Genomic DNA, 115,343 nt, shown 5'->3' on the forward strand with positions numbered 1-115,343 from the left:
TACGGAGCTGCCAGCCCTGTGTTTCTGAACAGCAAATTCGATGATCAGTACAGCATTCTTGCCCAGCAAACCAATGAGCATCACCATGGCTACCTGCGCATAGATGTTGTTCTCCAGCCCAAATAATTTGAGCAACAGGAATGCACCAAAAATTCCTGCCGGAAGGGAAAGAATTACCGGAAAAGGCAAAATAAAACTTTCATACTGGGCAGCAAGCAACATATATACAAATACCAGACAGATGAGGAAGATGTAAACGGCCTGGTTTCCGCGACCCACCTCGTCTTTGGAGATACCTGCCCAGTCGATACCAAAGCCTCTTGGCAAACTGGTTTTTGCCACTTCATTTACCGCATCAATGGCTGCTCCACTGCTGTATCCGGCTGCAGCCGATCCACTGATCTCTGAGGCATTGTACATGTTGTGCCTGGTGATCTCTGATAAGCCATACACCTTTTCAATTTTCATGAAAGCGGAAAAAGGTACCATCTCCTCATGGTCGTTCTTTACATACAGCTTCAGCACATCTTCTGGTAAGGCCCTGTACTGCGGCAGGGCCTGCACCATTACTTTGTATTGCCGGTCGTATTTGATAAAACTGGTCTCATAGTTACTTCCAATCAGGGTAGAAAGCGTATTCATGGCATTCTCGATGGTCACCCCTTTTTGCTGGGCAATGTCATTGTCAATCCGCAGCATGTACTGCGGAAAGCTGGCGCTGTAAAAGGTGAATACAGACGACAATTCAGGCCGTTTCTCCAGTTCCTTCACAAAATCCCGGCTTACGGTCTCCATCTTTTTATAATCGCCGCTCCCTGCTTTATCCAGCAGGCGCAGCTCAAAACCACCGGCAGCCCCATAACCAGGTACTGCGGGCGGCTGGAAAAATTCTATGGTAGCGCCTGTAATGTCTTTGGATTTTTCTTCCAGCTCATTGATCACTTCCTGAACACCGTGTTTGCGCTCATCCCAGCTTTTCAGATTGATCAGGCAGGTTCCTGAATTGGCACCTGTACCCTCTGTAAGGATCTCATAACCGGCAAGGGAAGAAACCGATTGTACATCTTCCATCCCTTCCGCAATCTTCTGCAGTTTTTCGGCAATCTGGTTTGTCCTTTCCAGTGAAGAGCCGGGAGGGGTCTGGATTACGGCGTAAAACATTCCCTGGTCCTCATTCGGTATGAAGCCGGCAGGCAGTACCTTATTGAGTAAGCCTATCCCTGCACAAAAAGCGAGCAGCATGCAAAAGGTGATTACCCTCCGGTTCACAATTTTGCCCAGCAAGTTCTGGTACCTGCCGGAAACACTGTTAAACCAATTGTTAAAACCATCCAGCATTTTATTCAGCCAGGTTTTCTTTTTTGGTTTCCCATGATTGTTTTTCAGCATCATGGCACACAATGCGGGAGTAAGGGTAAGTGCAACCACTCCCGACAGGATAATGGAAGTTGCCATAGTAATGGAAAACTGCCTGTAGAATATACCAACAGGGCCCGACATAAATGCAACCGGTATAAATACTGCAGCCATTACAAAAGTGATGGCGATGATGGCCCCGCTGATCTCGTGCATAGCCTCTTCGGTAGCTTTGAGTGGCGAAAGATTTTTCTCTTCCATTTTGGCGTGCACGGCCTCAATTACAACTATGGCATTGTCTACCACAATACCAATTGCCAGCACCAGCGCAAATAGGGTAATCAGGTTTAAGGTAATGCCCAGGTATTGCATGAACAGAAAAGTTCCGATCAGGGATACCGGTACCGCAATGGCAGGGATCAGAGTTGAGCGCCAATCGCCCAGAAAAAGAAATACCACCAGCCCTACCAGGATAAAGGCCTCTACCAGGGTATGGATTACCTTTTCAATAGAAGCATCCAGAAATTTGGAAACATCATAGCTGATCTCATAATCCATTCCTTTAGGAAAGGAAGTTGATTTGATCTCTTTCAGTTTGGCCTTGATGTCTTTAATTACCTGACTGGCATTACTTCCATACGATTGTTTTACAGTTATGGCAGCAGAAGGCTTGCCATTCAGGTTGGAATACAGATCGTAATAGGAGCTTCCGAATTCTACATCCGCAACATCTTTCAGGTGCAGCAGCTCTCCTTTGTTGCTGGATCGTAAAATGATGTTTTCGTAACCTTCCTTGGTACTGAACCGTCCGGGATATTTCAATACATATTCAAAGGCCTGCGACCTTTTGCCCGAGCTTTCTCCGGTTTTGCCGGGTGAGGCTTCCAGACTTTGCTCATCGAGCGCTTTCAGTACTTCATCTGCAGAGATTTTATAGGCCAGCATACGGTCGGGCTTTAACCAGATCCTCATGGCATATTCCCTGTTGCCCAGAATATCGGCCACACCAACCCCGTCAACCCTTTTCAGTTCCGACAAAACATTGATATCGGCATAATTGAAAAGAAACTTCTGGTCCATATTGGGGTCTTTGCTGTACAGGTTGATGTACATCAGCATGTTGGACTCTTCACGAGTAATTTTAACACCCTCGCGCACCACCAGTGGCGGCAGCTTATTGATTACCGAGGCCACGCGGTTCTGGATATTTACTGAAGCCTGGTTAGGATCGGTACCCAGGTTAAAGATGACCTGTATGGTAGCCTCTCCGTCATTCCCCGCATCAGAAGCCATGTATTTCATTCCGGGAACACCGTTAATGGCCCGCTCAAGTGGAATGATAACAGATTTGATCATTAATTCGCCATTGGCCCCGGGGTATTCCGCAGTGATGTTCACTTTTGGAGGAGAAATAGAAGGAAATTGTGTTACCGGTAACTGGGTTGCCGCCAAAACCCCCAAAAAGGTAATGATGAGCGATATCACTATAGACAGGACAGGCCTGTGTATGAATTTATTAAACATAAAATTAAATTTAGGGATGGACCACTATTCCGCTCTCAATTGCAGACGGGAAATGACTTCCTTAGGTGCTACAAAATTGTAGACGATCTTATCGTCATCTTTTACCTTCTGGACACCTTCCAGAAGAATCCTGTCATTTTCAGAAAGGCCATTGCCTACCACATACAGATCAGGCATCTGGTTACTGATACTGATGTTCCTTGATTTGACTTTGCCATTTTTATCCACCACAAAAACATATAGTTTATCCTGGATTTCATAAGTTGCCTTCTGTGGTATCACCAGGGCATTTCTGAGCGGGACAGTCATCTGAACCTTGCCCGTTTCGCCATGCTTTAGCAACCTGTCAGGATTCGGAAACCTTGCCCGGAAGGCAATATTTCCGGTTTCATTGTTAAATTCACTTTCTATGGTCTCCACTTCACCTTTGTACTTTAGCGGCTGGCTGTTGGCCAGCACTAAACTTACCTTGCTGTTGCCCCGGTTTCTGGTATTGGTTTCGTAATCCAGGTATTCTGGTTCAGACACATTGAAATAAGCAAACATCTGGCTGTTATCGGACAGGCTGGTAAGCAGCTCACCCTCGTCTACAAGACTGCCCAGCTTTAATGGGATGCGGTCAATTGTCCCATCAAAAGGAGCCCTGATTTCGGTAAACGACAGGTGGAGTCTGGCCAGTGCCGTCTCTGCTTTCGCCTGTTCCAGTTTGGCCTGGGCCATAGCCAGTTCATTTTTTGAGACCACATTCTTATCGGCCAGCAGTTTGGTATTCTGCAGTTCTATTTCTGCAGCCTTGGTTTCGGCCTGGGCTTTCAGCAATTCAGCTTCATACATTTTAGGCATAATTTTGAACAGCAGCTGACCCGCTTTCACAAAATGGCCTTCATCTACATAGATCTGCTGAAGGTATCCTTTTTCCTGTGCCCTGATCTCGATGTTCCGTACAGATTTGATCTGCGAAACATATTCTTTGGTAAATGAGGTATCTATTTTTAAAGGACTGGTAACCGCATATTTGCCGGTCTCTTCCTTTGCTTCTTTTTTTGAGGTACAGCTGATATGGCACAAAACGGCACACAAGCCTGTAAGCATTACAATTCTCTTCATTCGTGTTATTGATTATTAAAATTTGATGGCCGGGAACCATAGCGGTCCCCTTAAGAAATATTTCATACTCCGGAGGTATGACCGATCAAATTCTTAAAACCCTTTGCAGAATATATTTAAAAGAAGAAGTATAAGACAGGTGCTCACAAAACGGCAGGCTGCCGTTTAAGCAGGTACATCTATAAATTAATTCCGCTGAATGGACAGGCCTGATCGCATAGCGTAGCGGTAATACCTGTTTTCTGACAGAGAAGACATCTTCTTCATCGCCTTCATCCTCAACACTGGTAAAGTCCTCCTTCTTTTCGGTCAGGTTATTGTTACTGATTAAAAAGAGGTACCTGCAGGTGTTACCGATCTTTAACTGCTGCTTATCTGTACGCTGAATAGCCGAATGACTGGTACTATGGTGTGGCTTTGCTGCAAAAACGCCATTGCGCCCGCCCAGCAGGAAGAAACAAAGTGACAGAAAAAATACAGCAACAGCTCTCATTTGGGCGCAAAAATAATATCAGTCGTGAGAATTAACGCCTGCCCAATCAATTTAATGGTCAGAATTTTGTAATATTCACGAGCCTTCCTGATACAGACCTGGAAGATTTAATCGTCATCATCTTTCTTTTTCTTTTCTGCAATCACAAATGCACTTCTTCTGGGGGCAGGCATTACAGCATCCTCCCCTTTTACAGATTTCCATACCACCTGGTTCAGTTGCAGGTCGGGCGCCTCATCCTCTTTCGCAAAACTAAAAGTTTCCGAAAGTTCAGCACTTTTATTCAATGCTACATTCCTGGTATCGAGGTTTACCCCTGCCTTCCGGTGATTATAGGGGGTATAATCCGGTGTTGCTGTAAAACAATCGTATAAGGGTATTGCTGCTGCATCATACTGGCTCATTGGTGGCAGTCCAAGTATCAGTTCCATAGTCCGCAAAAACCCACTGGTAGAATACATCGTGCTCACTACCTGGTTCCTTTTGGTATAGGGACTGATGACCAGTGCGGGCGAACGATGTGCATCCACATGGTCGGGTCCGTTCTGGGCATCATCTTCCAGTATAAAAACAGCTGATTCTTTCCAGATCCTGCTGTGCGAGAGGTGTTCAATGAACAATCCCACAGCAAGGTCATTGTCGGCAACAGCAGCCAGGGGCGAAATCTGCCCCCTCTTTTGTCCGCTGGTATGGTCATTAGGGAATTTAATGGTATTAAATTGCGGAACTTCATCTTTTGCAAGCAGCCGGTCAAAATCTTTTATCCAGATGGCACAACGGGTGGTATCTTTTATTTCAAAGTCAAAAGAAGGAAAACCGACACAAAAATGGTCTTTCAAAGCTGCAATAACCGCGGTCTTGCCATTTGCAAATTCGCCGTAGCTCCGGTAACTGACCCCCGCCCTTTTACAGTAATCCCAGATAAAACCATCCCTGGGATAAGTAATTTTCCGGTTTCCGCCGTAATCTCCGGCCCCGCCACGTTTACCATATTGTGTGGGCCAGGTTTTTTCGACATAATCATTCGCATAGGCGCCCATACTCCAGTTATGGCCATCGGCACTCACCTCGGCATCCACATAAAAATTATCCAGCAGTACGTATTCTTCAGCTAAAGCATGGATGTTTGGCGTTACTTTTTCCGGAAAAAGACAAAGCTTAGGATCTCCGTTTCCTTTTTTAACATCTCCCAATACCTGATCATAAGTCCGGTTTTCCTTAATAATATAAAAAACATACTTTATAGGGCTTACATCACCTTTTTTAAAGGGTATAGGATTGGATGCTGATGGTGCCTGCTGCTGCTTATTGAAAGGTGTGTTACTATACACCATTTGTGTATATTCTTTCAGCACCGTTTCTTTCGGATCATCAACAATAGACAAAGTTCCTTTAAACAAGCCACCAATATACTGCAACCTTTTATCCGGAGTGGAGCCTTCATGCAGCTCGCTGTTGTCTACTTTGCTGATGGGTTGCGGGCCTTTAGGATTTGCCATGCTGGTAAAGCCTTTTCCATTTGCTACCCAGATCCTGTTTTTGCAATACTTAACACTCGTTGGGTACCAGCCTGTCGGGATAAAACCCAGGCTTACACTTTCGCCTATTTTAGCAACATTAAATACCGCAAGGCAATTGTTATCGGCATTTGCAATGTAAAGTGTCTGTTCATTGTCTGACAAGGCCAGGGCATTAGTTGTTGAGCCGGTCAGTTGTGTTGGATGTACTGCTGATGAGATCACCTCAACTACTTTTTTTGTCTGCGTATTGATGATGGAAACCGAGTTATCGCCACCATTGGCTACAAACAGATAATCGCCTTTTTTATTCAGCAACAGCTCATTAGGCGCATATTGCGTAGCAATGCTATCCGTAATCTGCCCCAGCTTTGTATCCAGCAGGACTACCTTATTGGCTCCCCAAAGTGAAATGTATAAAATCTTCCGGTCGGGCGAAAGGATACAGGAATAAGCTTCTGAGCCTAAAGCAACTTTTTTAAGTGTTTTTCTGGTAGTCAGGTCAACGATATAAAGACTATTGTCTTCCTTGGTAACTACATACAAAACCTGGTTCAGGTCATCAAGGGCAAGTCCGGCCGGACTGATCTTTACCGGCCAGGCTTTTCCCAGCCTGATGGTATCAGGTTCAAGCAGTTTACCCTTTTCAACCGGATAAACCAGGATGATATTGTCATTGCCCCCCGAAACATAGAGCTTATTATCCTTTTCATTAAACTGCAGGCCATACCAGGATTTCCCAATCTCTTTTTCGTCGGTAATACGTTCCGTTTTAACATCTATCAGCTGGATAGTTTGCTTACTTTGGCCATTATTGGTCACCGCAATCTTCTTTTTATCGTGGGAAAGCTGGATGTTCAGGGGCAGGTCTCCTAAAGGTAGCGACCTGCCAACCGGACTTAAGGACCAGCCATTGGGCAAAAGTACCCGACTGCTGCCATGAACTTTTCCGGGTAACTGTGCGAAAATTAAATTACTGGATGCGCTGATCAGCAGCAACAGGATACATAATTTCTTCATGATGATTACACTAAAATTTAGTTTCATTGAGTAAGGGAGTTCCGCTTGCATTTACCTGATAAGTGGTTACCTTATCATCCTCGTCAACTTCTACTATCCGATAACCACGATAAGCCGTTCCCCAGTTACCACCTATGTGGGCATCAAAAAAATGCGGTAATTTATTGGTATAAAAAACTGCATCCAGGCTATGGTCATGACCATGAAAAACAGCTTTAACGTTGGGATAGCTATGTAACAGTTTAATGGTGTCCGGACAATCTACAAAAGGACTTTCCGGCACCCAGAAATGGGGAGGAATATGTAACACCACAAACACAGTTTTAAGTCCTTTAAACTTCTCCAGTTCCTGCTTTAAAAAAGAATTGTCGGGACAAAGATATTTACCTTTAGTGTCTGAGGTATTCGCAAACACCAGCCCTACCTCATTTTTTTGAATTGAAAAATTATCTGCATAGCCGAATACAGACTTCCAGATCGCAGCATCGGCGTGATCGTGGTTGCCCGGAACTGCGTAAAAGGGAACATGAAGCTGATCGTAATGTTCTTTTTTAACCACTGCCAACAATTCAGGCCTGTCGTGCACCAGGTCACCGTTAATGACCACAAAATTAAGCGGCATCTTTGCATGGGCTTCATTCAGCCAGCCTACCATATTTTCGTGGTCTTTTTTATAGGCTGTGCCCGGCTGCCCATAATGCCCGTCTGAAGCAATGGCAAAACGCAACTTCAATTTCCTGTCTGCTTTGTCCATATGCTGCTGATGAACAGCAGCAAGTGCAGAAACCGATGGGGAAAGCCCCGCCAGCAGCATTCCTGCCATACTGCCTTTAATAAAACCTCTCCTGTCTGACATGGTATATTTTGTAATTAATGTTTTAATAGCAGCCCCAATATTAAGGTTACAAGATAAGAACAAAATCACTTGTACATTATCATTAAGTTAATATACGGCAATTCTTTTCGTCTTTGTTCTTTCCCGAAAAAAACCATTGAATTTCCTTCAATTTTATTTAACATCATTGTCATGAATTAATATTTAATATATTTAAAAAACCAAGCACAAGCCTCCCTGAAAGGGCAAAAGTTTAGAACTCAAATAATGAAAGGATTTGTAAAAAATTATAGCGGCATTATATGGTTGCTCACAGGAATTGCTTTAGGCAGTATTGCCGGATTAATATTCGGTAAAAAAGTAGAGGTATTAAAGCCAATAGGCGATATATTTCTAAACCTCTTATTTACCGCTGTCATCCCCCTGGTCTTCTTCGCCATTTCTTCTGCTATAGCCAATATCAAACCTTCAGATAAACTGAGCAGAATGATGGGGTTTACCGCAATCGTATTTCTTGCCACGGTACTCATATCTGCCATACTGACCATTGTTGCCGTTAAAATATTCCCTATCCATGAAGCATTGGGCAATGCTCAGCTCAGCGAAAAAATAGAAGACAGCCCCTTTGCCGAGCAACTTACAAAATTATTTACCACAACAGAGTTTTACGAACTGCTGTCACGCAAAAGCATGCTGGCGATGATCATCTTTTCCATCATGATAGGCTTTGCCGCATTAAAAGCCGGAAAGGCCGCAGATCAGTTTGTTGGTTTCCTGCATTCCGGCAACGAAGTGTTTAAAGGGGTATTTATCCTGATCATGAAAGCAGGCCCTATAGGTCTGGGTGCTTATTTTGCCTACCAGGTTGGTGTCTTCGGTCCACAATTGTTTGGCACCTATGCCAAGTCTTTGGGCCTGTACTATGGCTTTGGGGCTTTTTATTTCGTGGTCATGTTCAGTGTATACGCCTTTGTAGCGGGCGGCATCAAAGGCATCAGAAGGTACTGGAAAAATAACCTTATTCCTTCTGCAACGGCAGTAGGCACCTGCAGCAGTATTGCTGTTATACCTTCCAACCTGGATGCCGCAAAAAAAATGGGCATCCCTGAATACATCGCCAATGTAACCATTCCCCTTGGCGCAACCCTGCATAAAGATGGCTCCAGCATCTCCTCTATTGTTAAAATGGCGGTTGTTTTTGCCTTATTTGGTAAAGGCTTTGATACGGCCGATGCCATTGTGCTTGCACTGGGTATGACAGTGCTGGTAAGTGTGGTAGAAGGCGGTATCCCAAATGGTGGTTATGTAGGCGAACTGCTGTTCATCTCGGCCTACGGACTACCGATTGAGGCCCTCCCTCCTGCAATGATCATTGGCACATTGGTTGATCCCATGGCTACCCTGCTCAATGCTACCGGCGATACGGTTGCTTCTATGGTGGTAACCAGGTTTACCGAAGGCCGGCAATGGATAGACAAGGCAATATAATTGCCCGCAACACCAACAAACTTAACCATTAGTCGACGAAATTAATGTTTCCGTCTACACTATTGCATGATTGTGAATAATCCTTGCCACTTTTGAACTTTAAACTTAAATTTAAATTTAAAAGCAATAAGAAACTACCAAATTAAACACATTTAATGAAAATTTTAAAAATATTAGGGCTAATTGTCCTTTTTGTGATTGTTATTGCCACTGCTGCAGGCTTCTATGTAAATGTTGCCCTACCCGATACCGGAAAGGCACCAGCAGTAAAAATTGAAGTGACCCCTGAGCGGTTGGAAAGGGGCCGTTACCTGGCCAATCATGTTACAGCCTGTATGGACTGTCACAGCAGCCGCAACTGGAGTTTATTTTCGGGTCCTCCGGTTGCCGGTACTATAGGTCAGGGTGGCGAAGTTTTCGATGAAAACATGGGTTTCCCCGGCAAAATTTACGCGGCCAACATTACCCCGCATGCCCTGGGTAGCTGGACTGACGGGGAAATATTAAAAGCAGTAACCACCGGTGTAAATAAAGACGGAAAAGCTTTGTTCCCATTAATGGGTTACAGCCGCTTCGGAAAAATGGACAGAGAAGATATTTATAGCATTATTGCTTACATCCGCAGTCTGCAACCTATAAAAAGCCAGGTACCAAATACAGAACTAAATTTTCCGGTAAGCCTGATCAATAAAACATTACCAAAAGCGGCCGACTTTCAAAAAAAGCCTGATGCAAGCGATAGCCTGAAATATGGCGCTTACCTGGTAAATGCCGCTGGTTGTGTAGATTGCCATAGTAAAATGGATAAAGGCAATATTGTACCTGGTTCTGAATTTGGGGGTGGTATGGAATTTATACAGCCTGCAGGAATTATGCGCTCGCCAAACATTACCATGCATAAGGTAAATGGTTTGGGCAACTGGAGCAAAACCATGTTTGTACAAAGATTTAAAATGTATGCAGACAGTACCGTTAAACTGCCAGGCATGGGCAGGAACGAACTCAATACCCCAATGCCATGGACCATGTATGCCGGAATGACACAGCAGGACCTGGCTGCCATTTATACTTATCTGAATAGCTTAAAACCACTTGACAATAAGGTTGAAGTAAGGGAAATTAAAGGACAACCGCTTTAAAATACTTATATTTGTGCAAAAAGAATACCATGTCAATCACATCGCAGGAAGAATTATTTGGAATGAAACAGGTAAGCAATGCTGTTGCAGAAACATTAAAGCAAATGCGGGAGTACGCCGCACCAGGCATGTCGGCCCAGGAGCTGGACGACTTTGGCGGTAATATCCTGAATCAGCTGGGTGCCAAATCTGCCCCCAGGCTAACCTATGGTTTTCCGGGCTGGACCTGCATCAGTGTAAACAATGAGGTGGCGCATGGTATTCCAACCAAGGCTAAGATTTTGAATGAAGGGGACCTGATCAATATTGATGTCTCGGCAGAACTAAACGGTTTTTGGGCAGATAATGGCGGCTCATTTATACTTGGTCGTGATTTAAATAAGCTACAACCCCTGGTTGATGTGTCCAAACAAATTTTGAAAAAAGCAATTGCTCAGATTAAGGGCGGTGTAAGAATTGCAGATATTGGTAAATTGATAGAAATGCAGGCCAAACAAGCAGGTTACAAAGTGATCAAGAACCTTGCAGGGCATGGTGTAGGAAGAAGCCTGCATGAAGAACCTCATGATATATTGAACTGTTATGACAGGTACAATACCGATCGTTTCAAAAAGAATTCTATAGTAGCGATTGAGACTTTTATTGCTACAGACTCCAGCTATGCAGAACAGCAGGAAGATGGCTGGACCTTGATAGGAAACCGTGGTGGGTATGTAGCCCAGCATGAGCATACCATTATGATCACTAATGGTATGCCCATAATTCTTACTGCTGCAAACGAGATCTGGGGATAATCAGGCATATTGAGCAAGCTTATCAGTTTTTCATGGTTTCCCGGGTTCGACTGGATTTCTGTTTGAATCGGGAACTATAGATGGTAGGGTGTCGGTGTGTTTCTTATTTTTCTTTCTAAATAGATTGGTCAATTTTTCCCCTGCTTTGTTTAATGCTTTATCTGTAACATTGTCTGCGGTTTTATTTACAGCCTTATCTACAACTTTGTCGGTTGAGCGGTCAACTGAATTTTCTGTAGCGGCTTTTGCTTTTGCTTTAAGTTTACTCAAAACCTGTGCTTGTGCTATCCCTCCTGCACCAAGGGTAAGGAAAAGGATAAAAATTACTTTTTTCATAGTTTTATTTTTTTCTAAAAGTAGCCTGGAAATACTTGCAGGTCAATCGTTAAAAAAGATGATTTTTATAGGTATGCATCTAAAAAATCATTAAAAAAGAGGATATAAAACAGGCCAGGTCTGTATTTAATTTGCAGTTAGAAAAATGTAAATTAGGGTATGAGAAAATTAACGTTGCTATTTTTTTCAGTTATAACCTGTTTTGTATGTAATGCTCAGGTTGACAAAGTAGACAGCCTTTTAAAGAAAATTAAAGTGATACAGAATGACACCAATAAGGTAAAACTGTATTATGCACTGGCCGACCAATATCTAAATAGCAATTTAAAAGAGGCAGAAAAATTTTGCCGTAAAGCTGAAGTTTTAAGTAGAAGACTAAATTATAAGCAAGGGATACTGGACTATTATAGCAATTATGCTAATGTACTCTATTTAAATGGGAAATTTGATGATCGACTAGAGTTAGCTTTGGAAGCTGTGGAGTATGCTAAAAAAAATGCCGACTCTACCGAATTTGCCCGTAGCATGCTAAATGCCGGTATTGCATATTCGTTAATCGAAGATTACCAAAGTGCCGTAAATCAAATTGAAAAGGCAAGAGATATATTGATCAGAAACAATCAGCATAAATACAATGGTAATATTTATAATTTACTCCAACTGCTGTATAATTCCATGCATCAGTACAGAAAAGGAGCAAATAATGGCTTGTTAGCTATTGATATTCTTGCAAAATCAAAAGATAAAACATCGCTACAAGAAGCATTAAGCAATCTGGGATTAAATTATATTGAGTTAAAACTGTACGACTCCGCCAAATATTACTTAAACAAGGCTGTGGTTTTGTCAAATGCAAGCGGAAACAAACAAATACAGACAGCAGCAGCACTAAACTTTGCCTTAATTGCACTTCGGTCGCAACAAACAGACAGCATAAAACCCTATGTAACCAAAGCACTTAAACTTTCCAAAGCGAATGATTGGCATGAACAAGAAGGATTAGCACAATACGGACTGGCCTATTATTACCTGCTGAAAAAGAACAATGCGATTGCGCAGTTATACGCCGACTCTGCACTTCGCTTAACTCAACAATACAATATACCAAACTTAAAACAAAAGCTATACCCCTTGCTTTCAAGCTTATACTACGCCCGACAGGAACCGCAGCAGGGTTACTTTTATTATAACAAATCAGAAATGTTTAATGATAGCTTGTTAAATACGGCCATAACAAAACATACCATTTTCACCGAAAAAAAATTTGAAACCTCAAGAAAAGAAGCACAAATAAAATTGCAGCAATCGCAACTACGACAAAAAAACAACCTGATTTATTTCTTATTTGCAGGTGCCCTAGCCTTGCTTTCTATTTCTTTACTTAGCTACCGGAATTACAGGAACAGGCGAAAATTACAACAAGCCAAAATAGATGAATTAGAAACTGAAAAACAACTTATGGCCACTGAAGCGGTGCTAAAAGGCGAAGAGCAGGAACGCACCCGACTAGCCAAAGACCTGCATGATGGGCTTGGCGGGATGTTGAGCGGAATAAAATTTTCATTAAGTAATATGAAGGAGAATATGGTAATGACGCCCGATAATGTTAACGCTTTTGAAAGAAGTATGGATATGCTGGATAGTTCCATTAAGGAAATGCGGCGTGTAGCGCATAATATGATGCCCGAAATTTTATTAAAATACGGCCTTGATACGGCATTAATGGAGTTTTGTACTGAAATTGATCGCAATGGTGTATTACGTGTAAACTATCAATCGGTGGGGGTACATGAGGCAGATATACCGCAAACAATCTCTGTTACCATTTACCGTATTGTACAAGAATTATTAAACAATGCAATTAAACATGCTCATGCAAAAAATATACTGGTTCAACTTCATCAATCCAATCAAGGGAAATTATTAGCTATTACCGTAGAGGATGATGGAAATGGCTTTGATACCGATCTATTAAAAAAATCTGACGGGATGGGCTGGCTGAATATAAAAAACCGTGTGGAGTTTTTAAAAGGCAGAATAGATTTGCAATCTGCCCCTGGCAAGGGCACTTCAGTAATGATAGAAATTAATAGTTAACTGATGACGATGAAAGTAGGCATTTTTGTAGTAGATGATCATTATATGGTGATAGAGGGCATTCGTTCTTTATTGCAAAATGAAAAAACGCTTGATTGGATGGGCCATGCTACCAATGCGGCATCCTGCCTGAGTTTTCTTAAGTTACACGAACCTGATGTGATATTAATGGATGTAAATCTTCCGGATAAAAGTGGAATAGATCTATGTAAGGAAGTTAAACAACTATATCCTTCTGTAGCAGTGCTTGGGCTAAGTACATTTAACCAGCAGGCTATTATCAAAAACATGATAGATAACGGTGCATCAGGCTATGTGTTAAAAAATGCGACCAAAGAAGAACTCCTGGAAGCCATAAATGCCGTTTCAAAAGGCAAAGTATATTATAGTCAGGAAGCTTTTAGTTCATTGCGAATACCGGCACCTGATCAGCTCCTGATTACCCGAAGAGAAAAAGAAGTGCTGTTGTTAATTGCTGAAGGGCTAACCAATGCCGAGATAGCAGAAAAACTTTTCATCAGCATTCCAACGGTAAACACGCATCGCAAAAGCCTGATAGAAAAATTTAATGTAAAAAATACAGCTATGCTAATTGGCAAGGCTATAAAGCTGGGCCTGATTTAATTTCTTTGATCAGTTTTCCCGAAACTGCTTATTTAATCCTGCCATTTTCATTTTCCAATGCGGAACTCCTGCTCCTTGGCCCTTTCGAGTTTCCTGTAGCAAACCTGTAGCTGAAATTTAGTTTTATCTGCCTGGTTTCATAATAACTATAGTTGTGGATAAATAATCCAGCTACACTTTGTGTCGAACTGGCCTTGCTTCCTTTATAAATATCACTAAAAACCAGCCTTAAAGTAGCCTTGTTATCTATAAAACTGCGCTGTAAACCCAGATCCAGCTGGCTTGTTGCCCGGGCAAATTGATTGGCTCCGGCCAAACGTTTTGAATTGTAGAACCCTACTACCTCGGCATTGAAGCGATGTGGTAATTTAAAAGTTTGCTGAAGGTTCAACCTGGCTGCTGTTTGTCTGAGTTTTAGCGTTCTACCTGCCCCAAAGTCGATGTCATTGTAAATTTGGAACAATGCCCCATTAAAAGTTATGTTCCACCACTTGTATGGCACCAGGGTTTGCGTAAGTGTTAAGGCCACGTGTTTTTGTACACCCAGGTTACGGGGAACCATTACAATTCTAGTTTGATCGACAGTGTCTGTAACCTCTACAGAGAAATTGTCAGTATAAGTATAGCTTAACCCTAAAATAGTAGCGCTTTTATATACATATTGAAGCAAAGCCCGATGGCTCAATTGTGGCTGCAAAAAAGGATTTCCCTGCCAATAAGATAGCTCGTCTAATAAGTAAATAAATGGGTTCAGGTTCTGATAAGCAGGGCGGTCAATCCTTCTGGAATAACTGATGGAAAAGGTGTGCGATGCCGATGGTTTTATACTTGCGGAAAAGAAAGGGAATAGATTGGTGTAATTTCTGCGGATTGATTTTGCATTTTCCGAAATAGGGGAAATGACCTCAAGTTTTCCTTCTGAAGCAGAATTTTCTACCCTTAGCCCTGCCTGAAGCTGCCATTTATGCAAATCCCTTTTGTAGTTGAGATAACCACTTGCAATTTCTTCAATATAGACAAATTTGTTTGATCGTGATGGGTCTAGAACCTCACTGTTTGCCTGAACCTCTAAAAATCTGGAATCATTTCCAGCCGACACTGATGAATACTTAGCTCCGGTTTCCAGTTTCCCTTTCCAAAGATTAGTTGTGTAATCTAGTTTCACAGCTTTTAAACCGATATCAATTCCATTTAATGACCGGTACAGATTGTCGCTCAGCACCACATTATTTATTGCGGTATACCTGTTAGATTGCAGATTGCCCGCTCTTTTAGTAAAATCGCCATAATCCGCATCAAAATTGATTATTCTACCTAAAGTATCTTCGTATTTATAGTTTAGGTTCACATTATATCTTTGCGTTTGTTGAGAATAATAATCGTTTATGGCGGTAAGCACCTGATCTACTTCAGTGGTTGCTGCGGCACCAATTTCAGTTCTGGTATCAGTAATCCCTCCTCCAAAAATAAAATTTCCATTTAGCAATACACCCACTGTTTGATTTTTGTCAATGGCAAAATCGGCCCCAAGCCTGGAACCCATTCTATTACGTTTGTCGGTATCATCGGTAAAACTATTGAAGAACTTCCCTTCCTGAAGTCTATCCGCCCCATACAAATAGGAATAGTGGCCTATAAAATGACTGTAGCCTCCATAGAGATTTATTTTGTTTTTTCTGTAGCTTACAGACAAATCCTGGTTACTCCTCAGGTTCAGCCCATAACTGAAACCTGTTGTAAAACCAGCGTTGAAACCTTGAATAACAGATTTCAAAGTTTTGATATTAATGATCCCAGCCGTGCCGGCAGCATCATATTTTGCACTAGGGCTGCTGATGATCTCTATCGATTTGATATCCGATGACGACATCGATCTCAGTACTTCGGCTATCTCTTTGCCGGAGAGGTAGGTCTGTTTTCCATCTATAAGTATCGATGTTCCGGATTTGCCATTAAGCGAAACATTGTTATCCGTTCCTACTGTTACTCCAGGTGCCCTGCCCAACAATTCGAGTCCATTTAACCCATGCGCACTAATGCTTTTCGAAACATTAAATACAATATTCCCTCCATCCACTTCTATTACTTTCTGATCTCCACTAACAGTTACTTCCTTTAGCTGCCTGGCTTTTGGCTTTAGTTTAAACTTTGCAAATTCCTTTAACTGCAATTCATTCCCGGTAAGAGAAAAATTCAGGTTTAGGCCCTCATAACCAAGAGAAGATATTTTTAATGTATACGCTTTGTTGGCCTTAAGTGTATGCCTAAATTGAAAATTGCCATGCTCACCACCAATAGCACCATTTATCTGCATTGCACCATCAAAGAGCCCTATGGTAACGAATGGAACGGCATGGTCTTCGGAATTAACAATGGTACCGGACAACAAGGTGCTTCGTGTATCTAAATCTTCCTTTTTCAAAAGCATGATGCTTCCAATTACGATCATCCTGTCGGAGAGCAGGCGATAAAAAAGCTGTTTTTTTGAAAGGGTGCTATCCAATACTTTGGAAACCGGCAAACGTGATGCATAAATAGAAACAAGCATTGTATCTGAAACTATCTCGTCGCTAAAAACGATGTTGTACCCGCTCTGCAACTGGATTTCCTTAAAAAGCGTTAAAATAGACTTATCTTTTAAATTAAGGGTTATTTTCCGGTCCTGGGCATAAAGCATACTGTAACTGAACAGCAATAATATTGATGGTATTAATTTTTTCATACTTAACCTTTGATCATACCAATTTATTGTTGATTACAAACATTAGCTTATACGTTAAGGACAGCTTTGAATAGGAAACTACTTACTGCATCATAAAAAAAATATTAATTTCCCAAATTATGATAAAGATTGACGGCAGGTTTGGTTTTGGTAGGTAATTCGAACTATTTTGTGGAAGAGTTTACCAGGAAGGTTTTCCAGATCTTTTGATGACTGGCAAGATTGTGCACGCACTTGTTGGGCCAACCCAAAGAATGCAGTTACTAAAATAGCAATGATCAATGTATATATTCGTTTCATGGGTTGAATTTGATGTTAGATAATTATTCCAACATTTTTTTCAATGCACCAATATCAAAATGCTGTTCCCAATTGTTAAACAACCTTGAAGAGTAGCCATAATCTTTAGTGATTTCATACCGAAACTGTACTTCTATCAACAAAGGTTTTGCAGCCTGCCCGTTATTGGAAACAAAATAGGCTGGGTTTAAAACATACAGGGCACTTTTATACTCTCCTTCTGCATCATAAAACCTACCCAAAGCTTCCAAGATTTTATTTGCATCTTTTAGCAATCTATCCTGATCTACCACTGCCGGTTTTTGTAACCATTCCGGTTTTTGTTTGACAAGCAGATCATTCACTTTTGCTTTTTTTGCTTCATATATCTTGGGGTAAGCAAGTTTATCTGCTTCCAAAGCTGCCATTGTTCTTTTTGCAGATTCAGAAGTATTATTTCCTATATTTTTAATTTTTTCCGCGTTGTCGTACTCAAAATTGGCTTTTTCAATTTCAAAATATTCCAGCATATCCTGCAGGTATTGCTTGCGGCTAACGGGGATCAGTAAAGGCACTCCCGGTTTGGTGAGGAAATAACGACGATCTATAAATTGATACGAATTGGGTCCGTGATTATCATACCTGCCGCCCATTTCCCAGTGCTCAACATAGCCATTGCCATTGTTGAGTTTTAAAAAATCGCTATGAAAATCTTTATAGTTATCAGAGCGGGCAACCATCAGCGTTGCTTCTGAAATATATTGTGATACGCGGCTGGGATTGTTGCTTTTGTCTTTTTCAAAGTTGGGGCCCACTTTTGCTTGTACAGGAATTTCGTACATCGGATTCCCATTTTTCATATTGAACTCGCCTGTACCTACAGCATGTACGCCCCCCGGCATTATAGAAGGATTGAACTCAACCCTGAAAACCGTTCTGTATTCATCTACGATTTTGCTGGCGTGTTGGTTAACATTGCAGACAAAAGCATATACACCCATGCTGTACCCATAGCTGGCGTAAACATTTTTGCCGTAATTGCTGCTGCCATGCCTGGCAAAACTTACTCTGGCGGCACATCCCGTCAACTTAAAATCCTTACGGCTGGCTTCTTCCAGTTTTTCTGCTGCGATGAGGTTTTTCATCATCGTAGTTTTTTCGGCGGGCGTGCCTTTTAAACTGAAGCCATATATTGTATTGTTGTGGTCGGTATAAATACCGGGCATAGCGTCAACTTCTGCACGTGAACCACAGGGCGTTAATGGATCAGCTATTTTTTTTATTCCTTGCGAAAAACCTGCAATGCTTCCCAATACTATTACTGAAAAGATCAAAAACTGTTTCATGGTTTGTTGTTTATTTATTTAAAGATACCTGTTCCGTTTAGTGAGCCTGAGCCACTATTAAGGCTCATTCTTCCTTCCATACCTGCGCTTGCCCCAGCAGGGCCAACTCCTGCTGCAGCTTCTACACCTCCCGCTACCACTACATCGGTTACACCTGTTCTGTCAATTTCAATATCTGCACCTACACCAGCGCTTACGCTTGCCTGTAATGGCCCCAATTTGCCGCCGGCACTTACTTTAGGTCCAATGCTAACTGTGCAATTCTTAAAGGAATCGCCAAAACCTGCATGATCTAAATCTTGATTTAAAGTGCCGCTGATTACGCCTGCATTAACGGTGGTGGTTAAGCCACTGCAGGTAAGCGTCATCGTGAAGCCGAGTTTTGAGCTTCCAAATTCACTGTTGATGCTACAGTTTGGGTCTTTGAACTGCGTTAACCGACCACCTTTACCTTCTGCATCGTCCACACAATCGTATTTTAAAATGTTGGCAAAGTTGAATCCGCCGTTTTGCGTTAAACTAAGGTCTTTTAACCACTGCGCCTGCAAGCCTGCGTTGATGCCAGGTAATAATTTTGGATAGGTGGTATAAAGGGATGAGTAAGCCATTTCATTTAGCAGTTGTTTATCGGCAGCCAGGTAATCATTATACAGCCCTTCCAATTTGGTATTGTATGGTTTTAAAAATGCATCCGATGCTTTTACCGATTCCCTGCAGATCATGTCCAGTGTGGTATTCCCGCCTTCACCCACGTCGGCCATTTTTTTATTAATAACAACCATTGCGTCGTCGTATTTTTTCTTTAAAGCACCGCCTTCGCCATTCATATATTCCTTGATACTTTGAGCGGCAGCCTGTTTTTTTTGTTGCAGGTTTTGTAACACTACGTTTTCTTTTGCATTCATTTTCTTTGCATACATGGGTGCAGCCACAATTTTCATGGCTTCACTCTGGCTTACAGAACCGGGGTTTGCTAAGGTTTTGTTCATGACATCCATAAATTGCTTTTTTTGTTGCTCTAATTGATTCAGCATTTGCTCTTTTGACGCATCGCTGGTTTTCTGCAATGCTTTTAGTCGTTGGTCAATATCAGCACGAAATTGTTTCCATATTGGGTCCATCGCCTTACATTCTGCTACTGATTTTGGAAAGGCAGGCATGGCAAAACCTCCGAGGTTAAGTAAATCATCATTTTTATTTGCAAGTGGAAAATTGTTGTAATCACCGATGCCGGGGATGTAGCCTAAATTTTTCAACAGATCTGCTCTTGTACCACTATACCCTTGTTTGAAAGCAGTTTTCGCTGCCGCAATGGCTACTGTTTTATTACCATTCCCTTGAGCAATCAAACACATCGTTTGGTTGGCCTGCGAGTGTGATGCGGCAAGTGCAAGTGTGGTATCCAGGTATTTTTTGGCTTGGTCCACATCACCTAAGGCAAACCATGCCTGACCGAGGTTGTTGAGTATTGTACTATTCTTTTTAAATTGTCCATTGAGATTATTGAGAAGAGGGATTGCCATTTCAGGAGCCCCAGTCATCGTTAACATAGCTGCATAGTTATTCAAATTATCAGTGTTATTGGCATCATCTTTACATACCTGTGCCATCAAGCTCAATGCGATTTGTGTACGGCCACCCACCCATAATGCGGCAGCAGCATTGCCCATTTCATCAATGCTTGCTCCTTTTTGTTGCAGGTCTTTATAGATATTGTTGGCTTTATTTTTTGCAACAGGAAGTACAGCCGCAAAAGTTGTATTTCCTGTATTGCCGATAAATGCACCCATGTTTACTCTGGAAGGTGTAGCAGCAATACCAGCAATGGCTTTGGTGTCTTTTGCAGGAATAAGACCGTTGGCAACACCGCCACTTTTTGTTGGCCCACCTTCGTTTACCTGTTTTATGGCATTGTCCATCTTTTGTCCCACACCATATTGATTGAGCAGACTGTCATATCCCTTTTTTACCTTGGGATCCATTTTAGAAGTCTTTTCATTGAGTTTTTGCATGGCTTCAGTCAATCGCTTCCTATCTGCCTCCATTTGCTCTTTAGATGGCCTTTGTGAAAAAGCAATCGTTGCAATTAACGTGGTAAAGATTAATAGACCTATTCGTTTCATCGCTTGAATTTGGTTTAGGTATAAATTTAATTAAGCATTAGGTAAACAAAGGATTGTTTTTGCCTTTAAAAATTTGTCCATGCTGTCCCCTGAATGGTATCCCAACCAGATTTGCTAGAAATTTTTATATTGCCTTTGGCATCTGGACTGTAATAGATCCAGCCAATGCGATTGGCTTTTAGCTTTATTTTGCTGGTATTATTTGCCACAATGTCTGTACAGCTCTCCACTTTTACATCTTCCAGAATTATTTGGCGAGCCAGCGTAGGCATATTGTTGCCAACCCTATTGGTTACCGATATATCAATTTTTGATATTGGAAATGTTTGCAGCGACTGAGTAGCTATTTTTCCAGGACTTGACAATATGGTTGTGTTTAATGGTTTAACAGCAGTACTAACTGCTGGCTTTGCAGTTACAGTTTGTTGTGGTGTGGCAATGATGAGGTTCCTGAAATCTGCAATGCAAGCACTGGTTGGCACTTCTATTTCTATTGAGGCTGTATGATCAGACCCGCCCGTATAATTTACAACAATGATCTGGTCTTCATACATTTTCATTACAGATGTGCCTTTAATACGGCTGCCATCCCCTTTTGTTACTTTACCGTAAATAGTGATTGTTTGCGCGTACGATGTCGCTGTTGTCATGATAACAGCAAATAATAGTAGCGTTTTTTTTAGTGCTTTCATATTTTGTTCTTTTTAAAAAGCCATTTTAAACCCTGGCGGATTATCCTTGTTTTTTAATTTTGTGATATAAAAGTAGGTTGATATAAAAAAATGGTCAATCATTAAAAAAGATGATTTTTTTTGTAACTACAAGCTGGCCAGATCAATGACATCAGTTACAGCCACTTTAAACTTTTAATTGGCCGCCTTGTTTATCGCACAACAATAGCATTACCTGATGAATTCAGTGTGGTATTTCCCAAATTGACAGCCACTCCATTTTTCCAGTATTTTGCTACATTGTATGCTCCGTTGTTTTCCCATCCCGATACATAAACATCATTACCAAAAACCGCAATACCTGTAGCACTAGATGATGTTGTTGATAATTTTACTGCTACCCCATTTTTCCAATATTTTGCAAAAGTTGGCCCGCCACCATAATAATTTTCCTGTTCATATCCTGCCACATATACATCGTTTCCCTTTACGAAAACAGCGGTTGCCACGCCTACCGAAGCCGTACCTGCGGTTAGTGTTGTAGCGGTTCCGTTTTTCCAGATGGTAGCCATAGCCAAGCCTGTTGTTGCATTGTTTTGGTTGCCTGCCACATACTTATCGCTTCCGCTTGCGAAAACTGCATTGGCAAAGCAATGCTTATCGTTATTGGGAATGGTATTAGCTGGTATTGTCCCGTTAGTAAATTCCCAGGGCGAAAACCTCCCCTGTGAGTTGCGATAACTTCCAACAGCATAAACATTGTTGTTATTTATATAAATTCCTGTACAAGAGCCATTACCGGTAACGATCTGCGATACAATGGGATCATTAACACTTATGGTTGTACCTGTCCCGTTTTTCCAGTACCGGGAAAGGTCAAATCCGTTGATGATTTCCCAGCCGCCAACATGCACATCGTTACCGTTTACAGAAATGCTATTGGCAGCAGATGCGCCGGTACCAAGCGTGGTTTTAGTGCCATTTTTCCAATAATTGGCCAATTGTAAATTGTTAGTCCTTTCCCATCCTGCTGCATACACATCATTGCCATTTATAAAAATTGAACTCAATGCTGATTCTTCTGTGCTTAGTTTAACAGCAGTGCTGTTTTTCCAATAGGTAGCCAAAGGGTGTGCGCCATTATCCTGAGAACCAGCTACAAATACATCAGGCACATAAGTAATGTTGCCACCACTCACAGTCTGGTTGCCTGTTTTTATTTTTACTTCACCGCTAACAGCTCCCACAGCAGGAACAATTATCTTCAGCTGTGTAGCCGTGGCTGATTGCAAAGTGGCTGCCACCTCATTAATAGTAACGGTATTATTAAGGACTACAGTAGAAAAATTGCTGCCAGTAATGCTAAGCGTGTCGCCATAGTGTAAGGTGGTGGCAGATAAAGAAGCTACTTTAAGTGTAGTATCTTTTGGTGTTGGATCAGTAATGGGAGTGCCATTCTCTTTTTTGCAAGAAGACAATGCAAGTAGGAACAGCACAAATGCTATACCCGATGCTGTTGCAAATGTGTTATATTTTAATGTTTTCATATAGGTTGAATTTTTTAATTGAAAAAAATAATATGATATAAAAGTAGATTAGCCTAAAGACTGTAGCAATCATTAAAAAAGATGATTTTTATAGATAGTTGTTGTCACCTTTTTATTTTTTGTATGTCGTTTAGTTGAATTACCCAAAAACGAAGTTTCTGTTGCAGTTCATGTTCAACCGTAAAACAACTATATGATGAAACAGCTATTAACCTTCTCACTCGTCGTACTTTTTAGTTGCAGCGCAGCAGCACAAGAAAACAATGTATTGACTCACATTCGGATGGACAGCCTTATCAAAAAATGGATGGCAGATACACATACACCCGGGCTTGCCATTGGAGTCCTCAAACGCGGACATTTGGCAAAAATTAAAACTTATGGAATAGCCGATGTAGAAAGTGGTGCACCCCTTACTGACGAAAGTGTTTTCATGATCGCTTCACTAAGCAAGCAATTTATTTCATTTGCAATCCTGCTGCTCGAACAAGAGAACCGGCTTTCACTACAAGATCCTGCCGTCAAATATATTACGGAACTCCCTGACCCTTTAAATAAGATGACCATCTACCAACTCCTAACCCATACCTCTGGGTTGGTCAGAGATCCCGAAAATTATCATCCTTATGATCGGCAAGCAATTATGGATGTGATCAAATCCATGTATACCATCCCCCTAAATGCTCAGCCAGGGGATAAGTGGCTTTATTCAAACGCAGGCTATTTTATACTGGCAGAGATCATCACCCGTGTGAGTGGCAGCCCTTGGGATACTTTCATTATCAATAAACTATTTATCCCCGCCAACATGACCAAAACACGTACAGGAACGGTTTCCGAAATAATCCCTGGTCGCGTTGCAGGATACAATTATACCAAGCAAGGATTGGTCAATACAGAAAAATGGATCGCTGTCCGTCCTAGTGGTGCTTTTGTATCAACCATCAATGACATGGTTAAATGGGATAATTTTCTTGACACCACCCATTTACTATCTCCGGAGCGTAAAAGTTTACTCTGGAAGCCCGCCAGGCTAAATAACGGAGTGCTACTTAATTATGCACTTGGCTGGTATGCAGAACCCTTTGTCGGAACAACACGCATTCATCACGACGGTCAATACCCAGGATTCCGTTCGGACTATGAACGGTTTCCAGATGAAGGGCTGACATTAATTATTCTTAGTAATTTGGATAACGGACCATTAGAATCGCTGGCAATAAAAGCAGCTGGTATCTTGAATCCGAAATTGACATTGCCACCATTCAATATACGGGTTAAAGTTCCAGAAAAAGTTGCTGCTGGAGACCTGAAGATTCCAATTGACATTACAATAGTTGATGAAGGCAAAGACATAGTAAATAGCCTTATAGAAATGGAAATATGGGACGAAAGTGGTAAAAGTGTATATAAGCAACATGCAGAAGGCCTGAATTTCAGCTCTGCCGAACCCAAACAACTACTCTTCTCTTGGTCGCCCCAAAAAGCCGGTCGTTATACAGTAAACATCGGAGTTTACGGCTCACGTTGGGCATTTAGTTATGCTTGGATGACGAATTTAGTTACCATTAAGGTTCAGTGATAGCCAAATTTGAAGCGCTAAAAAAAACTTAAATAAAAAAAGCAGCTCTTTTCAGAGCTGCTTTAAAAACTTGGGTGGAATATGGGGCTCGAACCCACGACCCTCGGTACCACAAACCGATGCTCTAACCAACTGAGCTAAAACCACCATGTGTTTTTCAACGCTACAAAAGTACGATTAAAAACATTTTATTCAAATATTTTTAATCATTGCCCCATACATTTTTTTTAATCCTTTAAATCTCAACCAATTGAATTTCTACAATAGGATAAATTATTGCTCAGAAATTGCTTTTATGGGTTAAAAAGCTAGATTTGCTCAAGTTATGATAGAAATTTATACAGACGGAGCGGCCAGCGGAAATCCCGGACCAGGTGGATACGGTGTGATTTTACGCTCAGGTAACCACTATAAGGAACTGAGTGCAGGCTTCCGTTTAACCACCAATAACAGAATGGAACTGATGGCTGTTATTGTAGGTTTAAATGCATTAAAAACACCCGGACAAGAAGTAACTGTATTTTCTGATTCTAAATATGTAATCGATTCTGTAGAAAAAAAATGGGTATTTGGCTGGGTAAAAACAGGCTTTAAAGGAAAAAAGAACAAAGACCTCTGGATGCAGTTCTTAAATAGCTATAAACTGCACCACGTTAAATTTGTATGGATAAAAGGGCATAACAACCACCCTGAAAATGAAAGATGTGACCAGCTGGCCGTTGCAGCCTCAAAAAACAGGGCAGCATTGGCTATCGACGGCCCATTTGAAGCAGAAAAAAACAGTGCATCATTGCTTTAAATCGGGTCAGCCGAACCTTATTTAATCAATACCCCTCACAACCCCCAGTTCCTGCAGTTTTCCATTAACAGCACTGCCATTAACCATAGTATTGTTTTTTTCAGATGAAAACTCAACCATCAGGTCCTCTGCAACTTTAACCATTGCAGGAGAACCAATAAAGATAGAAGTACGCTGGTGCAGTTCAGTAGGTTCAATATCCAGTATCCTGTTAAAGCCATCAGAGGCTACCCCCCCGGCCTGCTCTACAATAAAAGCCATTGGATTACACTCATACAATAACCTCAGTTTCCCATTCGGAGAGCTTGAAGTAGTAGGATAAATGTAAATCCCTCCCTTGATCAGGTTCCGGTGGATGTCGCCCACCATAGAACCAATATACCTGGAAGTGTATGGTCTGCTGGTCAATTTATCTTCAACCTGTGCATATTTAATGTATTTTTTTACCCCTTCCGGAAAGTGGACATAATTACCCTCATTAATGGAATAGATGGTCCCGTTTTCCGGTATTTTCATATTGGGATGAGACAAGCAAAACTCGCCAATGGACGGATCCAAAGTAAAACCGTTCACTCCTTTTCCTGTAGTATAAACCATCATGGTAGAGGAACCGTAAATTACATAGCCCGCAGCAACCTGCTGCGTACCTTTCTGCAATACATCCTGAAGCGTAGCCACCCCATCTACAGATTTACGCCTATAGATTGAAAAAATAGTTCCAACAGCAACATTCACATCTATATTTGATGAGCCATCCAGCGGATCGATACATACAATATATTTGGCATTTTTAGACACCGGAGAATCAATAGGTACAAATTCATCTTCCTCTTCAGTAGCCACAATACAACATTCACCCCCACTTGTCAATGCACTTATAAATTGCGTATTGGCAAATACATCCAGCTTTTGCTGTCCCTCTCCCTGTATATTTACTGTGCCCGCATCACCAAGAATGTCAACCAAACCGGCTTTGTTCACCTCTCTGTTTACAATTTTAGCAGCTATACCGATATCTCTGAGCAACCTGGAGAGTTCTCCTTTTGCATAAGGAAAATCAGACTGTTTTTCAATAATAAATTGTCCTAGTGTTTTTATGCCCGACATATACTTAGTGTATTTTATACGTTATCTATTACCTATTTCTATGGCGACTAAGGTATGTATTTTTTCTTCTGAAATACAAAATCTAATTAAAGTTTTTATTCGGTGCCAGCCAGAATTTCCGGCTGCACCGGGATTTATATGCAAACAGTTTATCTTTTTGTCGTACATCACTTTTAAAATATGCGAATGACCGGAAATAAAAAGCATTGGAGGCTTAGTGTAAATTTCAGGTTTTACCAGCGGCGAGTACCTACCCGGATATCCACCAATATGCGTCATCCATACATCCACCTTTTCACAGTTAAAACGGAGGTGCTCGGGGTAGACAGCGCGGATCTCTTTGTCGTCAATATTGCCATAAACACCTTTCAAAGGCTTAAAGGCTGCAAGTCGCTCCGCCACACCCGGTCCAAAATCCCCGGCATGCCAAATCTCGTCACATTCGTCAAAGTGTTTAAAAACCGCATCATCCAAAAAGCCATGCGTATCAGAAATCAGTCCTATTTTCTTCATTTGTCTGTTTTAAAATGCCAGAAAAAAATCTTTTAACAATACTTTATATGCGTCGGTATAAAGCCCCTTCCCGGCATAAATGTATAAATTATGATGATGTGCAGGCTGTCCGGAATAATCAAGACAGACAATCTGTCTGATCTCAGGTTTATTTTCATCAGAATGTATGTGCAGCACAACGGCCATACCCAACCCGTAAAACTTGGCCATGTCTACGATATTTTGAGCCTGTTTTAGTGGCAATATAAACCAAAACCTGCCGTCCCTGCTCAGCATAGCAGCCACACGCTCCAGCAACTGCTCAAAAAAATGGGCATCGGTATGCCTGGCTACCCCTTTTCTGTGTTCAGGATTTTTAAGATCGTTCACAAAATATGGTGGATTGGAAACAATTAAATCGTAATATTTTTCTGGCAAATAATCTTCAATAGCCGAATGCAATACCTTTAGCCTTCCGGAAAAGGGAGCATTTAAAGCATTTTTTGTAGCAGTAAGCGCAGCCTGCTCATCAATTTCCACCGCATCTACCAAAGCGTTTGGAAAGCGTTGGGCCAGCATCAGGGCGATAACCCCTGTACCTGTTCCTATATCCAGTATATTTGCCGCTTCATTTTTTCCGGCAACCGCCCCAAGTAAAACCCCATCTGTATTGATCCGCATGGCACAACCCGTCTGGTCAATTTCAAATTGTTTAAATCTAAAAGCATTCTTCATTTACAGCTGGGCGGTTTTAAAAGATGTATTTTTTGTACAGACAACAAAGATAACAGAAATCCCAGATTAGTATATTGGTACCGTTTTTGAACCTATTCTGTTTACAAAACAACACTTAATTAAAAATTAAATAATTAAAGTCTGACAGCATCCAAATTGGGAACTCCCTTATAGTTTATTTATAATTTACAGGGAACCGACAGGGAAAAAACAGGGGGATAACAGGGACTTAACAGGGACAAATTCCTGTATACTCCTTATTAAATTCTAATGATATATTATTAATTTATTATTAATTACAAAATCTGTTACCAACCATACCAGCGGAAGTACCTGACAACAACCTGTTCCTGCTTTGATTTTATTGCATTTTGTACATGAATTTATTGTACACTATAATAGCGCTTTTAAAATTTTAACGCTAAATTTGCATCTTCAAAAAAAAAGCATGATCTATTTCTTCTCAAGCCAATCCAAAACGGTTTTCGCCTTACAAATAGAACGAAACCTGAGCACTACAGATATTACAAAACTAGAATGGCTGTTTGGCGGCGCAAAACTACAACAGGAAACTACATTAAATGACTTTTTTGTTGGGCCTCGCGCAGCAATGGTTACCCCCTGGAGTACCAATGCAGTAGAAATTACCCAGAATATGGACATCCATGGAATTATCCGTATCGAGGAATTTCAGCAGGTAGAAGAGAATTTTTCTGATTATGACCCCATGCTGTCCCAGAAATACAGCAAACTGGACCAGGACATTTATACCATTCACATTAAACCCGAGCCTATCCTGCAAATCAGCGATATTGCTGCTTACAACAAGCAGGAAGGACTTTCCTTAAGTGATGAAGAGATAGCTTATTTAAACGAACTCTCGGGCCGACTGGGCAGGGAACTTACCGATTCAGAAGTATTTGGCTTCTCGCAGGTCAACTCAGAACATTGCCGCCATAAAATTTTTAACGGCAAATTTGTAATCGATGGGATTGAACAGCCCATTTCACTTTTTAAACTGATCCGCAAAACTTCAGAAGAAAACCCCAATGATATTGTATCGGCCTATAAAGACAATGTAGCCTTTATTAAAGGCCCTAAGGTGCAGCAGTTTGCACCTAAACGCGCCGATGAACCAGATTATTATACACTAAGCGATTTTGAATCGGTAATTTCCGTAAAAGCTGAGACCCATAACTTCCCCACTACTGTTGAACCTTTTAATGGTGCCGCTACCGGATCGGGTGGCGAGATCAGGGACAGGCTGGCAGGTGGACAGGGCTCTTTGCCCCTTGCCGGTACCGCAGTTTACATGACGGCCTTATCCAGACTGGAAGAAAACCGCCCCTGGGAAAAGGGCGTGGAAGAAAGGCAATGGCTGTACCAGACACCAATGGATATCCTGATCAAGGCTTCTAACGGGGCTACCGATTTTGGGAATAAATTTGGCCAGCCGCTCATTACCGGCTCGGTACTTACTTTTGAACATGAAGAAAATAACCGCAAGCTAGGTTTCGACAAAGTGATTATGCTTGCCGGTGGCGTAGGCTATGGCAAGGCCAGTCAGGCACAGAAACACAAGCCTGCTGAAGGTGATAAAATTGTGATCCTTGGCGGAGAAAATTACAGGATCGGGATGGGCGGTGCGGCTGTATCCTCGGCTGATACCGGCGCACTGGGTACAGGAATTGAATTAAATGCCGTTCAGCGTTCAAACCCTGAAATGCAGAAAAGAGCTGCCAATGCCGTACGCGGTATGGTAGAAAGCGATCAGAACAACATTATATCTATACATGACCATGGTGCGGGTGGCCACTTAAACTGCTTATCTGAACTGGTTGAAGAAACAGGCGGAAAGATAGACCTGGATAAACTGCCTGTGGGCGACCCTACCCTTTCGGCCAAAGAGATCATCGGCAACGAATCTCAGGAACGTATGGGCCTGGTTATCGGACAGGAGCACATCAATACTTTGCAAAAAATTGCCGACCGTGAGCGTTCGCCGATGTATACCGTAGGTACGGTTACCGGCGATCATCGTTTTACTTTTGAATCGGCCTCTACCGGTGTAAAACCGATGGACCTGGAGCTGAAGGATATGTTTGGCAGCTCGCCAAAGGTGGTGATGGAAGATAAAACGATAGACAGGAAATACCTGCCTGTTACTTATGACGCTGCACAGCTAAATACCTATTTGGAACAGGTATTGCAACTGGAAGCAGTGGCCTGCAAAGACTGGCTGACCAATAAGGTAGACCGTTGTGTGGGTGGCCGTGTAGCCAAACAGCAATGTGCCGGCCCACTGCAATTGCCGCTGAACAACTGCGGGGTAATGGCTTTGGATTTTCAGGGAAAAGAAGGTATTGCAACATCTGTAGGACATGCCCCTTTGTCTGCGTTGATCGATGCAGGTGCAGGAAGCCGTATCGCCATTGCAGAATCTCTTTCAAATATTGTATGGGCACCTTTAAAGGACGGGTTGAAAAGTGTTTCGCTTTCGGCCAACTGGATGTGGGCCTGTAAAAATGAAGGTGAAGACGCCAGGTTATACGAAGCGGTAAAAGCCTGCTCTGATTTTGCCATCAGCCTGGGTATCAATATCCCTACGGGTAAAGATTCCCTGTCTATGAAGCAGAAGTATAAAGACGGTGACGTTATTGCCCCAGGAACGGTGATCATTTCGGCAGCGGGTAACTGTAACGACATTACCCGGGTGGTAGAACCTGTACTGCAAAAAAATGGCGGTGCCATTTATTACATCAACCTTTCCAATGATACCTATAAACTGGGCGGATCGTCATTTGCGCAGATCCTGAACAGGATTGGCAATGAAACACCTGATGTGAAAGACGCAGCAACCTTTAAAAAGACATTTGATATCCTTCAGCAACTGATAAAGGAAGGTAAAATACAGGCCGGCCACGATATAGGCAGTGGTGGTTTGATCACTACTTTACTGGAAATGTGCTTTGCCGATCGCGACCTGGGGGCCAGCCTCGATCTTTCGGCCCTGGGTGAGCAGGACATCATAAAACTGCTTTTTGCAGAAAATATTGGTATAGTGTTCCAGGCTGATGCCACTGTTGAAGCCAGCTTTGCCGCAAATGGCATTGCCTTGCATAAAATTGGCGAGCTGAGCACTGCAGCAACGCTGACCATTAAAAATGGTTCGGCTGAAAGCTTAAACTTTGATGTTGACCAGCTGCGTGACGTATGGTTCAAAACCTCTTACCTGCTGGATAAAAAACAAAGCGGGCCGGTTAAAGCTAAAGAGCGTTTTGACAATTACAAACACCAGGTATTGAAATATAATTTCCCTGCGCATTTTGACGGCAAAAAACCGGTTATTGATGCTTCAAAACCAAGGCCAAAAGCAGCCATTATCCGCGAAAAGGGAAGTAACTCCGAGCGTGAACTGGCGAATGCCATGTACCTTGCCGGTTTTGATGTAAAGGATGTGCACATGACCGACCTGATTACAGGCCGCGAAACACTGGAAGACATTCAGTTTATTGGTGCCGTTGGCGGTTTCTCTAACTCTGACGTTTTAGGATCAGCCAAAGGCTGGGCTGGTGCTTTTATGTATAATGAAAAAGCCAGGGTGGCGCTCGAAAATTTCTTTAACCGTCCGGATACCCTATCTGTAGGTGTTTGTAACGGTTGTCAGCTCTTTGTAGAACTGGGCCTGATCAATAAAGACCATGCTGAAAAGCCAAAAATGCTACACAATGAAAGCCATAAACACGAAAGTATATTTACATCGCTAACAGTGGCCGAGAACAATTCGGTTATGCTGTCTACCCTTGCGGGAAGCACGCTGGGGGTTTGGGTTTCACATGGTGAAGGACGTTTCCAGTTGCCTTATGCAGAAGATAAATACCGCATTGTAGCTAAATATGCTTATGAAAGCTACCCCGCCAGCCCGAATGGTTCAGATTACAACACAGCTATGCTGTGTGATGAGACGGGCCGCCACCTGGTAATGATGCCACATATTGAGCGTTCCTTATTCCAGTGGCACTGGGCAAATTATCCTCAGGGCCGTAAAGACGAGGTATCACCATGGATGGAAGCTTTTGTGAATGCCAGGAAATGGATTGAAGGCCTTAGGCCCTGATCATTTTGTTAATACCGTGCAACAAATTGTGAAATCCAACGTCTTATACTCATGAAACCTATACTTCCAATACTATTTGCAGCCCTGTTGTTTTCGGCCAGCGTTAAATCACACCCCGTTATACCTGTTGTGCAAAAAGCAGCTGCAGCCGCTTCAGATGAAAGGACGGTAAAAAACTTTAACGGCATTATCGCTGGCGGCCCCATTCAGGTTGTGGTTAAATTTGGCAATACAGAAAGCCTCAGGTTTGAGGGCGACAAGGAAGCCATCTCTACCCTGGTTAGCGAAGTAAAGGGTGATAAACTTGTGATCAGGCCCCAAACCAGTTGGGTAAGCTGGGCAAGGAAATATGAAAATAAAAAGATCGTTGCATATGTTACTGCACGTCAGCTTAGCAGTCTGACAATGAGTGGAGATGGCAGCATTACGGTATCAGGAACGGTTACAGCTACAGAATTTGCAGCAACCCTTAGCGGATCTGGCTTTATACAGGCAAATGTAGAAGCCGATAAAATTACAGGGGTTGTGAGTGGCTCCGGAGCGGCAAACATCAGCGGCAAAGCAGAACAGGCCAGTGTTACCTTGAGTGGCGCGGGTAGTTTTGGCGGCAAAGTACTTACAGTAAATGAACTTTCTGCACGCATTAGCGGTAAGGGCAGTATAAATGTAAATACCAATGGCAAAATAAAAGCGGTGATCAGCGGATCGGGCCATGTATATTATAGTGGAAACCCGGAAATTCAAAAAACAGTGCTTGGCTCAGGTGATGTAACAGAAAGGTAGTCCAACATCTGCATTACTTTTTTATTATCTTTAAGCCCGAACCAAACATCTGCCCTCTATGTTTTTAGAAACGGTTATTTTTATTGTCGTTATTATTCTGCTGATCACTGTACTGCAATTAAAGAAGAGCTTAACGGAAAAACTGGATTTTCTATACCTTAAAATTGAACAGCTATCCAAACAGCTGGAAAAAACCGGGTTTCAGGAGATAAAAACTGAGACCAAACCAGAAAAAGAGAAGCCGGATATATTACAGGAGCCTTTTAAGCCTTTTACACCTTATGCACCGAAAGATGTATTTAAGCCCGAAGCTGTCGTTATACCAGAGCCGGAACAGCAGATTGTGCCAGAACCGGCAGCCACTGTTCCAGAAGAGATAGCAACTGCTAAACCCGAACCTAAAACTGAACCTGTTGCGGCCATTACTGCCCCGGTACAACCAAGGTCAGGCATCCCTCCTTTCGTACCACCACCGGTTAAAAAACCCTCTTTCAGTGAACGGAACCCCGACCTGGAGAAATTTATAGGAGAAAACCTGTTCAATAAAATAGGTATAGTGATCCTGGTATTGGGTATGGGCTTCTTCCTTAAATATGCCATAGATAAAGACTGGATCAACGAGATTGGCCGGACCAGTATTGGCTTCGTTTGCGGGGGTATTTTAATTGCACTTGCACATAAGCTGCGTAAATCATTCAGCACTTTCAGCTCCGTATTGGTTGGCGGTGGTATAGCTATCCTTTATTTTACCGTAACAATCGGCTTTCATCAATACCAGCTGTTTAGTCAGACAATGGCTTTCATCCTCACCATCCTGATTACTGGTTTCACCGTTTTACTTGCCATCAGCTATAACCGGAAAGAGCTGGCCCTGTTTGCCATACTGGGTGGCTTTGGTGCCCCTTTTATGGTAAGTACCGGTGAAGGGAACTACATTGTACTCTTTACTTATATCCTGACCTTAAATATTGGCATGCTGGTGCTGGCCTATTATAAAAAATGGCCTGTTATCAATATCGTCTGTTACCTGTTTACCTTAATTTTATTTGGCGGATGGCTGCTGAGCAAAGTGCTGGAAAATGATAGCAAAGTTATACCTTATGCAGGTGCCCTTATTTTCGCATCGCTGTTTTACCTGGTGTTCCTGATCATGAACATCATCAATAACATTAAAGAAAAAACAGAGTTCAATGCCCTTGAAATTGGTATTCTGCTGAGCAACACCTTTTTATATTATACGGCTGGGATGCTGATTTTAAGCCATCTTGGCGGGGGCGATTACCGTGGCTTGTTTACAGCATTGATAGGTGTAGTAAATTTAGCTTTTGCTTATGCCCTGTACAAAAATGATAAGATAGACAGGAACCTGATCTATTTACTGATCGGCCTGGTGCTCACTTTTATTAGCCTGGCCGCACCCGTACAACTAAAAGGCAACCAGATTACACTGTTCTGGGCTGCCGAGAGTGTATTGCTGCTCTGGCTTTCGCAAAAATCGGGCATCACACTGATCAAACAATCCTCAGTTATTGTACTGGTACTAATGGCCATCAGTTTGGTGATGGACTGGCAGCAGGTTTATGGCAGCAGTATTTACAACACCAGCAACCGCCTGCCCATTCTTATAAACAAAGGTTTTATTACAGGCTTAGTGGTAGTTATCGCACTGACATTGTATTCGGGCCTGTTAAGATCGGAAATCAAGTCCATATTGTTCAGGGAAGTAAAAACTTCCAGGACCATCCTTGCCATCGCTGCTATTGTAATTGGATACCTGGTTATTGCCCTTGAGTTAAACCAGCAGGCCTGCAATTATTTTCCTCTGATCAGGATACTTGCGCTGGCCTGCTACAGTTACCTTTTTCTTTGTATTTTATTGGTAGCGATACGCAATGCAGAAACTGAGGAATTTAAATTTGTTGTAGGTACATTGGCGGCAGTTTGCCTGTTCTGCTATATCCTGCTCTTCAATCCGGAAACCATAGCTTTAAGGAACAGTTATCTGGAAAAAACGGGCAGTTTAAACAATTACCTTTTCCATTACCTGATGGTAGTATTAATTGGCTGCACCATTTACAGCTTGTATAAGACAGAAAAACGTATTGGCGCTGTTGCAGGTATGGTTGCATTTCAATGGTTCTCGGCTTTTATGATCCTGTATGTGGCCAGTGCAGAGCTGGACCATTTACTGGTGATGTCGCAATACACAAAAAGCAGATCTATAGCTGCCATACTCGATAATTCGCATAAAACAGGTTTTGCCATTTTATGGGGATGTTTTGCCTTGCTATGTATATATATAGGTATGAAGTGGAAATCAAAGAACATCAGGATCATTTCCATCACCCTCCTGGCCCTCACTTTACTCAAATTATTCATTTTTGATCTGAGAGGCCTATCTGAAGGCGGGAAAATTGCTGCCTTTATCTCACTGGGGATATTGCTGCTGGTAATTTCATTTATGTACCAGCGGTTAAAAAACCTGCTGCTGGCCAGCGATACCGAGACACCAGCTGCAACAGATATTGCCGATAAAGACGAAACGCATGATGAATTGTAAGGCTTATGTGCTGATTTTTCTGCTGGGTTACAGCCTGAGCGGCATGGGCCAGAATTTTAAATGGCGGGCCCCGCTTCAAAAAGTTGACAGCAGCGGCTTTTACAATATTGGGTTAAGCCCTGAACTGGTCTCAAAAACGGCCAGTACTGATCTGGCAGACATCAGGATATATGAGAAAGATAAAGAGATTGCCTGGCTGCTGAGAAAAGGCACAGATAGTACAGATACCATAGGCAGGCTAAATATCAGCCATTACAGCCTGATACCTTACACTGTATTTAAAACAAGGGAAATAAAGACCAGCAAACAATCTGTTGTTGAAATTAATTTTGATAAAGCTTATCAGATAGATAAATTAAGGTTAACCGTTGATGGCTTCAAATTTTACAGACGGGAAGCCTGGCTGGCCAAAAAAAACGGCGACATCAGGCAGAAAGGGAATCAAGATCCTTATCAGCTGATGGACAGCTTTATTATTTTATCAGGAAAACCAACAATAATTGAGCTAAAAGGTGCAAACAGATATAAAACCTTGTACCTGATCATAGAAAATGAGGATAATTTACCGCTGACTGTAAAAAAAATTGAAGCTTATCAGCAAAATATGCATTTAACTGCTTATCTTGAAAAAGATAAAACCTATATCCTTAAAACCGGAGCTCAGGATATGAGTTTCCCAAGGTACGACCTGAGTTATTTTAACGATAGCATCAGCAATGGAGTGCCTTTTATTAAAGTTGGGAACTTTAGCCAAAACAAGGCTGAAGTAAAAAAGGCAACAACTTTTTTCAACAGTAAGGCTTGGATATGGGCAGCGCTTACGGCATTAATTGGCATTCTCGGCTATCTATCCTACAAGATGATCAGGGAGATGCAGAACAAGAAGTGATTTTTTGTTAAATTCACATCAATTTGTCAGAAAAAAACCTCAAAATTCAAATAATTCTTTGAATACTTATCTACATTTGTATTTTTACAAACAATTTATTGAAAATATTCAATAAAAAACTTATTTTTGACCAAACTTTAAACAAATAAATGAAAAGCTTAAGAACAATTGCATTAAAAGAGGCGCAAACAAGAGTTTCACCAGAAGTAAAGTCTCCTTCGGATAAAATTTCTGATTTTTTCGGCGTAAATGTTTTTGATAAGAAAAAGATGAAAGACTACTTATCAAAAGAAGTATTTCAGAAACTTATTTCCTCAATTGAACAGGGTGAGTTAATTAACCATGAAGATGCCAATCACATTGCAACAGCCATGAAAAGCTGGGCAATGAGCAAAGGTGCTACACATTACACCCACTGGTTCCAACCACTAACAGGTACTACAGCTGAAAAACACGACTCATTTTTTGAGCCAAGCAGCGATGGTGCAATTGAGGTATTTGCAGGTAGTGCACTGGTTCAGCAAGAGCCAGATGCTTCAAGTTTCCCTAATGGTGGTATCCGCAACACTTTTGAAGCGCGCGGTTATACTGCATGGGACCCTTCTTCTCCGGCTTTCATTATGGAAAGCAAAGCAGGTAAAACGCTTTGTATTCCTACCGTATTTGTTGCCTACACCGGCGAAGCCTTAGATTATAAAGCTCCTTTGTTAAAAGCACTTTCTGCTATGGATAAAGCGGCTGTTGATGTTTGTCAGTATTTCGATAAAAGCATCACTAAAGTAAATGCATCATTGGGTATCGAGCAGGAGTATTTCCTGGTTGACCTTGCATTATACAATGCCCGTCCGGATTTGGCTTTAACCGGCCGTACGCTATTCGGACACATGTCGGCCAAAGGACAGCAATTAGAAGACCATTACTTCGGGTCTATTCCTGAGCGTGTGTTCACCTACATGGTCGACTTTGAAAACGAAGCCTTAAAACTGGGTATTCCTTTGAAAACCCGTCACAATGAGGTTGCTCCTTCTCAATTTGAGTGTGCACCTATTTATGAGGAAATCAACCTTGCTATTGACCACAACCAATTGTTGATGGACTTAATGGAAAAAGTTGCTTTAAGACACAATTTTAAAGTGCTTTTACATGAAAAACCTTATGCAGGCATCAACGGATCAGGTAAACACAACAACTGGTCGTTAATTACCGATACTGGCAAAAACTTGCTGTCACCAGGTAAAACGCCTAAAAACAACCTGATGTTCTTAACGTTCTTCGTGAACACCATCAAAGCGGTACATGAGCATGCCGACCTGCTAAGGGCTTCTATTGCTTCTGTAAGCAACGATCACCGTTTAGGGGCAAACGAAGCACCTCCGGCAATCATTTCTATCTTCCTTGGCTCTCAACTGGCAGATGTACTGGATGAAATCGAATCTTCAAGAAGCATCATTAAGAAAGTAAAAAATGAGGATTCTTTATGGTTAGGTATCCCTAAAATCCCTCAGATCTCTTTTGATTCTACCGACCGTAACCGTACTTCACCTTTTGCCTTCACTGGAAATAAATTTGAATTAAGGGCAGTAGGTTCTTCTGAAAACTCGTCGGCGCCAATGACGGTATTAAATGCTATCGTTGCTGATCAACTGGTTAAATTTAAAGTTGAAGTTGACAAACTGATCAAAAAAGGAGAGAAAAAAGACGTTGCTTTACTGACCGTATTGAAAAGGTACATCAAAGAATCTAAAGACATTCGTTTTGAAGGTAATGGATACAGCGATGAGTGGGCTGCAGAGGCAGAAAAACGTGGTTTATCCAACATCAAAACTACACCTAAAGCTTTAGATGCCTACGTGAGTGAAAAATCTACCGAGCTATTTGGTAAATTAAACATATTCAGCCCACGCGAATTACATGCACGTCATGAGATCCTGTTAGAAAGCTATTACAAAAAACTTCAGATCGAAGCCAGGGTAATGGGTGAAGTAACGAACAGCATGATTATCCCTGCTGCTATTGCTTACCAGAATACTTTAATTGAAAACGCCAAAGGATTAAAAGACCTTGGCCTTTCAGGTGATGCATTGGCAACGCCGTTGGCGATCATCAATAAATTGTCTGAGCACTTAAATGTGGTTAAAACCAGCATTGATGCCATGCTTGAGCAACGTAAAAAAGTAAATACAATTGACGAAAGCCGTGAAAAAGCAATTGCTTACGATGAGAAAGTAAAATCATACTTTGATACCATCCGCTACCATACAGATAAATTAGAGCAGATCGTAGACGACAGTGTATGGCCTCTGCCTAAATTCAGAGAGTTGTTGTTTTTAAAATAACCAAACCTCAATACCAGAATTTTTTAGTTTTATAACCCTGGCCTTCATTGGCCGGGGTTATTTTTTTAATCAAAAGCCCTAACATTCGGGCGTTTGCTTATCTTTGCAGCAACATGAGTGATAACAGGTACAACCAGCGTGGCGTTTCTGCCTCGAAAGAAGATGTGCACCAGGCCATCAAGAATATAGATAAAGGTATTTTTCCCCAGGCCTTCTGTAAGATCATCCCTGATATTTTAGGCAATGATGAAAACTTTTGCAATATTATGCATGCAGATGGCGCCGGCACCAAATCTTCACTGGCTTATGTGTACTGGAAAGAGACCGGCGATATTTCTGTATGGAAAGGAATTGCCCAGGATGCGATCATCATGAATATTGACGATCTGATCTGTGTAGGTGCTACTGATCACATCCTCCTGTCTTCTACTATCGGCCGGAATAAAAACCTGATACCGGGCGAGGTTATTGCAGCAATTATCAACGGTACAGAAGAAATTTTGGCCGAACTTCGTGCACAGGGCATTTCTATTTATTCTACTGGTGGCGAGACTGCTGATGTTGGTGATCTGGTACGTACCATTATTGTAGATTCTACAGTTACCTGCCGCATAGAACGGGATAAGATCATCAGCAATGATAAGATCCAGGCTGGTGATGTCATTGTTGGACTTTCTTCTTACGGTCAGGCGAGCTATGAAACGGAATACAATGGGGGCATGGGTTCCAACGGCCTGACTTCTGCCCGTCATGATGTGTTCGATAAATCGGTGGCCAATACCTATCCGGAGAGCTTCGATCCTGCAGTCCCTTTTGACCTGGTATTTTCGGGTGCTAAAAAGCTTACAGATGAGGTTAAGGTTGATGAACATACAACGGTTACTGCCGGTAAACTGGTGTTATCTCCTACCCGGACTTATGCACCGGTGATCAAAAAAGTTTTGAATGGTTTCCGGTCGCAGATCCATGGCATTGTACATTGCAGCGGCGGTGCACAAACCAAGGTACTTCACTTTGTAAATGACAATGTCCATATCATTAAGGACAATTTATTTCCAATACCCCCACTATTCCGTTTGATACAGGAGCAATCGGGTACCGACTGGAAAGAAATGTATAAGGTATTTAACATGGGGCACCGCATGGAACTGTATGTTCCTGCAGCAATTGCTGAAGCTATTATTGAGATCTCAAAAAGCTTTAACATTGATGCTCAGGTTATTGGACACGTTGAAAGCTCGGCCCGCAAACAGGTAACTATACATAGCGAAAAAGGGGAATTCACTTACTTTTAATTATTTCATTAAGCTGCTGATCTGTTCATCAATTTCAGCTGCTTTAATTGTTGCTTCCTCCAGGGGCAATCCTTTTTTCATTGGACGTTTGTGCCCTGCAGCAGTTAACCATGCATCCTTCATGAGGTCCTGCTTTTGGGCAATCAGCTTTATGAGCTCATATTTCTTGGAATGTGTTACTGCACCTGGCAGATCGGCTGCCGTGCTGACTTTTTTCTCGCCCAGGTACAGTAAAAGCGCTTTTGCCATTATCCAGTGCCCGGTTTCACCGGGGTGTACACCATCGGCAGCCAAATAAAATCCATTGATGTTTAAGGCCGCGTCTACCTTCCGGTGTGCTTCCAGGTATTTTTTCATGGGATAATGCAGATCTGCTACCTCCCAGTTCTTTGCTTTCTTCTGACCAAGCAACCAATCAGAATACTTGTCCAGAACTTCTGAATAGCCCTTTTTTCCACCTCTAAGTTCATCATAAACCGGCGGGGTAAGGTGAACAATGCGGATGCCCTTAGCGGCATATTTATCGTGCAGCCAGCTGATGCCATCCTTAAATTTTTGAAAACGGACATTGTCGAATGGCATGTACAGACCATCGTTCATTCCGTAACAGGCAAATACCAGGTCAGGTTTGGTTAGTGCCATTACACGGTCCAGCCGTTCATGAAGGTCGGGCCTCGGAAACTTACCACCCGCATGCCCTGCTTCGGACAAACCGGAAACGGTTTCGCTGGGCAGGCCCATATTGATGAATTCGATTTTCTGACCTGGATAGTTCATCATGCAATAGGCTTCTATATCAACAATATACTGACCGGCATAGGTAATGCTGTTGCCCAGGAACAATACTTTTTTTGTGCCAGCAGAAAAAGGCTGTGCAAATGAACTCATGTGCTGGAACAACAGGCAAATGCCTGCAAGAAACGCCAAATACAATTTAACTGATGATGATCTCATTTTACTAAATTAGGTGTTTAAAATGAATGATCACGATCAGTATTGGCAATTTATTCAGCGATATTGGTTAAGGCGCGCTGCTTTACAGAAAAATTACCTGGTTATTTTTCAATTTTACTCAGGTTCAATCTCAGGTTCAGTTCAAAACTGCCATTGGTATAACTGCTCAAAGCTGAAGTCTGGGTGGTATAGGTGCCGCTGATCAGGTATTTCTTTCTGAAGTCCATGCCCAGGCCAAAAGTTGCATTTTCTGTACTGTGGTACATGGCCAGTAAAAACACCTGTTTGTTGGCAATGCCAAACTGTGCCCCTGCATCCCAGATGTTGTCAAAGCCCTGTACACCCCTGTAGGCTACTTTAGGTTCTACATCCATACCCTCTGCTCCTTCGCTGATCCCGATCTTGTAACTTGCTGCCGTATAAAAGGTAGCTACATCGGCCAGTTTGATCACATCCTTTTTCAATACACTTTTCAGGTTGGGCACAGAAGCCTGTATGTTCAGTTTACCGGAAGTATAGGCTACACCAAAATCTCCGTCCAGATAGGTTTTACGGTCGTTGTACTGCCCTACCATCGGGTCGCTGGGGTTGCCATAAATGTCTGCATTTTCCAGGCGCTGGCTCATGAAACCCAGGGATACCCCAAAATGCAGCTGATGGTTGTTGTCGTTCAGTTTGAGGTGATAGGCATAACTGCCCACTACCCTGGTCTGGCGCTGCAAACCTGCACTTTCATTGTTTACCGTAAGGCCCAGGCCAACTTTGTTAAAACCATAATCGGCCGTCAGGTTTTGGGTCAATGGCGATCCGGGTACATTGCTCCATAGCTTACGGTAAGCCCCGTTTAATTTTAAGCCCTGGTCTGCACCAGCAAAGGCAGGGTTGATCAGGTACTGGTTGGTATAATATTGCGAAGATAAGGGGTTTAACTGGGCTTTTACTGTGCTGCCCCCCATTGCCATTAGGATTATGATGGTGAATGTTTTATGTATTGCGTTCATTTTGTTTTTGTTGATGGTTTAGCCTGCAGGAACGGGAAGGGCCCTGCAGGTTTTTAAAATACGTCGGATTAATCTTGTCTGATAACTGTAATGAAGCCTTTGAACTTAGGTCTGCTGGTTCCGAAATCGATGACATAATAATAAGTACCTTCTGCCAAAGGTGAACCGTTTAATGTAGCATCCCAGCTGTTGTCGTACCCTTTTTTACCGTAAATGAAACGACCGGCCTTGTCAAAGATCCTGACCTCATTGTTTGGATATAGGTCGATGTTATCGATTACCCATTTATCATTCAGCCCATCTCCGTTCGGGGACATGATATTGGTAGCCTTTATTGTGGCAAAGTCTTCCAGTACGGTTAGCGTAAAGCTTTTGGTTGCTGTACAACCGCTGGCATTGGTTACTGTTACCGTATAAGTTGTGGTCTGGCTTGGTCTCAGCTCCAATACTGCAGTATTTTGTCCTCTTATAATACCATTTGCATTTGCCCATACATAGCTGCTGCCACCTGTAGCGGTTAACAATACAGCCTCTCCTTTACTGATCTCCGTTCCTTTATCACTGCTGATGGAAACTACCGGCAGGGCGTTTACAGTAAGGGTAAAAGTTCTGCTATAGGTATCAATACCCCCGTTTGCCGTACCCCCATTGTCTTTTACAGTTACGGTTACCCTGGCTGTTCCGGCCAGGGCGCCAGCTTTAATGCGGTAAGTTAATGTACCGGTAGCACCGCTGCCACTAACGTTTAAAGCATCAAATAAACCCGCATTGTTACTGCTCACAGTTAAAGTGGTGGTTTGTGTGGTTTCGGGGCCTGCACTGATGCCAGTTAAAGCAACTGTTTGTACTGCTGTTGTAAAGCAAATGGTCTGATCGGCAATAGCAGCCAGTGCAGGCGCTTCGTTCACATCGGTTAAATTGATGCTCAGTTCTTTTTCCAGCCAAAGGCTGTTTTGAGTGGTCGACCTTACCCTTATTTTATAGACGGCCTTATTTTCATAATCCAGGGCAGCGCTGGTGTTGATTTTATTTCCGTTAATGGCAAACAGGGAATTGTCGGTATCCCCTGCTCCTGCAGCCAATGTATAAGTAAAGATGGCCGAAGGATCATCGGAAGTACTGCTCAGTGTACCGGCATTTGTGCCTGCCGGACTGTTTTCATAAAGCATTACCCCAGCAAGACTGATGCTGGTTGGCGCACCTGGTTTAATTTTCAGGTTACCCGGTATATAACTGATGCTATAATTTGCAGCTGCTGCGCCGCCAATATTGATAACATAATCACCAATAGGACTGTTGGTATTTGCAGTGGTAGTTATTTGCGGCTGGGCAGTCAGTGCAGCATTGCTGTCGTTGTTCACAAAGCCGTTGTAACTTGCAGTCAGGACAGGATTGGCCGTACCTGCAAACTTCTCTTTGTTATCGGCTGTAATGATCAGGGCTTTTTTATTTACGCTCAAAGCGCCGTTAACGTAGCTGATGGCATAATTGTTTAATCCTGTGCCTATGGCTGCCGATGGAACAATAGCATAAGGCTGGTCGGCTACTGTTGCAGCTGCTGCTGCGCCATTACTGGTCAAAGTTACGCTGTTTACCACATCGTTATTGATTAAACCTGTTGTACTAAACGCTGTGCCTGCAAAGTTAAGGGTTTCGCCGTAGGTCTTTACCGCCGGCAGGGCGGTTATAGTCAGGCTCCTTTGCGCCACGGTAAGTGTACCATCAGTATTGCTTAATGTATAATTGCCCAGTTTACCCTGCGGATCTGCAAGTGTGGCCACAATCGGATAGTTTACCCCAGCAGCAGCGCTGGACACTGCACCTGTACTGCTCCTGCTAAGGCTGATGAGGTCACCATTCTGCAAACCTGTAAGGCTTCCTGTAAAGTCGGCATTACCCAGGCTTTCTCCATAGGCTTTGGTCCTGCTGTCATTTACAACTACCAGGGCCTTTGGATCAATGGTTAAAGTACCGTTTACATAACTGATGGTATAATTGCTTAGTGCGGTACCACTTGCAGCCGAAGGGACAAGCGGATAGGGACCACCGGCTACTGTAGCTGTTGCCAGGGCACCCGGACTGGATAAATTTACGCTGCCTACTGTATTACCGTAAACCAGGCCTGTAGCCGTAAACTCTGTTCCGCTAAAGGTTAGCGCAGTTCCATAAGTTTTGTTTAGCTGGGCAGCTGTGATGGTCAAAGGTCTTGGGCTAATGGTAAAATCAGCACCTACAAAATTCAGCGTATAATTGCTGCCCAGTTCCAGCGTACCCCGGCTAACCGGGTAAGTATTTACAGTTTCACCGGCAGTTCTGTCCAGTTTGCCCTTAAAGGCATCACCAGGTATAAGGGGTTCAGAGAGTGTATACCCAAATTCAGGGTCCGGCTCACCGTAAACTTTAGCGCCGGTACTTGCTGTTACAGTTACGGCCCTGGCTTCAATTGCACCAGTTACAGCTACATCTGCAAGTTTATAATTGGCTTTGTCGGCCCCTGTTAAATTTAAGTCTGCAAAGGCAACCGGCTTTGTGCTTCCGGCATTTGGATTGTCGTAACTGGCCGATCCGTAAGTTACAGCCAGCTGGTCGTTGGCAATAAGGCCATCGGCTACAGAAAAATCAATAAAATTAACAGTGGCTGCTTCATTTCCATCATAAGTTTTACGCACCGGGTTTACCCTTGCAGTTATTGTCCGTGCTGTTATACTTCCTGTTGTGCTTAAGGCCCCTGTAGTCAGACTGTAGTAGTCTTTCTTCGCACCCGAAAGCACAAAACCTTTGACCAGCACTGTTTTATTTTCGCCGGCATTTTTACTGTCAAAACTTGCCGTTCCGCTTACTGTCAGTACATCAGACCCCACCAGGCCTGTTAGCTGGTAATTGCCTTCGCTCAATGACACAGCAGTTGTGCCATCATAGCTTTTGGTGATCAGTGGTGCGGCAGACAGGCTCAGGCTCAGTGCTTTGGGAAGAACGGTTAAGGTTGCCGTAATCGTTGCAGAAGTATAATATCCGTTTGCGGCCTGTGTAGCGGTGATGGTGGTGCTTCCGGGCTTAAGTAATTTAATGGAACTGCCGTTAACAGCAGCTACAGCAGGGTCGCTGCTGCTGTAAGTAAACGCGCCATCCGCATTGTTACTTTGCGGAGCCGTAATGGTGAAATCTGAGTCGCCATATTGTTTGCTCAGGTTGGCAAAATTACTCAATGTGGCCGGGCCGCTTACGGTAATATTAAAAGTCTGGTTTGTGCTACCTGCAGTATTGCTGGCTTTGAGCACTACAGGATGCACACCGATGTCTTTAACCTGTGGGGTACCAGTCAGTATAGCAGCCAGTTCGAGCATGTTAATGGTGTTTTCTGAAAAATTGTTGTAATACAGGTTTTCTGAATCATCGAGCAGCAATCCGAGTACATTTCTGGCTTCAGTCAGTTTGGTGCTGGAAGAAAGGTCTGCTGTATATTTTGTGAGACCGTAACCCGCCACATACAATGCACCGCTTTTGTCCATATCCAGGTTGTAGGCAAAAACATCCGGAATCAGTGTACTCACTGTTTGTCCGTCAAATTTAGCGATCCTTGTGATGGGGTAAGACTGACCGAACAAAAGGTTCCCTTGCTGGTCGAATACAAGGCCACTAAGATTTGCACCCGGCACATCCAGAAAAGTCTGGTAGGTTTTTGCGGTAGTGTTGATTTTAATGATCTTGGTTTGCATAGCGGCATAGAGCTCATTGTTGTGTACAGTAAAGCTCATGGGTCCGTTAATATTGGTGATGACATCCGACTCGCCTGCTGCAGGGTTTGCCAGCTGGATGCGGGTGATCTTACGGTCATCTACCCGGCTGATGTAAAGATAGCCATCGTGCACAGCTATTCCATAAACCCTTCCGGTAACGCGGTTTGCCCAGGGCAGGATGGCCCCATTGGATTTATTGATCTTATAAATGGCCTGTCCGTTGTATTCGGTACTGTAGATGTTGCCCTCGCTATCCTTTGTAAGACCGGACATTTCGAGCGTAGAGGTGGCCAGCACAACCGGATTATATTTCTGGCCATCTAATGTCAGCCAGTCCGGCAAAGTTGGGGCAGCAATGCTGGTTTCCAGACTGCCTTCTTTGCTGGCTTTGATGGAATAACTATAGGCCTGGCCAACAGTTGCGGTAGTTAGGGGCTGGCTGGTAAAAGCAGGTTTGCCTGTTATGCGCAGTGTAGCTGTTATTTGGCTCTGGGTAAAGTAGTCGTACGCCTGCTGGGTAGCAGTAATAACCACCTGCCCTGGTTTATGGATGGTTACCATGTTTCCAATAATGGAAGCTACAGCAGGATTGCTGCTGGTATAAGTAAATGTACCGAGGGCATTGTTGCTTTGCGGAGCGGTAAGTGCAAAAGGTGCATTACCCTCTGCTTTATCAAGATCAGGGAAATTACTCAATGTTGCCGGACCGGTTACCGTAATGTCAAAGTCCTGATCCTGATTGCCATTGGTGTTTGTAGCCTTGAGTTTTATAGCGTTTACACCAGCTACAGTTGGGGTTCCGCTTAAAATACCCCCGTCTGTAATGAAACTGACATTGAAGTTGCCCTGGTCGCTAATATACAGATTACCGGAAATGCTGCTCATTGCCAGTCCGAAAACCAATTTGAACTGTGCATCGCCAGACAGGCCTTCGGCAAAACCGGATGTCCCCTTACCGGCATAGGTGCTAACTACACCTGCAGGTGTAACTTTGCGGATGCGGAAATTATTTCTGTCTGCCACAAACACATTGCCGTTGGCATCAACAGCTACCCCTACAGGCATGTTAAACCTGGCGTTGGCCTGTGTCCCATCGGCAAAATCGGCGGTGCCGTTTCCTGCTAGTGTAGTTACTACCCCGGCTGCAGTAATTTTACGGATGCGGTGATTGTCGCGGTCTGCTACATACACATTGCCCGCGGCATCGGCAGCAAGGCCTGTAGGAAATGCAAACTGGGCTGCAGTACCTGTGCCATCTTTAAAACCTTTTACTCCGCTGCCTGCAAAAGTAGATACCACTCCGCCAGGTGTAATTTTACGAATGCTGTTCACGTCCTGGTCGGTAACGTACAGGTTCCCCGAGTTATCGATAGCGATACCTAAAAGGTAGGTAAAAGTAGCGGTAGTGGTAGTACCATTTGCATAGCCATATGTTCCTGTACCTGCAAAAGTGCTTACCTGGCCTGCAGGGGTAATTTTGCGGACACGAAAATTACGGGTATCTGATACATATACATTACCGGCTGCATCTACAGCTACGCCGGAAGGATCATTGAATTGTGCAGCTGCACCTGCCCCATCGGCGAAACCAGCGGTCCCGCTACCGGCCAATGTGGTTACCACACCTGCAGGGCTGATTTTACGGATACGGTGGTTACCCCTATCAGCCAGATAAGTATTGCCTGCTGCATCCATAGCGATGCCAGCAGGTGAGTTGAACATAGCGCTGGTACCTGTGCCGTTGGCATAGCCCAGATCTTTTCCCACAAAACGTTTCACCACCAGTCCTGGTGTTAAAACCAGCCAGTCTGGCAAACCTGCTGCAGTTAGGCTGATGGGTTCTTTGGCCCCAGAGATGGCCTGGATCTGGTAGGTATAGCGCTGGTTTACCGCTGCAGTGGTTACCGGAGTACTGGTAAACTGGGGGCTCAATGGAAGTGGTGGCGCGGGCCTGTTTACGATCAACGTATAGGTCTTTGTACTGTTGTTCTGAGCGGTTACCCTTATTTCGATGGTATTATCGCCCGTTGTTAAAGGCAGTGCGGCAGATGCTGTTCCGCTGCTCAGGGAGGTATAGCTACCTCCGTTGAGCCTGATGTGCAGGCTTGCCGAAGCATGGTCAACAGTTGGGGTAAGGGTGATGCTGCTTACTGCAGGATCAACCGATGCGGTATAACCGAGTGTATTTTTATCAAAAACAGGCTGCAGTGTTCCTGAACTGATGGCCAGTGCACTAAGGTTAGCATTGGCAGATGGTACAGCTATTTTATAGATCCTGCGGTTGGTATGCCCTACAAAAATATCACCGTTGGGGGCAATGCTCAGCAATTTCAAACCAAAAGTGCCCGTTGTTACATATATTTTAGTCCGCTGAAAGGTGGTCCCGTCTATTTTGAGTACATAATCTAAACTGTTTACAAAATACAGGTTACCACTTTGGTCTACATCCAGGTCTCCGGTATTTACATACAGGTCCGGATCAGAATTTTTAGCAATCAGGGTAGTTACCGCACCGGTAACGCCATTTACTTTGGTAAGTGCACCATCGGCATCAATGGCAAAGATATTTCCGCTAGCGTCGATCGCCATGGTATTGATCTGCCCTGTTCCGGGAAGGGTTATCGTTTTAACCAGCGTCCTGGTGCTCACATCAACCACACTGATTCCACCGCTATGTCCCAGATAAAGCGCATTGCCATAGGCTTTAAAGGTATATGCGGTAGGCAGGGAAGATCCGGGATTGGTATGTATGGGCTTCCAGAAGGATACGTTGCCGGCAGAAATTTCACCAAGGGTAAATCCATTATAACCGAAATACATATTGTTGTTCAGCAAGGTAATACGTGTGCCCAACGATGGCAGTGCTGTGCTGCCTGCAGGGCCCGATGGCAGCGGATTGGTACTGCCCGCAGTTGTAGGTATTCCGGCAATTACGCTGACCTTGCCGTTCTGATCGATCTTCCGGATACAATAGTTCCGGGAATCCGTAACATACAGGTTGTTGTTTGCATCTGTAGTTATACCTCCGATATAAGAAAATTGTGCAGTAATCGCGTCATTGTTGTCCCCTTCATAATAACCATCTACACCTGTGCCGGCATAGGGGCTTACAGTCTGGGCCTGGCTGCTTAATGCTGCGAAGAAATGGAACAAGAACAATAAAATGAAAGTGGCAGATCGCTTTGATGAAGCAAAAAATAGTTGAGTAGCTGTTATATCCATACGGTTCTTTAGATAATTGAAGCGCCAAAAATAATCCCGGAAAAGGGCATACAGAGGACCTCAGCTGGTCAAAATTGTCTTAACTTTAGAAGATAGGACACTAAAAAAGGATTTTTTTTCCTATAACAACACAAAACGGGGAACAGAATCTACATTGAAATATTTTTATTTACTTTTTCTCAATTGCAGATACTGGGAAGGCGTTACACCGGTAAATTTTTTAAAGGATACAGAAAAGGTGCTTCTGGAAGAAAATCCTGATTCTTTAGCCAGGCCTTCCAAAGTTAGCGACCGCCAGTCGCCACTTTCCATGCGCATTTTTACATAGTCGATACGGAAACTATTGATAAAATCTGTGAACCGCTGTTTATAATGGTTATTTAACACGTAGGATAAATGATGCAAGGGCATTTTCAATGCCAGGGCCAGCTCATTGATCACAAAGCCCTGCTGTCTGAAGGGCGCTTCTTTTTGCATATAGGTTTCCAGCTGGGCCACATAGGCCTGCATCAGCTCGGGGTTAAAAGGTGCCTCACGCAAAAGTGCGCCTGTAACGTCTGGCACTTCATCTGCTTTATTTTCCGGTAAAGTATAATTGCTTCTGGGTATGCCATATAGCACCTCTGGTTTAAAAAAAAGATAGACGCTTAAACAGGTAAAACCGATCACCTGCAAAAGTGTAGGAACAGAACGGGCAGAAGAAAGCACGCTAACTTTGGAACCCAAATTTACCCATGCGATAACAGACATGATGCCGAGCCCTAAATAAATGATTGAGCAAAAAACTGTAAAAGCAATCAACCAGCCTTTCACCTCTTTAAAAGCCTCCAGTTTGTCGCGTTTAATTACCTTCGCCAAAAGCAGCCATTGAAAAAGCAGGTACACAATTCCAAGTATCCAGCGCAATTGAAAATGCCAGAATGCTGGAACAATTCCAGATCCTTTTTGATAAGACATGTTAAAATTATTAACTATAGCATCTGCAACAGCTCTTTTAGTTTCTGCATCTGCAAAATAATAGGGCAGCAGATCAACAACATTTAAAATTGCAGGTATAAAATGCAGCCAGTCATATTTCCTGAACTTAATCTCGTCCAGCAGCACACTCCTGACGTATAAGTAGCTGCAACACGGAATGAGGTAATAAAGTGGGCTACCGATGCGAAATATTCCAGGTATATGTTTTAACCAGCCTGTAATCACCAGGAAATAAAGCAGCACATACCAAAACCAGCTAAAAATCACTGTTCCAAGTAAACGGTTGGCATGGAGCTGGTACCTGCCCCGGGTGAAGAGTAAAATGCTTGTTATAAAACTTGTAAAAAGGCTACCTGCAACAAAAATATCGTAAAAATTAACCACTAAAAAACCAGTTACTGTAATTAAAAGCTAAGCCAACCTGCACCATTAACCAGGTATAGCGATTCCAGACCGAAATTATTAAAAACATCGCTGGCAAGCAAATTTTTAGTTTAACTATTTGCCCAAAAAAATCTACAGTTTCGTAAAAGAAGCAAGGGAAGGCTTAGCAATGGTATCTGGATCAGTCCCTGTTCCAGAATGCAGGTGGCTCTATACCCAGGCTGCGCAGGTAAACAGTTCCCTGGGCACGGTGGTGAATCTCATTGTCAATAAAATAAAGAATGCTGGAGAACACCTGTCCTTCGTACATACCAAAAACAACGGTATTTTCCTGAAAACGGGCTTCATTGATTTTAGGCCAATAGGTTTTGATCTCTTCTGTTGCCTGATCCCATAATTGCAGCAGAACTGCTTTGGTAGCTGCGACATCTTTAGCCGAATGGTTGCTGAAACCTGTAGCTTCCGGCCATTCATCTGTTGCAATTCCTTTAATACCAGGCCCGGAAATATCCAGCAGTTCTTTTACCATGTCGGCAAAGGGACGCATCCCGCCAATGGAATAATCGAATATTTTATCTTCAGGGAAAGCCTCAATTACCCTCCTGGTAAGGCGGCGGTGTCCGAGCCATGCATTCAGCATGTCGGTACCGAAGGCAAAAGAAGTAATGGCAAGTGTTTCGCTGTGGTTGTTTTCAGTTGTCATAATGATGTTTTTAAGGTTAATCTTATTTTCTTACACAAAGAAAACATGGGCTACTGACAACCCTATGGCAGCCTGATTTATTTTTTTACCTTTGCTGCAACACTAACTAATGTATTATGATAAAAAGAACAGTTTATCTGCTGTTATGCGCCATAGTATTGTCTTTTGGCAATACTGTTAAAGCAGATGAAGGGATGTGGATCCCGATGCTGATAGGTAAAAACTATGAGCAAATGAAAAAGCAGGGCTTTAAACTTACCGCTAAAGACCTGTACAATGCCAATGGTTCCAGCTTAAAAGATGCCATCGTTCATTTTGGCGGCTTTTGTACAGGTGAGATTGTATCAGACAAGGGATTGATCTTCACCAATCACCATTGCGGTTATGATGCCATTGCTTCTAACTCTACTCCTCAGAACAACATTCTTGACAATGGTTTTTATGCAAAAAACTATGGCGAGGAAAAACCGATTAACGGTCTGTTTGTACGCTTTCTGCAAAGAATGGAAGATGTAACCGCTAAAGTTAATGAAGCTACAAAAGGTTTAAAAGGAGCAGAAAAAGAATCTAAAATGCTGCAGGTATTTGAGACCATTGCAAAAGCTGCTGTTACAGGGCCAACCATTGAGGCCAATGTAAAAGATTTTTATAAGTCTAACCAGTTTATCTTGTTTGTTTATGAGCGTTTTGATGACGTACGCCTGGTGGGTGCCCCTCCTCAGAACATAGGTAAGTTTGGCGGAGATACAGACAACTGGGAATGGCCGCGCCAGACAGGTGATTTCTCTGTGTTCAGGGTATATGCGGCGAAAAACAATGCCCCGGCAAAATATTCGGTAGAAAATGTACCTTATAAACCTAAAAAGTTTCTTCCGGTTTCTATTAAAGGGGTAAAAAATGGCGACTTCTCTATCGTTTATGGTTATCCGGGCCGTACAGACAGGTACCTGACCTCCTATGGGGTAGACATGGCCACAGAAAAGGTAAATCCTACGATCGTTAAACTACGCGACATCCGCCTGAAAGCCTGGAAAGCTGAAATGGATAAAGATGTAAGCCTGCGCTTAAAGCTATCGTCCAAATATGCACAGATTGCCAATTACTGGAAATATTTTATCGGGCAGACAGAGCAATTGAAACGCTTAAAAGTTTCGGATAATAAACGTAAGGAAGAAAAATCATTTACAGAATGGGCTGCCCAAAAAACAGAATTTGCAGGCTTGATGGAACAATATGATCAGATCTACAAAGATTATGATCCAATTGCCGTTCAGCGTACTTATATCAATGAAGGTTTCCTGGCTTCTGGCTGGGTTAGCAATGCCATTACGATAGGACGTTCATGGGCAGCTATGGAACAGAAAAAAGGTGACGAAAATTTTGCCGGACAGGTAAAAACAAGTGTAAACCAGGCCATAGCTACTTACGGAGAAACCTATAATGAGGCGGCAGATAAAAAGATCTTTGCCCAGATACTGGCTGCATTTTACAACGACGTACCGGTTAAATCGCAGCCTAAGTTTTATGCAGCGCTAGCCGAAAAATACTGGACAGGAAACCCTGAAACGACCTTTCAGAAATATGCAGATTACCTGTGGGAAAACAGTAAGCTGATCAGACCCGAGAAATTAAAGGCATTTATGGCCACCAACCCTTCGCTGGAAACCATTAAAGAAGATCCTGGATATAAATATGCGGTAAACCTGTACCCTCCTGATTACATCAAAACGAACTTTGGCTCGGCTGTAGCTGATTTTGAAACCAAAAAGGCAGAACTTGACCACCTGTACCTGAAGGCTGTGCTGGAAAAAAATGCAGGCAAGCTGATGTACCCGGATGCCAACTCTACCATGAGGCTTAGCTACGGCAACGTACAGGATTATCCTCCGAAAGATGGCATGGTCTATAAAACCACCACTACCATTGAAGGTGTGATGCAGAAGTATATCCCGGGCGACAGTGAATTTGATTTACCGGCCAACCTGATTGAGAATTACAACAAAAAGAATTTTGGTCAGTATGGTAACGACGGTACTTTAACAGTTGGCTTTATTACCAATAATGACATTACAGGTGGAAATTCGGGTTCTCCGGTAATTAATGGCAATGGCGAACTGATCGGTCTTGCTTTTGACGGCAACTGGGAAGCCATGAGTGGCGATATTGCGTTTGATAAAAAGTTTAAACGTACCATTTGTGTAGATGTACGCTATGTACTTTGGTGCATTGATGTATTGGGCGGCGCGAAGAATATCATTAGCGAGCTTGATATCAGGAAGAAATAATTAAAAAATAAATTGACCTGTTTCTGCTGGGTCCAACAGAAACAGGTCAATTATTCAATTATTAATTGACACCCATAATTTCGGTACCTAGAGGCTATAAACGGTTTCTAAACCAAATAAAAATATAATGCTATAATCCAAAAATATTAAAATCAAGAAGAATACCGTTGTGATCAGATGCAAATCTAGAACCTGAGAGTATATTCGGACAAACAGAATTTGTCCAACCTGCATTAAAAGGCCCAGGTCTCCAATTTGACACGTCAGGAATAGTATTATTTATGGAATCTTTCCATAAAATATAGTCAACGATGATACCGTTAGAAATTGCGTTCCAAGAGTGAAAAGAATAAGGACGAACTTCAGTACTATAATAATCTAACTTTTCTAAACCTGAATTGATCAGTGCCTGAATTGTATTGTTATAATGAGATTCCTGTCCAGGGGTAATGGTAACGCTTGAACCATGTCTATATCTATCTGTTATATTGAAGTCACCAACAATAGCGACTGGAGTAGTTTGAGTAAATGTTTGGTATCTTGTTATAATTTCTCCTACTTGCTGGACTCTTTCCGCTTCATCTAAACCAAGATGTGTATTAACAACCCAAACAAATTTGTTTTGCAGTAGAAATTTTTGTGCGATTGCCCCTCTTTTTTCTTTTGTGCCATACTGAGGATAATCCCACAATTGTAATTTGGTATATGCTATGTTACTTAGTGTACCAATTCCGTGAGTAGTTCCAGTTGGACTATAATATTCATAATCCCATGCTCCTCCCAGTTTAGTCTTAATTAAGTCTAAAATTGAAGGGTTAACCTCTTGTAAGCATATGATCCCGTATTGACCCGAAAACTCTGTGCTAAGTAAATTTGCAAGTTCTTCAAATGCGTCGTCCAGAAGGAGAAGCGGTTTAACGCAGCTGGATTGTAAATTGCAAAACAACATAAAAGATTCATCTAAATTTTTCCAGGTTGCGGCTCCACCAGAAGAGTATAAATATTCACCAGCATTTAAAGTGAATACATCTGTCTTTCCATCCCCATCCAAATCTCCAAATCGCACCTGGTCAATGGTTTCTGTATTTGCTTTTAAATTTATCCAGGCAGTAGTGCCACCCGAAGAATATTTCCATCGGACAGCATCTTTGCAAAAAACATCTGTTTTACCATCACCATCAAAATCTCCGAATCGTAAATCGGCAAAAGGGATGGTAGAATCAGTACCCAGATTTGCCCATGAGCTTGCACCGCCGGAGGAATATTTCCACTGACTACCAGTTTTAGTAAAAACATCTGTTTTACCGTCGCCATCAAAATCTCCAAATCGCACCTGATCAATGGTTTCTGTATTTGCTTTTAAATTTATCCAGGCAGTAGTGCCACCCGAAGAATATTTCCATCGGACAGCATCTTTGCAAAAAACATCTGTTTTACCGTCACCATCAAAATCTCCAAAACGTAAATCCGCAAAAGGAATAGTAGAATCTGTGGCCAGGTTTACCCAGGAACCTGTACCCCCCGAAGAATATTTCCATTGATTGCCAGTTTTAGTGAAAACATCCGTTATGCCATCGCCATTAAAATCTCCAAATCGTAAATTAGCAAGAGTGGTAGCATCGGATAATAAATCAATCCATCCATTTTCTGCTCCGGAAGAATATCTCCATTGACCAGAAAAAATTGAAAAAATATCAGTAATGCCATCGCCATTGAAATCTCCAAATTCTATATTGTTAAGTGCTGGATTGCTGTTCGCAAAACAACTACCGCTGTACAAACGACTAGCTCCTAAACCTACATTGAGTGTAAGCAATTTTACATTCAAAGAATTGATGATCATTAAATTTGATGATGATAAAATTTTATCTTTCGTTTTATCTGGAGACTTTAAATTATCATCAACTTTACTACAACCTATAAAAACAAATACCAAAATGAAAACTAAATACGGGCAATTAAAAATTCTAAAGAAATCTTTTACGTTTTTCATATTTTTTTGTTTAATTATCTACAAATTCATTTAGGATGCATTTGCGCAGGGGTATACTTTAGTACATAGATACATTTAGTATTGCCAAGCACATCATTTAACAAGTCGATATCAGGAAATAAAAATTAGCTTTTCTCTTTATAACCATTCAAACCATAAAAAACAATATACAGGTAACAGAGAACAGGAATAATAAATGCCAGTTGCCAGGAATAATGATCTTTGATCAGGCCCTGGGCAAAAGAGAGTACTGCTCCTCCTACTATTGCTGTAGACAGCAAGCCTGACGCCCTGGTAGTTTGGGCGCCTAACCCTTGTACTGATAAAGAAAATATCACCGCAAACATAATGGCATTACATAATCCAACCGCCACCATACACCATATAGCAAATACTCCTGAACTCATAACCGAGCATACAATCAGGGATGCGGCTAAAGCTGCAGCAATGGCCAACACTCTTGCCGGTTGGAAAAACTTCAAAAAATAAGCGCCTACAAATCTGCCCACCAGCATCCCACCCCAGTAAAAGGATAAGTACAAGTTTGCTGCATGCTCAGGAATAGCTAAAGTATCAGAAATGTAATTGGTTAAAAAGGTCCCGATAGAAACCTCTGCCCCAACATACATAAACAAGGCTATTACACCATATTTGAGGTTTCTGTAACTAAAAATAGGTTTTCTTTCCGTCCCGGTTTTAGCTGTACTGGAAACACTGGTAGTAATGGAAGGCAAATTAAGACGCCATACAAGTAAACCAATGGCTAAGAGGCCTGCCCCTATTAAAAGATAAGGTTTGATCAGGGCAGAACTGGAAGTATTGGATTCGTGCAGACGCGACAGGATAAAATGGGCACCGAATACAGGAGCGATAGTAGTTCCCATAGAGCCAATTCCCTGTACCAGTGTTAACCTTGATGCTGCTGTTTCAGGCTTGCCCAGAACAGTAATGTAAGGATTGGCTGCTACCTGCAGCAATACAATCCCAATAGCCACAATAAACAAAGCGGAAAGGAAGAGTGCGTATTGATGATAAATAGATGCCGGAAAGAATAAAAAGGCCCCTAAGGAAGCAATCATAAAGCCTGCGACCATTCCATTTTTATAACCAATCTTTTCTACAAGTTTTCCTGAAGGAATGGACATCAGTCCATAGGTAAGGAAAAAATAAAACTGTACCAGTGAAGACTGGGAATAGGTTAAGGTAAAGCCTTGTTTAAAAAACGGGACCAGTGTGTCGTTAAGGACAGTAATAAAACCCATCATAAAATACAGTACTGCCAGCGATATAAGTGCTGGAACATAACTACCTTTCTGGTGTTCTGTAGATACCTGGATATCGCCTGCTGATGATAAAAGTGCCATTGGTTACGAATTTATAAGATTTTCTGTTTCTATTTTTTTCTTTTGCTGAACTCTTTCCATCGTCTTCCAAAGTTGGAACAAACCTCTTGGAACATGGAAACAGCCCTTCCACTTGCCTCCTTTTAACGGCAATAAAATTTCTCCCTTACGGTTCAGGTAACCGTACCATTCACCAAACTCCTCATCTACAAAGTGCTCCCAGGTATATTCGTGCAGTTTTTCAAACCATTCCCAGCAACGCTCATCACCGGTATGCAGATACCCTTTCAACATAGTAATCATAGATTCAATATGTACCCACCATAATTTCTGATCCCACTCCAGTTGCTGTGGCGGGTTTCCTTTCACATCAAGGAAGTAAAAAATACCTCTGTTTTCTTTGTCCCATCCAAATTCCAGTATGGAAAGTGAAATGTCTACACATTTCCTGATCAGTGCGGTGTCGTTATTCCGTTCTGCAATGTCCATTACAAACCACATTGACTCCAGGCCATGACCGGGATTGATCAGACGACCTTCATAAGAATCGTTAAAATTGTTGTTCAGGTCAATATTTTCCAGGATTAATCCATATTCAGGTTTGTAAAATTTATTGACAACTGTATCTACACCATTTTTAAGTACATCTTCAACCAGGCTGCTATCCAGCAAGTGCTCAATTTCCAATACCAGGTTACACAGGATCATGGGCAGTGAGAAACCCTGTAAGTCTCTTGTACCGGGGTAGGCTTTGCTGTATTTCCCTTTCGGATTATTTTGTCTCTTCAGGATGTTATCAAAAGTTTCCCTTGCAATCTCAGCATAACTGCTATTACCGGTAGCTTTGCTCAGCTGGGCAAAGGCCATAGATGCAAAACAATCTGAAAAGATATTATAAGCCTGAACAAGTGGTTTTCCCTCTTTTGTAAGGGAAAAATACCAGTCTTTATTTTCATTACGACCATGTTTTATCAGAAAGGCTGCGCCATTTTCTGCAATTTCAAGCCATGCCGGATTCTTTTCTACATTCAGATAAAGCATAGAAAAGGTCCATACCTGCCTACATTGCAACCAGATAAATTTATCTGTATCATAAACTTCACCTTCTTTGCTGAGGCAGGTAAAGAAACCCCCATTTTCGTCATCGATTGAATTGTTTGCCCAGAAAGGGACTACATCGTCTAATAAATTTGATTTGTATAGCGCTATATATTCTGTTTCGCTCATTGTAAATAGGTATGTTGTGTTTTAATTTAATATTGAAGTTCGGCTATAATAGGTACATGGTCAGAAGCGTAACGTTCTGCTATAGTCTGATAACTTTTAATGCTGAAATAACCCGAGGCTTGTTTGTTCAGCAGGAGGTAATCGATCGTTGTGTTGGGATTGGTAGCAGGAAATGTACTCGGACAAGTGGTACAGCCCATAGTCATTTCGGTTTTAATGATGTTCCAGGTATCGCTGGTTGGAGGCATATTAAAATCGCCGCCTACAATCACCGGCGAATCTTTATAGGGCTGTATAGCTTTCAGCAATTCACGGGCATGGAGTTCACGATTACTTTCGGCAAGATGGTCAAAATGTGTAGATACAAAATAGATCCTTTTGCCATTAGGCAATTCCACCTGAATGATACCCACCACCCTCAACTCGGCACCTGTACCTGCATTTACAGGTAAAGAATAGCGTGAACTGGTTTTGATAGGGAACTTAGATAAAATGGCTACCCCATACTCTCCGTTAGAGCGATCCAACGCTTTGGCAAAATAATAGTTCATTCCGGTCAGTTCGGCCAATTTTTTCGCCTGATCAAGGTCAATACCCGAACGTGTAGTGAACTTATCTACTTCCTGCAAGGCTACCAGATCAGGGTTCCCCTGCTTAATGGCATTTGCTGTAGCTTCCAGTTTAACTACGCCAGCAGCTTCTGAAGGTGGATTACCAATGTGGATATTGTAAGACATCACCCTCAAAGTCTCTTTGGACGTTTCAGGCTCTGTTTTATTTTCTTTACTCTTTGAGCAGGATGTACCAATCAGCAGGGCTGCAACAGCAAATGCTTTAATTGTATTTTTCATAGAATATAAATTTGATTTGTTCATAGCTGTTTATAAATTACCAGTCAGGGTTTTGCCCCAACGCAGGATTCATCAAACGGTCACTTTCCGGAATAGGATACAGGTAAAATTTATCTTGCCAAACCCTAGGAGTAGTAACCAGCCATTTGATCTCCCCTTTATCGCCCTCAGACAATACCATAGCATTTGGACGGCCGCTGACGGTTTCAGCAACATTCATATAAGTTACCCCGGGTACCTGGCTATTAGGTAGTGTTCTATAAAAGGCAACATCCATTACGCCGTCTTTATTCAGGTCTAATGGGGTATTCAATGCCGGAACATACATACCATTCCATGTCTTTTCTATCAGCTTTCCACTTTTCCAGCGTACCAGGTCATAAAATCTGAATCCTTCCAATGCAAGTTCAATTCCACGTTCCCTCCTGATTTCCAGAATAGAAGGGTCAGTAATACCAGGGAAATATTCTGCCATTAAATAAGGATCGGCAAGTGTTGGCTTGGTAGCCGTATTTTGTGTAATGCCTGCCCTCCTTCTTAGTGCCCCTATTGTTGTATTCCAGTCTGTATCAGATAATGTACCCAATTCGGCCTTTGCTTCTGCATAATTTAACAGCACCTCTGCATATCTGAATATCGGGATGATGTTATTGTTCATACTTCCACTATCGTAAAAAGTATCGTCCAGTACCCATTTAGTAGGTTGATAACCTGTATAAGTATAAGAGAAAAGTGGTGGTGAAACCAGCAGGTTTCCACCATTAATCCTATTGTAACTTTTTGTGCGAATAGTTTGTTCCAGTCGTTTATCCCTGTTTTCTACTTCATCAGCAAAAATCATGGTTTTGTAGCCGGCCTTATTGGTAAAGGGTGTTCCGTCTATATTTAAGTAAGTGTTGATAAATGACCTGGTAAAACTGGCCCTGTCACCATAAGTAGCGCTGGTATAATACCAGTTGGCATCATGGAAAATCCCAAGTGCATCACTATAGATATTGGCCAGCATCACTTCAGATGCTATTGGCGCTTTGCTTACAAACAGTTCACGGTAGGGTTTCGAGTCCGCACCACCGATATAAAGTGAAAACTTATTCTGATCCATAACAATCTTGGCGGCAGTTGCAGCTTCAGTTAACCAATTGGCTGCCGTTTGTTGTAAGCCATAATTGGTATGATATTTACGAAAAGTTCCTTCAAACAAACAAACCCTCGATTTAAATGCGTAGGCAACGAATTTGGTAATCATTGATCTGGAGCCATCTTCTGTAGTGCGGATATGCTGCGTAGCATAATCAAGGTCTCTGAGTACAGAATCCATCACCAATACACGTGAATCACGACCTTTCATCATTTCAGGATCATTCACTTCAAAAGTCCGGTTGATCCAAGGCACATCACCAAAGCGCTTTACTTTTGCAAAATAAAACCAGGCTCTAAAAAATCTGGCCAAGCCATTGTAATGTTCCCTCACTTCCTTAGGGATAGAAGTATTGACATTGTTCTCCAGGAAATAATTGATATTTCTAAGATCTGTCCATGTCCATCCTGTGCTTTGACGCGGCCCATAAGCACCATCCCTAATGAAATCAGGAACATCCTTGCGGGCGATATAATCAGACATGTTATCTCCCCTGAGGATGTCTGTATAAGTTGGAAGTAAGGTATAAAATGAGGTGGCATACAGTTCCAGTCCTTTTTCGCTCTGGAACACGGCCTCTTTGCCCACTGTTGATTTTGGTTGCTGGTCCAGTTTACTGCATGCAAACAAAACTGCCAGTATGGAAACAAAAAATATTCTTTTCATCTTTTTATATGATTAATGAGCTAATGACCTGTTAAAATGTAATCGATAAACCCAGAGAATAGCTTTTCATCATCGGGTAGTTAAATCCGTCACCCTGATTAGAGTCTGCCAGATCCTGGTCAGAATCACCTGTATTTTCGACATCAATATCTTTAGTGATCTTATGCATCGGCGAATAGGTAAATAGATTTTCGCCCGAGAAATAAATGCTTGCTTTAGCTGCACGGAACTTTGAACTGATACTAGCCGGCAGCGTATAACCAACCTGGATGTTTTTCAACCTTACATAAGCTATGTTCTGCAGGTAGCGGGTCTGTACTTCACGCAGGGTACCACCGGCAGCCCATGCCAGGTATCCGGTATATCTTGGGAAATAAGCATCAGGATTGTTTTCCGACCAGATGTTGCCGATCTGTGATGCAGGTGGATGACCATAAGGCGCGTTATACTGTCCCCAGAAAGTATTTGCACCACGACTTGGATACCAGCTTTGTTTTCCTACCCCCTGGAAGAAACCACTTACAAAGAAGTTGTTCCAGTCGGCACCTAAACTGAGCCCGAAGCGGTAACGTGGCTGGTCGTTACCAATAATCACACGATCGCCGGGCTTGTTCGCAGTATTGTCGCCATAATCAATTACGCCATCGTTATTGATGTCTTTGAATTTGATATCGCCGATTCGCCACGCACCTGTTGCAGTAGAACTGAACAGGCTTTGGTCGGCAGATCTTCTGATGTCATCAGCAGAAGTAAAAAAACCTTCTGTAACATATCCCCAGATTTCGCCCAGGCGTTGTCCTTCATAATAATCATCCAACCTTTTGTTCGGGTTGTTGTATTTCAGAATGGTAGAAATGTTGTCAGAAACTACGGCTTTTACACTATAGTTGAATGGCTTGTTTTTCAATGTAAAATGATCATTCCAGCTAACAGAAAGTTCCCATCCCTTGGTTTCCATATCTGCATAGTTTCCACGCGGAGAAGCTGCACCAAACACTGCAGGCTGCTCCACACCCGGTGTAAACATGTCTACTGTTTTCCTGATGTAGGCATCTCCCGAAATCGAAAGCCTGTTCTTTAACATGGACAGGTCAAGTCCGATATTGCTTGTTGTAGCTGTTTCCCAGGTAAGTCCATCAGGAATCACACTTGGATTACGTGTATAAGCAGGCTGCACGCCATTGATTACCCTTGGCAAAGTATTTAGCGTCAATAACTCCTGGAATACATAAGAGTTGATGTTACCATTACCCAATGAACCATACGATGCACGCACCTTAAAATCTGAAATGAGGTCTTTATTTACTTTCCAGAAAGGTTCTGAAGATATCCTCCAGCCTGCCGAGATAGAAGGGAAGAATGCATAGCGCTCATTTGACGGAAATTTAGAAGACCCATCATAGCGTCCGTTGATTTCTATCAGGTAACGTTTGTCATACGCATAATTAAACCTGAAAAATCCACCACTGATATTCCACTGCTCATAACCACCGGTAGCAGCGATAGACTGGCCAAGGGCAAGATTTAAATCTTCTGCATCTTCATAGATCAGGCCATTTCTTTCTGCTCCTACCCTTTTATAAGTACTCAATTCATAATTGAATCCGGCTAATGCTTTAAAATCATGCTTATTATTGAACGTTTTTTCGTATTCGCCATAGATATTGGTATTGATATATTGCGTTTCCCTGAAAATTTCCCGGATATCGTTATAATTGGTACCCAGGTACTGAATTACGCCCGGCACCCGGCTATAAGGTACCGGAACACGAACACGGGTTTCATTATTCAGGGTATTCTGAAAAGTAAAATCTCCTTTGATGCGAAGTGTATTGTTAAAGAATTTAGTGGCAAAATTGGTGGAGTTTCTTAAAACACGGCGGTCATAGTCCATTCCGTTTTTTCCATACCAGTAATCGCCAACGGTGTAAGCAGCAGAATGGGTAAGTGTACCATCAGGATTAAACATAGGTGCCATAGGCGGACCTTCAGCAACCATATTTCTCCAGATTCCTCCACCCTCACCAACATTCATCGGAGTATGATACTGCACACTCGAAAAATCGATATTGTTACCCAGGGTTAACCACGGATAAAGCTCAATAGACCCTTTTGCACGCAGGTTGTACATTTTGTAATCGTCAGAATTGTACCTGAATAATCCTGGTTGGTCAAGGTATCTTCCAGTGACATAAAAACTGGTCTTGTTGCTGCTTCCCGAGACAGAAATGTTTTGGTCAAGTGAATAAGTATGGTCTTTATAAAGGTCATCCATCCAGTTGTGGTTTTCATAATAAACATACTCTCCGGTTACAGGATCAACAGCAGTTTTAGGAAGAGAAGAATCTAATGAACGCTTCCTCAATTCTTCCAGGTATTCAGGAGAAAAACGAAGTGTCTTGTTTACGTTTTGCGGCGTACTGGCATAATTGTTCCAGCTTGAGAATGCTTCGTTAAACATAGAAGCCCATTGGTATCCATCAGTTACAAAATTGGGCACCGTAGTTGGGTTCTTAATCGCATAATTACTTGAGTAATTGATTTCAGTACGGTCTTTAACTGGCTTTTTAGTAGTGATGAGTACCACTCCAAACGCACCACGCGCACCATAAATAGAGGCTGAAGCAGCATCTTTAAGAATAGACACTGTTTCAATATCATGTGGGTTCAACAAAGCAGGATTACCTTCTACCCCATCAATAAGTACCAATGCACTACCACCCTGACCTACAGATGTTGCCCCACGAATGTTAAAAGCAGGTGACTGATTGGGCTTGCCATCAGCCGGTGTAAGGTTTAAATTGGGCATGGCACCTTGTAAACCCTGGGCAAGGTTAGTGATCGGCCTATTTTTGAAAACATCTGCCGTCACCTGGTCTACTGCTCCGGTCAGGTTCTCCTTCTTTTGTGTACCATAACCGACTACAATCACTTCGTTTAAGTTGTTGTTTTCTTCTTCGAGCACCACTGTAAAGGTACCCTGATTCTGGAAAGCAATGGTTTGTGGCTTCATGCCGATGTAAGCATACACCAGCTCACCCGCCACTGCCGGTACTTTAATCGAAAACTGGCCATCACTAAGCGTCATGGTAGAAGTTTTGGTTCCCTTTAATAAAATACTGGCCCCGGGTAATGGCTGCTTGTCGGCTGTAAGTACTTTACCCGTTATGGTCCATTCGCGCTGAACGGTTTGCTGGGCCTTTACTTTCTGGAAAAAAAAGCAAAATACAGCAGCAACAAATAAGATATAGTTGTTCAATTTCATTTTAATTCGTTTTGTTAGCGATTTTTATAGCTGTAATTAGAATAGGAACAGGATGTCGTCAATATTGATACGTGGCTTGTTCTTATTGGTAAATGGTAGGGAAGAGTTCACGATCCTGAACCTTACATTTTCGCCGAACCCTGCATTTACCGGTATGGTGTTCGTTTTAAGTACTGCCGATTTGATATCTACCTCTATCTGCTCAAGTAAAGTATACGTGTTTCCCCCATCCCTTGAAATTTCAACATTTAAAGTAGTAGGATTAACATTACCTGTTTCGGCAGCGGCCGGATAAATGCCATGCGAAATTTTCAGACTTTTTACCGCTTTCAGATCAAAAGTCATTGCAAGTATACCTTTCCTGGTATTGTTGTCAACCGTACCCTGCAAACGAATGCTTTGCAAGCCGGTTTTCAGATCTGCAGAAGTGTTGGCTGTAATACCTCCATCTACAATCCAGGCCCCTGTTTTGAATGTTAAGGTTTTCAGGTCATAAACTGAACTGGATGCAGCTTCAAAATCTTCAAGCAATTCTTTCAGACCTACCTGTATATCATCCAGGTTTCTGGGATTGATGAAGAATTTTTCATCCTGAATTCTCAGAATACCAGTATAGGCTTGCACAAAATCTGGTGCCTGATTGGCGCTGAATGCTGCAGCAGGAAAGATATTGGAATATACGGTACCCACACCATCTTCCAATGTAAATTCTCCTGACAACAATCCAGCATTGCCACCTGAAAGCTCTACCTTTTCCAGTTTTACCAGAACAGGTCCCCAATAGCGGGCATTGATCAGTAGTGTAGGAAGATTGGTAACTTTAGGGGTTAATGTAACTGTTTTTCCGGTCAGTTTAACCTGAGTACTTTTTAATTTGGTGATGACAAGCTCCCCTTTGATTATAACTGGGCTTGTACCGGAAAGATCAATCTGGATTTCAGCGCCTAAAGGATATTGATCTGCACCAGATTCCATTTGCAAAATTACTGCGGCATCTTTTCCTTCTTCCTGTACAATAATTTCCCCATTGCTGATGTTCTTTTGCTGTGCATCGGAAATGACAATCCCTTTAAGGCTTGTAGTGCCAAAAACCATGTTTTCTTTCAAGATAACCTTGCGCAGTCCTGCGATGGTTTGCGGTTGTGAAAGCACATTTTCCGGAATATTGACTTTATCTTTGCAAGACCAGAAGCTCACAATAATCAACAGGAAAACACTTAATGTAAATGTTCTTTTCATAAATTATTCTGTTTGTTTAGTTTGTTGGATTGTATTTATTTCTCGTTTAACATGGTCTTTATGCAACCTTGGGCCAATGTTTTAAATTGGGCAGAACTGTAACTGAGTTTAGAATTGTCCCAAAGGTTTTCCTGTTTCGACTTATGGATCAAGCCAGTAATAATCCAACTTTGTGTCCAACCGGTCAGCGTACCCCATGGCCCCCATCCTGAATCTGCATTTGATGCCCAGTAATCCCATCTTTTATAATCGAAAGCCCTAAACCAGGCACCATCTAAATCTTTATGTGTTGGGCTGTTTACCTGTGCACGTAACATAAAATCCGATATCTGTGCTGTTGCAGTAGCATATTTTGATTCTCCGGTAGCTGCTGCAGCCTCATTTAAACTAAAAAATGCAAAGTTGAGTGTATATAAAAGATCGGTAACGGAATCTCCATTTGTAGAGATTAAAGGAGCTTCTTTAGACCCATATTCTGCATTTGAAGCAATACGTTCATACCTTCCTAAGCCGGTTTTACCTAATTTCTCTGTTATTGCGCCATTTTTGGTCAGGTCCTGCAACAGTTTATCACAAACAAAACTTAGCCATTCTCTGTGTTGAGCTGTATTTTCAACTCTGACTAACCAGGCTAGGGGTAGGATCATCCTTGTATATTCCTGCTGGATGCCATTGGTCCACCTCCAGTCAGGATATTTCTTCATGGTAATTGCAATCGCCTCTTTTGCTTTCTTTAGCAAAGGTTCATACCCCGTTTTATCATAAAACCATAAATAACAAGCCCATAGCCATGCTTCATAATGTGGATGTACATTCACAATCTCCCGGTTACCTAAAGCTTTCCAGCTTGTCTTTTGCATGGCAGCATCTCTAAACCAGGGTCCCCTGAATCCATTTTTACCTGCTGTCCTGAAATTACCAAGAATACCTTCTACAATATATTTGTCCCAGTTTGCAGATTGCAGGTTTACCGAAGCTCCAATTGCCGCTAGTATGGTTCGCGCATTATCATCACCATAATAAGCATCCGGGTCTGTAGTTGCCCAGCCAATTAATCCAAATGAAGGACTTGAAGGATCATTTCTTTCACCAGAACGTAAATTTGACACTTTAAATAAATGGTCGAGCAAATTTGCAGCTGTCTGACTATATTTTTTATTTGATAATGTTTTTGCTGAAGATGATAAAGCATAAGCCACTTCGGCCTGACAATCGGCCCTGAGCCACCAGCGGACAGGCTGCGAACCATCCGCATTAATAAATGAAGAATGCCCTTCCAGAATACCCAGCTTCCCATCACCTATAGCTGCATTCTTTTCAATTGGTGGATAAACTACTTTTACACCATCTTTTGAGGTTCTTCTCAAAAAAGTATCCTGCCAGCTTGGATGAATCAGCAAACGCGAATTATAAAACCAATCAGTTCCCCTACGGATGCCTTTTTTGAGTGCATCTTTAGGTAAAACTGCGGCTGCTGAATAGCTTGGAGCCAAATCTTTGACCCAATTGCGCTCCAGGTTACCTACAGGTAATGCTATACCCATTTCATTCATAATGAAATCCCACACTTTTATCCACGAGACTGCAGGGCCAAAACGTGAAGAAATAGCATCACTTAATTTGGTTGTACCTATAATGAACTGATCATATTTAAAGAGAAGCGGATAAGTTTTCACATCTGAGATACCAAAATCAGCTTTATCATATCCTGCCACCTTTCCTAACAATACAAAAGGTTTTGTGGCCTTGGTAACTACATAATAATGATCCGTTAATCCCAGTAAATCTAATGAGTCGAGCCCCTTGATTTTACTGGTATTTACAATGCCACGCTCCAGTTTAATGTAATTCAGTACTGGACTGAAAGTCATTCCGGGAATTTCCTGTGGGAATTCAATATAAACTTTAAGTTTCTTATCCCGGATGGCCTGCACAGACTCCTGACTGATCGCAACACGCTGGCTAGGATATCCCTCAGCAAACAACAATACTGCAGCATTTAACTGCGCCTTTTTAACAGCTTCATCAGCATTTTCAGAAATCGAAAATTTAAGTTTACTCGCAGAAAGTACTTTAACCATATCATTCTTCTGTGATCCTGCTATATATAAACCACATGTTTTTTCCTGAGCGAAGGAGAGCGAAACAATAAACAGTAATACCGATACAAATAAAGCTTTTACCATACGTTTCTTTTTTTTGCTAATTAACATATATTTTATTTACAATTCAAATCTTTTTAATATTTTTTATTAAATAGCTATAATATTAATGATTTTATTACAATCAATAAGAAACTAAAACCCTATTGGCACTTGAATTATAGTAAATAAGGTAAATTTTAATACCTTTATAAAAAAAAATAAAATCTTCATAAACCATATCTTATTTTTGACCGATAATACCCTGTATGATAACAACTTTTGAAGCACAAAATGAACAGTTAAGCGGAATGGCTTATAAAAACATTAGCGTCAAAAAAATAATAATTTCTTACCTGGCAGAAAAGGGACACGCAACAATAGCTGATCTGTGTAGAGAAATGAATCTGAGCATCCCTAAAGTAACCACATCGGTTACCATGCTGATTACTGAAGGAGTAGTAAAGGATTTTGGTAAAGTGGGCTCTACCGGGGGCCGAAGGCCAAACATATATGGCTTGGTACCCGATTCGGGATTCTTTCTTGGCGTAGACGTTAAACATCAGCACATCAATATCGGTCTGATCGACCTGCAGAAAGTAATCATTAAAATAACCAAATATATACCTTACCAGCTCATTAATAATAAAGATGCGCTTTATGAACTTTGCCGACTGATCAAAGAATTCATTTACAATACCTCGATTCCAAAGTACAAAATATTAGGACTTGGAATTAATCTTTCTGGACGAATCAATCATGAAACGGGATACAGTTATAACTTTTTTAATTTTTACGAAGACCCCCTAAGCACAATTCTTGAAAAAGAACTTGGAATTAAAACAATGGTTGAAAATGACTCAAGAGCCATGGCCTATGGCGAATTTAGCGCCGGAGTAGTAAAAGAAGAAGAAGATGTATTGTTCTTGAACCTTGATTATGGGATAGGCATGGGCATCATGCTGAATAAAAAATTGTATTATGGAAAATCCGGCTTTGCCGGTGAATTGGGACATGTTCCTTTACTTAACAACGAGATCATTTGTCAATGTGGAAAAAAAGGCTGTCTGGAAACAGAAGCCTCTGGCCAGGGATTGATCAGAATGTTTAAGACAAGAGTAGAAGCCGGTTCCACAACAACCATCGACAAGAACAAACTAGGCCAGCTACAGGTGCAGGATATTATCAGGGCAGCAAACAATGATGATGTACTTTCTATAGAGCTACTGGCCAAAATGGGTGAAATACTTGGCAGAGGGATAGCCATGTTAATCAATATCTTTAACCCGGAACTTATTGTATTAGGCGGATTATTGGCAGAGACCGGAGAATATATCCAATTGCCCATCAAAAGTGCGGTAAACAAATATTCTTTAAGTCTCATGAACAATGATACCAAACTAAAATTATCTAAATTGGGTGAAGAAGCTGGTGTGATAGGCAGCTGTCTGCTGATCAGAAATAAATTACTGGAACATTCATCCTAATCCAAAGCTGGATCGGAACAAAATGATTCTGTATATTATAAATAAATAAGCTTTATTTGCAAGATAATACAAATATATACTAAGAAATTTTAAAGACGATTTGCAATAAAAATGGGAAAAACCTTTTTCGAAGAACTCAACAGCGAAAATGTAACTGGTGTAGCCTATAAGAATGTCAGTCTGAAAAAATATGTAATCAGCTATTTTGCCAATATAGGCAATGCAACTATTGCAGACCTTTGTAAAGAACTGAACCTGAGCGCACCTAAGATCACCAACCTCTTGAGCGACCTTATCGCAGACGGCCTGATAAAGGATTACGGCAAAGTTGAGTCTACAGGGGGCCGCAAACCCAACTTATATGGCTTGGTGCCTGACTCTGCCTTTTTTATTGGCGTGGATATTAAACAGAACCATATCAATATCGGGCTGTCAAATCTTCAAAAAAACCTGATTAGAATAACTGAAAAAATCCCTTATCATCTTGATAACAATAAAGAGTCGCTGGAAGCCTTATGTAAACTGATAAACGACTTTATCGGTGAGCTCACCATCCCTAAAGAGAAACTACTTGGACTTGGTATAAACCTTTCCGGCAGAATCAATTATGCAACAGGATATAGCTACAGTTTCTTTTATTTTAATGAAGAGCCCTTGAGCAAAATCATTGAGTCAAAAATTGGCATCCGTGTTTTCCTGGAGAACGACTCAAAATCCATGGCTTACGGAGAGTTTTCGGCAGGAGTTGTTGAGGCAGAAAAAAATGTACTGTTCCTTAACCTGGATCATGGTATTGGTTTAGGTATATTGGTAAACGGACAACTGTACTATGGCAAATCGGGCTACTCAGGTGAATTTGGACACATTCCAATGTTTGACAACGAAATCATCTGCCGCTGTGGTAAAAAAGGCTGCCTGGAAACCGAAGCATCAGGATGGGCATTAACGAGAATGTTTAAAGAACGCCTATCTGAGGGCTCCTCTTCTATCTTGTCTCAAAATAATACCGATACCGAAGATTTAAAAATGGAAGACATCATTAATGCAGCCATTCATGATGATGTGCTGGCAATAGAACTGATCGCGAAGATTGGAGATAATCTAGGTCGTGGTATTGCCTTGCTGATCAACCTGTTTAATCCTGAACTGGTCATTTTAGGGGGAAGCCTTGCGGCTACAGAAGAATACATCAGACTGCCAATCAAAAGTGCGATCAACAAGTATTCGTTAAGCCTGGTAAACCAGGATACAAATTTAAAAATGTCGAAATTAGGTGAAAGAGCCGGGATTATTGGGGCATGTTTACTGGTACGCAACCGTCTGCTGTCACTCAGTTAGAAAGTAACCCTATATCTTTGTTTTACCTGACCATTAAACACTAATGTGGTAGTTTATTTTTAATGACACCGTAAAGATACGTACCTGCCAGTGCACCTATAATTACCACAATCATAGCCAGGTAACCATAGCCCAGGTTAACAAACATTGGGCCCGGACAGGCGCCGGTTAAGGCCCAGCCCAATCCAAAAATGACACCACCAATGATATAACGAAGGTAAGGTGCTTGTTTATCCTTAAAAACAAGGGGTAAGCCTTCGGTATCTTTAAGTTTAAACCGCTTGATGAGCCATACGCTTATTGTACCAAGAACTACCGCAGTACCTATAATTCCATACATATGGAAGGACTGAAACCTGAACATTTCCTGAATACGGTACCAGGATACGGCTTCAGACTTACTCATCACAATACCGAAAAGTATTCCTGCTAAAATAAATTTTACGGATTTCATCATTTTAAAATATGAAGGGCATAATCAACCATGTCATCACTAAGCCGCCAATAAAAAATCCCACTACAGCAAGCAAGGATGGCAATTGAAGATTTGAAAGACCAGAAATGGCATGTCCCGATGTACAACCACCTGCATACCTCGATCCAAAGCCAACCAGTCCGCCACCTATAACCAGCAGAAAAAGCACCTTTGGATTACCCATTGCCTGTAAAGAGAACAATTCATCAGGATTTATCCCCCCGTTAAAACCAATTCCCAGGGCATTAAGATCTGTTACAGTTGCTGCAGATAAATCAAGCCCGGCAGGACTGCTGAGCAATGTTGAAGAAATCCATCCGCCTATGATGGCGCCTATCAGAAAAAGCAGGTTCCAGCGCTGGGCCTTCCAGTCAAAATTAAAAAAACCAGTTCTTTTACCCGCACCTGCCATGCTGCAAATGGTGCGGAGATTGGAAGAAAAACCAAACGATTTGCCCCAAAAAATTAACATCAGCATAATGGCTACGATCATTATACCGGAAAAATACCAGGACCAGGGCTGTTTAATTAGTTCTATCATATCCATATTCCAGATCAGATTCTTGGTCTTTTCTTTTGATAAGTATGATTGGTTTTTATTTTAGGCGGAGGGGCAACTTCCTCCGAAATTTTAATATTCAATACCTGACCCTGATATTCTTCTCCATTTAACAAAGCAACTGCTTTCTCGGCTTCAGCCTGACTGGTCATTTCTAAAAAAGCATATCCTTTACACCGTTTAGTTATTTTATCGCGTACAACTTTAATGGTGTTTACCTGGGCGCGAAGACTTATAAACATAACCAGATCCAATTCAGAAACGTCCGGCCTAAGCCCCCCAACAAAGATTTTAACCATAATATGAAATAATATTTCCCGTGTAAAAATAGAAAATATATTGATATTGAGTGCATCGCCCCCTCAAACCACTCAAACAATTTTATCCCTTCCAGTTTCATATAGCTGTAATGGAGAGGAGAAATTGAGGTTTACATGTCTACTCCATATCAAGTACATGCTTTTACGCAAAAAGGTGGATTTGATATGGATATCACAGTGATAAATAATGTTCCAGACACTAAAGATAGATGGATAAATCTGATAGAAAATGGCGGGTGCAGATATAAAAGGTGCAGATATAAAAAAAGGCGGGGCGTTCAAAAAATATGAACACCCGCCTTTTTATTGAAATACTAATTTTCTGCCGGCACAAAGCCGATATTATGGGGTTACCGGCTCTTCAAAACCATTGGCAGTTTTAATAAATGTTACAGTCACATAAGCATAAGTTCCAGAGTACGCATAATAAGTTATTTTATACGGGAGCTCAGGGTTAGCTGTTGCATTTGGGAACCTAAGGTTCAAAGTGTATTTCAAAGCCTCTTTAATTTCAGCTGTTGTCCACTGTGTACCATTGGTAGCACTGATATTAAAGCTTTTGAAATTGGCTACATTTCCTCTGTTGGTAGCTGTTCCAAAAGTATAATTAACACCAGTAAGATTAAGGTTCAGGTAATCTGCTGCAATCATAGTATAGTAAATTGTTGGATCAGGGATCCATTTACCTTTTTGTTTAAGAAAACTAAGTGTAGTAGTTGCCGTCCAGTTAGCACCATCATAAGTTAACAGATAGATCTTTTGATGCATAATTGTTGCCGACTGCATATACTTATAAGTAATATACTTTACATCCCCTGCTTTTGGAGATATTACCAATGGATCTGCTTTTAAAAAGTTGTTGAAATAAACAGGAAGACTGGAAACATCGGCCGAAGTAAAACCATTATTAATGCCCCTGCCCAAAGCAGTATATTGAGCTGGAGAGATCAGGTATATTTTTTGCCATCCGCTTGATTGCAGTAAAAAAGCTTCTGTAACTGTGACCCCCGCAGAAGGTGTAGCATTTGACTGAAAAAACTGATAGGTAAGCAAGACCAGTTTATTTAAAGGCGTAGTAGCCTGTGGATATTTCCACTCCAAAAATGCAGCGGCCTGGGCAACGCTGTAAGTTTTAAAGGTACCATTACCTACAGCTGCAGCAGCATCTGTATAATCATTGGTTGTAACAGTGTACTGAATGTTTGCATACACACTATCTACCGGTTTTACAGTATTCGATTTAAAACCATAGGTTACATTTGCTTTAGTGCCATCAGGCATCTGCGGATAGTCTTTATTTAACTGCTCAACAATACCAGCATTTGCCAAAGCTGTAGTTTCATAAGTTTTAGCTGCATTTATAACAATAGTTCTATCTACAGTAGTAGGTTTAATATCGTTATAAGTGTCTTTTAAGGGGTCGCAAGAGGCAAATGCTATAGTAACAAGCGCCAATAAATATAATAAATTCTTTTTCATGATGTTAGCTCTAGAAATTAATTTTTAATCCCGTAGTAAAGGTTCTTCCTGTTCCAAAATATACAGTCGAATTGCTGGCGTTGCTGATACCTGTTGATGGATCGAAATTTGCATATCCATCAGAAATATATTCTACATTAAACAGGTTGTTCACATTTCCGAAAAGCGATGCTTTAAAATTTCCAAGTTTAAACCGGAATACAGCATTGACATCTACCAGCGAATAATTAGGTACTTCCCATGGCGTTAATCCCTGTTTGGTTAAGGTTGTAGGATCAAATTCGGCGTTAAAATTTGCATAATAATTATAATCCACTCCTATTTTAAACTCTTCTGTCAGGTTATAGTTCACACCAATGGCAGCAGTGGTTTGCGGAGAATCACCCACTTTCAGACCCGACATATAGACTGGGCCAATCGGTGAACCTACCGGTTGTTGGTTTTCGTCATACACCTGTACTGCAGCGAGGTTATTTTTCCATTTCCAGTTACCCAAAGATACCATACCATTAATACTCAGGTCTTTCACTGGTTTTGCGACAAAATCCAGTTCTATCCCCTGATGTAAGGCATCAACACCAACAAGGTTGGCAAAGTATCTTGCACCACCCTGGCCTGTAATTGATCTGGTAAATGAACGGTCGTTCCACCGGGTACGGTACAAGTTTAAATTAGCAGTTAACCACTGACTTCTAAATCCATATCCGAGTTCATAACTCGTAATCTTTTCATTTACTGCATCTTTATTGGGTACGTTTTGATTACCTATAAATATGGCATTGAAAAAAGGCGCTTTCTCAAAATGACCTAAATTCGCAAAAATATTGTGTTGCTCACTGATGTTATAATTGGCACCACCTTTGGCCTGATAGCCCAGGAAATTTTGCCAGCTACTTTCGCGCAAAGGATCAGTATTGAGATAGCGGAAATAATCAATACGTTTATAAGAAGTATTTGATCCGGCCAGGGAAATGAATGTCGAAAGCGGACCATCGCTATATTCACCTTGCACAAATACACCTTCCCATCTTACCAGTCCATCATTATAAAACCCAATCTTATCACCTGTTTTAGCCATATTTACCGGATTATTTAAATTTGACGCATCTAACACATACTCAGCACCAAGTAAGTTCCTTACCGAATTGTAGTGTATACCTTTGTAAGACCTTAAATCAATTCCACCCAGCACATTGAACTTATCTCCGATTTTTCTGTTGTAGGTACTTAACATACCATACCATTTGTGGTCATTTCGGTTTGATTGGAGATAGGCTACCGCTTTTCCGTCAGTAGTTGCTGCATTCAGGGCAGCTATCTTGTCTAAATCAAGAGGAGAATATTTTCCGGCTTTTCTGTATTGAACATCATCAAAGTTAACACCGCCACTTAAATTACTATCAAACTCATTACCTCCGGTACCTATAGAGTAATATATGGCAGTAGACAGAGACGATTTATCGTCAATTGTCCAATAGTGGTTTAAAGAGAATTGTGGTTTATGAAAAAAGTTTCCGCTAATAGTTTTGTCTTTGCCATTATATACGCCCCAGTTTGGATTGAATTTGATACCTTGTGGTGCATCTCTGTAAGTTTCTATGGTTAAACGGTCAAAACGTTGCGCATGATATTGAGGTGCGCCGAACCCAGTTAAAGATAAAGTATGGTGCGCATTGATAATCTTGGAAACATTAAAGAAGTAAGTATAAGCTTTATAGTATAGCCCTTCAGCCCATCCGTCTCCACCTTGCTTTGAACCCAAAACGGTAAATGCCCAGTTTTTATCTGTTAAACCTGTTGAATAAGAAAATGTAGTTTTATTGAAATCATTGTTGCCAAATCCCTGATAAATAAAGCCCCCTTTAGCCATATCGGTTGATTTGGTAATGATATTTACTGTACCACCAATAGAAGGAACTGCTACTTTTGAAGCTCCAAGCCCTCTTTGTACCTGTGTACTACGCATTACTTCGCCTAAGCCCGACCAGTTAGACCAAAAAACCCTTCCACTTTCAGGATCGTTTACGGGTACCCCATTTACCATCACTGCTACGTTGGCACTTTGAAAACCACGTAAATTCATCCTGGAGTCGCCAAAACCACCGCCTGATCTGGTTGCATACACACCTGGGGTTGATTTTAAGATTTCGGGGAATTCCTGATTACTGAGTTTTTCTTCCAATCTTGTTGCATCTACAGTAGAAACTGCCACGGGTGTTTTCCTGTCAATGGCTACGTTATTGGCTATAATCATAACCTCATCCATCGTGTTTGAACTGGATACCAAGGTAATAGACCCAAGATCTGTTGTGCCGGCAGGGACCACTACTTCTTTACGGTTATAACCGATATAAGAAATAACCAGTACATTGGCTCCGTCCTGTTTTTTTATCGAGAAACTTCCATCTGAAGAGGTCGAGGTTGATAAACCAGCACCTTTTAAACTTACCACTGCACCGGGTAAGGTTTCCTTTGTTAAGGAATCGATCACCTTACCTTTAATTGTTTGCTGAGCTAATGCCCCTAAAGCCAAAAATTGTACCAGTAGTGTGAAAACGAGTAAAGTTTTTTTCATACTTTTTTAGTTAGTTAATAATGTTCTTTAAATGATATTTCAAAAATATCGACGCAAAGTTAAATATTTATTATGCCAGCATTCCTTTTTCAATGTTAAATAATTATTAATAATTCAGGTATTTTTCAACATTTAACAATTGGATTAAATATTATAACCAACAGCTTATCAGTTATTTATATTTATTCTACATAACATATCATTAGGGAAATTGTTATATATATACTTATCATGGAAATCACACATTCCTAAAGGGCATAACAGATTTAATGAACATTTTTTTATAATTTTGGCCTGTACTAAAGTTAAATTCCTTTTATTAAAGATATGAACTACGATTTAATTGTAATAGGCAGCGGTCCGGGTGGATACGTAGCTGCGATCAGAGCTTCTCAGTTAGGTTTGAAAACTGCGGTAGTTGAGCGCGAATCTTTAGGTGGAATATGCCTGAACTGGGGCTGTATACCAACCAAAGCATTGTTAAAAAGCGCTCAGGTATTTGAATACATCAATCATGCTGCAGAGTATGGAATTAAAACTGCTGAAGCCGAAGCAGACTTTGCTGCTGTGATTAAACGCAGTCGGGGTGTTGCAGATGGCATGAGTAAGGGTGTTCAGTTCCTGATGAAAAAGAACAAGATTGATGTGATCATGGGCACTGGCAAAGTTAAGCCAGGCAACAAGGTAGAAGTTAAAGCTGCTGACGGATCACAAAAAGAATATACAGCAACAAGTATTATACTGGCTACCGGTGGAAGATCAAGAGAATTGCCGAACCTGAAACAGGATGGCAAAAAAGTGATTGGATACCGACAGGCAATGGTATTGCCTGAGCAGCCAAAATCGATGGTTGTGGTGGGGTCTGGTGCTATTGGTGTAGAATTTGCTTATTTTTATGCTACTTTAGGCACTAAGGTTACTGTTGTAGAATTTATGGACAATGTAGTACCTGTTGAAGATGAGGATGTATCTAAACAGTTGCTGCGCAGCTTCAAAAAAGCAGGAATTGAAGTGATGACCTCTTCAAGCGTTGAATCTGTAGACACCAGTGGTAGCGGCTGCAAGGTTCAGGTTAAAACTGCTTCAGGTATGCAAACTTTAGAATGCGATATCGTCCTTTCTGCAGCAGGTGTGGTAGCAAACATTGAAAATATTGGCCTGGAAGAAACAGGCATAAAAACCGAAAAAGGTAAGGTAGTTGTAGATGAGTTTTACAATACTTCTGTAAAAGGTGTTTATGCAATTGGTGATATTGTTGGCGGACAGGCGCTGGCACACGTTGCTTCGGCAGAAGGCATTATCTGTGTAGAAAAAATTGCTGGTCATAAACCAGAGCCTTTGGATTATAACAACATCCCTGGATGTACTTATTGCAGTCCTGAGATTGCTTCTGTAGGTTATACGGAAAAAGCAGCTAAAGCGGCAGGATATGAATTGAAGATCGGTAAATTCCCATTCTCTGCTTCTGGTAAAGCCAGTGCTGCAGGTGCCAAGGATGGTTTTGTAAAACTAATCTTTGATGCAAAATATGGCGAATTATTAGGCGCACACATGATTGGCGCCAATGTAACTGAAATGATTGCCGAGATTGTGGTTGCGCGTAAGCTCGAAACAACAGGCCACGAAATGATTAAATCGGTACATCCACATCCAACCATGAGCGAAGCAATTATGGAAGCTGCAGCTGATGCGTATGGAGAGGTAATTCATTTGTAACGGATAAATTTGTTTTAAATGATATAGAGAGGGCGGTTTGTATAACCGCCTCTTTTTTTATCTTTACATACTAACCAAATTCATATAAATGAACTTACATACCATAAATACAGGCTTTTTTAAACTGGATGGCGGTGCCATGTTTGGTGTTGTCCCTAAATCTATCTGGCAAAAAAGCAATCCGGCGGATGCAAATAATATGTGCACCTGGGCCATGCGCTGTTTATTGATTGAGGATGGCGACAGGCTGATCCTGATAGACAATGGCATTGGCGATAAGCAGGACGAGAAGTTTTTAGGTTATTACTACCTGCATGGCGATGATACCCTGGACAAATCTCTGGCTGCAAAAGGTTTTAGCAGGGATGACATTACGGATGTATTTTTAACACACCTGCATTTTGACCATTGCGGAGGTTCAATTATCAGGCAGGGGGATGGCAGGCTTCGCCCTGCTTTTAAGAATGCTTTTTACTGGAGCAACGCCAAACATTGGGCCTGGGCAGTAAACCCTAACGAGCGGGAAAAGGCTTCTTTCCTGAAAGAAAATATTTTGCCGATGCAGGATAGCGGACAACTGAGGTTTATAGAAGATAAAGACGGTATAGCTTTCCATGAAGGCATAAATATCCGCTTTGCCTATGGCCATACCGATGCCATGATGCTACCACAAATACAATATAAGCAGAAGACTATTGTTTATATGGCTGACCTGCTACCCTCTGTAGGGCACATTCCCCTCCCCTATGTGATGGCTTACGACATGTTTCCTCTAAAAACCTTAAATGAGAAAAAAGCCTTTTTACAGGAAGCTATGGATAAACAATACATATTGTACCTGGAACACGATCCGGTTAATGAATGCTGTACCTTGCAGCAGACTGAAAGAGGCATCAGGCTGGACCAGACTTTCGATCTGGCCAGCATTTAAAAGAAGATTTGCCTAGTTGTTAAGTGGTTAAACAAAAAATAATTCCAGATCTTTTCTGTTTAAGGTTTGTTTTTTATAAATTGAAATTATAAAGTCAACCTAATTAAAAAACAATAAACAAAAAGATTATGGGTAAGTTCGAAATTACTACCAGAAAAAACGGAGAGTTCCAATTCAATTTAAAGGCGGGAAACGGACAGGTTATTTTAAGCAGTGAAGGTTATACCACTAAAAGTGCCTGCAATAATGGAATAGAGTCTGTCAGAAAAAATTCACAGGACGACAATAAATTTGATAGAAAGACCTCTTCAAACGGGAAACCTTATTTTAACCTGAAGGCTTCCAACGGACAGGTTATTGGCAATAGCGAAATGTATGAAAGTGATACGAGCAGAGAGAACGGAATAGAGTCTGTAAAGAAAAATGCAGCAAATGCGGAAGTTTCAGATCTGAGTTAAAAACTCAAACATATAAAATCATTCTGTTGGTATTGCTTCTGCACACCAGGCAGAATTGATTTTATATGATTTTTATGTCAGAAATTTATATACCTACGTAATATTTCAGATAATACTTAATCGGGATAATATCAGCCAACACCCCCAAACAAGTGATTAATAATAAATTAACGATAATTATCAGTATAAACAGGGAATACTGACAAAAGTATTTTGGAATAATTATTGCTGCTATAATGTAATGCAAATAACGGCTGCAAAGTGTAACATTTTCAGGAATTTATGTTTCAAATTTGCCTTTAAATCCTTACTTTTGCACGTTCAAAATACATAACGAGTACCAAAACATATAGATGAGACAACTCAAAATCACGCAATCAATTACCAACCGCGAAAGTCAATCATTAGACAAATACCTTCACGAGATTGGTAAAGTGGATTTAATCACGGCAGAAGAAGAAGTAATACTGGCACGGAAGATACGGGAAGGGGATCAGGCTGCATTAGAACGTTTAACAAAAACCAATTTACGCTTTGTAGTTTCCGTAGCAAAACAATATCAGAACCAAGGTTTAACCCTTGGAGATTTGATTAACGAAGGCAATCTGGGCTTGATTAAGGCAGCGAAACGTTTTGACGAAACTAAAGGTTTTAAATTTATCTCTTATGCGGTTTGGTGGATTCGTCAATCAATTTTACAGGCTATTGCTGAGCAAAGCCGGATTGTGCGTTTACCTTTGAACCAGGTTGGCTCATTAAGCAAAATCAGTAAGGCATTCTCAAAATTAGAGCAGGAGTATGAGCGTGAGCCCTCTCCTGAAGAATTGGCAGACATTTTAGAAACTACAGTTGATAAAATTTCAGATACCCTAAGTAATTCTGGCCGTCATGTATCTATGGATGCCCCTTTTGTTCAGGGCGAGGAAAATACTTTGCTTGATGTATTGGAAAATCATGAACCTAATACAGATAGCAGCCTGATCAATGAATCTCTTTCAGAGGAAATAAAACGTTCCCTGTCTACATTAACAGAACGTGAACGTGAAATCATTGTACTGTTCTTTGGTCTAAGTACCAATCATCCACTTTCATTAGAAGAGATTGGCGAAAAATTTAATTTAACACGCGAGCGTGTCCGCCAGATCAAAGATAAAGCTTTACAACGTCTGCGCCATACTTCAAGAAGTAAAATCCTGAAGTCATATTTAGGATAAGTTCTTCCACCTGCTTCATTAACCAGGCAATAAAATTATAAAGTAAAAAGATTGGGTACTCGCTCAATCTTTTTTACTTTTGTGCCATTCTAACCAAAATTTCCTGACATGTTAAAGAAGTACCAATCTGAGTTTCAAAACTGGATTGAAAAAGAAAAGAAAGCTATTGAGTTGATCAATATTGTGGGTCAACTATGGTTCGACAGATCTGTTGAGCTGGTATTGTTCCGTAAGCCTTTATTTGATGTAGGTAGCAGTGAGATCCTTGCACATCATCAATATGCCAAAGAAGTAAGTGGAAAAGACATTAGCATTTATGAAACTTTAGAGCTGGCAACAACCATTGCGAAATGTAACCTTGCCCCTTCAAGGGTGGATGTAGGTAGGCTGGCTTCAGAATGGTTAGCAGACAATAATAACTATGCTTCAATCCATGATTTCATAGTCACAAAACTTAGCAAACACATCGGAAAAGACAAAATTAGCCTGAAACCAAAAGACGTTGTATTATTCGGTTTTGGCCGTATAGGCAGGATTGCGGCCAGGGAACTTATCCTGCAGGCGGGCAAAGGGGAACAGCTTCGCTTAAGGGCAATAGTAACCAGAAGTTATAGTGATGAAGAACTGATCAAGAGAGCCGAACTTTTACGTACAGATTCCATTCACGGCCCTTTTAATGGCACTATTATAGAAGATTTTGAAAACAAAGCATTAATTGCAAACGGGCAAACCATTCATTTTATTGAAGCTTCCAGCCCCGAATCAGTAGATTATACAACTTACGACATCAAGGACGCACTCCTGATAGACAATACCGGTATTTACCGCGACCGTGCTGGTCTTAGTAAGCACCTTAAGGCCAAAGGTATCAGTAAGGTATTGTTAACCGCACCAGCCAAAGGTGATATTCCTAATGTTGTAGCCGGCATAAACGATATAGAGGTCGATTTCAAAGCTGAAAACATTTTATCCAATGCTTCATGCACCACAAATGCAATAGTTCCTGTCCTGAAGATAGTTGATGATGCCTTTGGTATCGAAAAGGGTCATATAGAAACCGTACACTCCTATACCAATGATCAAAACCTGCTTGATAATTACCATAAAAAATACCGTCGCGGCCGCTCTGCAGCCTTAAACCTTGTCATAACTGAAACCGGGGCAGATAAAGCTGTAGCGAAGGTAATCCCCCATTTGGGTGGTAAGCTAACAGGTAATGCCGTACGCGTACCTACGCCCAATGTTTCATTGGCTATATTAAATTTATCTTTAAATAAGGTAACGTCTAAAGAAGAAGTTAGTGAAATTTTAAGACAGGCATCCTTATTTGGTGATCTTTCAGAACAGATCGAATATTCCATTTCAAACGAATTGGTAAGCACTGACCTGATTGGCAACAGTCATGCTTCAATTATTGATGGTCCTGCAACTATCATAGCTAAAGACAATAAATCAATTGTATTATACGCATGGTATGACAATGAATATGGTTATACCAGACAGGTAATCCGCCTGGCTAAAAAGATGGCGGGTGTAATCAGGCTAACTTATTATTAAAAGCAAATGGCTATAAAAAAGCTTGTTCAGTACAAACTGAACAAGCTTTTTATTTTAATGTGTAAGCTTAAAACTGAACCACTTTGGGTTTAGTCTGTACAAGATCTTCAATTTTATCCATCACTTCATCGGTTAACAAAGGCAATACCTCTAAGGCGGTTAAATTCTCTTTTAACTGTTCAGTTTTAGATGCACCCAGGATAACTGTACTTACGTTAGGATTTTTAAGACACCATGCCAGCGATAATTTTGCCAGGGGAACATTCAGTTTATCGGCCAGCGCCTGTAATTTTTCAGCTTTTTTCAACTTCTCTTCGTTCAGTACCGCATCTTTCAGCCATTCCATCCCCTTAAGTTCCAGGCGTGTATCTTTTGTTTTTTTAGAAGTATACTTGCCCGAAAGCAAGCCAGAAGCCAAAGGCGACCATATGGTAGTACCCAATCCATGTTCCTTAAACAACAGTAAATACTCATTTTCCAACTTGTTACGCTCCATCAGGTTGTACTGGGGCTGCTCCATGGTAGGTCCGATAAGATTGTATTGTTTAGCTACCCTTATGGCTTCCATGATCTCTACTGCGTTCCATTCAGACGTTCCCCAGTAAAGTATCTTTCCCTGTTGTAAAAGTCCATTCATGGCCCATACTGTCTCTTCTATGGGGGTATTTCTATCCGGACGGTGACAGAAGTAGAGATCCAGATAATCTACCTGCAACCTTTTTAAAGCACCATTACATGCTTCAATGACATGCTTTCTTGATAATCCAATGCGGTTAGGACCTTTATTTTCCGTACCAAAAAACACCTTGCTTGAAACCACAAAGGACTCCCGCTCCCATTTATGAGCTTTCAGTATTTTGCCCATTACTATTTCAGATTTGCCTGCGGCATAGCCTTCTGCATTGTCGAAAAAGTTAACACCAGCATCATAAGCCATTCCCATTAACTCATCTGCGGTTTTATCACTGATTTGTTGCCCGAAAGTAAGCCAGCTGCCTAATGACAATGCGCTTACCTGTAATCCTGATTTTCCTAAACGCCTGTATTCCATTTTAAAAATTTTATAATTAACACCAATTCCCAAATTGGAACGATTAATTTAAAACAGTACTTCTTCCTATAAGTTTTTACAAAAATAGGATTGTAGTTATATCAGCCAATATAATTACCTTTATGTGATGTATAAGCCCATTTATATGAATACTTACCTGCTGTTGTCATTGGCCTTGTTATTAAGCTGCAGCTCTGTAAAAAATACTGCAGGAAATGAAAGTGACAAGCAATTACTAAGCGATGTGGAAATCCTTTCTTCTGATGCTTATGAAGGCAGGAAGACCGACACTAAAGGAGCCGAAATGGCCAGAAATTACCTCAACAACCGCTTTAAGGCCATAGGCTTAAAAACATTTCCGCAACTGCAGGGTTATGAGCAGGGATTTTCCTTCAAGACCAGCAAAGGAGAGGTAAATGGCAAAAATATGATCGGTTTTATTGAAGGCAAAAATGATAAAGTGATCGTGATTTCGGCCCATTACGACCATATCGGCATCATCAGAAATGAAATCTATAATGGTGCAGACGACAATGCATCCGGGGTAGCCGCTTTACTCAAATTTGCTGCTTATTATAAACAACACCAACCCAATCATACTTTGATTTTTGCAGCTTTTGATGCAGAAGAAATGGGTTTACAGGGCGCAAGGGCATTTGTAGCCAATCCTCCGGTAGGCCTTGACAAGGTGATCATGAACATCAATATGGATATGATCAGTCATAATGATAAAGCTGAACTTTATGCCTGTGGCACATTTAAGTATCCGGCATTAAAAAACTACTTTTACATTACCAATCCTAACCTCAAGGTATTATTTGGTCATGACGACCCTAAACTGGGCAAGGACGACTGGACCAACCAAAGCGATCATTCTATTTTCAATGACAGGAACATTCCTTTTATCTATTTTGGTGTAGAAGACCATAAAGACTACCACAAGGCTACTGATGAATATCAGAACATCAATAAACGTTTTTTTATCGATGCCAGTAATGCCATTTTAGAGATCATCACCAACATTGATAAAGAACGTGATATCCAGCAGCTGTTCCATGAAAAGCAGCGCATGAAAAAACAATAAGACTAAAAATCTATTGCAATCAGGCTTGTCAATGGAAGATGTATACCGTTTTTAAGTTGAATGTATTTTTCTGTAACCGACCATACCGTTGTCGAAACCGTTTTTGGTCCTTCTTTGGTATTAAAGGTAATGTCGGCCTTTGATTTAAACTCATTACCCAGTCGCTGGGCTGAATTTAATTTATCTCTTAATTCTTCTGTATGATTTTGATCAGCCGGTACAATCTGGCTGATGTCTATTGCTTCTTTCGCGATTAATTCCCCTAACATAATATACTGGCTAAATACCGGTTAAACACTTGTTTAACCTAAAATTACAATACCAATAAACAAAAAAAGCGCCATACTTCAAAGGCATTTACACAATTGTGTCAATAAAATTTCTGATACATGACAAAGCCTTCTGATTCACAGTTTCTTAGTTTATCACCTTCCTTTATGGCGGTTTTCTATCATCCCTACAAAGCTTGCCCCGTCCCCTACCGGTGCATTGAAATTCTGATTGTCAAGAGCAATGGTTTTGCTACCTACACTCATGACGGCTTTAGAACCCACTGTATTACTACTTGTAATTGCCGCAGAATTTAACAGACCAATTGCCTTGGCCAGGTAAGCCTCTTTTTCATCACCCAACTGGTAAGTTGGGTTTTCAGACAAAGCAGCGTCCGGCACCATACCTGAAAAATATCCGCCCTGATCGGCCGAATTTTTAGTCTCAAACAAGGAATAAAAAACGTCATACCTGTTTTGAAGTCTGACAGGGAAAAAACCGATTGGCTTTCCATAAGTGGTTTGGCCCACCAGCTTCACGTTCATTTTAGGTTTTAAAGAATTGATCACCAGCTCGCTGGCTGATGCTGTATTGCGGGAAACCAGAAAAACAATATTGCTTACCCCTGTCAGGTTGCCAATTTTGCTAAATGAATATGTATTTCCGGCTACCGTATAATCTATATCATCAAAATAATTCATCATCCGGCCGTTTTTGTAACGAACCTTATCATTATCATCCAGTAATGGCTGATTTTTCATTATGGTTGCTTTCTGATCTCTCAGTGTTGCATTATAATATTCCTTATACATTACCCCAGTAGCTGTCGTAGGCGCGATCAGGTTAATCAAACGTTCGGCAGTACTGATATAACCGCCTCCATTATACCTTAAATCTACAACCAGATCGGTTACATTCTGGGCAGCAAAGCTGCTGAATACATTACCTAAAGCAGTAAAGGAATTGTTTTCATTTGAAAAACGGCCATAAGCCAGATAACCGATCTTTTTACTTCCCGAAGTAATTACTTTAGACACATATACCGGACTGCTGCTATACGATTTTTTAGTCAGGGTAAGGTTAAACGCTTCTCCCTGAACATCATTGGAAAATTTATACCCTTCTATTGTAACTGAACTTTTGGCAAACTCATCATAAATTGCATTGTATTCACCGTTATAATTTGTACCGAATGACCGTCCGTTAATTTTGGTGATTGCCCAACCTCTTTTTACACCTTTTGCTTCTGCATCCGAACCAGGATATACAACAGTAACAAAAATAGTATAGCTGTTATTGGTACCAAATGGAATCCACATTACCCCGGTATCGTTTCCATTGCCATCAAGGTCTACAGACAGCCTTGAATTGGGTACAGCCGATACGGCAGCAGGATTTCTGGTCGTAATGTCTTCAATATAGGAGTATTTTGGATCTGAGTTTCCTGCGATGTAATCTGCGGATCCGGAAGATTTTACGATATTAAACAAGTTGTTCTCATAGTTAATGAGGTCGGTACTTGCGGTGTTATACTGACGGGGCACATAATCATCATAAGATGGCAACGCAGTATTCCAGTAATAGATTTGCTGGGCATATAAAAACAAAGAATCATTGGTTAATTCTGTTCTGTTGGTAGTTGGCGTTTGCTTTACATTTGAGCCCGAAGCTGGCGGATCTGGTTCGGGTGTTACTTTAGATTTTTTACATGCCCCAAGGGCCATCATGATAAACAACATATAAAGGAAAACAGGTTTCCTTTGCCAAACGATGGATTTCATTTTCAATATTTTAAATAAATATACGAGTAAATATGAACGTAATTAAGAAATTAATAGTTCTTCAACCGGTAAATAACATATTTTAACATTTGATGCCGCTGTTTTGGAGAATTCGGATTTACCGATCAATACTACTGTTTCTTTATCTATCTGGTGTTTCTCCAGAATAAATTCAAGCCGATCGGGCTCTTCGTTCAACTCTTCTGTAAAATAAACGGTCAGGTATTTTTCCAGACCGTTCCATTCTATCTGTTTTATTTTATTAAGCTGCATCACCGGACTTCCCTGTACCAGTAAAAAGATTTGTTTCCGTTCTACTACTATTTCCTGTAGAAAGCGGAGGACTTCGTTATACACAAGCAGCTTAAGCGGCAAACGTACACTCATCAGCAACATGTCAAAATTAACCTGGTATTTATCAGGTATGTTAAACTTACCGGCTGTTTTAGCAAACAAATCTACTGCTCCTTCTTCCAGATAAGTGTCTTGCATAAATTTAAGTACGTCAACAGCACTCAGCTGCTCTCCATATTCCATAAACTGGGCAAACAGGTAATATACCTGCAACAGGTAATCCTTTTCGGGATAAATTACATCGTCCAGTTCAAAAATGAAGGTTTCTTTTTCTTTTAAGTATTTTTCCAATGCCATTATTACTTTTTTAAAGGAATGATCTGAGCTGTTTCAGGTAGCAGAACCCGGATGTTAAACTCTTCAAAAAGTACAGTTGACTTTGCAATTTCTGCAATCTCAAATGCATACAGTGGTAAAATAGCATCTGCAGCTTCATTAAGGCAATGGTTCAATAAATTATGGGCAATGATGTCATCGTTTCGTTCCCCCAGCGAAATAAACTGATATTTTGCAGTTGGGAACAAAGGCACATCTCCGTAGTCTGCCAGCACAATGGCATCATCTGCAAATGCAGTAAGCATTTTCAGCGCCTGGGCAGATACCCCCCCGGTAATCAAAATCTTCATTAATATATAATTAACCCATCCTTCATAGTTACCACCCTATCGCTGATCTTGGCCAGATCTTCGTTGTGCGTAACAATGACAAAGGTTTGTTTAAAATTATCCCTTAGCTTGATGAAAAATTCATGTAATGCATTGGCATTTGCCGAGTCCAGGTTACCTGATGGCTCATCCGCCAGAATAATTGCGGGATTATTGACCAATGCCCTGGCTACCGCAACCCGTTGCTGCTCGCCACCCGATAATTCATTTGGCTTATGATCAGCGCGATCTTTCAGCCCCAACAGATCCAGTAACTCCATAGCACGATGTTCAGCCTGTTTTTTAGCGGTTTTAGCAATAAAAGCAGGAATACATATGTTTTCTAATGCAGTAAATTCGGGCAACAGGTGATGAAACTGAAAAACAAAACCAATGTTACGGTTGCGGAAAACACTCAGCAATTCACCCGAAAGCTGATTAACCTTTGTTCCATTTAGTTCAACCGTTCCTTCATCGGGCTTATCCAAAGTACCTAAAATATGTAAAAGCGTACTCTTACCCGCTCCCGAAGCACCGATTATACTTACAATCTCTCCTTTTTCGACTTCAAAATCAACACCTTTTAATATAGGCAGATTTCCATAAGCTTTTTTTATACCTCTTGCTTTTAGCATAAGTGCAAACTTACAAAAAACCATAAACTAAAAATGTCCCAGCAAATTTTCTTAAGTATTATTTGGAAAATAAGAAATATGAACTAACTTTGAAAAACAAAGTACTTTTAAGATGAATAAACAGGAAGAACAACTCAATGCATTGAACGACATCAGGAATATCATGGACCGTTCATCAAGATTCATCTCTCTAAGTGGGTTATCCGGAGTTTTCGCAGGTTTTACCGCCCTGTTAGGCGCTTACCTTGCCCATATTGAAATAGCTGATTATGTAAATGGGAAATACACCTATGGACAATCTGACCTGAATCTGGAATTCAGCCTGATTAAAATAGGTCTTGCTGTGCTTATCGTTGCACTAGTGGGTGGCCTTCTGCTAACTTTAAGGCAAACTAAAAAGAAGAACCTCCCATTTTGGGACAGGACTACTAAAAACCTACTCATCAACCTGGCCATCCCGCTAATCTCAGGTGGTCTGTTCATTATAGCCCTGTTGCTTGTTCATCCCCGATCATATGGTCTGATTGCTCCCTCCTGCCTGGTGTTTTACGGACTGGCTCTGATCAATGCCAGCAAGTATACCTATTCTGACATTCGATTTTTAGGATTTTGCGAAGTGGTTCTTGGCTTAATAGCCATGTTCAATATTGGTTATGGGCTTTACTTCTGGGCTACAGGTTTTGGTTTCCTACACATCTTTTACGGGACGATCATGTATTTTAAATACGAAAGGGCCAAATAATGAAGAACCCCATAGAAGCCCTGAATAAGATATTCGACAGCCGGATAAGACTGGGCGTAATGTCCGTACTCGTAGTTAATGATAGTGTCAGTTTTAATGAACTGAAGCAATTGCTGGAACTGACAGATGGCAACCTGGCCTCCCATCTGAATACACTGGAGCAGGCACAATACCTGAAAGTTCAGAAATCTTTTATAGGAAAAAAAACAAATACAACCTATATGCTTACTGAATTGGGAAGACATGCCTTTAAAACGCATTTAGATGCTTTAGAAAAAATGATTAAGGGGATTTAATTTTTTTACACATATACTTTGAATTTCAAAGTACTTTTAAACCAATAAAATGGAAACAAATTCAGTTCAACAAATGACAGCCACGGGTAAAATCTGCGCCAAATATTCATTCGTCACTGGCTCAGGATTATTTTTATTTTTTTTCCTGACCAGGTTTGATCCGCTGCTTATCATTGGGACGTACTATCTGGTCCTCGCTCTCCTGATCAATTCAGTGATCTTTTTACTATTGGTTTTCACGGCACTCCTGCAGCCCAGTGCTTATCGTGAGCTATTGATCACTGCCATCATTATGCTACTCAACCTGCCTGCCGCCTATTTATATTTTTATTTAGTAATGCAAATTGCCTGACTTTTAACATCATACCGTTATGAAACAAAAAATAAATTTACAGCTAATGGCAACCCTTACAGGTGGTCTGCTGTTTAATTACCTCTTCTGGATGCAAAAACAAGCCATCAATCTCCTGATCTATACTATCTTTATACTAACCATCATCTTGATGGATAAAGAGAAGAGTAAGAACATAAAAAGCTATTTAGCCGGTGCCAGTCTACTGCTGGCTTCCCTCTTAGTTGTCTTCAATAAATCTGCCCTTACTATTATTACCTGGTATATCAGTTTGGCTATTGTGATTGGCATTACCCACTTTCAATTGCTCAGGAGCATCTTTACCATTATCCTGGCAGCGATTTTACAATTTGTTACTGCTCCTGTAAACCTGGTAAAAAAAATATTGGGTGCACGCTTTAGCGGGATGTTTTTTAAACCTCTGCTGAGCTCGTTTAAGTACATCATCATCCCTCTCATTGCCATTACTTTTTTCATAACACTTTATAGCGCAGCAAATAACATATTTGCCAGCTACGTTGAACAATTTTTCTCAGGTATAAATACCTTTATCAACAACATATTCAACTTTCTATTTGCCGATTTAAACTTACCACGCTTTCTGCACATTATTTTAGGCATTGTGCTTGCTGCTACAATTTTTATAAGGCTAAAGGACCTTGAACTGGAAAAAGCAGAATCAGGTTGCAACGAACAACTTATACGCCAGCGCCGGAATAAGAAAAACCGCTCTGTATTTTACGATCTAAGCCATATTTTTGCAGGCAGTTTGCTAAAACGTAAAACCGCACTAAAGACTGAGAATATCATTGGCATCATCTCCTTTTCGGCCTTAAATCTTTTGATACTTGCTTTAAACCTGATTGATATCAGCACCCTCTGGCTCGGAGAAACAACTTCCACAAATGCCAGCTACTCTGAGGCCCTGCATGATGGTGCTGAGGCATTAATTTTCAGCATTATCATGGCAATGCTGGTCATTGTTTATTTTTTTAGCGGGAACCTGAATTTCTACAGTAAAAACAGAGCACTTCGTTTACTGGCCTATTTGTGGATCTTTCAAAATGCCTTCCTGATTGCTTCTGTACTGCTCCGGGATTTACACTATATCAGTGCGCTTGGCTTAACTTATAAACGTATAGGTGTAATGGTTTTCCTGCTACTTTGCATTATTGGTCTGATTACCGTTTACCTTAAAGTATCCAAACAGAAGACTTTCTTTTACCTCTGCAAAGTAAACGGCTTTGCCTGGTATGTTCTGCTCCTTGTTTTTAGCTTTATAAACTGGGATGTATTTATTGTGTCCTACAACATTAACCATAAGGAGTCCATACGCCTCGATTTTGATCATTTAATTGGTTTTTCAGATAAAACTTTACCGCTGTTGCACCAGAATAAACAACTGCTCAGTAAATATCTTGGAACATCAGTATACGCTTCCCGACGCGAATATGATCCTCAAACACAAAGCAACCAGTTAAAGAGGACAACTGACGAGGAACAGAAACTCGCTTTTGAAAATGTTTTAAAAGAAAGGATCAGCATATTCAGGGAAGAATATAACCATGGTTCATGGCTTTCCTGGAACTACCGCGATTGGCAAACCCAGCAATATTTACTTAAAAACCGGTTATAACATTAAAACTTCAAGCTATGCACAACTCACGGTATTGGATAAACTATTTCAATCGTAATCTTAAAAACCAAAGGATCGACTGGAGTGTAAAACCCGATCTTTCTAAAATAGAAAAACAGTATATACTAAAATCGTTACAAGCCTGGCAATTAGGGGAAACATCAGAAGGCACCAATCTCATCAATGCGGCAACAAAACATGCAAAACAACTGAATGACCCTTATTATACTAACGCCATTAAACTTTTTATCAAAGAAGAGCAAAAACACGGAAGTAACCTGGGGAGGTATATAGATCTTATTGGCGAACAAAGAATTAAGAAGGATTGGGGCGATAGTTTATTCAGAAAAATAAGAGGTTTAAATAGGAATATGGAATTCTGGACCCTTGCTGTAATTACCGTAGAAAGTGCGGCGCAGATATTTTACCAATGTTTAAAAGATGCAACGGGATGCAGCTTACTTAAACAGATATGTACAGATATTTTAATTGATGAGGCTGCACATATCACTTTTCAAATTGAACGATTAAGTCTGATATATCAATATAAAAATCCAATGATCAGGACAAGTATTTATTATTTTTATAGTGTTTTCTATTTTTCAACAGCATTCACAGTTTGGATTGCCCATAAGAGACTATTTAAGGCCGGACATGTCGATTTTAATAATTACTGGATGAAGATGAAACTAAAGTTTAAAAAGACCATAAAAAAACTGAAACCTGAACAAGAAAATATAAAGCTTGAAAATACCTGTCGTCATTTGTTATAAAGCTTTTGAAGTTGTAGATTTGGACAAATTTTTTCAGCGAATGAATATCCACGAATATCAAGGTAAAGAAATACTTAAAAGTTTTGGTGTAGCCGTACAAGAAGGTATAGTTGCCGACACGGTAGAGCAGGCTGTAGAAGCTGCTAAAAAAATGAAAACTGACTACAATTCTGACTGGGTTGTAATTAAAGCTCAGATCCACGCAGGTGGACGGGGTAAAGGCGGTGGTGTAAAACTAGCCAAGAACCTTGATGAGGTTAAGGAAAGAGCAACTGCAATTTTAGGAATGCAGCTTGTAACTCCGCAAACTGGTCCTGAAGGAAAAAAAGTTAACAAGATTTTAGTTGCCCAGGATGTATATTATCCGGGAGCTTCTGAAACCAAAGAGTTCTATATAAGCGTTTTATTGAACCGTGGAAATGGAAGAAACATCATCATGTATTCGACTGAAGGTGGTATGGACATTGAAGAAGTTGCGGAGCATACCCCTCATCTGATCTTTAAAGAAGAAATTGACCCTAAAGTTGGCTTACAAGCATTTCAGGCACGCAAAATTGCTTTTAATTTAGGTTTAAGCGGTGCGGCTTTTAAAGAAATGGTAAAATTTGTAACTGCACTTTACAAAGCTTATGACAGCACGGATTCTGCGATGTTCGAAATCAATCCAGTGTTAAAAACTTCTGATGACAAGATCATCGCTGTTGATGCTAAAGTTGATCTGGATGAGAATGCATTGTTCCGTCATCCTGATTATGCAGCAATGCGCGATAAACTGGAAGAAGATCCTACAGATGTGGAAGCAAGTGAATCTAACCTTAATTATGTAAAGCTTGACGGGAACGTGGGTTGTATGGTTAATGGTGCCGGTTTAGCTATGGCTACTATGGACATCATTAAGATTGCCGGTGGCGAACCTGCTAACTTCCTTGATGTTGGTGGTACTGCAAATGCACAAACTGTAAAGGCTGGTTTTAACATTATACTTAAAGACCCCAACGTAAAAGCAATCCTGATCAATATATTTGGTGGTATTGTACGTTGTGACCGGGTTGCACAAGGAGTAATAGATGCATATAATGAAATTGGTAATGTTCCGGTTCCTATCATTTGCCGTTTACAAGGTACCAATGCTGAAGAGGCGAAAAAACTGATAGATGAATCAGGATTGAAAGTTTATTCAGCTATTGCTTTAAAAGAAGCATCTGACCTGGTAACTAAAGTTTTAGCTTAGAAGATCATTCTCAATAATAAAAGAGAGTATCCGAAAGGTACTCTCTTTTTTTGTGCATTTTTTTCACCTTCTTAAAAAGAAAAGGCCTACATCCATCCAGATGTAGGCCTTTCTAACCAAATATAAATTAAACGAGCATTACAAATATAGAGATATATTCCAATTATACACTAAAAAACAAATAAAAAATTAAAATATTTTATATAAAAATCGAAATAACAATAAAATAATAGAAAAAACATTTAAAAATAAATGAAAAAACCAATTAACTACACACTAAACTCATAAAAACCACAATAAATTAACTATAAAATCAAAAAAAATAAAAAATACAAACAAATAATACAACAAAAACAATTATTTAATGCATAAAAAATCAAAAACACCAAAAAAATAATAAAATAACACAGAAAAATCACTGCACAACGTGAAAAAAGACCAAAACAGAACTCGAAATATTATACTGTTATTTATTGGTAGAATTCCTTAATTTTGACGCTCTTCACAATAAAATCATGATACACAGAGAAAAAGTAAAGAGTCTGCTCGAGACAGAAGAGTTTAACAGAGAAGTAACAGTTATGGGTTGGGTACGTACCTTCCGTAACAATCAGTTTATAGCTATAAATGATGGCTCCTGCATGGGAAACATCCAGGTTGTTGTTGATTTTAATCATACGGATGAAGCCTTATTGAAACGCATTACTACTGGTGCAGCAATTGCTGTAAATGGTATTATTGTGGAATCCGTTGGAAAAGGACAAAGAGTTGATATAAAAGCAACCTCCATAGAAATACTAGGTGATAGTGATCCGGAGAAATTCCCTTTACAACCTAAAAAACATAGCTTAGAGTTTTTAAGGGAAATCGCACACCTGCGTTTTCGTACCAATACTTTTAATGCGATATTTAAGGTACGCCATGCACTGGCCTTTGCAATACACCAGTTTTACAATGAAAGAGGCTTTGTGTATATGCACACACCAATTATTACAGCTTCAGATGCTGAAGGTGCCGGAGAAATGTTCAGAGTAACGACACTTGACCTGGAAAACCCGCCACGCACTGAAGATGGTAAGGTAGATTTTTCTGAGGATTTCTTTGCCCGCTCTACAAACCTAACAGTTTCAGGTCAGCTGGAAGGCGAGCTTGCGGCTATGGCATTTGGACAGATTTATACTTTCGGACCAACCTTTAGGGCTGAAAACTCAAATACAACACGCCATCTGGCTGAATTCTGGATGGTAGAGCCTGAGGTTGCTTTTGCCGACCTGGAAGACAACATGCAGCTGGCAGAGGACATGCTCAAATACGTGATCCGTTATGCTTTGGACAACTGCGCAACAGAAATTGATTTCTTAAACAACAGGTTACTGGAAGAAGAGAAATCAAAACCACAAAATGAGCGCAGTGAAATGTCGCTGATTGAAAAATTAAATTTCTGTCTGGATAATGATTTTGAAAGGTTAACGTATACCGAAGCCATTAAAATTTTAAAATCGTCGAAACCAAATCAGAAAAAACAGTTCAAATACCTGATTGATGAATGGGGTGCTGACCTGCAATCGGAACACGAGCGCTACCTGGTTGAAAAACATTTTAAGAAACCGGTAATCCTGACAGATTACCCTGCCGATATTAAATCATTTTACATGAGACAAAATGAACCCGATGAAGTGGGAAGAAAAACGGTAGCCGCAATGGATATCCTTTTCCCTGGAATAGGAGAAATGGTTGGAGGTTCACAAAGGGAAGAACGTATGGATAAATTGGTTGCCAGAATGGAAGAACTAAATATTCCACAGGAAGAACTTTGGTGGTTTTTAGACACCAGACGTTTCGGTTCGGCACCGCACTCTGGTTTTGGCCTTGGCTTTGAAAGACTTGTTCTTTTTGTAAGTGGCATGACCAACATCAGGGATGTTATTGCATTTCCCCGTTTCCCTAAGAATGCAGAATTTTAACCTCTAAAACAACTATATAAAAAAGCCGTAAACAATTTTTGTTGTTTACGGCTTTTTTATTGAGCACCCTCCGGATTAAGAATTATTCTTATGTTCAGCCATATCATCCGAATAAGAATTCGCATGTGCATAATCAACCATCGATACTTTATAATCTGTTGGATTAAAACTAGCTGATGTACTGAGTGCCATACCCAGTTCAAAACGCATCGGATAAGGCGTTTGCAGTAAACTTCCTTCAGGGATATAAGGAAAACTCTCCATATAAGAATGCATTACATTTGGCGCTATCCGCCTGTTGATATAAGCTCTTGTAAGCTGATATGGATGGTGTAAACCTGCGGCCCCCAGCAATTCAACTGCACTGGCCACAGTAAGTCGGTGGAAATTGAATACCCTCACCTTTTTATCTTCTACTACAAGACCCTTCATTAAACTCGGATCTTGTGTAGCTACACCAGTAGGACATGTATTGCTGTTACACTCTAAAGCTTGGATACAACCCAATGCAAACATCATACCCCTGGCAGAATTACATAAATCAGCCCCAAGGGCAATATTTTTAACCAGATCGAAGCCTGAAGCTACTTTTCCGGATGCAATAATCTTGATGTGTTGTTTCAGGTTAAAACCACTAAGTACATCATATACAAAAGCTACTGCTTCTCTTAAAGGCATGCCAACAGCATTCGAAAACTCCTGAGGCGAAGCACCGGTACCACCCTCTCCACCATCTACGGTAATAAAATCAACATAAATCCCGGTTTCCACCATTGCCTTACAAATAGCAAAAAACTCGCTTCTCCGGCCAATGCACAACTTAATTCCAATTGGCTTACCACCCGATAATTCACGCAGCTGCTTTACAAAAGCAACGAGTTCCAAAGGGGTCCTGAAAGCTGAATGTGAAGGTGGAGAAATCACATCATAGCCTTCTTTTACCAGCCTGATCCTGGCTATTTCTGGTGTTACTTTTTTGGCAGGCAAAATTCCTCCATGCCCCGGTTTAGCACCCTGGGAAAGTTTAATTTCGATCATTTTAACCTGATCGGATTTAGACCTTTGGGCAAAAGCTTCAGGATTAAAAGAACCATCATCGTGGTTACGACAGCCAAAATAACCTGTTCCGATTTGCCAGATCAGGTCGCCACCAGGATTGGCATGGTAATCACTAATCCCTCCCTCACCTGTATTATGTGCGAAACCACCCAGTTTGGCACCACCGTTTAAAGCAAGGATAGCATTCTGGCTTAAAGAACCGAAGCTCATAGCAGATATGTTATAGATACTGGCAGAATAAGGCTGGGTACAGTTCGGACCACCGACAAGTACACGAGGGCTCTCTTCCAGCTCGTGATGACTGATGGCTGAAATACTATGACTTAACCACTCATAACCGTTTTCATATACGTCAAGTTGTGTTCCAAAAGGAATAGTATCGTTCTCCATTTTTGCACGCTGATAGATCAACGAACGATTTAAACGGCTAAATGGCTTGCCATTGGTATCACTCTCTACAAAATACTGGTATATTTTTGGCCGCAGGTCTTCCATAAAATACCTTAAACGGCCTACAACCGGGTAGTTGCGGACAATACTATGCTTAGGCTGGTATAAGTCGTAAATGCCCAATAAAACCACCGGGCCTGTAAAAATAAACAACCACCATAACGGTGCGTAGGTAAGGCCTAACATTATGGTAAGCGCTACCAAAAATGCTGCAATAGCGATGAATGCTTTTCTCATACGTATCAATTTACTAAAAAACATGCCAATTGAACAATAATAATCCAATTTCGGTCTAACATTTGTGTAATTTTACACATGCTTATCAAAATCTATCCCGAAAATCCCAATCCAAAAGCAATCGAACAGATTGTTGATGTACTTAAAAAGGGTGGCTTAATCATATATCCTACTGATACGGTTTATGGTTTGGGCTGTGACATTACGAACCAAAAGGCCATCGAAAAGATATGTCGTCTTAGGGGTATAAAGCCTGAAAAGGCCAATTTTTCTTTCATATGCTCGGATTTAAGACATATTTCCGATTTCATCAAACCTATTGATACAGCAACATTCAGGGTATTAAAAAAGGCCCTACCGGGCCCTTTTACCTTTATTTTAAATGCAAACAATAACGTACCCAAACTATTAAGTTCCAATAAAAAAACAGTTGGTATTAGGGTACCAGATAATGACATTGCCAGAGAAATTGTAAGGCAACTTGGCAACCCTATTCTATCTACGTCCATCCGTGATGACGATGAAGTAATAGAGTATTCTACCGATCCGGAACTGATCCATGAGAAATATGAAAATACAGTTGATATGGTGATAGATGGTGGTTTTGGCGACAATGAAGCTTCCACGGTAGTAGACTGTACTTCCGGCGACTTTGAGATCATCCGTGAAGGAAAAGGAGATTTGGATAGCTTTCTGTAATTTTTATCCAAAATAGCTATATTTACCAGTATGGCTAAATTACTCAACCTACAGGCATTTAAAGATTTTTTCCGTTCAGGTCAAATTGGTGGGGTAATATTATTGATTTGTGTGGCAATTTCACTCTTCATTGCCAATTCATCTTATGCCACCGCATTTGCCGATTTTTTAGCTACAGACTTCGGGTTTACCTTTGGTGCCAATGCCTATGTTTTTTCAGTATCTGCCTGGATTAATGATGCCTTAATGGCTGTATTCTTTTTACTGGTTGGCCTGGAAATTAAACGTGAAATGGTGGAAGGGGAATTGTCATCGATTAAGAAAGCTTCGCTACCAGTAGTAGCTGCTCTTGGTGGCATGCTGGTACCTGCATTTATCTATTTTATGTTCAATAAAGGTGAAAATACAGCATCAGGCTGGGGAATACCTATGGCTACAGATATTGCTTTTGCACTGGCCATTATTTCTATGCTTGGTAAACATGTACCTACCTCTTTAAAAGTATTTCTGGCTGCACTCGCTATTGTTGACGACCTTGGTGCTATCCTTGTCATCGCTATTTTTTATACCAATGAAGTGCATTTTGATTATTTGCTGATGGCAGCTGGTATAGTAGCACTGCTGCTGGTCTTCAATTTTTTAAATGTAAAACCACTTTACTTTTACCTGATACCAGGTGTGTTTTTATGGTACTTCATCCATCACTCGGGAATACATGCCACCATTGCTGGCGTTTTACTGGCCTTAACCATCCCCACAAACAATACGAATGTTGAATCTCCACTGGAAAAACTGGAACATCTGCTGAATGGCCCGGTAAACTACTTTATCATGCCTATTTTTGCACTGGCCAATACCAATATCACTTTTCAGAAAGAAATGGTCAGCGGATTGATATCGCCACTTGGTTTTGGAATTATTACAGGTTTATTTATAGGAAAAACCATTGGTGTAACCTTGTTTTCATGGGCAGCGGTAAAACTTAAGCTGGGTAGTTTACCATCCAGATCTGGCTGGAAACACATTATTGGTCTGGGTATGCTTGCTGGTATTGGCTTTACCATGTCTATTTTCATATCCCTTTTATCTTTCAGCGATGTCCTTCATGTTACAGAAGCGAAGTTTGCTGTGCTCTGCGCTTCTGTACTATCAGGTATAGCGGGGTTTGTATTTTTAAAATCAATCCCCAAAAAGAAACCAGCAGTTAATCCTGCTTAAAATTTTGCATAAAGGTTTCAATACTTCCTTTTAAATTGCTTGTATCCAGCGCTTTTACAAATGCACTACCTATAATAGCCCCATTGGCATATTCACAGGCTTTATCAAAGGTTTCTTTACTACTGATACCAAAACCAATCATAGTTGGGTTCTTTAATTTAAGATCTGCTATCCTTGAAAAATAGGCTTCAGTATGGTTAGATACCTGCAGATTTTGCCCGGTTGTTGCCGATGAAGATAACAGATAGATGAATCCGTTACTTAAACTATCGATTTTCTGAATGCGGTCTGCAGCCGTTTGCGGAGTAATCAGGAATATATTGCTTAAACCATATTTAGCAAAAACTGGCTGGTAAAGTCTTTCGTATTCTACCATAGGCAAATCGGGGACAATGCAACCATCTACTCCAACTTCAGCACAGGCTTTACAGAAATTCTCGACACCAAACTGTAACACCGGGTTTACATAGCCCATTAATAAAACAGGTATACTGACGGTTTTACGCAAATCTTTTAGTTGCTGAAACAGGAGTTTAAGATCCATTCCATTATCTAGCGCCTGCTTGCTGCTGGCCTGTATAATTGGTCCATCTGCTACAGGATCTGAATAAGGAAAACCAATTTCCAATAGATTGGCCCCTGATTTTTCCAATTCTTCTGCAATAGCTAAAGTATCGCCTAAATTGGGATAACCAGCTGTGTAATATATTGAAAGTATATTTTTCTTTTCCTGAAATAATTGTTGTAATCTGTTCATATTGGTGTTGTACCTTCGTTTATAAATTAAAGTATTTCATATAGGTATCCATGTCTTTATCTCCTCTTCCTGAAAGACAAACAACTACATTTTCTTTACCGGTAAAGGTCATTTTCTCTAAATAAGCCAGTGCATGCGCACTTTCAATTGCCGGAATAATACCTTCCATCTGGGTAAGCAACAAACCTGCCTGTAAAGATTCATCATCGGTAATGGACACATACAGGCCACGCCCCGTTTTAAATAAATGCGCATGCTGAGGGCCAATGCCAGGGTAATCCAGACCTGCAGATACAGAATGTGGTTCTACCACCTGTCCGTCCGGTGTTTGCATCAAAATGCTTCTGCTTCCATGCAGTACACCTTCTTTACCCAAAGCTGTAGTAGCCGCTGAAAATCCACTATCAATCCCCTTACCCCCTGCTTCAACAGCGATCAGTTTAACTTTTTCATCCTCTATAAAATGATAAAACATGCCCATCGCATTACTACCACCACCTACACAGGCCAGCACATAATCCGGCTGGTCATTTCCGGTTTGTTCTATAAGTTGTTTCTTAGTTTCTTCGGATATGATGGATTGAAAAATAGCCACCATATCCGGATAAGGATGGGGACCGACTACAGATCCTATAATATAATGGGTATCCACGGGATTATTGATCCAATCACGCATCGCCTCGTTGGTTGCATCTTTTAAAGTTTTACTACCTGAGGTTGCCGGCACTACTTTAGCACCCAGCATTTTCATCCGGGCCACATTAGGGGCCTGGCGCTTAATGTCAACTTCCCCCATATATACCACGCACTCCAGGCCACGTAATGCGCAAACTGTGGCTGTAGCCACCCCATGTTGCCCTGCACCAGTTTCGGCAATGATCCGTTTTTTCCCAAGGCGTTCTGCCAGCAGGATCTGCCCGATGGTATTGTTGATCTTATGGGCACCAGTATGGTTCAGGTCTTCACGTTTTAGAAATATATTCGCATTGTACTTTTTTGAGAGCCTTTTGGCCAGGTACAATGGGGATGGCCTGCCCACATAATCTTTCAGCAGCTGATGAAACTCTTTCTGGAATGATTCGTCCTCAATTATTTTAAGGTAATTCTGTCTCAGTTCCTCTACGTTAGGGTACAGCATTTCGGGAATGTAAGCTCCACCAAAATCTCCGTAATAACCTTTTTCATTTACAAAATAACTCATAATGCATTCTTAAAATCTGTCAATTTATCTATGTCTTTTAAACAAGGGGCAAGTTCAAACTTACTATTAATGTCTATGGCGTAAAGACGGGTATCTGTTATATTTTTTAGTTGCGCTATGCTATCAGGGCCAATTCCCCCACTTAAAAAGTAAGGTTTATTTAAAGTATACTTTTCAAGAAGACTCCAGTTAAAGGTTTTACCGGAACCCCCATGACCTGCTGTCTGGGTATCAAAAAGAAAATAATCCACCACCGGTTCATAGCTTTTCAGCTGGCTGAAATCAAAGTGCTCATCAATTCCAAATGCCTTGATTAGAACAATACCATGGTCGGCAAGCAAACCTTTTAAAGCAATGCAATACTTTACAGGTTCAGAACCATGAAGTTGTACAGCATTTAATCCATATAAAATTGCCAGTTCGGCAACTTTGTTCAATTCTTCATTTACAAAAACCCCTGTTTTTTTAATCCCCGCGGGCAGGTTACGTACAAATGAAGGCGTGAGGCCTGCAATAAACCGTTTAGACTGCCTGTAAAAGATGAAACCTAAATAATCAGGCCTTAGCGCAGCTACAGCCTCAATATTATCTGTGAGCTTCATTCCACATACTTTTAGTTTAGGTTTCATTTTATCTCCGGAATTTATCTAAATTTTTATTTTCCTATCAGTTTTTTAAAACTATCCATTGCCTTTAAACCCATTAAAGAAGATTCGGCCTCATAAAAACAATCTGCAAAAGTTTTGGAGGCATCGATGGTTCTGATGGCCAGTGCGGCATTGCAAAGTACTACATTATTTTGCTCATCAGTGCCCTTTCCGCTTAGTACATTGGTAAATATCCGGGCGGATGATTCGACAGTATCGCCACCTTTTATTTTATCTTCAGTGATCTGTTCAAAACCCAGATCGCTTACCTTCATTAATGCTTCACCATTTTTGCTAAAAGTTTTAATATCACAGGTTAAAGAAATCTCATCAAAACCGCCAACAGCATGCAATATCGTATAGTTTTTATCGGTATCCTGATAGAGATAGGCATATAATCGGGCTAGTTCCAGACTAAAAACCCCCACAATCTGGTTTTTAGGTTGTGCGGGGTTTACCATTGGCCCCAGCATGTTAAAAAAGGTTTTTACACCAAGTTCTTTACGGATTGGCGCTACAGTTTTCATGGCCGGGTTAAATAAAGGTGCATGAATAAAACAGATACCAGCATGATCCAGGCTTCTTTTTAAGAGATCCTGATCATTGGTAAAGGTATAACCCAGATACTCCATTACATTAGATGAGCCGCAGCCCGAGGACACTCCATAATTACCATGTTTGGCCACTTTATAGCCAGCGCCAGCTACAACAAAGGATGCCAGGGTTGAAATGTTAAAGGTATCTTTACCATCTCCTCCTGTACCACAAAGGTCTACCAGTTCAAAATCAGAAAAATCGAGTCTGATGCAAAGATCCAGCATAGCATCGCGGAAACCCTGAAGCTCTTCAACTGTAATGTTGCGCATGCCGTAAGCCGTAATAAAAGCAGCAATTTGCGAAGTATTAAACTCGCCTAAAGCAATAGCGGTTAAAATTTTTTGTGCCTCGGCTCGGCTAAAGGTTCTGTTTTCGAATAAGTGGTTGAGTATCTTCTTCATATTATGACTTCTAAAAAGAAGTTTAAAAAGTTGTAAAACAAAAAAGGTTGCCTTAAAGCAACCCTCAAATATTATTATATAAAATAAAAACGTTCAATACAGGGTTACACTACGCATTTGCGTTGTGCCACCACCATTTATTAAGTCCGTTTGTTAATATCATTAACGCAAATATGGAATTGTTTTTGCAAAGGAACAAGTGTTTCGCAAAAAAAATTATTTAACTAAGGCATTCTTTTCTTTGGTAAAATGATTAAACACCAGTTTATCTGCAAGTGCAGGCAGCAATTTATTGATCCAGACCGTAAGCTTGCCCTGCCCTGTCATTATCAGCGTGCGTTTACGTGCAGCAATTCCATTAGCAATATTTACGGCAACTTCTTCTGCACTCATCATTTTCCCTTCTTCCATACTGGTTTCACCGTGGGAAGTCCCGTCTTTTGCCAAAGCTGCTACACGGATATTGGAAGTGGTAAAACCCGGGCAGGCCACCATTACGTGCACTCCTGTTTTGAGCAGTTCGGTACGTAAGGACTCCATAAATCCATTCATTGCAAATTTAGAAGAAGAATATCCGGTGCGGCCCGGCAAGCCACGATAACCCGCTATAGAGGACACGCCAATAATGCTGCCCTTGGTTTTAAGTATTTCAGGCAAAGCATATTTTGTGCAATATACAGCACCCCAGAAGTTTACATCCATCAGGTTTTTTAACACTGCAAGCTCTACTTCATTAAACAATGCCCGCATAGAAAGACCTGCGTTATTGATGAGCATATCAATTTTATTGAAAGTAACCAAAGCCTGTTTAACCATCAGTATGCAATCTTCTTCTTTACTCACATCAACCTGCACAGCTATAGCTTTTATGCTGTATCTCCTTTCAAGATCAGCTGTAATTTCACAAAGGGTTACATATTGTCTTGCAGCCAGTACCAGGTTTGCCCCCCGTTTTGCAAATTCTTCGGCGCAAGCTTTTCCAATACCTGAAGACGCGCCGGTAATTATAACTACTTTATTTTTAAAAAAATCCATTGTTATTTAATTAATGAGTTTTGGTAAGGCACACGGGTTACGATAGACCTGCCCAGGGTGATTTCATCGGCGTATTCCAATTCTCCGCCAAAGGCAATTCCCCTGGCGATGGTTGTAATTGGGATCTGGAAATCTTTAAGCCGCTTATATAAATAAAAAAGTGTGGTATCTCCCTCCATAGTGGCACTTAAAGCCAGGATAACCTCTTTTACAGGAGTTGTTGCCACGCGCTGCACCAATGAATCAATAAAAAGATCTGAAGGGCCTATGCCATCCATTGGAGAAATCAAACCGCCAAGCACATGATAAACACCAAAATACTGACCTGTATTTTCGACTGCCATTACATCCCTGGTATCCTCTACCACACATATCAACTCTTTTTCTCTTTTTCCGGCTGTGCAGATATTGCAGGTATGCTGATCAGAAATGTTATGACATACACTACAGTGTTTTATTTCTTTTCTAAGCCTGATAAGCACATTTCCAAAATGGTCCACTTCTTCCTGTTCTTTATTCAGCAAGTGCAACACCAATCTCAAAGCAGTTTTTTGTCCAACTCCGGGTAGCTTGGAAAATTCATTGACAGCATCTTCAAGCAGTTTAGAAGAAAAGTTCATTTTACAAATTTAAATAAAATTGACCAACATTTTTATTTGGTTTTATTAGGAGAAACTCATGATGGTTTCTTACATTTATCAGCTTAATTAAACCACTATATGAGTCCGATTATTCTTTTGTCCTTTCTTCTAGGCTATTTTGCTTTATTAGTTGGGGTGGCTTATTTCACCTCAAGAAACAACTCAGACAACTCTTCTTTCTTCATTGCAAACAGAAATTCCAAATGGTACCTGGTCGCTTTTGGAATGATAGGAACGGCATTATCCGGCGTAACTTTTATATCGGTACCCGGGGCTGTAGGCAAAAGTGATTTTGGTTATTTTCAGTTCATACTGGGCAATGCAGTCGGCTTTATCATTATTGCTACGGTATTGCTCCCATTATATTACAGGTTAAATATCATTTCTATTTATACCTATCTTGAAAGACGTCTGGGTTTCTGGAGTTATAAAAGCGGTGCCGTAATTTTCCTGGTATCCCGTACTATTGGGTCTGCTTTTAGGCTTTACCTTGTTGCTATTGTGTTGCAGAAGTTCATTTTTGATGCCTGGAGTATACCTTTCTGGTTAACTATAGTTATCTGCCTGGTACTCATCTGGCTGTACACACACAAAGGAGGATTAAAAACTATTATCATTACCGATACCTTGCAAACAGTATTCCTTTTGCTATCTGTAGTGCTATCAATCATATTTATTGCCAGATCTTTAAACCTGGATATTGCCGGTACTTTCGAGGCTGTAAAAAACAGTAGCTATTCCAAAATCTTTTTCTGGGAGGATTTTCTGGGTAGTAAAACGCATTTCCTCAAGCAGTTTTTTGGGGGTATTTTTGTAACCATTGCCATGACCGGACTGGATCAGGATTTGATGCAGAAAAACCTAAGTATGAAAACCATTGGCGAAGCACAAAAAAATATGTTCACCTTCACCACCGTTTTTGTGATCATGAATATCTTCTTTTTAAGTGTAGGTGCTTTGTTATATCTTTTCGCTGCAAAAAACGGAATTGATGTTGCAGCATTAAAAACACCTGACCACCTTTATCCGGAAATTGCATTAAACCACCTGAATGTCATACCAGGCATTATTTTTATGCTGGGATTAACCGCCGCGACATTTGCGACCACTGATTCGGCATTAACGGCATTAACAACTTCATTTTGTGTAGATTTTTTACATTTCGATAAAAAAGCCGATCAGAATGATCCTGCACTGGTTAGCAAACGGCACTTGGTGCACATTGGATTCTCTGTGCTGATGGTCGTTGTGATCATGATCTTTAAAATCATCAACGATGACTCGGTAGTAAATGCCATTTTTAAAGCAGCCGGGTATACTTACGGACCATTGGTAGGTCTTTTTGGTTTTGGAATGCTGACTAAAAAGGCTGTAACCGACAAGCTTGTACCTTATATCTGTATACTTTCACCAATATTGTGCTTTATAATTGATATCAATTCTTTAAACTGGTTTGGATACGCTTTAGGTTTTGAACTGATCATATTAAATGGATTACTTACATTTGTTATGCTTTGGATTACTGGTAAAACATCAACAACCCAAACCAAATTCTAATACCTTAATACCTATCGAATGACAAGTGAAGAGAAAATAAGAAGTGCTTTTGAGAATAAAAACTGGCAGGAAATAAAAGTTACAGATTCCTGGCAGATCTTTAAAATAATGGCCGAATTTGTGGATGGTTTCGAGAAATTAGCTAAAATTGGACCTTGCGTATCCATATTTGGTTCGGCTAGGACTGCAGAAACGAATAAATATTACGAAATAGCTGTCGAATGTGGTAGATTGTTAACAGAACGTGGGTATGGTGTAATTACCGGCGGTGGTCCCGGTATTATGGAAGCAGGTAATAAAGGTGCCCACATGAATGGGGGTAAATCAGTAGGATTAAATATAGACCTGCCATTTGAACAGTTCCACAACAAATATATTGACCACAATAAATTGCTGGAATTTGATTACTTTTTTATCAGGAAAGTGATGTTCATGAAATACTCTCAGGGCTTTATTGTATTACCTGGAGGAATGGGCACTATGGATGAGCTGTTTGAGGCAATTACGCTGATCCAGACAGGAAAGGTTGCTCGTTTCCCGATCGTGCTGGTTGGAAAGGAATACTGGGGTGGATTGGTAGAATGGATCAAGAATACCATGCTGCAAAAAGAACATAATATTCATGCTGAAGATCTGAATTTATTTCGCCTGGTAGATACAGCCGCTGAGGCTGCTGAACATATTTTCAGGTTCTATGAGAAATATGTATTGAAACCGAATTTCTAAACATCTGTTTCTTTCATAAAATGATATATCACCCAAAATGGCTAACGCCGCCAGATACCACCAACTTCATGGCATCTGCAGCACTCATATTCAAAGGTTTTATTTTCTCATGTTTCACTACGTAAACCTGTCCGGCAAATGAGTAAGAGAAAGGAAAGTACACAATAGACTCTCCGGGAAGATTGATAGATTTCAGATCATTCTGGGTAAGAAAACCGATCCGCTTTAAATCACCTTCTACTTCTACCAGAACAGGATTATTAAACTTTTTCTCGTCTCCTACAAATGCCTCGGTAAGGTCTTTAATAGAAGAATAAATAAATTTTAATAATGGTATTTTATCCAGTAAACGTTGAAACCAATTATACATAGGTTCCGTAACAAAATAGGTTACAAAAATACCGGCAAGTAATATTAGTGAAACTACAAGTGCAAGTCCCAGCCCAGGTATGTTCCGGCTGGCACCGGTTTTGGGATCAACACCTAAAATATTATTTACGTTTAACCAGCTGTCCACCGTAGTTACAGCCCATATTACTATAAAAATGCTTAATGCAATAGGAAGTACGATTAGCAATCCTTTGATCAGATAATTCAGTAATGCCCTGCCAACTTTATTCATAGTGCAAACTTAGATAAAATATTCATGAAAATATTTTGTCTGCTAGGGGAATCTATTCATAAAAATACACGCGTTTTACCCTTTGAGATACATTAGTGAGAATTTCATAAGGAATAGTTCCGATCTGAGTAGCCAGTTGAGCAATGCTAAGCTCATTGTTAAACACAATTACCTCATCCCCTGTTTTCACATCCAGCCCTGTTACATCCAGCATACACATATCCATACAGATTACTCCAACAGTGGGTACAAGTTTCCCCTTGATCAGCATGCGACCTGTTCCATTTCCAAAGGCACGACTGTAACCATCGGCATAACCAATTTTTACAGTAGCAATTGTACCACCTTTCGGCAACAGACCTTTCCTGCCATACCCCACAGTTTCATTTGGTTTAAGGTGCTTTATTTGGGTAATGGTGGTTTTTAGGATAGCAACTGTCTGGAGGGCGGTATTGTTTTTTAATGCAGCATCAAAACCATATAGACCAATTCCAAGTCGTACCATCTCCAGTTGTGTTTCAGGATGGCGCGAAATACCAGAAGTATTGGAAATGTGCCTGATGAAGGGGTAGTGCAGTGTTTCGCTAATCAGTTCTGTCATGGCTGTAAACCGTTCAATCTGATGCCGGGTGAATTCATCATGCAGCCCATCTTCACTTCCCACAAGATGGGAAAATACAGAAGCCACTTTAACTTTTCTGGTTTCAGTCAACACCTTTAACAAGTCAGATAAATCAGGTTCTTCAAATCCCAGTCGATGCATTCCGGTATCAATTTTCAGATGAATAGGATATTGGTCGGTTTTCAAAAAGCCAATAAAACCCTGCAAAATTTCAATGTTATAGATTTCGGGTTCAAGGTTATACCTGATGATGGCATCAAAAGCAGAAGGTTCGGGACTCATTACCATAATAGGTAGCGTTATACCAGCCTTTCTTAATGAAATGCCTTCATCAGTATAGGCAACAGCCAGATAGTCCACTTTGTGGTACTGCAATAAATTGGCTATTTCGAAACTGCCACTGCCGTAAGAAAAAGCTTTGACCATAGCCATAACCTTAACCCCAGGCAGTAGTTTACTGCGGTAAAACTGCAGGTTACCTGCCAATGCATTAAGGTCAATTTCCATTACGGTATCGTGTACTTTTTGTGCAATCAGCTTACTGATCCGCTCAAATTCAAATCTCCTGGCCCCTTTCACTAAAATGGTTTCGTTATTAAAATGGAGTGCAGGAAAATTATCAATAAATGCTTGAGTACTTTCATAAAAACTGGCTTCCATATCAAATAAAGAGGCCGATTCGCTAATATGGGTACCAATACCAATGAGCCTGTCTACATGCTTTTGTTTCAATAGCGCTGCAATTTCAGTATAAAGTACCCTATTGGTTTTACCTGTTTCATAAATATCAGACAAGATCAGCGTTTTTTTGGGATGCTGGTTCTGAAGGTTTAGAAAATCAAGTGCAATGGCCAGGGACGAAATATCGGCGCTATAAGAATCATCTATTACAGAACATTGGTTTATCCCGTTTTTTAATTCAAGGCGCATACTTACCCTGGTCAACTTTTCCAGACGTTTATCCGCTTCTTCAGGTGTATACCCCAAGGCCAGCAGGGTAGCCCAGCAGATGATCCCATTTTCTACAGATGCCTGGTCACTAAATGGGATCAGGCATTCTATTTCTATTCCTTTAAAATCTGCCCGGATATAGTTTTTACCATCAATTGGTTCAACAAATAAGATTTGCAGATCGGCTTGCTGTTTTTTGCTCCAGGAGAACTTGGTTTTTCCTGGTAAATCATCTGTACTTAATCCTGCTGTATATTCAGGAGCATAAATAAACAAGTCAGCATCATTAAACAGCTTTAATTTTTCGAGCAGTTTTTCTTTTAATGAAACGAAGCCCTCGGCATGTGCCTCTCCTACATTTGTCAGAATCCCTACATTAGGTTTGATCATGCTGGCCAAGGCATCCATCTCATCAGTTTTGGAAATGCCTGCTTCAAAAATACCCAGTGTATGTATGGCCGTAATTTCCCATACAGATAGAGGTACACCTATCTGGGAGTTAAAACTTTTGGGACTGCGTACAATGTTATGATCAGCAGCCAGTAATTGATACAGCCATTCCTTTACAATGGTCTTACCATTGCTTCCGGTTATACCAAGTACTTTTAAATCATACTGGTTACGATTATATTTAGCGATGGTATGTAAAGCGAGTAACACATCCTGAACAAGCAAAATATTGGCGTCAGGAAACAATCTGGTATACTTAGCCTCACTGATCACAAAGTTCCGGATTCCATTGGCATAAGCATCTTTTAAAAATCCATGTCCATCTCTTTGTCCCTTTAAAGCAAAAAATAAAGAGCCATCCGGATCTATTACACTTCTGCTGTCAATCACAAGTTTACTGATGATCGCATCCTTTTGTACTTCAAAGTTTTTTATACCCAGAATACCTGCAATATGTTTGATGTTGTAAATGAGACTGCTCATTTGGCAAAATTAAGCTTATGTCAACACTAATCATATTTTTTACACTATTAATGAACTGAACAAAAAGAATAAAAAAAACAATTAAAATGTTGGTTGGTCTCATATATCTTATATAGATTTACATTGAGAGCGTTAATGGTGTCCCGGAGTAATTACCGGGGCGCTTTTTTTAGAGCATAAAAGATGTTGGTATATAGCAATTTAGAAAACATTTCGACAGACGCCCTTCTCCATACTTTCAATGCGTCTTTTTCTGATTACCTGGTTAAGATGCAATTGACAAAGGAACAACTGGAACGAAAGTTAATGGCAGATTCTATAGACCTTAAGTTATCGGCAGGGGCTTATGAAAATGGCAAACTTGTTGGCTTTATTTTGCATGGGATTAATAAAGTGGGCAATGAAAAAATTGCCTATAATGCCGGAACAGGTGTAATACCTGCAAAAAGAGGCCATAACCTGACGGGGAAAATGTACCGTTATATTTTACCCTTTCTTGAAAAGGAAGGTGTAACAAAATGCATCCTTGAAGTCCTTGAAAAAAATCTTCCGGCATTAAAAACCTACAAAGCGATCGGCTATCAGCTCAAAAGGGAACTCGTATGCTTTAAAGGCATCCCAAAAATAACAGGGATCAAAGGCAAACGCATAGATATCCATGAAATTAAACATATAGACTGGCAAGAAGTAACGTCTTTCTGGGACTGGACACCATCCTGGCAAAATTCAATCATTGCCATGCAAAATTTGGGTGAGCACAACAAAATCGTTGGTATTTACCTGAAAGATAAGTTAGTTGCCTATATTAGCTACAATCCTTTGAACAACCGGATTGCTCAATTTGCTGTGCATAAATCACATCGTCGTAAAGGTTATGGAAAAGCATTATTTAAATATGTATTTAATGTTCACAAAGCTGAAATGTCTGTTATCAACATAGATATAGATTCCAGCTCGACCATTACATTTTTAGGGTCTATCGGATTATTTCCCTATATCTATCAGTATGAGATGGAAAAGAACTTACGAAGTGACGTGCTGCTGTAAAATTGATTCAAGTAATAAACTTGATTCCTGCTCCTGACTGATCAGGTCCTGTAATGTAACTTTATCCAGCAGCTGATCAACAGTAAACTGGATCATTTGCCATAAAGACCTTATAGAACAATCTATAGAGTTTGTGCATAATTTTAAAGTACCGGGATAATCTTCACAAAACTTTTTACTGTAAAGTGCGCCACCCAATACTTTCATTACCTGATTAATATTGATCTGTCCAGCGGTCTGTGCCAGTACATACCCGCCTTTATTGCCAGGTGTGCTATTGATATAGCCCGCCATGCGCAAAATACGGGTTAGTTTGGCTACATAAGCCCCAGATAAGCCTTCGGCTTCACTAATAGCCGGAATGCTGATTCCATCCCCATGGTCATGTCTTCCAATACGGAGCAAAATTCTTAATCCATATTCTTCCTGTGCAGTAATTTTCATCAGTCTATATTTTTATCACATCATTCCCAGTTCTAAACGCGCCGTTTCAGACATCATATCCCTGTTCCATGGTGGGTCCCATGTTACCTCTACAGTAACTTCGTTTATCCCATCAATTTCTTTTACTTTCTGTTCAACTTCAAGCGGAATGCTTTGTGCGGCAGGACAACCAGGCGCAGTAAGTGTCATCACAATCTGCACATTATTAAGTGGTGGCAGGATTTCCGTTTCGTAAATCAGCCCCAGCTCATATATGTTTACCGGTATTTCAGGATCATATATAGTTTGCAAACAATCGATTACTTTTTGTTTTAACGCTTCTTTATCCATAGCCTATTCATTTTTTGTGCCCTGCATTATTTTATAAGCCAGGGCATAATTCTTCATTTGTTTAATCATAGCCAGCAAACCATTGGAGCGGGTTTGGGCCAGATGCGTCATCATTCCGATTTCCCCGATAAAGTCCATTCTGGCATTTAAAATTTCTTCAGGGGTATGCCCGGATAAAACTTTAATCAACATACTAATCAGGCCTTTCACAATTACAGCATCACTATCTGCTTTAAAATGCACTTTACCATCATTGTAAAAGGCCTTAAGCCAAACAGTAGACTGGCAACCTTTGATCTTGTTTTCTTCTATTTTATACTGGTCTGCCAGTTCTGCCAGCTTTTTACCCAGGTCAATAATGTATTCATATTTATCTTCCCAGCTGTCAAAAAGTGCAAAATCCTCAACAATTTCCCTTTCAATTTCAGGTATTGATCTCTGCTCCATTACGTTAGCATTTTTATAGTTTTGTGCAGTCCGGTAATCAGCACATCTATTTCTTCCGGTTGGTTATACATTGCAAAGGATGCCCTTACCGTACCAGGGATACCAAAGCGTTTCATCAATGGTTGCGTACAATGATGTCCTGTTCTAACAGCTATACCCATATTATCGAGCAATACCCCAATATCCTGTGGATGTATACCTTTAACAACAAAAGACACCAGACCCGCTTTGTCTTTGGCTTCGCCAATGATGCTCAAATCCGGAATGGTTTTTAAATGAGCTGTTGCGTAGGCCAGTAAATTAGCTTCATGTACCCTGATCTTATCTTTTCCAACTGCAGTAATAAAATCCAATGCTGTTTTTAAAGCAATTGTATCTGCAATATTTGGTGTACCCGCTTCATATTTATAAGGCAGGTCATTATAAGTAGTCTGCTCAAATGTAACATCTTTGATCATTTCCCCACCACCTTGAAAAACAGGCATATCCTCCAACAATTCGCGTTTACCATACAGTACACCAACCCCTGTAGGGCCATATACCTTATGGCCGGAAAAAGCAAAAAAATCACAATCCATTTTCTGAACATCGATATCCAGGTGGACTGCAGATTGGGCCCCATCTATCAGCACTTTGGCACCAACAAGATGTGCAGCAGTGATAATTTCGTTCACATGATTTATGGTACCCAACGAATTAGATACATGAACAACAGCTACCAGTTTTGTTTTCGAGCCCAGTAATTCTTTATAAGCTTCTATGGAAAGTTCTCCCTCATCTGTAACAGGAATTACTTTCAGGAAAGCCTTTTTCTCTTCACATAGTATTTGCCAGGGAACAATATTCGAATGATGTTCCATGCCGGATATAATGATCTCGTCCCCTGCAGTAATGTTTTGTCTGCCCCAGGTATAAGCAACCAGGTTTATGGCCTCTGTTGTTCCTTTGGTAAAAATGATCTCTTCAGTAGCATCTGCACCAACAAAATCCCTAACAGCCTCACGGGTAGCTTCATAAGCCATTGTCGCCTCTTCAGCAAGCGTATGTATGCCGCGGTGTATATTGGCATTGTAAAACGAATAATAATGCGTCAATGCATCAATTACCTGTTGCGGCTTTTGCGAGGTAGCAGCATTGTCGAAATAAACCAGTGGTTTACCTTTCACCATCCTCGATAATATGGGGAACTGCTGTCTTATATCCGTTAGTACCATTATTGAAGAGATAAATGTTTGTAAATTAGTTTTTCTACATACTTACGTAAAGGCTCGGATTTGATCTGGTCTAGTATGTCTGTTGCATAAGCCTGCAAAAGCAATACTTCGGCCTTTGCTTTGGGAATGCCTCTTGCCCTTAAATAAAACAAGGCTTCTTCGTCCAGCTGCCCAACTGTACAACCATGCGAACATTTTACATCATCAGCAAAAATTTCCAGCTGGGGTTTAGTATTTATCGTAGCATTATCGGACAACAGAATGTTTTTATTGGACTGATAGGCATTGGTTTTCTGAGCATCAGGTTGTACCATGATCCTTCCATTAAATACAGCAGTCGAAAAATCAGCAGCAATCCCTTTATAAAACTGATTGCTAAAGCAATTTGCTTGCCTGTTGTCTATCAGCGTATGATTATCAGCATGTGTTTTTCCTTTTAAAAGGTATAAACCATATAAATGCGCCTCATTGCCCGGAGCATCCAGTACCAGGTTCATATTGTTGCGTACAATGTTACCACTAAGCGTTATCGTTACTGTATGTACATAACTTCGTCCAATCTGGGTAATATGCGTAGTGCTTACCTGACTGGCATTTGCCCTATCATTCTGTATTTTATAATATTCCACATAGGCATTTTTCTCCACCACTAGTTCCATTACCTCGTTACAAAAAGTATCGGACGTACCTACTGAAGCATATACTTCTGTTAGTTTTAACGTACTGCTTTCATCCACATAAACAAGGCTACGTGGCTGGGCCAGGATATGTTCTGCTCTTCCATCTAAAATATGATATATATATAGCGGATGTTCAGGCAATTTGCCTTTATGGAGGTATACAAAAACACCACCCGCTATAAAAGCACCATTCAGGGCGTGAACTCCGTCTTTTATATAAGTACTGCTTTTATTTAAATGAGCAGCAACTATGGTTTTATAAGTGCCCTGGGCCGCCTCTGTTAAAGGCTGCACAGTCAATTCTGTCTCGGATGAACGGATATTGGACAAAGCCGTATTAAAATGACCGTTTACAAAAACCAGTTCATTTGCTGTTTTATGGCCAGGTAAACGAATAGCGTCTACATCGGCAACAGTAACAGTGCTTTCCAACACAGCGGATGTAAGGTTATATTCCCTGTCAAAAAGATTGCTGATGCCGGTATACTTCCATTCCTCTGTATGAAATGTAGGCAAGCCAATTTTATTAAAAGCATCAAAATTATTTTTTCTGACAACGGCAATGCTATCATCCGCATTTACAGACTGAGACTGTTTAAATTGTTCTTTGAAATAGGTTAAATCATTCATCGCACATTATTTTTATAACGCAGTCAGGTTAACCTCGTCAGTAATAAAATCATAGCCTTTCTCTTCCAGTTCCAGGGCCAGTTCTTTGGTACCCGACTTAACAATACGTCCATTGTACAGCACATGCACAAAGTCGGGCTGAATGTAATCCAGCAAACGCTGATAATGTGTGATCACCAATACCGCACGATCCGGACTATGCAGCTTATTGATGCCATTGGCTACAATTCGCAAGGCATCAATATCGAGGCCTGAATCGGTTTCGTCCAGTATTGCTAGTTTCGGTTCAAGCATGGCCATCTGAAAAATCTCATTGCGTTTTTTTTCCCCACCGGAAAAGCCTTCGTTAATTGAACGGCTTAAAAGAGATTGATCAATTTCTACCAGCGCCATCTTCTCTTTCATCATTTTTAAAAAGGTCACTGCATCCAGAGGCTCAAGCCCGTGGTATTTTCGCTTTTCATTTACTGCGGCTTTAATAAAATTGGTGGTACTTACGCCAGGTATTTCAATCGGATATTGAAAAGCCAGAAAAAGTCCCTCTCTTGCCCTATCTTCAGGCGATAGTTCAAGCAGGTCTTTTTCAAGAAAGCTTACTTCACCCTCGGTTACCTCATATTGCTCTCTACCGGCCAAAACAGAAGCAAGCGTACTTTTGCCAGAGCCATTAGGCCCCATAATGGCATGCACTTCGCCTGCTTTTATTTCAAGGTTAATTCCTTTTAATATCTCTTTACCTTCTACGTTTGCGTGTATATTCTTAATTGACAACATATTCATATATTTTATTATCCTACGCTACCTTCCATGCTAATGGCAAGCAGCTTTTGTGCTTCAATAGCAAATTCCATAGGTAGCTGGTTCATTACTTCTTTTGCAAATCCATTCACAATAAGCGCTACTGCAGCTTCAGGATCTATCCCTCTTTGCCTGCAATAAAAAAGTTGATCCTCACCAATTTTAGAAGTGGTAGCTTCATGCTCTACAATAGCTGATTTGTTTTTTACTTCTATATAAGGAAAGGTATGTGCCCCACATTTATCACCAAGTAATAAGGAATCGCATTGCGAATAATTACGTGCATTCAAAGCCTGCTTACTGGTTCTTACCAGTCCACGGTAACTGTTCTGACTATGCCCTGCCGAAATGCCCTTGGCTACGATCCTGCTCCTGGTGTTTTTACCCAGGTGGATCATTTTTGTACCGGTATCGGCCTGCTGGTGATTGTTGGTAAAGGCTACTGAATAAAATTCTCCAATAGAATTGTCACCTTTTAAGATCACACTTGGGTATTTCCAGGTAATGGCAGAACCGGTTTCGACCTGTGTCCAGGAGATTTTTGAATGGTTACCTTTACAAATGCCACGTTTAGTTACAAAATTATAAATGCCGCCTTTACCATCTTTATCGCCAGGATACCAGTTTTGTACGGTAGAATATTTAATCTCTGCTTTTTCCATAGCTATCAACTCTACAACAGCAGCATGCAATTGGTTTTCATCGCGCATAGGGGCCGTACAGCCTTCCAGATAACTTACATAACTTTCATCTTCGGCAACAATAAGTGTGCGTTCAAACTGTCCGCTGTTTTCTGTGTTGATACGGAAATAAGTAGAAAGTTCCATCGGGCAGCGCACACCTTTAGGAATAAAGCAAAAAGACCCATCAGTAAATACTGCAGAATTTAATGCCGCAAAATAATTATCCGTCATAGGTACTACAGAACCAAGATATTTTTTTACCAGTTCGGGATGTAGTTGTATGGCTTCACTGATCGAGCAAAAAATAACGCCTATTTCTGATAATTGTTCTTTAAAAGAAGTAGCAATAGAAACACTGTCCATCACTACATCTATAGCCACACCGCTCAGGCGCTTCTGTTCGCTGATAGAAATACCCAGCTTTTCAAATGTACTGAGCAGTTCGGGATCTACTTCATCCAGACTGTTCAACTGCTTTTTAGGCTTAGGGGCTGCATAATAAATGATGTCCTGATAATTGATGGGTGGATATTTTACATTGGGCCAGGTGGGCTCTTCCATGCTTAGCCAATATTTATAGGCTTTAAGTCTCCATTCCAGCATCCATTCCGGTTCGTTTTTTTTATTGGAAATGAGCCGGATCACATCCTCATTTAATCCTTTAGGAATGGCATCTGTATCTATCTCCGTCACAAAACCGTATTTGTACTCGTTTAATACGGCATGGTCAATTGCATCTTGTTGTTCTTTCATGATCTTAGGTTGAAAGATTTAGAATATAACACAAAGATACCGGCTTCTGCTTGTTTATACAAAATAGTATAAACAGAGAAATGTAAGATTTGCTTTAGTTTACAGCATAAGTAAATACTTTCCTGCCCAGGTTTCCAAAAGCGTCCATACCTTCCAGTACCACTCTGTAAGTTCCGGGCTCATTTGCATTAAAGTATTCAAA

Annotated in this window: 89 protein-coding genes and 1 tRNA gene (2 of these 90 running past the window's edge); 34 read left to right on the plus strand and 56 right to left on the minus strand. The window is 40.9% G+C overall.

All coding sequences use genetic code 11. The features are described from left to right. From PHEP_RS14635 to PHEP_RS14655, 5 genes are all read right to left on the minus strand, one after another. Nucleotides 1-2,880: the 5' portion of an efflux RND transporter permease subunit gene (locus tag PHEP_RS14635; RefSeq protein ID WP_015808760.1), read on the minus strand. Its footprint begins 288 nt before the window's first position; only the first 2,880 of its 3,168 coding nucleotides appear in the window; the start codon lies at nucleotides 2,878-2,880; the stop codon falls past the left edge of the window. A gap of 24 nt (nucleotides 2,881-2,904) precedes the next feature. Further along, on the minus strand, nucleotides 2,905-3,987 hold the full coding sequence (locus tag PHEP_RS14640; protein ID WP_015808761.1) for an efflux RND transporter periplasmic adaptor subunit: 1,083 nt from the start codon (nucleotides 3,985-3,987) through the stop codon (nucleotides 2,905-2,907). Between the two features lie 85 nt (nucleotides 3,988-4,072). Further along, nucleotides 4,073-4,480: a hypothetical protein gene (locus PHEP_RS14645; RefSeq protein WP_015808762.1), complete on the minus strand. Its 408-nt coding sequence runs from the start codon at nucleotides 4,478-4,480 to the stop codon at nucleotides 4,073-4,075. 107 nt (nucleotides 4,481-4,587) lie between these two features. Continuing rightward, nucleotides 4,588-7,017, minus strand: coding sequence for an alkaline phosphatase family protein (locus tag PHEP_RS14650; protein ID WP_036674674.1), 2,430 nt, complete (start codon nucleotides 7,015-7,017; stop codon nucleotides 4,588-4,590). A 10-nt stretch (nucleotides 7,018-7,027) separates the two neighbouring features. Then, nucleotides 7,028-7,873 carry a metallophosphoesterase family protein gene (locus PHEP_RS14655; RefSeq protein ID WP_015808764.1) on the minus strand — a complete coding sequence of 282 codons (846 nt, stop codon included), beginning with the start codon at nucleotides 7,871-7,873 and terminating at the stop codon, nucleotides 7,028-7,030. Nucleotides 7,874-8,119: 246 nt separating this feature from the next. Between PHEP_RS14655 and PHEP_RS14660 the strand changes: the two genes are divergently transcribed. From PHEP_RS14660 to map, 3 genes are all read left to right on the plus strand, one after another. After that, nucleotides 8,120-9,340 carry a dicarboxylate/amino acid:cation symporter gene (locus PHEP_RS14660; protein WP_015808765.1) on the plus strand — a complete coding sequence of 407 codons (1,221 nt, stop codon included), beginning with the start codon at nucleotides 8,120-8,122 and terminating at the stop codon, nucleotides 9,338-9,340. Nucleotides 9,341-9,495: 155 nt separating this feature from the next. Continuing rightward, nucleotides 9,496-10,479, plus strand: coding sequence for a c-type cytochrome (locus tag PHEP_RS14665; RefSeq protein ID WP_015808766.1), 984 nt, complete (start codon nucleotides 9,496-9,498; stop codon nucleotides 10,477-10,479). Nucleotides 10,480-10,508: 29 nt separating this feature from the next. Then, the gene (map, locus tag PHEP_RS14670) at nucleotides 10,509-11,273 is read left to right on the plus strand and encodes a type I methionyl aminopeptidase (RefSeq protein ID WP_015808767.1); all 765 of its coding nucleotides are present in this window, start codon (nucleotides 10,509-10,511) and stop codon (nucleotides 11,271-11,273) included. Nucleotides 11,274-11,303: 30 nt separating this feature from the next. Here map and PHEP_RS14675 read toward each other — a convergent pair whose 3' ends face one another. Further along, nucleotides 11,304-11,609, minus strand: coding sequence for a hypothetical protein (locus tag PHEP_RS14675; RefSeq protein ID WP_015808768.1), 306 nt, complete (start codon nucleotides 11,607-11,609; stop codon nucleotides 11,304-11,306). A 159-nt stretch (nucleotides 11,610-11,768) separates the two neighbouring features. Between PHEP_RS14675 and PHEP_RS14680 the strand changes: the two genes are divergently transcribed. Together PHEP_RS14680 and PHEP_RS14685 are read left to right on the plus strand one after the other, a co-directional pair. After that, nucleotides 11,769-13,706 carry a tetratricopeptide repeat-containing sensor histidine kinase gene (locus tag PHEP_RS14680; RefSeq protein WP_015808769.1) on the plus strand — a complete coding sequence of 646 codons (1,938 nt, stop codon included), beginning with the start codon at nucleotides 11,769-11,771 and terminating at the stop codon, nucleotides 13,704-13,706. Nucleotides 13,707-13,709: 3 nt separating this feature from the next. Next, entirely contained in the window at nucleotides 13,710-14,330 is a 621-nt protein-coding gene (locus PHEP_RS14685; protein ID WP_015808770.1) for a response regulator, read from the plus strand. Nucleotides 14,331-14,358: 28 nt separating this feature from the next. Here PHEP_RS14685 and PHEP_RS14690 read toward each other — a convergent pair whose 3' ends face one another. From PHEP_RS14690 to PHEP_RS14710, 5 genes are all read right to left on the minus strand, one after another. After that, entirely contained in the window at nucleotides 14,359-17,052 is a 2,694-nt protein-coding gene (locus PHEP_RS14690) for a TonB-dependent receptor (RefSeq protein ID WP_015808771.1), read from the minus strand. Between the two features lie 323 nt (nucleotides 17,053-17,375). Then, nucleotides 17,376-18,677 (minus strand): hypothetical protein, encoded by a 1,302-nt coding sequence (locus tag PHEP_RS14695; protein WP_015808772.1) that lies wholly within the window; start codon nucleotides 18,675-18,677, stop codon nucleotides 17,376-17,378. A 14-nt stretch (nucleotides 18,678-18,691) separates the two neighbouring features. Further along, complete coding sequence (locus PHEP_RS14700; RefSeq protein WP_015808773.1) at nucleotides 18,692-20,800, minus strand: tetratricopeptide repeat protein; 2,109 nt, start codon at nucleotides 20,798-20,800, stop codon at nucleotides 18,692-18,694. Nucleotides 20,801-20,865: 65 nt separating this feature from the next. Beyond that, the gene (locus tag PHEP_RS14705) at nucleotides 20,866-21,492 is read right to left on the minus strand and encodes a hypothetical protein (RefSeq protein WP_015808774.1); all 627 of its coding nucleotides are present in this window, start codon (nucleotides 21,490-21,492) and stop codon (nucleotides 20,866-20,868) included. Between the two features lie 191 nt (nucleotides 21,493-21,683). Next, complete coding sequence (locus tag PHEP_RS14710; RefSeq protein ID WP_015808775.1) at nucleotides 21,684-23,018, minus strand: IPT/TIG domain-containing protein; 1,335 nt, start codon at nucleotides 23,016-23,018, stop codon at nucleotides 21,684-21,686. A gap of 193 nt (nucleotides 23,019-23,211) precedes the next feature. Between PHEP_RS14710 and PHEP_RS14715 the strand changes: the two genes are divergently transcribed. Further along, a complete protein-coding gene (locus tag PHEP_RS14715) occupies nucleotides 23,212-24,600 on the plus strand; it encodes a serine hydrolase domain-containing protein (protein ID WP_015808776.1) in 1,389 nt (462 codons plus the stop codon). Between the two features lie 72 nt (nucleotides 24,601-24,672). On the opposite strand, the gene PHEP_RS14720 is transcribed toward PHEP_RS14715, so the two are convergent. Then, nucleotides 24,673-24,748 (minus strand) — tRNA-His (locus PHEP_RS14720). Between the two features lie 177 nt (nucleotides 24,749-24,925). Between PHEP_RS14720 and rnhA the strand changes: the two genes are divergently transcribed. Next, nucleotides 24,926-25,399, plus strand: a complete 474-nt coding sequence (gene rnhA / locus PHEP_RS14725; RefSeq protein ID WP_015808777.1) for a ribonuclease HI — start codon at nucleotides 24,926-24,928, stop codon at nucleotides 25,397-25,399. Between the two features lie 21 nt (nucleotides 25,400-25,420). On the opposite strand, the gene fbp is transcribed toward rnhA, so the two are convergent. The 3 genes from fbp to PHEP_RS14740 are packed head-to-tail and all read right to left on the minus strand — an operon-like array spanning nucleotide 25,421 to nucleotide 27,733. Continuing rightward, on the minus strand, nucleotides 25,421-26,506 hold the full coding sequence (fbp, locus tag PHEP_RS14730) for a class 1 fructose-bisphosphatase (protein ID WP_015808778.1): 1,086 nt from the start codon (nucleotides 26,504-26,506) through the stop codon (nucleotides 25,421-25,423). Nucleotides 26,507-26,527: 21 nt separating this feature from the next. Beyond that, the gene (locus tag PHEP_RS14735) at nucleotides 26,528-27,019 is read right to left on the minus strand and encodes a metallophosphoesterase family protein (RefSeq protein ID WP_015808779.1); all 492 of its coding nucleotides are present in this window, start codon (nucleotides 27,017-27,019) and stop codon (nucleotides 26,528-26,530) included. A 9-nt stretch (nucleotides 27,020-27,028) separates the two neighbouring features. Further along, nucleotides 27,029-27,733 (minus strand): tRNA1(Val) (adenine(37)-N6)-methyltransferase, encoded by a 705-nt coding sequence (locus PHEP_RS14740; protein WP_015808780.1) that lies wholly within the window; start codon nucleotides 27,731-27,733, stop codon nucleotides 27,029-27,031. A 385-nt stretch (nucleotides 27,734-28,118) separates the two neighbouring features. On the opposite strand from PHEP_RS14740, the gene purL reads away from it, so the two are divergent. From purL to PHEP_RS14770, 6 genes are all read left to right on the plus strand, one after another. Then, nucleotides 28,119-31,850: a phosphoribosylformylglycinamidine synthase gene (gene purL / locus PHEP_RS14745; protein WP_262495147.1), complete on the plus strand. Its 3,732-nt coding sequence runs from the start codon at nucleotides 28,119-28,121 to the stop codon at nucleotides 31,848-31,850. Nucleotides 31,851-31,901: 51 nt separating this feature from the next. Next, nucleotides 31,902-32,633: a head GIN domain-containing protein gene (locus PHEP_RS14750; protein ID WP_015808782.1), complete on the plus strand. Its 732-nt coding sequence runs from the start codon at nucleotides 31,902-31,904 to the stop codon at nucleotides 32,631-32,633. 58 nt (nucleotides 32,634-32,691) lie between these two features. After that, nucleotides 32,692-35,193: a DUF2339 domain-containing protein gene (locus tag PHEP_RS14755; RefSeq protein WP_015808783.1), complete on the plus strand. Its 2,502-nt coding sequence runs from the start codon at nucleotides 32,692-32,694 to the stop codon at nucleotides 35,191-35,193. Beyond that, entirely contained in the window at nucleotides 35,180-36,082 is a 903-nt protein-coding gene (locus PHEP_RS14760) for a hypothetical protein (protein WP_143715757.1), read from the plus strand. Before PHEP_RS14755 ends, PHEP_RS14760 begins: the two co-directional genes overlap by 14 nt. Nucleotides 36,083-36,231: 149 nt before the next feature. Then, complete coding sequence (locus PHEP_RS14765) at nucleotides 36,232-38,418, plus strand: glutamine synthetase III family protein (protein ID WP_015808785.1); 2,187 nt, start codon at nucleotides 36,232-36,234, stop codon at nucleotides 38,416-38,418. A gap of 113 nt (nucleotides 38,419-38,531) precedes the next feature. Next, nucleotides 38,532-39,713, plus strand: coding sequence for an AIR synthase related protein (locus PHEP_RS14770; RefSeq protein WP_015808786.1), 1,182 nt, complete (start codon nucleotides 38,532-38,534; stop codon nucleotides 39,711-39,713). Here the strand turns inward: PHEP_RS14770 and PHEP_RS14775 are convergent, their stop codons facing one another. The 5 genes from PHEP_RS14775 to PHEP_RS14795 form a co-directional block, all read right to left on the minus strand. Continuing rightward, nucleotides 39,714-40,667, minus strand: coding sequence for an SGNH/GDSL hydrolase family protein (locus PHEP_RS14775; protein WP_036674142.1), 954 nt, complete (start codon nucleotides 40,665-40,667; stop codon nucleotides 39,714-39,716). It abuts the gene before it with no gap. Between the two features lie 101 nt (nucleotides 40,668-40,768). Further along, the gene (locus tag PHEP_RS14780; protein WP_036674144.1) at nucleotides 40,769-41,668 is read right to left on the minus strand and encodes a PorP/SprF family type IX secretion system membrane protein; all 900 of its coding nucleotides are present in this window, start codon (nucleotides 41,666-41,668) and stop codon (nucleotides 40,769-40,771) included. A gap of 68 nt (nucleotides 41,669-41,736) precedes the next feature. Further along, the gene (locus PHEP_RS21700) at nucleotides 41,737-48,627 is read right to left on the minus strand and encodes an MBG domain-containing protein (RefSeq protein WP_015808789.1); all 6,891 of its coding nucleotides are present in this window, start codon (nucleotides 48,625-48,627) and stop codon (nucleotides 41,737-41,739) included. Nucleotides 48,628-48,792: 165 nt separating this feature from the next. Then, the gene (locus PHEP_RS14790) at nucleotides 48,793-49,989 is read right to left on the minus strand and encodes a helix-turn-helix domain-containing protein (protein ID WP_015808790.1); all 1,197 of its coding nucleotides are present in this window, start codon (nucleotides 49,987-49,989) and stop codon (nucleotides 48,793-48,795) included. A gap of 181 nt (nucleotides 49,990-50,170) precedes the next feature. Beyond that, a complete protein-coding gene (locus PHEP_RS14795) occupies nucleotides 50,171-50,692 on the minus strand; it encodes a DinB family protein (protein ID WP_015808791.1) in 522 nt (173 codons plus the stop codon). Nucleotides 50,693-50,808: 116 nt separating this feature from the next. On the opposite strand from PHEP_RS14795, the gene PHEP_RS14800 reads away from it, so the two are divergent. Further along, entirely contained in the window at nucleotides 50,809-52,977 is a 2,169-nt protein-coding gene (locus PHEP_RS14800) for a S46 family peptidase (protein WP_015808792.1), read from the plus strand. Nucleotides 52,978-53,107: 130 nt separating this feature from the next. Here PHEP_RS14800 and PHEP_RS14805 read toward each other — a convergent pair whose 3' ends face one another. The 8 genes from PHEP_RS14805 to PHEP_RS14845 all read right to left on the minus strand — a co-directional run bounded on the left by PHEP_RS14805 (nucleotide 53,108) and on the right by PHEP_RS14845 (nucleotide 66,885). After that, nucleotides 53,108-54,970, minus strand: coding sequence for an FG-GAP-like repeat-containing protein (locus PHEP_RS14805; RefSeq protein WP_015808793.1), 1,863 nt, complete (start codon nucleotides 54,968-54,970; stop codon nucleotides 53,108-53,110). Nucleotides 54,971-55,095: 125 nt separating this feature from the next. Beyond that, nucleotides 55,096-56,334, minus strand: coding sequence for a sugar MFS transporter (locus tag PHEP_RS14815; RefSeq protein WP_015808794.1), 1,239 nt, complete (start codon nucleotides 56,332-56,334; stop codon nucleotides 55,096-55,098). A 3-nt stretch (nucleotides 56,335-56,337) separates the two neighbouring features. Then, nucleotides 56,338-57,540: a n-acyl-d-glucosamine 2-epimerase gene (locus PHEP_RS14820; protein ID WP_015808795.1), complete on the minus strand. Its 1,203-nt coding sequence runs from the start codon at nucleotides 57,538-57,540 to the stop codon at nucleotides 56,338-56,340. Nucleotides 57,541-57,566: 26 nt separating this feature from the next. Next, nucleotides 57,567-58,391, minus strand: coding sequence for an endonuclease/exonuclease/phosphatase family protein (locus PHEP_RS14825; RefSeq protein WP_049772321.1), 825 nt, complete (start codon nucleotides 58,389-58,391; stop codon nucleotides 57,567-57,569). Nucleotides 58,392-58,428: 37 nt separating this feature from the next. Continuing rightward, nucleotides 58,429-60,195 carry a RagB/SusD family nutrient uptake outer membrane protein gene (locus PHEP_RS14830; RefSeq protein WP_015808797.1) on the minus strand — a complete coding sequence of 589 codons (1,767 nt, stop codon included), beginning with the start codon at nucleotides 60,193-60,195 and terminating at the stop codon, nucleotides 58,429-58,431. Nucleotides 60,196-60,226: 31 nt separating this feature from the next. Then, nucleotides 60,227-63,460 (minus strand): SusC/RagA family TonB-linked outer membrane protein, encoded by a 3,234-nt coding sequence (locus tag PHEP_RS14835; protein WP_015808798.1) that lies wholly within the window; start codon nucleotides 63,458-63,460, stop codon nucleotides 60,227-60,229. Between the two features lie 36 nt (nucleotides 63,461-63,496). After that, the gene (locus PHEP_RS21705; RefSeq protein WP_015808799.1) at nucleotides 63,497-64,699 is read right to left on the minus strand and encodes a DUF5689 domain-containing protein; all 1,203 of its coding nucleotides are present in this window, start codon (nucleotides 64,697-64,699) and stop codon (nucleotides 63,497-63,499) included. A 35-nt stretch (nucleotides 64,700-64,734) separates the two neighbouring features. Next, entirely contained in the window at nucleotides 64,735-66,885 is a 2,151-nt protein-coding gene (locus PHEP_RS14845) for a hypothetical protein (protein WP_143715758.1), read from the minus strand. 224 nt (nucleotides 66,886-67,109) lie between these two features. On the opposite strand from PHEP_RS14845, the gene PHEP_RS14850 reads away from it, so the two are divergent. Together PHEP_RS14850 and PHEP_RS14855 are read left to right on the plus strand one after the other, a co-directional pair. Next, nucleotides 67,110-68,327 (plus strand): ROK family transcriptional regulator, encoded by a 1,218-nt coding sequence (locus PHEP_RS14850; RefSeq protein WP_015808802.1) that lies wholly within the window; start codon nucleotides 67,110-67,112, stop codon nucleotides 68,325-68,327. Nucleotides 68,328-68,438: 111 nt separating this feature from the next. Then, nucleotides 68,439-69,665 carry an ROK family transcriptional regulator gene (locus PHEP_RS14855; RefSeq protein WP_015808803.1) on the plus strand — a complete coding sequence of 409 codons (1,227 nt, stop codon included), beginning with the start codon at nucleotides 68,439-68,441 and terminating at the stop codon, nucleotides 69,663-69,665. A 40-nt stretch (nucleotides 69,666-69,705) separates the two neighbouring features. Here PHEP_RS14855 and PHEP_RS14860 read toward each other — a convergent pair whose 3' ends face one another. The 5 genes from PHEP_RS14860 to PHEP_RS14880 all read right to left on the minus strand — a co-directional run bounded on the left by PHEP_RS14860 (nucleotide 69,706) and on the right by PHEP_RS14880 (nucleotide 75,073). Further along, on the minus strand, nucleotides 69,706-70,122 hold the full coding sequence (locus tag PHEP_RS14860) for a DUF6691 family protein (protein WP_015808804.1): 417 nt from the start codon (nucleotides 70,120-70,122) through the stop codon (nucleotides 69,706-69,708). Between the two features lies 1 nt (nucleotide 70,123). Further along, entirely contained in the window at nucleotides 70,124-70,687 is a 564-nt protein-coding gene (locus tag PHEP_RS14865) for a YeeE/YedE family protein (protein ID WP_015808805.1), read from the minus strand. An 8-nt stretch (nucleotides 70,688-70,695) separates the two neighbouring features. Next, nucleotides 70,696-70,998 carry an RNA recognition motif domain-containing protein gene (locus PHEP_RS14870; protein WP_015808806.1) on the minus strand — a complete coding sequence of 101 codons (303 nt, stop codon included), beginning with the start codon at nucleotides 70,996-70,998 and terminating at the stop codon, nucleotides 70,696-70,698. A gap of 363 nt (nucleotides 70,999-71,361) precedes the next feature. Beyond that, entirely contained in the window at nucleotides 71,362-72,498 is a 1,137-nt protein-coding gene (locus PHEP_RS14875) for a hypothetical protein (RefSeq protein WP_015808807.1), read from the minus strand. 10 nt (nucleotides 72,499-72,508) lie between these two features. Next, nucleotides 72,509-75,073 (minus strand): TonB-dependent receptor, encoded by a 2,565-nt coding sequence (locus PHEP_RS14880; protein WP_015808808.1) that lies wholly within the window; start codon nucleotides 75,071-75,073, stop codon nucleotides 72,509-72,511. 327 nt (nucleotides 75,074-75,400) lie between these two features. Here PHEP_RS14880 and lpdA point away from each other — a divergent pair, with 327 nt between their 5' ends. The 5 genes from lpdA (at nucleotide 75,401) to PHEP_RS14905 (ending at nucleotide 80,949) form a co-directional block, all read left to right on the plus strand. After that, nucleotides 75,401-76,789 carry a dihydrolipoyl dehydrogenase gene (gene lpdA, locus PHEP_RS14885; RefSeq protein ID WP_015808809.1) on the plus strand — a complete coding sequence of 463 codons (1,389 nt, stop codon included), beginning with the start codon at nucleotides 75,401-75,403 and terminating at the stop codon, nucleotides 76,787-76,789. Between the two features lie 88 nt (nucleotides 76,790-76,877). Then, entirely contained in the window at nucleotides 76,878-77,720 is an 843-nt protein-coding gene (locus PHEP_RS14890; RefSeq protein WP_015808810.1) for an MBL fold metallo-hydrolase, read from the plus strand. Between the two features lie 128 nt (nucleotides 77,721-77,848). Then, on the plus strand, nucleotides 77,849-78,178 hold the full coding sequence (locus PHEP_RS14895) for a YegP family protein (RefSeq protein WP_015808811.1): 330 nt from the start codon (nucleotides 77,849-77,851) through the stop codon (nucleotides 78,176-78,178). Nucleotides 78,179-78,531: 353 nt separating this feature from the next. Then, nucleotides 78,532-79,392 carry a sigma-70 family RNA polymerase sigma factor gene (locus tag PHEP_RS14900; protein ID WP_008242129.1) on the plus strand — a complete coding sequence of 287 codons (861 nt, stop codon included), beginning with the start codon at nucleotides 78,532-78,534 and terminating at the stop codon, nucleotides 79,390-79,392. 108 nt (nucleotides 79,393-79,500) lie between these two features. Then, nucleotides 79,501-80,949, plus strand: a complete 1,449-nt coding sequence (locus tag PHEP_RS14905; protein ID WP_015808812.1) for a glyceraldehyde-3-phosphate dehydrogenase — start codon at nucleotides 79,501-79,503, stop codon at nucleotides 80,947-80,949. A 67-nt stretch (nucleotides 80,950-81,016) separates the two neighbouring features. Here the strand turns inward: PHEP_RS14905 and PHEP_RS14910 are convergent, their stop codons facing one another. Next, nucleotides 81,017-82,000: a potassium channel beta subunit family protein gene (locus tag PHEP_RS14910; protein WP_015808813.1), complete on the minus strand. Its 984-nt coding sequence runs from the start codon at nucleotides 81,998-82,000 to the stop codon at nucleotides 81,017-81,019. Between the two features lie 145 nt (nucleotides 82,001-82,145). Here PHEP_RS14910 and PHEP_RS14915 point away from each other — a divergent pair, with 145 nt between their 5' ends. Then, nucleotides 82,146-83,084, plus strand: a complete 939-nt coding sequence (locus tag PHEP_RS14915) for a M20/M25/M40 family metallo-hydrolase (protein ID WP_036674687.1) — start codon at nucleotides 82,146-82,148, stop codon at nucleotides 83,082-83,084. A gap of 2 nt (nucleotides 83,085-83,086) precedes the next feature. Here PHEP_RS14915 and PHEP_RS14920 read toward each other — a convergent pair whose 3' ends face one another. The 5 genes from PHEP_RS14920 to PHEP_RS14940 all read right to left on the minus strand — a co-directional run bounded on the left by PHEP_RS14920 (nucleotide 83,087) and on the right by PHEP_RS14940 (nucleotide 86,768). After that, nucleotides 83,087-83,353: a hypothetical protein gene (locus PHEP_RS14920; protein WP_015808815.1), complete on the minus strand. Its 267-nt coding sequence runs from the start codon at nucleotides 83,351-83,353 to the stop codon at nucleotides 83,087-83,089. Between the two features lie 156 nt (nucleotides 83,354-83,509). Then, nucleotides 83,510-85,135 (minus strand): S41 family peptidase, encoded by a 1,626-nt coding sequence (locus PHEP_RS21710; RefSeq protein WP_049772268.1) that lies wholly within the window; start codon nucleotides 85,133-85,135, stop codon nucleotides 83,510-83,512. A gap of 42 nt (nucleotides 85,136-85,177) precedes the next feature. Beyond that, complete coding sequence (locus tag PHEP_RS14930; RefSeq protein WP_015808817.1) at nucleotides 85,178-85,786, minus strand: HAD hydrolase-like protein; 609 nt, start codon at nucleotides 85,784-85,786, stop codon at nucleotides 85,178-85,180. A gap of 2 nt (nucleotides 85,787-85,788) precedes the next feature. After that, nucleotides 85,789-86,115 (minus strand): ATP-grasp domain-containing protein, encoded by a 327-nt coding sequence (locus PHEP_RS14935; RefSeq protein WP_015808818.1) that lies wholly within the window; start codon nucleotides 86,113-86,115, stop codon nucleotides 85,789-85,791. Continuing rightward, nucleotides 86,115-86,768, minus strand: coding sequence for an ABC transporter ATP-binding protein (locus tag PHEP_RS14940; RefSeq protein WP_015808819.1), 654 nt, complete (start codon nucleotides 86,766-86,768; stop codon nucleotides 86,115-86,117). Before PHEP_RS14940 ends, PHEP_RS14935 begins: the two co-directional genes overlap by 1 nt. Before the next feature lie 112 nt (nucleotides 86,769-86,880). Here PHEP_RS14940 and PHEP_RS14945 point away from each other — a divergent pair, with 112 nt between their 5' ends. From PHEP_RS14945 to asnS, 7 genes are all read left to right on the plus strand, one after another. After that, the gene (locus PHEP_RS14945; protein WP_015808820.1) at nucleotides 86,881-87,510 is read left to right on the plus strand and encodes a hypothetical protein; all 630 of its coding nucleotides are present in this window, start codon (nucleotides 86,881-86,883) and stop codon (nucleotides 87,508-87,510) included. Then, a complete protein-coding gene (locus tag PHEP_RS14950; protein ID WP_015808821.1) occupies nucleotides 87,510-87,806 on the plus strand; it encodes a winged helix-turn-helix domain-containing protein in 297 nt (98 codons plus the stop codon). The genes PHEP_RS14945 and PHEP_RS14950 overlap by 1 nt, the downstream gene beginning before the upstream one ends. Nucleotides 87,807-87,855: 49 nt before the next feature. Continuing rightward, complete coding sequence (locus PHEP_RS14955; protein WP_015808822.1) at nucleotides 87,856-88,158, plus strand: hypothetical protein; 303 nt, start codon at nucleotides 87,856-87,858, stop codon at nucleotides 88,156-88,158. Between the two features lie 19 nt (nucleotides 88,159-88,177). After that, nucleotides 88,178-89,794, plus strand: coding sequence for a DUF4153 domain-containing protein (locus PHEP_RS14960; protein WP_015808823.1), 1,617 nt, complete (start codon nucleotides 88,178-88,180; stop codon nucleotides 89,792-89,794). A 17-nt stretch (nucleotides 89,795-89,811) separates the two neighbouring features. Beyond that, a complete protein-coding gene (locus PHEP_RS14965) occupies nucleotides 89,812-90,567 on the plus strand; it encodes a ferritin-like domain-containing protein (RefSeq protein ID WP_015808824.1) in 756 nt (251 codons plus the stop codon). A 40-nt stretch (nucleotides 90,568-90,607) separates the two neighbouring features. After that, entirely contained in the window at nucleotides 90,608-91,798 is a 1,191-nt protein-coding gene (gene sucC / locus PHEP_RS14970) for an ADP-forming succinate--CoA ligase subunit beta (RefSeq protein WP_015808825.1), read from the plus strand. Between the two features lie 515 nt (nucleotides 91,799-92,313). Then, on the plus strand, nucleotides 92,314-93,762 hold the full coding sequence (gene asnS / locus PHEP_RS14975) for an asparagine--tRNA ligase (protein ID WP_015808826.1): 1,449 nt from the start codon (nucleotides 92,314-92,316) through the stop codon (nucleotides 93,760-93,762). A 75-nt stretch (nucleotides 93,763-93,837) separates the two neighbouring features. On the opposite strand, the gene PHEP_RS14980 is transcribed toward asnS, so the two are convergent. Beyond that, on the minus strand, nucleotides 93,838-95,508 hold the full coding sequence (locus PHEP_RS14980; RefSeq protein WP_036674157.1) for an FMN-binding glutamate synthase family protein: 1,671 nt from the start codon (nucleotides 95,506-95,508) through the stop codon (nucleotides 93,838-93,840). 78 nt (nucleotides 95,509-95,586) lie between these two features. On the opposite strand from PHEP_RS14980, the gene PHEP_RS14985 reads away from it, so the two are divergent. Further along, nucleotides 95,587-96,207 carry an L-threonylcarbamoyladenylate synthase gene (locus tag PHEP_RS14985; protein WP_015808828.1) on the plus strand — a complete coding sequence of 207 codons (621 nt, stop codon included), beginning with the start codon at nucleotides 95,587-95,589 and terminating at the stop codon, nucleotides 96,205-96,207. Between the two features lie 30 nt (nucleotides 96,208-96,237). Beyond that, nucleotides 96,238-97,425: a Na+/H+ antiporter NhaA gene (nhaA, locus tag PHEP_RS14990; RefSeq protein ID WP_015808829.1), complete on the plus strand. Its 1,188-nt coding sequence runs from the start codon at nucleotides 96,238-96,240 to the stop codon at nucleotides 97,423-97,425. Here the strand turns inward: nhaA and trpA are convergent. The 6 genes from trpA to recR all read right to left on the minus strand — a co-directional run bounded on the left by trpA (nucleotide 97,412) and on the right by recR (nucleotide 102,683). Then, a complete protein-coding gene (trpA, locus tag PHEP_RS14995; protein ID WP_015808830.1) occupies nucleotides 97,412-98,182 on the minus strand; it encodes a tryptophan synthase subunit alpha in 771 nt (256 codons plus the stop codon). The two genes, nhaA and trpA, sit on opposite strands and share 14 nt — an antisense overlap. A gap of 19 nt (nucleotides 98,183-98,201) precedes the next feature. Then, on the minus strand, nucleotides 98,202-99,383 hold the full coding sequence (gene trpB / locus PHEP_RS15000; protein ID WP_015808831.1) for a tryptophan synthase subunit beta: 1,182 nt from the start codon (nucleotides 99,381-99,383) through the stop codon (nucleotides 98,202-98,204). Beyond that, the gene (locus PHEP_RS15005) at nucleotides 99,380-100,012 is read right to left on the minus strand and encodes a phosphoribosylanthranilate isomerase (protein WP_015808832.1); all 633 of its coding nucleotides are present in this window, start codon (nucleotides 100,010-100,012) and stop codon (nucleotides 99,380-99,382) included. The genes trpB and PHEP_RS15005 overlap by 4 nt, the downstream gene beginning before the upstream one ends. 26 nt (nucleotides 100,013-100,038) lie before the next feature. Beyond that, entirely contained in the window at nucleotides 100,039-101,028 is a 990-nt protein-coding gene (gene trpD / locus PHEP_RS15010; protein ID WP_015808833.1) for an anthranilate phosphoribosyltransferase, read from the minus strand. 216 nt (nucleotides 101,029-101,244) lie between these two features. Further along, complete coding sequence (locus PHEP_RS15015) at nucleotides 101,245-102,063, minus strand: SDR family oxidoreductase (protein WP_015808834.1); 819 nt, start codon at nucleotides 102,061-102,063, stop codon at nucleotides 101,245-101,247. Nucleotides 102,064-102,065: 2 nt separating this feature from the next. Beyond that, nucleotides 102,066-102,683 carry a recombination mediator RecR gene (gene recR, locus PHEP_RS15020; protein WP_015808835.1) on the minus strand — a complete coding sequence of 206 codons (618 nt, stop codon included), beginning with the start codon at nucleotides 102,681-102,683 and terminating at the stop codon, nucleotides 102,066-102,068. Nucleotides 102,684-102,782: 99 nt separating this feature from the next. On the opposite strand from recR, the gene PHEP_RS15025 reads away from it, so the two are divergent. Both PHEP_RS15025 and PHEP_RS15030 read left to right on the plus strand, forming a co-directional pair. After that, nucleotides 102,783-104,261, plus strand: a complete 1,479-nt coding sequence (locus tag PHEP_RS15025) for a sodium:solute symporter (protein WP_015808836.1) — start codon at nucleotides 102,783-102,785, stop codon at nucleotides 104,259-104,261. Between the two features lie 18 nt (nucleotides 104,262-104,279). Next, nucleotides 104,280-104,987 carry an LOG family protein gene (locus PHEP_RS15030; protein ID WP_015808837.1) on the plus strand — a complete coding sequence of 236 codons (708 nt, stop codon included), beginning with the start codon at nucleotides 104,280-104,282 and terminating at the stop codon, nucleotides 104,985-104,987. Between the two features lie 28 nt (nucleotides 104,988-105,015). Here PHEP_RS15030 and PHEP_RS15035 read toward each other — a convergent pair whose 3' ends face one another. Further along, nucleotides 105,016-105,609 (minus strand): DUF502 domain-containing protein, encoded by a 594-nt coding sequence (locus PHEP_RS15035; protein ID WP_015808838.1) that lies wholly within the window; start codon nucleotides 105,607-105,609, stop codon nucleotides 105,016-105,018. Nucleotides 105,610-105,661: 52 nt separating this feature from the next. Further along, nucleotides 105,662-108,115 carry a bifunctional UDP-N-acetylmuramoyl-tripeptide:D-alanyl-D-alanine ligase/alanine racemase gene (locus tag PHEP_RS15040; RefSeq protein WP_015808839.1) on the minus strand — a complete coding sequence of 818 codons (2,454 nt, stop codon included), beginning with the start codon at nucleotides 108,113-108,115 and terminating at the stop codon, nucleotides 105,662-105,664. A 183-nt stretch (nucleotides 108,116-108,298) separates the two neighbouring features. Here PHEP_RS15040 and PHEP_RS15045 point away from each other — a divergent pair, with 183 nt between their 5' ends. Further along, nucleotides 108,299-109,162, plus strand: a complete 864-nt coding sequence (locus PHEP_RS15045) for a GNAT family N-acetyltransferase (RefSeq protein ID WP_015808840.1) — start codon at nucleotides 108,299-108,301, stop codon at nucleotides 109,160-109,162. On the opposite strand, the gene PHEP_RS15050 is transcribed toward PHEP_RS15045, so the two are convergent. The 8 genes from PHEP_RS15050 to PHEP_RS15085 form a co-directional block, all read right to left on the minus strand. Next, the gene (locus PHEP_RS15050; protein ID WP_015808841.1) at nucleotides 109,139-109,606 is read right to left on the minus strand and encodes an RrF2 family transcriptional regulator; all 468 of its coding nucleotides are present in this window, start codon (nucleotides 109,604-109,606) and stop codon (nucleotides 109,139-109,141) included. The genes PHEP_RS15045 and PHEP_RS15050 overlap by 24 nt on opposite strands. Before the next feature lie 15 nt (nucleotides 109,607-109,621). Then, nucleotides 109,622-109,936, minus strand: coding sequence for an SUF system Fe-S cluster assembly protein (locus tag PHEP_RS15055; RefSeq protein WP_015808842.1), 315 nt, complete (start codon nucleotides 109,934-109,936; stop codon nucleotides 109,622-109,624). 3 nt (nucleotides 109,937-109,939) lie between these two features. After that, nucleotides 109,940-110,383 (minus strand): SufE family protein, encoded by a 444-nt coding sequence (locus PHEP_RS15060; RefSeq protein WP_015808843.1) that lies wholly within the window; start codon nucleotides 110,381-110,383, stop codon nucleotides 109,940-109,942. Next, nucleotides 110,383-111,597 (minus strand): cysteine desulfurase, encoded by a 1,215-nt coding sequence (locus tag PHEP_RS15065; protein WP_015808844.1) that lies wholly within the window; start codon nucleotides 111,595-111,597, stop codon nucleotides 110,383-110,385. Before PHEP_RS15065 ends, PHEP_RS15060 begins: the two co-directional genes overlap by 1 nt. Beyond that, the gene (gene sufD, locus PHEP_RS15070) at nucleotides 111,597-112,907 is read right to left on the minus strand and encodes a Fe-S cluster assembly protein SufD (protein WP_015808845.1); all 1,311 of its coding nucleotides are present in this window, start codon (nucleotides 112,905-112,907) and stop codon (nucleotides 111,597-111,599) included. Before sufD ends, PHEP_RS15065 begins: the two co-directional genes overlap by 1 nt. Nucleotides 112,908-112,919: 12 nt before the next feature. Beyond that, nucleotides 112,920-113,681 carry a Fe-S cluster assembly ATPase SufC gene (gene sufC / locus PHEP_RS15075; RefSeq protein WP_036674690.1) on the minus strand — a complete coding sequence of 254 codons (762 nt, stop codon included), beginning with the start codon at nucleotides 113,679-113,681 and terminating at the stop codon, nucleotides 112,920-112,922. 14 nt (nucleotides 113,682-113,695) lie between these two features. Then, entirely contained in the window at nucleotides 113,696-115,141 is a 1,446-nt protein-coding gene (gene sufB / locus PHEP_RS15080; protein ID WP_015808847.1) for a Fe-S cluster assembly protein SufB, read from the minus strand. 94 nt (nucleotides 115,142-115,235) lie between these two features. Further along, nucleotides 115,236-115,343 carry the 3' portion of a carboxypeptidase-like regulatory domain-containing protein gene (locus PHEP_RS15085; protein WP_015808848.1) on the minus strand. The gene runs 2,361 nt beyond the window's last position, so 108 of the gene's 2,469 nt are visible here — the last part of the coding sequence; the start codon falls outside the window, past its right edge — the gene reads right to left on this strand; its stop codon occupies nucleotides 115,236-115,238.

Source organism: Pedobacter heparinus DSM 2366, assembly GCF_000023825.1.
Classification (GTDB): Bacteria; Bacteroidota; Bacteroidia; order Sphingobacteriales; family Sphingobacteriaceae; genus Pedobacter; species Pedobacter heparinus.

What these genes read in the sequence shown, in the direction of transcription:
- PHEP_RS14640 (WP_015808761.1), bottom strand. Translation starts at nt 3,987, where the DNA reads ATGAAGAGAATTGTAATGCTTACAGGCTTGTGTGCCGTTTTGTGCCAT.
- PHEP_RS14645 (WP_015808762.1), bottom strand. Translation starts at nt 4,480, where the DNA reads ATGAGAGCTGTTGCTGTATTTTTTCTGTCACTTTGTTTCTTCCTGCTG.
- PHEP_RS14650 (WP_036674674.1), bottom strand. Translation starts at nt 7,017, where the DNA reads ATGAAGAAATTATGTATCCTGTTGCTGCTGATCAGCGCATCCAGTAAT.
- PHEP_RS14655 (WP_015808764.1), bottom strand. Translation starts at nt 7,873, where the DNA reads ATGTCAGACAGGAGAGGTTTTATTAAAGGCAGTATGGCAGGAATGCTG.
- PHEP_RS14660 (WP_015808765.1), top strand. Translation starts at nt 8,120, where the DNA reads ATGAAAGGATTTGTAAAAAATTATAGCGGCATTATATGGTTGCTCACA.
- PHEP_RS14665 (WP_015808766.1), top strand. Translation starts at nt 9,496, where the DNA reads ATGAAAATTTTAAAAATATTAGGGCTAATTGTCCTTTTTGTGATTGTT.
- map (WP_015808767.1), top strand. Translation starts at nt 10,509, where the DNA reads ATGTCAATCACATCGCAGGAAGAATTATTTGGAATGAAACAGGTAAGC.
- PHEP_RS14675 (WP_015808768.1), bottom strand. Translation starts at nt 11,609, where the DNA reads ATGAAAAAAGTAATTTTTATCCTTTTCCTTACCCTTGGTGCAGGAGGG.
- PHEP_RS14680 (WP_015808769.1), top strand. Translation starts at nt 11,769, where the DNA reads ATGAGAAAATTAACGTTGCTATTTTTTTCAGTTATAACCTGTTTTGTA.
- PHEP_RS14685 (WP_015808770.1), top strand. Translation starts at nt 13,710, where the DNA reads ATGACGATGAAAGTAGGCATTTTTGTAGTAGATGATCATTATATGGTG.
- PHEP_RS14690 (WP_015808771.1), bottom strand. Translation starts at nt 17,052, where the DNA reads ATGAAAAAATTAATACCATCAATATTATTGCTGTTCAGTTACAGTATG.
- PHEP_RS14695 (WP_015808772.1), bottom strand. Translation starts at nt 18,677, where the DNA reads ATGAAACAGTTTTTGATCTTTTCAGTAATAGTATTGGGAAGCATTGCA.
- PHEP_RS14700 (WP_015808773.1), bottom strand. Translation starts at nt 20,800, where the DNA reads ATGAAACGAATAGGTCTATTAATCTTTACCACGTTAATTGCAACGATT.
- PHEP_RS14705 (WP_015808774.1), bottom strand. Translation starts at nt 21,492, where the DNA reads ATGAAAGCACTAAAAAAAACGCTACTATTATTTGCTGTTATCATGACA.
- PHEP_RS14710 (WP_015808775.1), bottom strand. Translation starts at nt 23,018, where the DNA reads ATGAAAACATTAAAATATAACACATTTGCAACAGCATCGGGTATAGCA.
- PHEP_RS14715 (WP_015808776.1), top strand. Translation starts at nt 23,212, where the DNA reads ATGATGAAACAGCTATTAACCTTCTCACTCGTCGTACTTTTTAGTTGC.
- rnhA (WP_015808777.1), top strand. Translation starts at nt 24,926, where the DNA reads ATGATAGAAATTTATACAGACGGAGCGGCCAGCGGAAATCCCGGACCA.
- fbp (WP_015808778.1), bottom strand. Translation starts at nt 26,506, where the DNA reads ATGTCGGGCATAAAAACACTAGGACAATTTATTATTGAAAAACAGTCT.
- PHEP_RS14735 (WP_015808779.1), bottom strand. Translation starts at nt 27,019, where the DNA reads ATGAAGAAAATAGGACTGATTTCTGATACGCATGGCTTTTTGGATGAT.
- PHEP_RS14740 (WP_015808780.1), bottom strand. Translation starts at nt 27,733, where the DNA reads ATGAAGAATGCTTTTAGATTTAAACAATTTGAAATTGACCAGACGGGT.
- PHEP_RS14750 (WP_015808782.1), top strand. Translation starts at nt 31,902, where the DNA reads ATGAAACCTATACTTCCAATACTATTTGCAGCCCTGTTGTTTTCGGCC.
- PHEP_RS14755 (WP_015808783.1), top strand. Translation starts at nt 32,692, where the DNA reads ATGTTTTTAGAAACGGTTATTTTTATTGTCGTTATTATTCTGCTGATC.
- PHEP_RS14760 (WP_143715757.1), top strand. Translation starts at nt 35,180, where the DNA reads ATGATGAATTGTAAGGCTTATGTGCTGATTTTTCTGCTGGGTTACAGC.
- PHEP_RS14765 (WP_015808785.1), top strand. Translation starts at nt 36,232, where the DNA reads ATGAAAAGCTTAAGAACAATTGCATTAAAAGAGGCGCAAACAAGAGTT.
- PHEP_RS14770 (WP_015808786.1), top strand. Translation starts at nt 38,532, where the DNA reads ATGAGTGATAACAGGTACAACCAGCGTGGCGTTTCTGCCTCGAAAGAA.
- PHEP_RS14775 (WP_036674142.1), bottom strand. Translation starts at nt 40,667, where the DNA reads ATGAGATCATCATCAGTTAAATTGTATTTGGCGTTTCTTGCAGGCATT.
- PHEP_RS14780 (WP_036674144.1), bottom strand. Translation starts at nt 41,668, where the DNA reads ATGAACGCAATACATAAAACATTCACCATCATAATCCTAATGGCAATG.
- PHEP_RS21700 (WP_015808789.1), bottom strand. Translation starts at nt 48,627, where the DNA reads ATGGATATAACAGCTACTCAACTATTTTTTGCTTCATCAAAGCGATCT.
- PHEP_RS14795 (WP_015808791.1), bottom strand. Translation starts at nt 50,692, where the DNA reads ATGACAACTGAAAACAACCACAGCGAAACACTTGCCATTACTTCTTTT.
- PHEP_RS14800 (WP_015808792.1), top strand. Translation starts at nt 50,809, where the DNA reads ATGATAAAAAGAACAGTTTATCTGCTGTTATGCGCCATAGTATTGTCT.
- PHEP_RS14805 (WP_015808793.1), bottom strand. Translation starts at nt 54,970, where the DNA reads ATGAAAAACGTAAAAGATTTCTTTAGAATTTTTAATTGCCCGTATTTA.
- PHEP_RS14815 (WP_015808794.1), bottom strand. Translation starts at nt 56,334, where the DNA reads ATGGCACTTTTATCATCAGCAGGCGATATCCAGGTATCTACAGAACAC.
- PHEP_RS14820 (WP_015808795.1), bottom strand. Translation starts at nt 57,540, where the DNA reads ATGAGCGAAACAGAATATATAGCGCTATACAAATCAAATTTATTAGAC.
- PHEP_RS14825 (WP_049772321.1), bottom strand. Translation starts at nt 58,391, where the DNA reads ATGAAAAATACAATTAAAGCATTTGCTGTTGCAGCCCTGCTGATTGGT.
- PHEP_RS14830 (WP_015808797.1), bottom strand. Translation starts at nt 60,195, where the DNA reads ATGAAAAGAATATTTTTTGTTTCCATACTGGCAGTTTTGTTTGCATGC.
- PHEP_RS14835 (WP_015808798.1), bottom strand. Translation starts at nt 63,460, where the DNA reads ATGAAATTGAACAACTATATCTTATTTGTTGCTGCTGTATTTTGCTTT.
- PHEP_RS21705 (WP_015808799.1), bottom strand. Translation starts at nt 64,699, where the DNA reads ATGAAAAGAACATTTACATTAAGTGTTTTCCTGTTGATTATTGTGAGC.
- PHEP_RS14845 (WP_143715758.1), bottom strand. Translation starts at nt 66,885, where the DNA reads ATGGTAAAAGCTTTATTTGTATCGGTATTACTGTTTATTGTTTCGCTC.
- PHEP_RS14850 (WP_015808802.1), top strand. Translation starts at nt 67,110, where the DNA reads ATGATAACAACTTTTGAAGCACAAAATGAACAGTTAAGCGGAATGGCT.
- PHEP_RS14855 (WP_015808803.1), top strand. Translation starts at nt 68,439, where the DNA reads ATGGGAAAAACCTTTTTCGAAGAACTCAACAGCGAAAATGTAACTGGT.
- PHEP_RS14860 (WP_015808804.1), bottom strand. Translation starts at nt 70,122, where the DNA reads ATGATGAAATCCGTAAAATTTATTTTAGCAGGAATACTTTTCGGTATT.
- PHEP_RS14865 (WP_015808805.1), bottom strand. Translation starts at nt 70,687, where the DNA reads ATGGATATGATAGAACTAATTAAACAGCCCTGGTCCTGGTATTTTTCC.
- PHEP_RS14870 (WP_015808806.1), bottom strand. Translation starts at nt 70,998, where the DNA reads ATGGTTAAAATCTTTGTTGGGGGGCTTAGGCCGGACGTTTCTGAATTG.
- PHEP_RS14875 (WP_015808807.1), bottom strand. Translation starts at nt 72,498, where the DNA reads ATGAAAAAGAATTTATTATATTTATTGGCGCTTGTTACTATAGCATTT.
- PHEP_RS14880 (WP_015808808.1), bottom strand. Translation starts at nt 75,073, where the DNA reads ATGAAAAAAACTTTACTCGTTTTCACACTACTGGTACAATTTTTGGCT.
- lpdA (WP_015808809.1), top strand. Translation starts at nt 75,401, where the DNA reads ATGAACTACGATTTAATTGTAATAGGCAGCGGTCCGGGTGGATACGTA.
- PHEP_RS14890 (WP_015808810.1), top strand. Translation starts at nt 76,878, where the DNA reads ATGAACTTACATACCATAAATACAGGCTTTTTTAAACTGGATGGCGGT.
- PHEP_RS14895 (WP_015808811.1), top strand. Translation starts at nt 77,849, where the DNA reads ATGGGTAAGTTCGAAATTACTACCAGAAAAAACGGAGAGTTCCAATTC.
- PHEP_RS14900 (WP_008242129.1), top strand. Translation starts at nt 78,532, where the DNA reads ATGAGACAACTCAAAATCACGCAATCAATTACCAACCGCGAAAGTCAA.
- PHEP_RS14905 (WP_015808812.1), top strand. Translation starts at nt 79,501, where the DNA reads ATGTTAAAGAAGTACCAATCTGAGTTTCAAAACTGGATTGAAAAAGAA.
- PHEP_RS14910 (WP_015808813.1), bottom strand. Translation starts at nt 82,000, where the DNA reads ATGGAATACAGGCGTTTAGGAAAATCAGGATTACAGGTAAGCGCATTG.
- PHEP_RS14915 (WP_036674687.1), top strand. Translation starts at nt 82,146, where the DNA reads ATGAATACTTACCTGCTGTTGTCATTGGCCTTGTTATTAAGCTGCAGC.
- PHEP_RS14920 (WP_015808815.1), bottom strand. Translation starts at nt 83,353, where the DNA reads ATGTTAGGGGAATTAATCGCGAAAGAAGCAATAGACATCAGCCAGATT.
- PHEP_RS21710 (WP_049772268.1), bottom strand. Translation starts at nt 85,135, where the DNA reads ATGAAATCCATCGTTTGGCAAAGGAAACCTGTTTTCCTTTATATGTTG.
- PHEP_RS14930 (WP_015808817.1), bottom strand. Translation starts at nt 85,786, where the DNA reads ATGGCATTGGAAAAATACTTAAAAGAAAAAGAAACCTTCATTTTTGAA.
- PHEP_RS14935 (WP_015808818.1), bottom strand. Translation starts at nt 86,115, where the DNA reads ATGAAGATTTTGATTACCGGGGGGGTATCTGCCCAGGCGCTGAAAATG.
- PHEP_RS14940 (WP_015808819.1), bottom strand. Translation starts at nt 86,768, where the DNA reads ATGCTAAAAGCAAGAGGTATAAAAAAAGCTTATGGAAATCTGCCTATA.
- PHEP_RS14945 (WP_015808820.1), top strand. Translation starts at nt 86,881, where the DNA reads ATGAATAAACAGGAAGAACAACTCAATGCATTGAACGACATCAGGAAT.
- PHEP_RS14950 (WP_015808821.1), top strand. Translation starts at nt 87,510, where the DNA reads ATGAAGAACCCCATAGAAGCCCTGAATAAGATATTCGACAGCCGGATA.
- PHEP_RS14955 (WP_015808822.1), top strand. Translation starts at nt 87,856, where the DNA reads ATGGAAACAAATTCAGTTCAACAAATGACAGCCACGGGTAAAATCTGC.
- PHEP_RS14960 (WP_015808823.1), top strand. Translation starts at nt 88,178, where the DNA reads ATGAAACAAAAAATAAATTTACAGCTAATGGCAACCCTTACAGGTGGT.
- PHEP_RS14965 (WP_015808824.1), top strand. Translation starts at nt 89,812, where the DNA reads ATGCACAACTCACGGTATTGGATAAACTATTTCAATCGTAATCTTAAA.
- sucC (WP_015808825.1), top strand. Translation starts at nt 90,608, where the DNA reads ATGAATATCCACGAATATCAAGGTAAAGAAATACTTAAAAGTTTTGGT.
- asnS (WP_015808826.1), top strand. Translation starts at nt 92,314, where the DNA reads ATGATACACAGAGAAAAAGTAAAGAGTCTGCTCGAGACAGAAGAGTTT.
- PHEP_RS14980 (WP_036674157.1), bottom strand. Translation starts at nt 95,508, where the DNA reads ATGAGAAAAGCATTCATCGCTATTGCAGCATTTTTGGTAGCGCTTACC.
- PHEP_RS14985 (WP_015808828.1), top strand. Translation starts at nt 95,587, where the DNA reads ATGCTTATCAAAATCTATCCCGAAAATCCCAATCCAAAAGCAATCGAA.
- nhaA (WP_015808829.1), top strand. Translation starts at nt 96,238, where the DNA reads ATGGCTAAATTACTCAACCTACAGGCATTTAAAGATTTTTTCCGTTCA.
- trpA (WP_015808830.1), bottom strand. Translation starts at nt 98,182, where the DNA reads ATGAACAGATTACAACAATTATTTCAGGAAAAGAAAAATATACTTTCA.
- trpB (WP_015808831.1), bottom strand. Translation starts at nt 99,383, where the DNA reads ATGAGTTATTTTGTAAATGAAAAAGGTTATTACGGAGATTTTGGTGGA.
- PHEP_RS15005 (WP_015808832.1), bottom strand. Translation starts at nt 100,012, where the DNA reads ATGAAACCTAAACTAAAAGTATGTGGAATGAAGCTCACAGATAATATT.
- trpD (WP_015808833.1), bottom strand. Translation starts at nt 101,028, where the DNA reads ATGAAGAAGATACTCAACCACTTATTCGAAAACAGAACCTTTAGCCGA.
- PHEP_RS15015 (WP_015808834.1), bottom strand. Translation starts at nt 102,063, where the DNA reads ATGGATTTTTTTAAAAATAAAGTAGTTATAATTACCGGCGCGTCTTCA.
- recR (WP_015808835.1), bottom strand. Translation starts at nt 102,683, where the DNA reads ATGAACTTTTCTTCTAAACTGCTTGAAGATGCTGTCAATGAATTTTCC.
- PHEP_RS15025 (WP_015808836.1), top strand. Translation starts at nt 102,783, where the DNA reads ATGAGTCCGATTATTCTTTTGTCCTTTCTTCTAGGCTATTTTGCTTTA.
- PHEP_RS15030 (WP_015808837.1), top strand. Translation starts at nt 104,280, where the DNA reads ATGACAAGTGAAGAGAAAATAAGAAGTGCTTTTGAGAATAAAAACTGG.
- PHEP_RS15035 (WP_015808838.1), bottom strand. Translation starts at nt 105,609, where the DNA reads ATGAATAAAGTTGGCAGGGCATTACTGAATTATCTGATCAAAGGATTG.
- PHEP_RS15040 (WP_015808839.1), bottom strand. Translation starts at nt 108,115, where the DNA reads ATGAGCAGTCTCATTTACAACATCAAACATATTGCAGGTATTCTGGGT.
- PHEP_RS15045 (WP_015808840.1), top strand. Translation starts at nt 108,299, where the DNA reads ATGTTGGTATATAGCAATTTAGAAAACATTTCGACAGACGCCCTTCTC.
- PHEP_RS15050 (WP_015808841.1), bottom strand. Translation starts at nt 109,606, where the DNA reads ATGAAAATTACTGCACAGGAAGAATATGGATTAAGAATTTTGCTCCGT.
- PHEP_RS15055 (WP_015808842.1), bottom strand. Translation starts at nt 109,936, where the DNA reads ATGGATAAAGAAGCGTTAAAACAAAAAGTAATCGATTGTTTGCAAACT.
- PHEP_RS15060 (WP_015808843.1), bottom strand. Translation starts at nt 110,383, where the DNA reads ATGGAGCAGAGATCAATACCTGAAATTGAAAGGGAAATTGTTGAGGAT.
- PHEP_RS15065 (WP_015808844.1), bottom strand. Translation starts at nt 111,597, where the DNA reads ATGGTACTAACGGATATAAGACAGCAGTTCCCCATATTATCGAGGATG.
- sufD (WP_015808845.1), bottom strand. Translation starts at nt 112,907, where the DNA reads ATGAATGATTTAACCTATTTCAAAGAACAATTTAAACAGTCTCAGTCT.
- sufC (WP_036674690.1), bottom strand. Translation starts at nt 113,681, where the DNA reads ATGTTGTCAATTAAGAATATACACGCAAACGTAGAAGGTAAAGAGATA.
- sufB (WP_015808847.1), bottom strand. Translation starts at nt 115,141, where the DNA reads ATGAAAGAACAACAAGATGCAATTGACCATGCCGTATTAAACGAGTAC.